General features: G+C 69.9%; 108 protein-coding genes (2 of these 108 only partly in view). 62 read left to right on the top strand and 46 right to left on the bottom strand.

All coding sequences use genetic code 11. The annotated features are described in order from the left end of the window. The 6 genes from H1Q64_RS31925 to H1Q64_RS31900 form a co-directional block, all read left to right on the top strand. Window positions 1–436, top strand: the end of a protein-coding gene (locus tag H1Q64_RS31925) for a sugar kinase (protein WP_237907841.1). The gene continues 497 nt to the left of window position 1, outside the view; the window shows 436 of its 933 coding nt (coding positions 498–933); its start codon lies off the left edge, out of view; its stop codon occupies window positions 434–436. Between the two features lie 88 nt (window positions 437–524). After that, complete coding sequence (locus H1Q64_RS31920) at window positions 525–1,223, top strand: GntR family transcriptional regulator (RefSeq protein ID WP_237907840.1); 699 nt, start codon at window positions 525–527, stop codon at window positions 1,221–1,223. Next, window positions 1,220–1,855 (top strand): bifunctional 4-hydroxy-2-oxoglutarate aldolase/2-dehydro-3-deoxy-phosphogluconate aldolase, encoded by a 636-nt coding sequence (eda, locus tag H1Q64_RS31915; RefSeq protein WP_014199635.1) that lies wholly within the window; start codon window positions 1,220–1,222, stop codon window positions 1,853–1,855. Before H1Q64_RS31920 ends, eda begins: the two co-directional genes overlap by 4 nt. A gap of 5 nt (window positions 1,856–1,860) precedes the next feature. Further along, window positions 1,861–2,895, top strand: coding sequence for a Gfo/Idh/MocA family protein (locus H1Q64_RS31910; protein ID WP_237907839.1), 1,035 nt, complete (start codon window positions 1,861–1,863; stop codon window positions 2,893–2,895). A gap of 119 nt (window positions 2,896–3,014) precedes the next feature. Continuing rightward, window positions 3,015–3,962 (top strand): protein-methionine-sulfoxide reductase catalytic subunit MsrP, encoded by a 948-nt coding sequence (gene msrP, locus H1Q64_RS31905; RefSeq protein ID WP_237907838.1) that lies wholly within the window; start codon window positions 3,015–3,017, stop codon window positions 3,960–3,962. Window position 3,963: 1 nt separating this feature from the next. Then, window positions 3,964–4,605 carry a sulfite oxidase heme-binding subunit YedZ gene (locus tag H1Q64_RS31900; protein WP_237907837.1) on the top strand — a complete coding sequence of 214 codons (642 nt, stop codon included), beginning with the start codon at window positions 3,964–3,966 and terminating at the stop codon, window positions 4,603–4,605. On the opposite strand, the gene H1Q64_RS31895 is transcribed toward H1Q64_RS31900, so the two are convergent. From H1Q64_RS31895 to H1Q64_RS31885, 3 genes are read right to left on the bottom strand one after another with little or no spacing between them, the layout of a single operon-like run. Continuing rightward, window positions 4,593–5,411 (bottom strand): ABC transporter ATP-binding protein, encoded by an 819-nt coding sequence (locus H1Q64_RS31895; protein WP_237907836.1) that lies wholly within the window; start codon window positions 5,409–5,411, stop codon window positions 4,593–4,595. The genes H1Q64_RS31900 and H1Q64_RS31895 overlap by 13 nt on opposite strands. Continuing rightward, window positions 5,408–6,493, bottom strand: a complete 1,086-nt coding sequence (locus H1Q64_RS31890; RefSeq protein ID WP_237907835.1) for a FecCD family ABC transporter permease — start codon at window positions 6,491–6,493, stop codon at window positions 5,408–5,410. The genes H1Q64_RS31895 and H1Q64_RS31890 overlap by 4 nt, the downstream gene beginning before the upstream one ends. Further along, entirely contained in the window at window positions 6,417–7,448 is a 1,032-nt protein-coding gene (locus tag H1Q64_RS31885) for an iron ABC transporter substrate-binding protein (RefSeq protein WP_237907834.1), read from the bottom strand. Before H1Q64_RS31885 ends, H1Q64_RS31890 begins: the two co-directional genes overlap by 77 nt. A gap of 337 nt (window positions 7,449–7,785) precedes the next feature. On the opposite strand from H1Q64_RS31885, the gene H1Q64_RS31880 reads away from it, so the two are divergent. Together H1Q64_RS31880 and purT are read left to right on the top strand one after the other, a co-directional pair. Further along, window positions 7,786–8,283 carry a hypothetical protein gene (locus H1Q64_RS31880; RefSeq protein WP_237907833.1) on the top strand — a complete coding sequence of 166 codons (498 nt, stop codon included), beginning with the start codon at window positions 7,786–7,788 and terminating at the stop codon, window positions 8,281–8,283. A 110-nt stretch (window positions 8,284–8,393) separates the two neighbouring features. Beyond that, window positions 8,394–9,563, top strand: coding sequence for a formate-dependent phosphoribosylglycinamide formyltransferase (gene purT, locus H1Q64_RS31875; protein ID WP_237907832.1), 1,170 nt, complete (start codon window positions 8,394–8,396; stop codon window positions 9,561–9,563). A 67-nt stretch (window positions 9,564–9,630) separates the two neighbouring features. Here purT and H1Q64_RS31870 read toward each other — a convergent pair whose 3' ends face one another. The 8 genes from H1Q64_RS31870 to H1Q64_RS31835 all read right to left on the bottom strand — a co-directional run bounded on the left by H1Q64_RS31870 (window position 9,631) and on the right by H1Q64_RS31835 (window position 18,613). Then, the gene (locus tag H1Q64_RS31870; RefSeq protein ID WP_237907831.1) at window positions 9,631–9,912 is read right to left on the bottom strand and encodes a cytochrome C oxidase subunit IV family protein; all 282 of its coding nucleotides are present in this window, start codon (window positions 9,910–9,912) and stop codon (window positions 9,631–9,633) included. Window positions 9,913–9,915: 3 nt separating this feature from the next. Then, window positions 9,916–10,506: a cytochrome c oxidase subunit 3 family protein gene (locus H1Q64_RS31865; protein ID WP_237907830.1), complete on the bottom strand. Its 591-nt coding sequence runs from the start codon at window positions 10,504–10,506 to the stop codon at window positions 9,916–9,918. A 124-nt stretch (window positions 10,507–10,630) separates the two neighbouring features. Then, complete coding sequence (locus H1Q64_RS31860; protein WP_237907829.1) at window positions 10,631–10,804, bottom strand: hypothetical protein; 174 nt, start codon at window positions 10,802–10,804, stop codon at window positions 10,631–10,633. Window positions 10,805–10,889: 85 nt separating this feature from the next. Then, window positions 10,890–12,095, bottom strand: coding sequence for a CoA transferase (locus tag H1Q64_RS31855; RefSeq protein WP_237907828.1), 1,206 nt, complete (start codon window positions 12,093–12,095; stop codon window positions 10,890–10,892). A 158-nt stretch (window positions 12,096–12,253) separates the two neighbouring features. Beyond that, window positions 12,254–13,006, bottom strand: a complete 753-nt coding sequence (locus tag H1Q64_RS31850; RefSeq protein WP_237907827.1) for a glucose 1-dehydrogenase — start codon at window positions 13,004–13,006, stop codon at window positions 12,254–12,256. A gap of 122 nt (window positions 13,007–13,128) precedes the next feature. Next, a complete protein-coding gene (locus tag H1Q64_RS31845) occupies window positions 13,129–14,088 on the bottom strand; it encodes a LysR substrate-binding domain-containing protein (RefSeq protein ID WP_237907826.1) in 960 nt (319 codons plus the stop codon). Window positions 14,089–14,200: 112 nt separating this feature from the next. Next, entirely contained in the window at window positions 14,201–15,901 is a 1,701-nt protein-coding gene (locus H1Q64_RS31840) for an acyl-CoA dehydrogenase family protein (protein WP_237907825.1), read from the bottom strand. Window positions 15,902–15,943: 42 nt separating this feature from the next. Continuing rightward, on the bottom strand, window positions 15,944–18,613 hold the full coding sequence (locus tag H1Q64_RS31835) for a 2-oxoglutarate dehydrogenase E1 component (RefSeq protein ID WP_237907824.1): 2,670 nt from the start codon (window positions 18,611–18,613) through the stop codon (window positions 15,944–15,946). A gap of 373 nt (window positions 18,614–18,986) precedes the next feature. On the opposite strand from H1Q64_RS31835, the gene H1Q64_RS31830 reads away from it, so the two are divergent. The 8 genes from H1Q64_RS31830 (at window position 18,987) to H1Q64_RS31795 (ending at window position 28,582) form a co-directional block, all read left to right on the top strand. After that, window positions 18,987–20,072: a TRAP transporter substrate-binding protein gene (locus H1Q64_RS31830; protein WP_145626188.1), complete on the top strand. Its 1,086-nt coding sequence runs from the start codon at window positions 18,987–18,989 to the stop codon at window positions 20,070–20,072. A 130-nt stretch (window positions 20,073–20,202) separates the two neighbouring features. After that, window positions 20,203–20,823, top strand: a complete 621-nt coding sequence (locus H1Q64_RS31825; protein ID WP_237908184.1) for a TRAP transporter small permease subunit — start codon at window positions 20,203–20,205, stop codon at window positions 20,821–20,823. Window positions 20,824–20,992: 169 nt separating this feature from the next. Further along, window positions 20,993–22,783, top strand: coding sequence for a TRAP transporter large permease (locus H1Q64_RS31820; RefSeq protein ID WP_237908183.1), 1,791 nt, complete (start codon window positions 20,993–20,995; stop codon window positions 22,781–22,783). A 25-nt stretch (window positions 22,784–22,808) separates the two neighbouring features. Next, the gene (locus tag H1Q64_RS31815) at window positions 22,809–23,792 is read left to right on the top strand and encodes a ketopantoate reductase family protein (protein ID WP_237907823.1); all 984 of its coding nucleotides are present in this window, start codon (window positions 22,809–22,811) and stop codon (window positions 23,790–23,792) included. Window positions 23,793–23,918: 126 nt separating this feature from the next. Beyond that, the gene (locus H1Q64_RS31810; RefSeq protein ID WP_237907822.1) at window positions 23,919–25,373 is read left to right on the top strand and encodes an aldehyde dehydrogenase family protein; all 1,455 of its coding nucleotides are present in this window, start codon (window positions 23,919–23,921) and stop codon (window positions 25,371–25,373) included. A gap of 29 nt (window positions 25,374–25,402) precedes the next feature. Then, on the top strand, window positions 25,403–26,854 hold the full coding sequence (locus H1Q64_RS31805) for an FAD-binding oxidoreductase (RefSeq protein ID WP_119510442.1): 1,452 nt from the start codon (window positions 25,403–25,405) through the stop codon (window positions 26,852–26,854). Window positions 26,855–26,886: 32 nt separating this feature from the next. Beyond that, a complete protein-coding gene (locus tag H1Q64_RS31800; RefSeq protein ID WP_237907821.1) occupies window positions 26,887–27,636 on the top strand; it encodes an electron transfer flavoprotein subunit beta/FixA family protein in 750 nt (249 codons plus the stop codon). 1 nt (window position 27,637) lies between these two features. After that, window positions 27,638–28,582 carry an electron transfer flavoprotein subunit alpha/FixB family protein gene (locus H1Q64_RS31795; protein ID WP_237907820.1) on the top strand — a complete coding sequence of 315 codons (945 nt, stop codon included), beginning with the start codon at window positions 27,638–27,640 and terminating at the stop codon, window positions 28,580–28,582. 29 nt (window positions 28,583–28,611) lie between these two features. On the opposite strand, the gene H1Q64_RS31790 is transcribed toward H1Q64_RS31795, so the two are convergent. The 15 genes from H1Q64_RS31790 to H1Q64_RS31720 form a co-directional block, all read right to left on the bottom strand. Next, window positions 28,612–29,823, bottom strand: coding sequence for a DUF1116 domain-containing protein (locus H1Q64_RS31790; protein ID WP_237907819.1), 1,212 nt, complete (start codon window positions 29,821–29,823; stop codon window positions 28,612–28,614). A gap of 38 nt (window positions 29,824–29,861) precedes the next feature. Further along, a complete protein-coding gene (locus H1Q64_RS31785; protein ID WP_145626201.1) occupies window positions 29,862–30,347 on the bottom strand; it encodes a MarR family winged helix-turn-helix transcriptional regulator in 486 nt (161 codons plus the stop codon). Window positions 30,348–30,443: 96 nt separating this feature from the next. Next, window positions 30,444–30,824 (bottom strand): oxalurate catabolism protein HpxZ, encoded by a 381-nt coding sequence (gene hpxZ / locus H1Q64_RS31780; RefSeq protein ID WP_237907818.1) that lies wholly within the window; start codon window positions 30,822–30,824, stop codon window positions 30,444–30,446. Next, complete coding sequence (locus H1Q64_RS31775; protein WP_237907817.1) at window positions 30,821–31,990, bottom strand: amidase; 1,170 nt, start codon at window positions 31,988–31,990, stop codon at window positions 30,821–30,823. The genes hpxZ and H1Q64_RS31775 overlap by 4 nt, the downstream gene beginning before the upstream one ends. A 117-nt stretch (window positions 31,991–32,107) precedes the next feature. After that, the gene (locus H1Q64_RS31770) at window positions 32,108–32,794 is read right to left on the bottom strand and encodes an SRPBCC family protein (RefSeq protein ID WP_237907816.1); all 687 of its coding nucleotides are present in this window, start codon (window positions 32,792–32,794) and stop codon (window positions 32,108–32,110) included. 4 nt (window positions 32,795–32,798) lie between these two features. After that, complete coding sequence (locus H1Q64_RS31765; RefSeq protein WP_237907815.1) at window positions 32,799–33,287, bottom strand: (2Fe-2S)-binding protein; 489 nt, start codon at window positions 33,285–33,287, stop codon at window positions 32,799–32,801. Continuing rightward, window positions 33,284–34,096: an FAD binding domain-containing protein gene (locus H1Q64_RS31760; protein WP_237907814.1), complete on the bottom strand. Its 813-nt coding sequence runs from the start codon at window positions 34,094–34,096 to the stop codon at window positions 33,284–33,286. The genes H1Q64_RS31765 and H1Q64_RS31760 overlap by 4 nt, the downstream gene beginning before the upstream one ends. Then, window positions 34,093–36,450, bottom strand: a complete 2,358-nt coding sequence (locus tag H1Q64_RS31755; RefSeq protein WP_237907813.1) for a xanthine dehydrogenase family protein molybdopterin-binding subunit — start codon at window positions 36,448–36,450, stop codon at window positions 34,093–34,095. Before H1Q64_RS31755 ends, H1Q64_RS31760 begins: the two co-directional genes overlap by 4 nt. Before the next feature lie 24 nt (window positions 36,451–36,474). Continuing rightward, on the bottom strand, window positions 36,475–37,179 hold the full coding sequence (locus H1Q64_RS31750) for an ABC transporter ATP-binding protein (protein ID WP_014199601.1): 705 nt from the start codon (window positions 37,177–37,179) through the stop codon (window positions 36,475–36,477). Then, window positions 37,166–37,969, bottom strand: a complete 804-nt coding sequence (locus tag H1Q64_RS31745; protein ID WP_237907812.1) for an ABC transporter ATP-binding protein — start codon at window positions 37,967–37,969, stop codon at window positions 37,166–37,168. The genes H1Q64_RS31750 and H1Q64_RS31745 overlap by 14 nt, the downstream gene beginning before the upstream one ends. Beyond that, window positions 37,966–39,003, bottom strand: a complete 1,038-nt coding sequence (locus H1Q64_RS31740; protein ID WP_237907811.1) for a branched-chain amino acid ABC transporter permease — start codon at window positions 39,001–39,003, stop codon at window positions 37,966–37,968. Before H1Q64_RS31740 ends, H1Q64_RS31745 begins: the two co-directional genes overlap by 4 nt. Next, window positions 39,000–39,872 carry a branched-chain amino acid ABC transporter permease gene (locus tag H1Q64_RS31735; RefSeq protein ID WP_014199598.1) on the bottom strand — a complete coding sequence of 291 codons (873 nt, stop codon included), beginning with the start codon at window positions 39,870–39,872 and terminating at the stop codon, window positions 39,000–39,002. The genes H1Q64_RS31740 and H1Q64_RS31735 overlap by 4 nt, the downstream gene beginning before the upstream one ends. A gap of 173 nt (window positions 39,873–40,045) precedes the next feature. Continuing rightward, window positions 40,046–41,200: an ABC transporter substrate-binding protein gene (locus tag H1Q64_RS31730; protein ID WP_237907810.1), complete on the bottom strand. Its 1,155-nt coding sequence runs from the start codon at window positions 41,198–41,200 to the stop codon at window positions 40,046–40,048. Between the two features lie 46 nt (window positions 41,201–41,246). Further along, on the bottom strand, window positions 41,247–42,836 hold the full coding sequence (locus H1Q64_RS31725; protein ID WP_237907809.1) for a gamma-glutamyltransferase family protein: 1,590 nt from the start codon (window positions 42,834–42,836) through the stop codon (window positions 41,247–41,249). A gap of 7 nt (window positions 42,837–42,843) precedes the next feature. After that, on the bottom strand, window positions 42,844–43,680 hold the full coding sequence (locus tag H1Q64_RS31720; protein ID WP_237907808.1) for a sulfite exporter TauE/SafE family protein: 837 nt from the start codon (window positions 43,678–43,680) through the stop codon (window positions 42,844–42,846). Between the two features lie 694 nt (window positions 43,681–44,374). Between H1Q64_RS31720 and H1Q64_RS31715 the strand changes: the two genes are divergently transcribed. The 14 genes from H1Q64_RS31715 (at window position 44,375) to H1Q64_RS31650 (ending at window position 57,051) form a co-directional block, all read left to right on the top strand. Then, on the top strand, window positions 44,375–45,646 hold the full coding sequence (locus H1Q64_RS31715; RefSeq protein WP_237907807.1) for an amidohydrolase/deacetylase family metallohydrolase: 1,272 nt from the start codon (window positions 44,375–44,377) through the stop codon (window positions 45,644–45,646). 143 nt (window positions 45,647–45,789) lie between these two features. After that, complete coding sequence (locus H1Q64_RS31710) at window positions 45,790–46,068, top strand: hypothetical protein (protein ID WP_237907806.1); 279 nt, start codon at window positions 45,790–45,792, stop codon at window positions 46,066–46,068. A gap of 93 nt (window positions 46,069–46,161) precedes the next feature. Further along, the gene (locus H1Q64_RS31705) at window positions 46,162–46,551 is read left to right on the top strand and encodes a hypothetical protein (RefSeq protein WP_237907805.1); all 390 of its coding nucleotides are present in this window, start codon (window positions 46,162–46,164) and stop codon (window positions 46,549–46,551) included. 266 nt (window positions 46,552–46,817) lie between these two features. Then, on the top strand, window positions 46,818–47,954 hold the full coding sequence (locus tag H1Q64_RS31700; RefSeq protein ID WP_035682982.1) for an ABC transporter substrate-binding protein: 1,137 nt from the start codon (window positions 46,818–46,820) through the stop codon (window positions 47,952–47,954). A 98-nt stretch (window positions 47,955–48,052) separates the two neighbouring features. Further along, window positions 48,053–48,925 carry a branched-chain amino acid ABC transporter permease gene (locus H1Q64_RS31695; RefSeq protein ID WP_014200179.1) on the top strand — a complete coding sequence of 291 codons (873 nt, stop codon included), beginning with the start codon at window positions 48,053–48,055 and terminating at the stop codon, window positions 48,923–48,925. Between the two features lies 1 nt (window position 48,926). Then, complete coding sequence (locus H1Q64_RS31690) at window positions 48,927–49,898, top strand: branched-chain amino acid ABC transporter permease (RefSeq protein ID WP_200776185.1); 972 nt, start codon at window positions 48,927–48,929, stop codon at window positions 49,896–49,898. Then, entirely contained in the window at window positions 49,895–50,695 is an 801-nt protein-coding gene (locus H1Q64_RS31685) for an ABC transporter ATP-binding protein (protein ID WP_237907804.1), read from the top strand. The genes H1Q64_RS31690 and H1Q64_RS31685 overlap by 4 nt, the downstream gene beginning before the upstream one ends. Beyond that, complete coding sequence (locus H1Q64_RS31680) at window positions 50,692–51,456, top strand: ABC transporter ATP-binding protein (RefSeq protein ID WP_237907803.1); 765 nt, start codon at window positions 50,692–50,694, stop codon at window positions 51,454–51,456. The genes H1Q64_RS31685 and H1Q64_RS31680 overlap by 4 nt, the downstream gene beginning before the upstream one ends. Window positions 51,457–51,541: 85 nt before the next feature. Further along, complete coding sequence (locus H1Q64_RS31675; protein ID WP_237907802.1) at window positions 51,542–52,765, top strand: FAD-dependent monooxygenase; 1,224 nt, start codon at window positions 51,542–51,544, stop codon at window positions 52,763–52,765. A 168-nt stretch (window positions 52,766–52,933) separates the two neighbouring features. Continuing rightward, a complete protein-coding gene (locus tag H1Q64_RS31670) occupies window positions 52,934–53,689 on the top strand; it encodes an Asp/Glu racemase (RefSeq protein WP_330874648.1) in 756 nt (251 codons plus the stop codon). A gap of 11 nt (window positions 53,690–53,700) precedes the next feature. Then, window positions 53,701–54,510 carry an alpha/beta fold hydrolase gene (locus H1Q64_RS31665; RefSeq protein WP_237907801.1) on the top strand — a complete coding sequence of 270 codons (810 nt, stop codon included), beginning with the start codon at window positions 53,701–53,703 and terminating at the stop codon, window positions 54,508–54,510. A gap of 27 nt (window positions 54,511–54,537) precedes the next feature. After that, window positions 54,538–55,584: a 2,5-dihydroxypyridine 5,6-dioxygenase gene (locus H1Q64_RS31660; protein WP_237907800.1), complete on the top strand. Its 1,047-nt coding sequence runs from the start codon at window positions 54,538–54,540 to the stop codon at window positions 55,582–55,584. Next, window positions 55,581–56,195, top strand: a complete 615-nt coding sequence (locus H1Q64_RS31655; RefSeq protein ID WP_237907799.1) for an isochorismatase family protein — start codon at window positions 55,581–55,583, stop codon at window positions 56,193–56,195. Before H1Q64_RS31660 ends, H1Q64_RS31655 begins: the two co-directional genes overlap by 4 nt. Window positions 56,196–56,286: 91 nt before the next feature. After that, complete coding sequence (locus H1Q64_RS31650) at window positions 56,287–57,051, top strand: TetR/AcrR family transcriptional regulator (RefSeq protein ID WP_237907798.1); 765 nt, start codon at window positions 56,287–56,289, stop codon at window positions 57,049–57,051. A 128-nt stretch (window positions 57,052–57,179) separates the two neighbouring features. Here H1Q64_RS31650 and H1Q64_RS31645 read toward each other — a convergent pair whose 3' ends face one another. Then, window positions 57,180–58,193 (bottom strand): LacI family DNA-binding transcriptional regulator, encoded by a 1,014-nt coding sequence (locus tag H1Q64_RS31645; protein ID WP_237907797.1) that lies wholly within the window; start codon window positions 58,191–58,193, stop codon window positions 57,180–57,182. 221 nt (window positions 58,194–58,414) lie between these two features. Between H1Q64_RS31645 and ptsP the strand changes: the two genes are divergently transcribed. The 5 genes from ptsP (at window position 58,415) to H1Q64_RS31620 (ending at window position 66,302) form a co-directional block, all read left to right on the top strand. After that, window positions 58,415–60,967 (top strand): phosphoenolpyruvate--protein phosphotransferase, encoded by a 2,553-nt coding sequence (gene ptsP / locus H1Q64_RS31640; RefSeq protein ID WP_237907796.1) that lies wholly within the window; start codon window positions 58,415–58,417, stop codon window positions 60,965–60,967. Beyond that, window positions 60,964–61,926, top strand: a complete 963-nt coding sequence (pfkB, locus tag H1Q64_RS31635) for a 1-phosphofructokinase (RefSeq protein ID WP_237907795.1) — start codon at window positions 60,964–60,966, stop codon at window positions 61,924–61,926. The genes ptsP and pfkB overlap by 4 nt, the downstream gene beginning before the upstream one ends. Window positions 61,927–61,965: 39 nt before the next feature. Then, on the top strand, window positions 61,966–63,699 hold the full coding sequence (locus H1Q64_RS31630) for a fructose-specific PTS transporter subunit EIIC (protein ID WP_237907794.1): 1,734 nt from the start codon (window positions 61,966–61,968) through the stop codon (window positions 63,697–63,699). A 267-nt stretch (window positions 63,700–63,966) separates the two neighbouring features. Beyond that, window positions 63,967–64,554: a DUF6655 family protein gene (locus tag H1Q64_RS31625; RefSeq protein ID WP_237907793.1), complete on the top strand. Its 588-nt coding sequence runs from the start codon at window positions 63,967–63,969 to the stop codon at window positions 64,552–64,554. Between the two features lie 143 nt (window positions 64,555–64,697). Beyond that, on the top strand, window positions 64,698–66,302 hold the full coding sequence (locus H1Q64_RS31620; protein ID WP_237907792.1) for a sensor histidine kinase: 1,605 nt from the start codon (window positions 64,698–64,700) through the stop codon (window positions 66,300–66,302). A 46-nt stretch (window positions 66,303–66,348) separates the two neighbouring features. Here H1Q64_RS31620 and H1Q64_RS31615 read toward each other — a convergent pair whose 3' ends face one another. Further along, window positions 66,349–67,065, bottom strand: a complete 717-nt coding sequence (locus tag H1Q64_RS31615; RefSeq protein WP_330874645.1) for a response regulator transcription factor — start codon at window positions 67,063–67,065, stop codon at window positions 66,349–66,351. 270 nt (window positions 67,066–67,335) lie between these two features. On the opposite strand from H1Q64_RS31615, the gene H1Q64_RS31610 reads away from it, so the two are divergent. From H1Q64_RS31610 to H1Q64_RS31595, 4 genes are all read left to right on the top strand, one after another. Next, a complete protein-coding gene (locus H1Q64_RS31610; RefSeq protein ID WP_014200194.1) occupies window positions 67,336–67,536 on the top strand; it encodes a hypothetical protein in 201 nt (66 codons plus the stop codon). Between the two features lie 100 nt (window positions 67,537–67,636). Further along, a complete protein-coding gene (locus H1Q64_RS31605) occupies window positions 67,637–68,065 on the top strand; it encodes a VanZ family protein (protein WP_237907791.1) in 429 nt (142 codons plus the stop codon). 109 nt (window positions 68,066–68,174) lie between these two features. Beyond that, window positions 68,175–68,417, top strand: coding sequence for a hypothetical protein (locus tag H1Q64_RS31600; protein WP_040137885.1), 243 nt, complete (start codon window positions 68,175–68,177; stop codon window positions 68,415–68,417). Between the two features lie 138 nt (window positions 68,418–68,555). Further along, window positions 68,556–69,665, top strand: coding sequence for an FkbM family methyltransferase (locus H1Q64_RS31595; protein WP_237907790.1), 1,110 nt, complete (start codon window positions 68,556–68,558; stop codon window positions 69,663–69,665). 6 nt (window positions 69,666–69,671) lie between these two features. Here H1Q64_RS31595 and H1Q64_RS31590 read toward each other — a convergent pair whose 3' ends face one another. The 12 genes from H1Q64_RS31590 to H1Q64_RS31535 form a co-directional block, all read right to left on the bottom strand. Beyond that, window positions 69,672–71,792, bottom strand: coding sequence for a tetratricopeptide repeat protein (locus H1Q64_RS31590; protein WP_237907789.1), 2,121 nt, complete (start codon window positions 71,790–71,792; stop codon window positions 69,672–69,674). Window positions 71,793–71,917: 125 nt separating this feature from the next. Then, entirely contained in the window at window positions 71,918–73,222 is a 1,305-nt protein-coding gene (locus H1Q64_RS31585) for an NAD(P)/FAD-dependent oxidoreductase (RefSeq protein ID WP_237907788.1), read from the bottom strand. Next, window positions 73,219–74,418, bottom strand: coding sequence for a M20 aminoacylase family protein (locus tag H1Q64_RS31580; RefSeq protein ID WP_237907787.1), 1,200 nt, complete (start codon window positions 74,416–74,418; stop codon window positions 73,219–73,221). The genes H1Q64_RS31585 and H1Q64_RS31580 overlap by 4 nt, the downstream gene beginning before the upstream one ends. After that, on the bottom strand, window positions 74,415–74,945 hold the full coding sequence (locus H1Q64_RS31575; RefSeq protein ID WP_051658725.1) for an L-2-amino-thiazoline-4-carboxylic acid hydrolase: 531 nt from the start codon (window positions 74,943–74,945) through the stop codon (window positions 74,415–74,417). Before H1Q64_RS31575 ends, H1Q64_RS31580 begins: the two co-directional genes overlap by 4 nt. Before the next feature lie 19 nt (window positions 74,946–74,964). Further along, the gene (locus H1Q64_RS31570; RefSeq protein ID WP_237907786.1) at window positions 74,965–75,702 is read right to left on the bottom strand and encodes an ABC transporter ATP-binding protein; all 738 of its coding nucleotides are present in this window, start codon (window positions 75,700–75,702) and stop codon (window positions 74,965–74,967) included. Continuing rightward, on the bottom strand, window positions 75,692–76,459 hold the full coding sequence (locus tag H1Q64_RS31565; RefSeq protein WP_094307113.1) for an ABC transporter ATP-binding protein: 768 nt from the start codon (window positions 76,457–76,459) through the stop codon (window positions 75,692–75,694). Before H1Q64_RS31565 ends, H1Q64_RS31570 begins: the two co-directional genes overlap by 11 nt. A gap of 8 nt (window positions 76,460–76,467) precedes the next feature. Continuing rightward, complete coding sequence (locus H1Q64_RS31560; RefSeq protein ID WP_109068443.1) at window positions 76,468–77,535, bottom strand: branched-chain amino acid ABC transporter permease; 1,068 nt, start codon at window positions 77,533–77,535, stop codon at window positions 76,468–76,470. Then, complete coding sequence (locus H1Q64_RS31555) at window positions 77,516–78,433, bottom strand: branched-chain amino acid ABC transporter permease (protein ID WP_114861323.1); 918 nt, start codon at window positions 78,431–78,433, stop codon at window positions 77,516–77,518. The genes H1Q64_RS31560 and H1Q64_RS31555 overlap by 20 nt, the downstream gene beginning before the upstream one ends. A 117-nt stretch (window positions 78,434–78,550) precedes the next feature. After that, complete coding sequence (locus tag H1Q64_RS31550; RefSeq protein WP_237907785.1) at window positions 78,551–79,672, bottom strand: ABC transporter substrate-binding protein; 1,122 nt, start codon at window positions 79,670–79,672, stop codon at window positions 78,551–78,553. A 32-nt stretch (window positions 79,673–79,704) separates the two neighbouring features. Beyond that, window positions 79,705–80,202, bottom strand: coding sequence for an L-2-amino-thiazoline-4-carboxylic acid hydrolase (locus H1Q64_RS31545; protein WP_237907784.1), 498 nt, complete (start codon window positions 80,200–80,202; stop codon window positions 79,705–79,707). Between the two features lie 78 nt (window positions 80,203–80,280). Next, the gene (locus H1Q64_RS31540) at window positions 80,281–81,432 is read right to left on the bottom strand and encodes a PLP-dependent cysteine synthase family protein (protein ID WP_237907783.1); all 1,152 of its coding nucleotides are present in this window, start codon (window positions 81,430–81,432) and stop codon (window positions 80,281–80,283) included. Between the two features lie 7 nt (window positions 81,433–81,439). Next, entirely contained in the window at window positions 81,440–81,817 is a 378-nt protein-coding gene (locus H1Q64_RS31535; RefSeq protein WP_040138336.1) for a Rid family detoxifying hydrolase, read from the bottom strand. A gap of 213 nt (window positions 81,818–82,030) precedes the next feature. On the opposite strand from H1Q64_RS31535, the gene H1Q64_RS31530 reads away from it, so the two are divergent. From H1Q64_RS31530 to xsc, 15 genes are all read left to right on the top strand, one after another. Then, window positions 82,031–82,495: an Lrp/AsnC family transcriptional regulator gene (locus H1Q64_RS31530; RefSeq protein ID WP_085557996.1), complete on the top strand. Its 465-nt coding sequence runs from the start codon at window positions 82,031–82,033 to the stop codon at window positions 82,493–82,495. A gap of 520 nt (window positions 82,496–83,015) precedes the next feature. Next, a complete protein-coding gene (locus H1Q64_RS31525) occupies window positions 83,016–83,825 on the top strand; it encodes an IclR family transcriptional regulator (protein WP_237907782.1) in 810 nt (269 codons plus the stop codon). 208 nt (window positions 83,826–84,033) lie between these two features. Next, window positions 84,034–84,906: an IclR family transcriptional regulator gene (locus H1Q64_RS31520; RefSeq protein WP_237907781.1), complete on the top strand. Its 873-nt coding sequence runs from the start codon at window positions 84,034–84,036 to the stop codon at window positions 84,904–84,906. A gap of 14 nt (window positions 84,907–84,920) precedes the next feature. Next, window positions 84,921–85,919 carry a bifunctional enoyl-CoA hydratase/phosphate acetyltransferase gene (locus H1Q64_RS31515; protein WP_237907780.1) on the top strand — a complete coding sequence of 333 codons (999 nt, stop codon included), beginning with the start codon at window positions 84,921–84,923 and terminating at the stop codon, window positions 85,917–85,919. Between the two features lie 51 nt (window positions 85,920–85,970). Continuing rightward, window positions 85,971–86,960, top strand: a complete 990-nt coding sequence (locus tag H1Q64_RS31510) for a Bug family tripartite tricarboxylate transporter substrate binding protein (protein ID WP_237907779.1) — start codon at window positions 85,971–85,973, stop codon at window positions 86,958–86,960. A gap of 52 nt (window positions 86,961–87,012) precedes the next feature. After that, window positions 87,013–87,549, top strand: coding sequence for a tripartite tricarboxylate transporter TctB family protein (locus H1Q64_RS31505; RefSeq protein ID WP_237907778.1), 537 nt, complete (start codon window positions 87,013–87,015; stop codon window positions 87,547–87,549). A 24-nt stretch (window positions 87,550–87,573) separates the two neighbouring features. Then, window positions 87,574–89,142, top strand: a complete 1,569-nt coding sequence (locus H1Q64_RS31500; RefSeq protein WP_237907777.1) for a tripartite tricarboxylate transporter permease — start codon at window positions 87,574–87,576, stop codon at window positions 89,140–89,142. 46 nt (window positions 89,143–89,188) lie between these two features. Continuing rightward, window positions 89,189–90,616, top strand: coding sequence for an acylating sulfoacetaldehyde dehydrogenase (gene sauS, locus H1Q64_RS31495; RefSeq protein ID WP_237907776.1), 1,428 nt, complete (start codon window positions 89,189–89,191; stop codon window positions 90,614–90,616). 11 nt (window positions 90,617–90,627) lie between these two features. After that, window positions 90,628–91,752 carry an ADP-forming succinate--CoA ligase subunit beta gene (sucC, locus tag H1Q64_RS31490; RefSeq protein ID WP_237907775.1) on the top strand — a complete coding sequence of 375 codons (1,125 nt, stop codon included), beginning with the start codon at window positions 90,628–90,630 and terminating at the stop codon, window positions 91,750–91,752. Further along, on the top strand, window positions 91,749–92,657 hold the full coding sequence (locus H1Q64_RS31485) for a succinate--CoA ligase subunit alpha (protein ID WP_237907774.1): 909 nt from the start codon (window positions 91,749–91,751) through the stop codon (window positions 92,655–92,657). The genes sucC and H1Q64_RS31485 overlap by 4 nt, the downstream gene beginning before the upstream one ends. A 104-nt stretch (window positions 92,658–92,761) precedes the next feature. Beyond that, entirely contained in the window at window positions 92,762–95,764 is a 3,003-nt protein-coding gene (locus H1Q64_RS31480; RefSeq protein ID WP_237907773.1) for a molybdopterin oxidoreductase family protein, read from the top strand. Next, complete coding sequence (locus H1Q64_RS31475) at window positions 95,761–96,516, top strand: 4Fe-4S dicluster domain-containing protein (protein ID WP_237907772.1); 756 nt, start codon at window positions 95,761–95,763, stop codon at window positions 96,514–96,516. Before H1Q64_RS31480 ends, H1Q64_RS31475 begins: the two co-directional genes overlap by 4 nt. A 12-nt stretch (window positions 96,517–96,528) precedes the next feature. Continuing rightward, window positions 96,529–97,494, top strand: coding sequence for a dimethyl sulfoxide reductase anchor subunit family protein (locus tag H1Q64_RS31470; RefSeq protein WP_237907771.1), 966 nt, complete (start codon window positions 96,529–96,531; stop codon window positions 97,492–97,494). A 37-nt stretch (window positions 97,495–97,531) separates the two neighbouring features. Beyond that, window positions 97,532–97,915 (top strand): hypothetical protein, encoded by a 384-nt coding sequence (locus H1Q64_RS31465; protein ID WP_237907770.1) that lies wholly within the window; start codon window positions 97,532–97,534, stop codon window positions 97,913–97,915. 48 nt (window positions 97,916–97,963) lie between these two features. Beyond that, window positions 97,964–99,739: a sulfoacetaldehyde acetyltransferase gene (gene xsc / locus H1Q64_RS31460; protein WP_237907769.1), complete on the top strand. Its 1,776-nt coding sequence runs from the start codon at window positions 97,964–97,966 to the stop codon at window positions 99,737–99,739. 260 nt (window positions 99,740–99,999) lie between these two features. Here the strand turns inward: xsc and H1Q64_RS31455 are convergent, their stop codons facing one another. Together H1Q64_RS31455 and H1Q64_RS31450 are read right to left on the bottom strand one after the other, a co-directional pair. Further along, a complete protein-coding gene (locus tag H1Q64_RS31455; protein WP_237907768.1) occupies window positions 100,000–100,857 on the bottom strand; it encodes a ParB/RepB/Spo0J family partition protein in 858 nt (285 codons plus the stop codon). Next, a complete protein-coding gene (locus tag H1Q64_RS31450) occupies window positions 100,847–101,869 on the bottom strand; it encodes an AAA family ATPase (RefSeq protein WP_237907767.1) in 1,023 nt (340 codons plus the stop codon). The genes H1Q64_RS31455 and H1Q64_RS31450 overlap by 11 nt, the downstream gene beginning before the upstream one ends. A 238-nt stretch (window positions 101,870–102,107) precedes the next feature. On the opposite strand from H1Q64_RS31450, the gene H1Q64_RS31445 reads away from it, so the two are divergent. Together H1Q64_RS31445 and H1Q64_RS31440 are read left to right on the top strand one after the other, a co-directional pair. Beyond that, a complete protein-coding gene (locus H1Q64_RS31445) occupies window positions 102,108–102,272 on the top strand; it encodes a hypothetical protein (RefSeq protein WP_237907766.1) in 165 nt (54 codons plus the stop codon). Between the two features lie 444 nt (window positions 102,273–102,716). Continuing rightward, complete coding sequence (locus H1Q64_RS31440; RefSeq protein ID WP_237907765.1) at window positions 102,717–103,817, top strand: lipid II:glycine glycyltransferase FemX; 1,101 nt, start codon at window positions 102,717–102,719, stop codon at window positions 103,815–103,817. Window positions 103,818–103,888: 71 nt separating this feature from the next. Here H1Q64_RS31440 and H1Q64_RS31435 read toward each other — a convergent pair whose 3' ends face one another. Further along, a complete protein-coding gene (locus tag H1Q64_RS31435) occupies window positions 103,889–104,086 on the bottom strand; it encodes a hypothetical protein (RefSeq protein WP_035683083.1) in 198 nt (65 codons plus the stop codon). A gap of 97 nt (window positions 104,087–104,183) precedes the next feature. Then, window positions 104,184–104,837 (bottom strand): HAD family hydrolase, encoded by a 654-nt coding sequence (locus H1Q64_RS31430; protein WP_237907764.1) that lies wholly within the window; start codon window positions 104,835–104,837, stop codon window positions 104,184–104,186. 280 nt (window positions 104,838–105,117) lie between these two features. Here H1Q64_RS31430 and H1Q64_RS31425 point away from each other — a divergent pair, with 280 nt between their 5' ends. Further along, the gene (locus H1Q64_RS31425; protein ID WP_237907763.1) at window positions 105,118–105,642 is read left to right on the top strand and encodes a hypothetical protein; all 525 of its coding nucleotides are present in this window, start codon (window positions 105,118–105,120) and stop codon (window positions 105,640–105,642) included. 144 nt (window positions 105,643–105,786) lie between these two features. Further along, on the top strand, window positions 105,787–106,017 hold the full coding sequence (locus H1Q64_RS31420) for an Ada metal-binding domain-containing protein (RefSeq protein ID WP_419468879.1): 231 nt from the start codon (window positions 105,787–105,789) through the stop codon (window positions 106,015–106,017). Here H1Q64_RS31420 and H1Q64_RS31415 read toward each other — a convergent pair. Continuing rightward, window positions 106,010–107,056 (bottom strand): YeiH family protein, encoded by a 1,047-nt coding sequence (locus H1Q64_RS31415; protein WP_237907762.1) that lies wholly within the window; start codon window positions 107,054–107,056, stop codon window positions 106,010–106,012. The genes H1Q64_RS31420 and H1Q64_RS31415 overlap by 8 nt on opposite strands. Window positions 107,057–107,170: 114 nt before the next feature. Here H1Q64_RS31415 and H1Q64_RS31410 point away from each other — a divergent pair, with 114 nt between their 5' ends. After that, the gene (locus H1Q64_RS31410) at window positions 107,171–108,052 is read left to right on the top strand and encodes a LysR family transcriptional regulator (RefSeq protein WP_237907761.1); all 882 of its coding nucleotides are present in this window, start codon (window positions 107,171–107,173) and stop codon (window positions 108,050–108,052) included. Window positions 108,053–108,067: 15 nt separating this feature from the next. Here H1Q64_RS31410 and H1Q64_RS31405 read toward each other — a convergent pair whose 3' ends face one another. Next, window positions 108,068–109,030, bottom strand: a complete 963-nt coding sequence (locus H1Q64_RS31405; protein WP_237907760.1) for a replication initiator protein A — start codon at window positions 109,028–109,030, stop codon at window positions 108,068–108,070. 1,091 nt (window positions 109,031–110,121) lie between these two features. On the opposite strand from H1Q64_RS31405, the gene H1Q64_RS31400 reads away from it, so the two are divergent. The 3 genes from H1Q64_RS31400 to H1Q64_RS31390 all read left to right on the top strand — a co-directional run. Then, window positions 110,122–110,883: a hypothetical protein gene (locus H1Q64_RS31400; RefSeq protein ID WP_237907759.1), complete on the top strand. Its 762-nt coding sequence runs from the start codon at window positions 110,122–110,124 to the stop codon at window positions 110,881–110,883. Next, on the top strand, window positions 110,816–111,691 hold the full coding sequence (locus tag H1Q64_RS31395) for a hypothetical protein (protein ID WP_237908180.1): 876 nt from the start codon (window positions 110,816–110,818) through the stop codon (window positions 111,689–111,691). Before H1Q64_RS31400 ends, H1Q64_RS31395 begins: the two co-directional genes overlap by 68 nt. A 102-nt stretch (window positions 111,692–111,793) precedes the next feature. Then, a protein-coding gene (locus H1Q64_RS31390; protein WP_237907758.1) for a PAS domain S-box protein crosses the window boundary here: on the top strand, window positions 111,794–111,832 show its start. It continues 2,604 nt past the right edge of the window; 39 of the gene's 2,643 nt are visible here — the first part of the coding sequence; the start codon lies at window positions 111,794–111,796; its stop codon lies beyond the right edge, outside the window.

The raw sequence follows: 111,832 nt of genomic DNA, 5'->3' as shown, positions 1-111,832 counted from the left end.
CACCAACTGGCGTCCCCGCCTGTGGCCCGACCGCGAGACGGCGCAGCGCGCCTACGACGCGATGCTCCAACGCACCGACATCGCCCTGCCGGGCGTCGAGGATCTGCGCGGCCTCTACGGCGACGCCGATGCCGACAGCGCCATGGCCCGCGTGCGCGGCGCCGGTGTGACGGAAATCGTGCTGAAACTGGAGAAGCCGGGCTGCATCGTCTCCGCTCCCGGCGTCGAGGAGACCGTGCCGTCGGAGAAGGTCGCCAAGGTCGTGGACACCACCGCGGCGGGCGACAGCTTCAGCGCCGGTTATCTCAGCGCCCGCCTGAAGGGCCTCGGCCCGGTGGAGGCGGCGCGCTCCGCCCACCGCATCGCCGCCGTGGTCATCCAGCACCGCGGCGCCGTCATCCCGCGCGATGCCATGGCGTCCGTGCTGGACGGCTGATCCCCTGACGGAGGGACCCTCCATGCCCCCAGCCCCAACGCCCACAGCCCTAACGCCCCCTGGCCAGACGTCGACCGCCCCGGGACCCATGAAGCCGCCCCGCGCCTCGCAGCGCGGGACCACGGCGGCAGCGGCCATCTACCGCGACCTGCGGGCCGACATCGTGTCACTGGCCCGCAAGCCGGGCGACCCGATCGTGGAGAAGCTGGTGGCCGAGGCCTTCGGGGTCAGCCGCACCCCGGTGCGCGAGGCCGTCCTGCGGCTGGCCGACGAGGGGCTGGTGGAGGTCTTTCCGCAATCGGGCACCTTCGTGGCCCGCATTCCCATCGCCGCCCTGCCGGAAGCCAACCTGATCCGCAAGACGCTGGAACAGGCGACCGTCCGCTTCGCGGCGGAACGCGCCACGCGCAGCCAGGTCGCCGCCCTCCAGGCCAATCTGGAGCGCCAGCGCGAGGTCGACGCCTCGGGCTGCGCCGACGGTTTCCATCAGGCGGACGAGACGTTCCACGCGCTGATCGCCGACATCGCCGGCTATCCCGGTTTCTGGCCGATCACCCAGCAGGTGAAGGTGCAGATCGACCGCTGCCGCCATATGACCCTTCCCTACCCCGGTCGCTTGGCGACCGTCATCGCCGAGCACGAGGCCATCGTCACCGCCATCGCGGAGCATGCCCCCGACCGCGCGGTGAAGGCGCTCGGCGACCACATCGACGGCCTGCTGCTGACCATCGACGACATGCGGCTCGCCACCCCCTTGTATTTCTCTCCTGCCGAGGCCCTGACATGACCCACCCGCGTCTTGAACCCTCCCTGTCCGGCCCGCGCATCGTCCCGGTCCTCGTCCTCGACGAGCCGGACACCGCGGTCGCCCTGGCCGAGGCGCTGGTCGCCGGCGGCCTGACCACGCTGGAGGTGACGCTGCGCACCCCCGCGGCGCTGGCCTGCGCGGAGGCCATCGCCGCCCGCGTTCCGGGCGCCCTGGTCGGCCTCGGCACGCTGATCCGGCCCGAGCAGTTCGCCCAGGCCCGCGACGCCGGCGCCCGCTTCGTCGTCAGCCCCGGCCTGACCGACCGTCTGGCGGAGGCCGCCAAGACCGCCGGCCTGCCCTATCTGCCGGGCATCGCCACCGTGGCCGAGGCGCTGATCGCCATGGAGCACGGCTTCCGCGAGCTGAAGTTCTTCCCGGCGATGCTGAACGGCGGCGCCCCGGCGCTGCGCGGCATGGCGCCGCTGATGCCGGAGATCCGCTTCTGCCCGACCGGCGGCCTCAAGGCGGAGCATGTGAAGGAGATCCTGTCGCTTCCCAACGTCTTCGCGCTCGGCGGCACCTGGCTGACCCCGGCCGACGCGGTGAAGGAGCGCCGCTGGTCCGAGATCGAGCGGCTGGCCCGCGAGGCCTCCGCCCTGGCCCAGGGCTGACCGGCATGACGGGGCGGCGGCGCGTCGGCGTGATCGGGCTGGGCATGGCGGCGACGCCGCACGCCCAGAGCCTGCTGGATCTGGCGGACCGGGTGGAGGTGGCGGGCTGCTTCAGCCCGTCCGCCGAGCGGCGGGCCGCCTTCGCGGCGCGCTTCGGCCTGCCGGCGGTGGACCGGGCGGAGACGATCCTCGACGACCCCACCGTCTCCGCCGTCCTGCTGCTGACCCCGCCGGACACCCACGCCGACCTCGTCGCCCGCTGCGCCGCCGCCGGCAAGCATGTGCTGCTGGAAAAGCCGCTCGACGCCACCCCGGCCGGCTGCCGCGCCGTGGTGGAGAGCATGGAGCGCGCCGGGCTGACGCTCGGCGTCATGCTCCAGCACCGCTTCCGCGCCGCCGCCGAACGGCTGGCGGAGTTGCTGCGCACCGGCGCGCTGGGCCGTCCGCTGTCGGCCTCCGTCGTGGTGCGCTGGTGGCGCGACGACGCCTATTACGCCCAGCCGGGGCGCGGCATGAAGGCGCGGGACGGCGGCGGCGTTCTGCTGACCCAGGCCATCCACACGCTCGACCTCTATGTCAGCCTGCTCGGCCTGCCGCGCGAGGTCGCCGCCTTCGCCAACACCAGCGGCCTGCGCCCCATCGACACCGAGGACGTGGTGTGCGCCGCCCTGCGCTACGACGGCGGACTGCTCGCCACGGTGGACGCCACCACCGCCGCCTATCTCGGCTATCCGGAGCGCATCGAGATCGCCGGAACCGCCGGCTCCGCCCTGCTGACCGGCGACCGGCTGGAGGTGCAGCTGCGCTCCGGCGAAACAGTCCAGGCCGGGGAGGCGGCGAGCACGCTGGGCGGCGGGGCCGACCCCATGGCCTTCTCCAACGCCCATCACCGCGCCGTGCTGGCCGACTTCCTCGACGCGCTCGACCACGACACCCAGCCGCGCGTGTCCGGGCGGGAGGCGCTGAAGGTCCACCGGCTGATCGAGACGATCCTGAAATCCTCGGAAAGCGGCGCCGTCACGGCGGTTCCGGAAGACTGACCTCACGTCACGCTCACGAACTCGTGTCCCGCGCTTGATTTGCCGGGACCGGCGACCAAGGCTAGATGAGGGATGGGGGGCGCTGTCGCCTCCCGGCGGCTTTCCTGTGGAGAGTGTTCATGCTCATCAAAGTCCGGAGCGCGTCGCAAGCCAGCGAGAACGAGGTGACGCCCCGCGGCCTGTTCCTGTCCCGGCGCTCCATCATCGCCGGAGGCGCTGCTGCCCTGGCGCTCGGCGGCACGGGCGTCCTGCCGGGTCCGGCGCTTGCCGCGCCCTTCCAGGCTCCGCTGACGGTCAGCCCGAAGGACCCCAAGATGGACGCCCAGACTCCGATGAAGTCGGCGACCAGCTATAACAATTTCTACGAGTTCGGAACGGACAAGACCGATCCGTCGGAGAACGCCGGCACGCTGCGCACCCGCCCGTGGGAGATCGCGGTGGACGGCGACGTCGGGAAGCCCACCACCTTCGGCATCGAGGATCTGCTGTCCTTCCCGCTGGAGGAGCGCGTCTACCGCCTGCGCTGCGTCGAGGGCTGGTCGATGGTCATCCCCTGGATCGGCTTCCCGCTGGCCGAGCTGCTGAAGCGCGTGGACCCGACCGGCAACGCCAAGTACGTCGCCTTCCAGACGCTGGCCGACCGCTCGCAGATGCCCGGCCTGAAGTATCCGGTTCTGCAATGGCCCTATGTCGAGGGGCTGCGCATGGACGAGGCCATGCACCCGCTGACCCTCCTGGCGGTCGGCATGTACGGTGAGACGCTGCCCAACCAGAACGGCGCGCCGGTGCGGCTGGTCGTGCCGTGGAAGTACGGCTTCAAGTCGATCAAGTCGATCGTCCGCATCACCTTGACGCAGGATCAGCCACCGACCTCCTGGAACCGCTCGCAGCCGCGCGAGTACGGCTTCTATTCGAACGTGAACCCGGAGGTCGACCACCCGCGCTGGAGCCAGGCAACGGAACGCCGCGTCGGCGAGTTCTCCCGCCGCAAAACGCTGCCCTTCAACGGCTATGGCGAGGAGGTGGCGTCGCTCTACGCCGGCATGGACCTGCGGAAGAACTACTGAGATGGCCGCAACGTCGAAAGGACCGGTCGCCCGGGCGCTGTCCTCGCGCTGGGCGAAGCCAGCGGTGTTCGCCCTGGGGCTCGTCCCGCTCGGCTGGATGGTCTGGCTGGGCCTGAGCGGCGGGCTGGGGGCGGAGCCGGTGGCCGAGGCGGTGCGGCAGAGCGGGCTGTGGGCGCTGCGCCTGCTGCTGGTGGCGCTGGCCGTCACGCCGTTGCGCATCCTGACGGGTCAGGCGGGGTTGGCGCGGTTCCGCCGGATGATCGGGCTGTTCGCCTTCTTCTACGCGCTGCTGCACGTTTCCGTCTATGTGGGGGTGGACCAGTTCTTCGACTGGGCGGCGGTGTGGAAGGACATCGTGAAGCGGCCCTACATTACGGTCGGCATGGGCGCCTTCGTGATCCTGACGGCGCTGGCCGCGACCTCGACCAATGGCATGGTGCGGCGACTCGGCGGGCGGCGCTGGAAGGCGCTGCACAAGGCGGTGTTCGTCGCCGGGGCGGCGGGCTGCGTCCATTACGTGATGCTGGTCAAGGGCTGGCAGTACCCGCCCTTCGTCTACGCGGCGATCCTCCTGGGGCTGGTCGCGCTGCGCTACGCGAAGTCGCCGGCGGCGGGACGGCTTTCCCCGTCCTACCGGACCTGAGCCCGCACCGCCCGCCTCAGCCCTACCGGCAGGCACACCCTCATCCCGCCCGTCCCCACGGCCACCACCTCGACCTCCGTCCCGTAGACCTCGCGCATCATGGCGGCGGTGATGACCGCCTCCGGCGTGCCGAAGCGGGCCAGCCGCCCGCCATGCAGCAGCGCCACCCGGTCGGCGATGGCAAAGGCCTGCTCCGGGTGGTGGGTGGAGAAGACCACCGTCAGCCCCTCGCCCCCCTCGCCGTCCGCCAGCCGCCGCACCTGCTCCAGCACGCGAACCTGATTGCCGAAGTCCAGGCTGGCGGTCGGCTCGTCGAGCACCAGCACGCGCGGCGCCTGAGCCAGCGCGCGGGCGATCAGGGCCATCTGACGCTCGCCGCCGCTGATGCGCAGCCAGTCGCGCTCGGCCAAATGCCCGATGCCCAGCCGTTCCAGCGCGGCCTCCGCGGCGGCGTGGTCGGACGCGGCGGGGGCGCTGAAGGCGCCGCGGTGGGCGGTGCGGCCCATCAGCACCATCTCACGCACGGTGAAGGGGAACTGCCCCGCACCCGCCTGCGGGACATAACCGAAGGCCAGCGCCCGGCGGCGCGGCGACCAGCCGGCGGTGTCCTCCCCATCGACCCGCACCCGCCCGCCGCGCGGCGGCAGCAGGCCGAGCAGAGTCTTGAACAGCGTCGTCTTGCCGCCGCCGTTGGGGCCGAGAAGGCACAGCACCTCCCCCGCCGCGACGGCGAAACCGACCCCGGCGCCGACCACCCGCTCGCCGTAACCGAAGGCGAGATCCTCCACCGACAGCCGCGCGCTCATGACCAGCCGCGCTTTCCGAAGGCGAGCAGCCAGAGGAAGACCGGCGTGCCGATCACCGCGGTCAGGACGCCCAGCGGCAGTTCCACCGGCCCCAGGCTGCGCGCCAGCGTGTCCACCGCCAGCAGATAGGCCGCCCCCAGCAGCACCGCCGTGGGCAGCAGCCGGACGAAGGCCGGGCCGACCATCAGCCGGGCGAGGTGCGGCACCAGAAGCCCGACCCAGCCGACGATGCCGCTGACCGACACCGCGGCGGCGGTCATCAGCGTCGCCGCCACGATCACCACGATCCGCACCACCCGCACCGGCACGCCAAGCGCCGTCGCCTCCTCGTCGCCCAGCGTCATCACGTCGAGCCGCCAGCGCAGCAGGACCAGCGGCACCAGCGCCACCGCCACCGGCGGCACCAAGGCCGCGAGGTCGCCGCGGTTGACCGCCGACAGGCTGCCGAGCAGCCAGAAGGTGATCGCCGGCAGCTGGTTGTAGGGGTCGGCGAGATACTTCAGCAGAGCCACGCCGGAGCCCAGCAGCGCCCCGATCACCACGCCGCCCAGCACCAGGACCAGCACCGGGTCCCGCCCCCGGATAGCCGAGGCGACGGCCAGCACCACCCCCACCGCCAGCAGCCCGCCCGCGAAGGCCATGCCCTGGATGGCGAGGACCGGCAGCGAGGCGAAGATGCCCAGCACCGCCCCCAGCGCCGCCCCCGACGACACGCCGAGAATGTCCGGCGAGACCAGCGGGTTGCGGAACAGCCCCTGGTACGCGGCTCCCGAAGCGGCCAGTCCCGCCCCGACCAGCATGGCGGTCAACACGCGCGGACCGCGGATGTCCCAGATCACCGTCTCCACCGCCGGGGCGATGGCGGCGTTGCCGAGCCCCAGCTTTGCCGCGAGCAGCCCGGCCAGCTCCCCCGGCGTAACGGGATAGGCGCCGGTGCTGAAGGCAGCGCAGACCGCCGCGACCAGCACCGCCGCCACCCCACCCAGAGTCAGCGCGAAGGGGACCTCACCCCGGCGGGCGGCTGCCGGCGAGGAGAGCGTCGATCTGGCTTGCGGTGGGCTCCCGGTGGTAGAAGAGGGCATAGAAACGTCGCGTCTCCTCGCGCAGATCCTCCGGAAACAGCTCCGGATAAAGGACGGCGCCCAGCCAGCGCAGGCCGATCAGGCGGTTAGCGGCGGGCGGGGAATCGATCCAGGTGAAAGGCAGCCCCGGCGAGAGGTAGACGCGCCGGTCGCGCACCGCCTTCACCCCCTGCCACAGCGGGTCGGTCCACACGCTCTCGTAGAAGCCGCGGTCGATGGTGACGATGGCGTCCGGCTGCCAGGCCAGCACCTGCTCCATCGAGACGTTGACCAGCCCGCCGTCGCCAAGGTTTTCCGCCGCGACGTTGCGCACCCCGGCGACGTCCAGCGCCTCGACGTTGATCGAGCCGCGGATGCCGGTTTGGAGCCCACGCGGCCCGCGCGCCATGTAGACCTTCAGCCGTTGGTCCTCCGGCACGCCGTCGAAGCGCCGGCGCGCCTCGGCCAGCGTCGTTTCGGCGTAGCGGGCCAACTCCTCCCCCCGCTCCGCCACGCCCATCAGCGTGCCGAGCGTCCGGAAGGTGCGCGCGGAGTCGGCGAGATGCCCGTCGATCAGCAGGGTCGGCACCCGTGTCTGCTCCTGCACCCGGTCGGCCAGCGACACGAAGGTCGGGGCGGTGCTGCCGACATCGACGACAACGTCCGGCTTCGCGGCCACCACGGTTTCCAGGTTGACGGTGTTGCCGCGCCCGGTCAGCCGCCCCAGCTCCGGCAGGTCGGTGTAGCGGTCGGGCAGGAAGGGCCGCTCCGGCGGGCTGATCGCCCGCGTCCAGCCCAGAAGTTTCTCGGGCGCCAGCATGTAGATGACGACGGAGGCCGGCGGCCCGGCGGGGAACACGCGCTCCACCCGGTCCGGCACGGTGACGCGGCGCCCCGAGGAGTCCGTGACGATCCGCTCGGCCGCCGCCGGCCCGGCCAGCAGGGCGAGCAGCAGCCCGACCCCCACGCCCGTCATCCATCTATGCCTGCCCACGCCACCCTTCATTCGCCACCACCCCATGCGCCCGCGTTCGACGTTCCCTCTCCCCTCCGGGGAGAGGGTCAGGGTGAGGGGGTTGCGCTTGTGCCGAACATACCACCACGCGCATCCCCCTCACCGGCCCGCGGGCCACCCTCTCTCCGGAGGGGAGAGGGCTAAACGACCTTCCCTCCAAAGCATGGGGTCTGCGCCCGCCACCGTCCATAGGGCAAGCGCGCCAAGCCACCCGCGAAGGTCACGCTTTGACCACGGGCGGCCTCCCCATCCGAACGGATAGGGTGCGGCGGTCCGCTCACCACCCCCGTGCCGCTCCATGCCCGCATTTCCGCTCCGCCGCGTCCTCCTTCCCGCCGCCGCCCTGCTCGCGCTGTCCGGCTGCGCCGGCTTCGGCTCGGCGGTCACGGGGGTGACCACGGCGGGCGTGGCGGCGACGGTCGGTTCGGCCACTGGCAACCCGGTGCTGGGCATCATCGCCGGTGCCGGGGCCAGCTACGGCATCGACCAGGGCGTGAAATACGCGGAGCGGCGGATCACCGACAACGTCCACAACGCTGTCGCCCGCGCCGCCGGCCCGATCGCCGTCGGGCAGGCGGCGACCTGGACGGTGGAGGAAAAGCTGCCGCTGAGCGGCAAGACCGGCACGGTGCAGGTGGCCCGCGGCTTTGGCGAGGCGATCCCCTGCAAGGATGTGGTCTTCACGCTCGACGACGCGCCCGACTTCAACGTCACCACCATCTGCCGGGCCAAGGACGGCCAGTGGCGCTGGGCGCTGGCCGAACCCGCCACCCGGCGTTGGGGCAGCCTGCAATAGCGCCCGGTCCATGCGGCGTACGCATGCGTTCGGCCATGTACGGGCGGCCCGCGTTGGGGTAAAGCTCCGCGGGCAGTTGCGTCACGGGTTTGCGTCACGGGAGTCCGCGCATGTTCACGGCCAAAATCCTTCTTCTCGGCTCGGGCGAACTCGGGAAGGAGTTCGTCATCTCCGCCAAGCGCCTCGGCTGCGAGGTCATCGCCTGCGACAGCTACGCCAACGCCCCGGCGATGCAGGTCGCCGACGCGGCGGAGGTCTTCTCCATGCTCGACCCGGACGCCCTGCGCGCGGCCATCGCCAAGCACAAGCCCGATTTCATCGTGCCGGAGGTTGAGGCCATCCGCACCGAGGTGCTGCACGAGTTCGAGGATGCCGGGCTGACCGTCGTCCCCTCCGCCCGCGCCGCCACCATGACCATGAACCGCGACCGCATCCGCGAGGTCGCCGCGGTGGAACTGGGCCTGCGCACCTCCAAATACCGCTACGCCGAAAGCCTGGAGGAGGTGGTCGCCGGGGCGGAGCACACCGGCCTGCCCTGCGTCATCAAGCCGGTCATGTCCTCTTCCGGCAAGGGGCAGAGCACCGTCCGGACCGCGGAGGAGCTTGAGGCCGCCTGGACCTACGCCGTCGCCAACATGCGCGGTGACCGCCGCAAGGTCATCGTCGAGGAGTTCGTGCCCTTCGAGTACGAGATCACCCTGCTGACCGTCCGCACCCGCGAGGGCATCCTGTTCTGCGAGCCGATCGGCCACCGGCAGGAGCGCGGCGACTATCAGGAATCCTGGCAGCCGGTGCCGATGCCCGCGGCGCTGCTGGACGACGCCAAGGACATGGCGGCGAAGGTCGTGGACAATCTTGGCGGCTACGGTATCTTCGGCGTCGAATTCTTCGTCACCAAGGACGAGGTCGTCTTCTCCGAGCTGTCGCCGCGCCCGCACGACACCGGCATGGTGACCCTGCTGTCGCAGAACCTGTCGGAGTTCGACCTGCACGCCCGCGCCATCCTGGGCCTGCCGATTCCGGCGATCCATGTCCGCGGCCCGGCCGCTTCCGCCGTCATCCTGGCCGACCGCGAGGCCGAGCGCTTCGCCATCGAGGGCCTGGCCGAGGCGATGCGCGTGGGCAGCGCGACGCATGACGTGGATGTCCGCCTGTTCGGCAAGCCGACGACCCGCAAGAACCGCCGCATGGGCGTGGCACTCGCCGCCGGCACCGACACCGACGATGCGCGCGAGCGCGCGCTAACGGCGGCCTCGGCGGTCAGCATCCGCTACGAGTAAGGTTATGGAGCCGGGCGCGACCGTCGATTTCCGACGGCGCGGCCCGGCTGCGGGCGCGAACCGCCGCTCAGCGCAGAGCCGCGCCGATCATCGGATAAAGAACGTAGATCCCGAAGAGCGCCACCCCCAGCAGAGTGAGCAAAATCCGGAACCCCGCCCGCCAGCCGCCGTCCGCACGGTGAAGGTCCAGGTAATGGGTGAGAATCCGGTCGGCCTTGACGTTGGCCGCGGCGAGGACGAGTCCGACCCCGAGCGGGCCGGGACCGCCGGTGCCCTCGCCATGCCCGGTCCACATCGAGACGGCGGTGAGGAGCATCAGAAGCATCCAGGTGCGTGTCAGGATGGCCATCGCTCACCTCAGCAGATAGACGATGGGGTAGAGCAGCACCCAGATCAGGTCCACCATGTGCCAGAAGGCGGCTCCGGTCTCCAGATTCTCCAGACTGTCCCACCACGTGACGATGCCCAGGATGATGATCCCCGCGGCGACGTGCATCGCGTGGAAGCCGGTCAGCAAATAATAGAGCTGGAAGAAGCTGTTGGTCTCCAGCGTGAGGCCGCGGCCGATCTTGTCGCCGTACTCGACCGCCTTGATGGCGAGGAACACACCGCCGAGGACCATCGCGCCGAGCATCGCCAACCGGTGGGAGCGGCCCGAGACCCGGCGCCGCACGGCGACGGCGACCAGCCAGCCGCTCGTCACCAGAACCATGGTGTTCACACCGCCGAGCAGACGGTCCAACTGCGCCTGCGAGGCGTTGAAAGTCGCCGGGTCGAGGGCGCGCGTCACCGCGAAGCCGATGAACATCGCCCCGAAGGCCGCCAGCTCCCCCAGGATGAGAATCCACATCATGGGGTTGCCGGGCAGGCTGGAGAGAGGCCCCCAATCGGCGGCCTCGCCATCCGCAGCGACCACCGTCGTCGGCGCGGCAGTTTCCGTCATGTCCGCTGTCCTTCCGGAAGTGATGACCGGAAGAGACCATGACGCGGGACAGGGGCGCCGTCTTTGCCCAGGGGCAAACTCGCGGCCGGTTGCCGATCAGTTGACGCCGGTCATCAAACGCCGGTCACTGGTAGCCGCCCTTTTCCGCACGTTCCCGCGCGGCGTCCTCCTGGGCTTTGGTCATCTCGTCCTTCGTCGCCGCCGGCTGGTCGTCGGGCTTGCCCGTCGCGTGGTCCTTCTCGGCTTGCGGTTGGGAGTCGGTGTTGCGGCTGTCGCCCATCGCGTCATCCTCCGGCATGAAGCGGGCCGGTGCGGCCCGCCTTAAGCCTCACCAACACGCCCACGCGCCGGTCGTCTCATGCCCCTGCGGAACGGGATTGCTGTCAGGCAACGATACCGGCGTCGTGCAGGCGGCCGATTTCGGCGGACGGCAGGCCGAGCAGGTCGGCCAGAACCGCGTCGGTGTCCTGTCCCAGGACGGGCGCCGGGCGATGGTCGGTGCGCTCGCCCAGGCCGGGGAAGCCGAGGGGCGAACCGGGAACCAGCAGCGGCCCGACCTCCGGCTGCTCGACCTCGCGGAACAGCGGGTTGGCGGTGGAGCAGCGCGCGTCCTCGGCCACCAGCTGGCCGAAATCCCGGTACGGCCCCCACAGCACACCCGCCCCGGCAAAGGCACTCTCCACCTCGGCCAAGGTGCGCGCGGCGAACCAGGGGGCGAGGACGGCGGAAATCGCGTCGCGCGCCAGGAAGCGCCCACCCTCGTCGTTCATGTCCACGTCCATCAGCGGGCCGATCATCGCCAGCCGCTCGGTCAGCCCGGTCGCCTTGCCCAGCGCCTTCCACTGGCGGTTGGAGATGGCGACGACCATCGCCCGCCGCCCGTCGGCGGTGGCGAAGTCGCGGCCATAGGCGCCGTAGAGATCGTTGCCCATCGGCGGGCGCACGGCGCCGTTCACCCGGACATCGGCGAGGTAGCCGAGGTTGCCGACGGTCGCCAGCATCACGTCGGCCAGCGCCACCGTCACCTCCTGCCCGCGCCCAGTACGGCGGCGGTGCCGCTCCGCCGCCAGCAGGCCGGTCGCCAGATAGAGGCCGGCGGCGACGTCCCAGGCCGGCAGCACATGGTTCACCGGCTCGCCGCCGCGGCCAGTCGCCATCGGGAAGCCGCTGGCGCAATTGACGGTGTAGTCGACCGCCGCCGACCCGTCCGGGTTGCCGGTCAGCCGCAGCATGATCAGGTCGTCGCGCTTGGCCGACAGCGCCTCATAGCCCATCCAGCCGCTGGCCGGCAGGTTGGTCAGCAGGAAGCCCGCGTTCTCGCCCGAGGCGGTGATGATCGCCTGGGCGATCTCCCGCCCCTCCGGCCGGTCGAGCGCCAGCGTCACCGACCGTTTCGCCTTGTTCAGCGCGGTCCAGTAGAGGCTGGTGCCGTTCGGCGCCACCGGCCAGCGCCGGTAGTCGATGTTGCCGCCGATGGGGTCGATGCGGATCACCTCCGCGCCCAGCTGGGCCAGCGTCATGCCGCCCAGCGGCGCCGCGATGAAAGCCGACACCTCGACGACGCGCAGATCGGAGAGAAGCGAGGACATGGGAGTCTCGATCCAGATGGAAACAACGTGGTTGACGGGTGCCCCCACCCCGGCCCTCCCCCGCTGGGCGGGGGAGGGAGATTTTCGCGAGGGCGGCGGCAGTCCCCTCCCCCGCCCAGCGGGGGAGGGTTAGGGTGGGGGCTAACGGACGACGCGAGTTACACGCAGCGCCCGCCGTCGATCTCCAGCACCACGCCGGTCAGGAAGGCCGCCTCGTCCGACGCGAGGTAGAGGGCGGCGTTGGCGACGTCGGTCGGCTGGCCCAGGCGGCCAAGCGGCACGATGCCCATCATGCGCGCCCGCTTCTCAGGCGTGTCGCCGCCCATGAAGGTGGCGAGCAGCGGCGTCTCGGTGGCGACCGGGGCGAGCGCGCAGACGCGGATGTTGTCCGGCGCCAGCTCCAGCGCCAGCGACTTGGTGATGTTGTGCACGGCGCCCTTGGTCGCGTTGTACCAGACCAGGCCCGGACGCGGCCGCAGGCCGGCGGTGGAGCCGAGGTTCAGGATCACGCCGGACTTCTGCGCCCGCATGGTCGCGACGACCGCCTTGGAATAGAGGTAGATCGACTTGACGTTCAGCGCGAAGACGCGGTCGAACTCCTCCTCCGTCACGTTCTCGAAGGGGCCGTTGGCGTGGGTGGAGCCGGCGTTGTTGACCAGGATGTCCAGCCGCCCGAACTTTTCGACGGTGGCGGCGATGGTCATCTCGACGTCGGCCATCTTGGTGACGTTGGCGGCGATGCCGATGGCGGACTCGCCCAGCCGCTCCGCGACTGACTTGGCGGCGTCGCCGTTGATGTCCACGACCGCCACGCGGGCGCCCTCGCGCACGAAGGTCTCGGCCATCGCGAGGCCCAGCCCCTGCGCCGCACCGGTGATCAGGGCGACCTTGCCGTCCAGACGCTTCGTCATTCTTGTTTCCTCCCCAAGGGATTATGTGGTGATGGGGAGGCTATCCGCGCCGCACCGGCCGTGCTATGGACCATCCGTCATAGCTGCTATCAGCCCGCACAGCCGCGTTACGCGACAGCAGATCAGGCGGCGCTGTTCTCCCCGGCGCTGCCGGGGGCGACGACCTTCCCCTTCAGCACGCCGTTGGCGACGCATTTTGCCACCTCGGCGTGGATCAGCCGCAGCAGGGCGCGCGTCGCCTTCGACACCGGCTGGTGAAGCGGCGTCGCGGTGACGAGCATGGCGTGCATGTCCTTCGAGCTGATTTCGCGGGCGATCAGCCGGCCCTGCCGCACCTCGCGGTGGACGGCGCCGAAGGGCAGGATGGTCGAGCCCATGCCCTCCTCCACCAGCTGCTTGATCGCCGTGACGGAATCGATCTCCATGTCGACCTGAAGATCGATGTCGGCCCGCCGCACCGCCGCGTCGACCACCCGGCGCAGACCGTTCTCCAGCCCCGGCAGGACGAAGCGCAGGCCGCCCAGCGTCTCCACCTCGACCGGCCCGTCGTCGCCGGCAACCGCGTCCTTGGCGGATTGGACGAGCAGCAGATTCTCGACGAGCAGCGGCGAGGACAGCATGCTGCGCCCGCGCCGGGCGTCGTAGAGAACGGCGAGGTCGAGCCGTCCGCCCTCGACCCATTCCAGCAGCGTGCCGCTGAACACCTCGTGGATGCGCAGCGTGGCGTCGGGGTAGTTCTCGTGGAAGCGGCGGGCCAGCGGCGCCCCCAGCGTGGCGCAGATCGACGGGGGGAGGCCCAGCGTGACCGACCCGGTCAGCCGTTCCGACTGGTCCTGGATCTCCTCCTTGATCTCCGACAACGCACCCAGCAGATGGCGCACCACGTCGTAGAGCTTGCGCCCCTGCTGGGTCAGCGAGACGCCGCGCCCATGGCGGTAGAACAGGCTGGTGCGCAGCTCATGCTCCAGCTTCTGGACCTGCCGGCTGAGCGCCGGCTGGGTGATGCCAAGCTTGACCGACGCCTTGGAAAAGCTGCCAAGGTCGGCCACCTGAACAAAGTAGCGCAGTTCCAGAAGTTCCATCGCGGGACAGGTCTCGTCGTTCGGCCTCCGGGTCGGATAGCGAATACGCCGGTATGACACAAGCGGAGTCCTGGCAGGTCAGTCCTGCCCGGTCCTCCGTCGTGTCTCGCGATCAATTGCGCCGGGTGAGCAGGCCGCGCGCCACAACCTGGGCCTGGATTTCCGCCGCCCCTTCGAAAATATTCAGAATACGGGCGTCGCACAGCACACGGCTGATTGGATACTCGACCGCGTAGCCATTGCCGCCATGGATCTGCACCGCGTTGTCGGCGTTCGACCAGGCGACGCGCGCGGCCAGCAGCTTGGCCATGCCGGCCTCGATGTCGCAGCGGCGGTCGCTGTCCTTCTCGCGCGCGGCGAAATAGGTGAGCTGGCGGGCGATCATCGTCTCCACCGCCATCCAGGCGATCTTGCCGGCGACGCGCGGGAAGGCGGCGAGCGGGCGGCCGAACTGGACGCGCTCCTGGGCGTAGCGCAGGCCAAGCTCCATCGCGTTCTGCGCCACGCCGACGGCGCGGGCGGCAGTCTGCACGCGGGCGGATTCGAAGGTCGCCATCAGCTGCTTGAAGCCCTGGCCCTCGACGCCGCCCAGCAGGTTTTCGCGCGGCACCGCGAAGCCGTCGAAGCCGATCTCGTACTCCTTCATGCCGCGATAGCCGAGAACCGGGATCTCGCCGCCGTTCATGCCCTCGGCCGGGAAGGGGTCCGCCTCGCTGCCGCGCGGCTTCTCGGCCAGCAGCATCGACAGGCCGCGGTAGCCGGGGGCGTCCGGATCGGTGCGCACCAGCAAGGTCATCAGGTCTGACCGGCTGCCATGGGTGATCCAGGTCTTCGCCCCGGTGACGCGGTAGGTGTCGCCGTCCAGCACGGCGCGGGTGCGCAGGCTGCCCAGGTCGGAGCCGGTGTTGGGCTCGGTGAAGACGGCGGTCGGCAGGATCTCGCCCGACGCGAGGCGCGGCAGCCAGCGCGCCCGCTGCTCGGCGGTGCCGCCCAGGCGGATCAGCTCGGCGGCGATCTCCGCACGGGTGCCCAGCGAGCCGACGCCGATGTAGCCGCGCGACAGCTCCTCCGTCACCACGCACATGGCGAGCTTGCCCATACCGAGCCCGCCGTCCTCCTCCGGCACGGTCAGGCCGAAGACGCCCATCTCGGCCATCTGCTCGACGACCGGCATCGGGATCAGCTCGTCCTTGAGGTGCCACTCGTGGGCGTGCGGCTCCACCACGTCGGCGACGAAGCGGCGGAACTGCTCGCGCACCATGTCGAGCGCTTCGTCCTCCAGCGCCGCCTCGCCGAAGCCGCCCCCGTGCAGCGCGTCGGCCAGCAGCTCGGCGATGCGCAGCCGCAGGGCGGAGGCGTTGCCGGCGCCGATCAGCCGGCGCACCGCCTCGGTGCGGAAGGCGGCGCGCTCCGCGTCGTCCAGCCCGAAATCGGCGGGGCGGACGATCTCGCCCTGGCTCATCGCCAGACCGCCGTCGAGCTGGGCCAGATACTCGCCGAAGGCGGCCTGGAGCATGCAGGCCTCCAGCTCGCCCAGCCGGCCGGCGCGGTCCAGCCGCTCCGCCCAGCCCTGCATCTGGCGCAGCGCCTCGGCGTAGGTCGCCACCCAGGCGAAGCCGTGCGCCGCCACCTGATGGCGGTCGAGCGCCGCCGCATCGACGCGCCCGTCCGGTGCCACCAGCGCGGCGACGCCGCGCTCGACGGCCTCGGCCAGCCGCGCCACCGCGTCGAGCGCCGCCGCCGTGGTGGACAGCAGGTCGGGAAGAAGGTCGGAGAGCGGAAGCGGGCCGTTGGAGGTTGGAGCGGACGACATGGCGCGTTTCCTCGGTGCGTGTTGCTTTGGTGTTGTTTTGGTTCAGTCCGCCGCGATCGTCTCGCGGGGCGGGAGGGACGCGGCGATCCCGGCGAAGGCCCGCTCGACCAGCCGGCGCTGGTCGGCCTCGTGGTCGCCGTGGAAGCTGCCGGCGGGGGACGCCGCCTCGTCGCGGGCCACGCAGGCGACGCGCGGTTCGGCGCAGCCGGCAGCCGCGCGCAACGCCTCCAGACGGCGGTCCAGATAGGTCCAGGCGCCGAGATTGCACGGCTCCTCCTGCACCCAGACGCAGGACGCCCCCGGCCAGCGGCGGAACAACGCCGACAGAGCGGCGTCGGGCAGAGGATACAGCATTTCAAGCCGGACCACCGCCACACCGTCCGCCCCACGCTCGGCCCGCTCGCGCTCCAGCTCATAGGCCAGCTTGCCGCTGCACAGCAGGATGCGCTCGACCCGCGCTCCGGCGGTGGCGATGACCGGCTGGAAGGCGGTGCCCGGCGCAAGTTCGGCCAGCGTCGACACGGCGGCGGGCAGGCGCAGCAGCGTCTTCGGGCTCAGCACCACCAACGGCTTGCGGTCGCGCCGCAGCATCTGCCGGCGCAGCAGGTGGAAGTAGTTGGCCGGGGTCGAGGGGTGGGCGACGCGGATGTTGTCGCGCGCCGCCATCTGGAGGAAGCGCTCCGGCCGGGCGGAGGAATGCTCCGGCCCCTGCCCCTCCAGCCCGTGCGGCAGCAGGATGACGAGGCCGGAGGGCTGGCGCCACTTGTCCTCGGCGCTGACGATGAACTGGTCGATCATGATCTGCGCGCCGTTGGCGAAGTCGCCGAATTGCGCCTCCCAGATCACCAGCGCGTCGGGCCGCTCCAAGCTGTAGCCGTACTCAAAGCCCAGCACGGCGTATTCCGACAGCGGGCTGTTGACCACGTCGAACCGCGCCTGTTCCACACCCAAATGATTCAGACTGACATGGCGGCGCCCGGTGACGGTGTCGGTCAGCGCGAAGTGGCGGTGCGAGAAGGCGCCGCGCACCACGTCCTGGCCGGTCAGCCGCACCGGCGTGCCCTCGGCCAGCAGCGTGGCGAAGGCCAGCGCCTCGCCGGTCGCCCAGTCCAGCGGCTCCTCGGCACGGCGGCGGATGACGCGCTCCACCTTGCGGTCCACGGCCAGCCCGTCGGGAATGGCGGCCAGCGCCGCCAGCAGCCCACGCAGCCGGTCGTCGGCGATGCCGGTGTCCGGTTCGGCGGGAAGCGTGCCCGCCGGGGCGAAGGGCGCCCAGCGCCCGCCGGGGAAGCCGTCGTGGTTCGGCCGGTGGTCGGAGGCCGCGGCCAGCGCCTCCTGGAAGCGGGTCTTGTGCCCGGTGGCCAGCGCCTCCGCCTCCTCGGGGCCGACCAGCCCGTCGGCGGCCAGCCGCTGCGCGTAGAGGGCACGGGCCGGTGGGTGGGCGTCGATCGCCTTGTAGTCGAGCGGCTGGGTGAAGCGCGGCTCGTCGATCTCATTGTGGCCGTTGCGGCGGTAGCCGACGAGGTCGATCACCGCGTCGCGCCCGTGCACCTGCCGGAAGGCCACGGCGAGGTCGGCGGCGCGCAGCGCGGCGTCGGGATCGTCGGCGTTGACGTGCAGGATGGGGCTGTCCACCGCCTTCCACAGGCCGGTGCAGTGGAGCGAGGTCCGCGCCTCCTCCCGCTCGGTGGTGAAGCCGATCTGGTTGTTGACGATGACGTGGATGGTGCCGGCGACGGTGAAGCCGGGGACGCCGGACAGTTGCAGCGCCTCCGTCACGCTGCCCTGGCCGATCACGCTGGCGTCGGTGTGCAGCAGCACGCAGAGCACCCGCTTGGCCTCGCCGCCCTGCGCCCGCTCCAGGTCCTGGCGCGCCCGCGCGCGGCCGAGCGTGACCGGGTTGATCGCCTCCAGGTGCGACGGGTTGGGCGATAGGGTGAGGGCCAGCGACCGCTCGCCGAAGGACAGGGTGCTCTCCACCCCCATGTGATAGGGCACGTCAGCGGGAACCGGCGGGTCGGCCAGGAAGGGGTGCATGCCCTTGATGCCGGCGAACAGCTCGACCAGCGGCTTGCCCAGCGCGTTGGCCATCAGGCTGAGCCGGCCGCGGTGCATGGTCCCGACCTGGACCTCGGTGACGCCCGCCGCCGCCGCCGCCGCGAGGATGCGGTCGAGCAGCGGGATCAGCGTCTCCATGCCCTCCGCCCCGAAGCGCTTCTTGGTCGGGTAGCGGACGGCGAGCAGCCGTTCGAACTCCTCCGCCGCGGTCAGCAGCGCCAGGGCGCGGCGACGCGCCTCGGCCGGCGGAGCGGTCTCCACGCCTTCATAGGCGTCGCGCAGCCAGGAGCGCAGAGCCGGATCGTCGATGTGCGCGGTCTCCAGCGTCAGCGTGCCCTGGTAGAGCCGGCGCAGGCGCGCGGTTTCAGCGTCCTCGGACGCGGAGGATGTGGGAGGCGCGGCGCGGCCCAGCGGGTCGAGGGCGGCGGCGGCGTGGCCGCGCTGGCGGATCTCCTCCTGCCGCAGCGGAACCGTCGGATCGCCGGCCGGACCGCCCGGCGGTGCCCCGGCGGGAACGGCGCCCAGCTCATCGAGGATCTGGAAGACGGCGCGCCAGCTCACGTCCACCGACGCGGGGTCCTCGCGGAAACGCTCCTGCAACGCTTCGAGATAGGCGGCTCCGGCGGCGTTGAGCGGGGAGGACGGCCTAGACATGGCGCACACCGTTCATGCGATTGAACATCCGTCGGTTTGATGGCGGTCGAAGACCAGTGGCCCCCAGCTTATCGACCCATCGCGCGGTGCGGAGCGCATGGCGTGCCTGTAGCAGATATTCATTGCGGGCATAGCAAACCGTCCGCTTCCGCACCGGTTAGGGCGGGATCGCGCGGGTTTCGAGTGAAACCGTTCGTACCGCTGATGGCTTGCCGCGCTTATGGCTGATATGCCGGCAATACGCATTCCGCTGTGCGGCCGCCTGATCCACTGTCAGGGTCACCATACCCTCCCCGGCCACCCACCGGGGACCAAGCGCCTCGGACCGGCATCGCCTCGTCTGGGCGACAAAAATCTCGGGAGGAAGATCCACATGAAGCGCCGTCAATTCTTCAAGGGTGCCGCCGTCGTTGCCGGCGCCTCCACCCTCGCCGCCCCGGCCATCGCCCAGTCGGAGCCGACGATCCGCTGGCGCTGCGTGTCCAGCTTCCCGAAGAACATCGAGGTGCTCTACGGCAGCGCCGAGGTGCTGGCGAAGAACATCGCCGAGGCCACGGACGGCAAGTTCCAGATCCAGGTCTTCGCCGCCGGCGAGCTGGTCCCGGCGCTGCAGGCGCTCGACGCCGCCAGCAACGACACGGTGGAGATGGCCCACACCGCGTCTTACTATTACGTCGGCAAGGATCCGAGCTTCGCCTTCGGCTGCTGCCTGCCCTTCGGCCTGAACACCCGCCAGCAGAACGCTTGGTTCTACCACGGCGAAGGCGGCAAGCTGCTGGAGGAGTTCTACGCCGGCCACAACCTGAAGGCGCTCGCCGGCGGCAACACCGGTTCGCAGATGGGCGGCTGGTTCCGCAAGGAAATCAAGAGTGCGGAGGACCTCAAGGGGCTGAAGTTCCGCATTTCCGGCCTCGGCGGCCAGATCCTGTCCAAGCTGGGCGTCGTGCCGCAGCAGGTCAGCGGCGGCGACATCTACCCGGCCCTGGAGCGCGGCACCATCGACGCCGCCGAGTTCAACGGCCCCTACGACGACGAGAAGCTCGGCCTCTACAAGATCGCGCCGAACTACTATTACCCGGGCTGGTGGGACGGCACCTCGCTCCAGCACTTCTTCATCAACACGAACCGCTGGAACAGCCTGCCCAAGCATTACCAAGCGGCGCTGACCTCGGCGGCGGCGCTCGCCAACGTCGACAGCGTGGCGCGCTACGACGTGCTGAACCCGGCGGCGCTGAAGCGCGTGGTGGAGAAGGGCGCCAAGCTGCGCGCCTTCCCGCAGGACGTGCTGCAGGCCAGCCACAAGGCGGCCATGGAGCTTTACGACGAGCTGTCGGACAAGAACCCGACTTTCAAGAAGTTCTACGAGAGCTACCGCCGCTTCCAGACGGACTCGAACCTGTGGAACCAGGCGTCGGAATACGCCTACGACAGCGCCGTCCTCCGCCTCGCCCGGCGCTGATCCGGCACCGTGTCAACCATGACCGGGGAGCGGGGCCGCCGCTCCCCGGCCGTGGCATCGTCGCGTTCCGCGCGACCGGCTTTTCCCGGAGGGCCTGCCCACCATGCCGACCCCCAACGCTTCCCCCTTCATGACGGCCCTGGTCGGGGCCTGCCGGCTGGTCGACGCGGTCACCGCGCGGCTGGGCAAGGCGATATCCTGGCTGATCGTGCTGGCGATCCTGGTGTCGGCCGTCAACGCCGTCGTCCGCAAGACGTTCGACGTCAGCTCGAATTCGTGGCTGGAACTGCAATGGGTGCTGTTCGCCGCCGTGTTCCTGCTCTGCTCCCCCTGGACGCTGAAGGAGGACGAGCACATCCGCATCGACATCGTGAACGCGCAGCTCGGCAAGCGCGCCCGCGACACCATCGACCTGTTCGGCCATCTGGCCTTCCTTCTGCCCTTCAGCTTCGTGATGCTGGTCACCTCCTGGCCCTTCGCCATCGCCTCCTACGCGATCGAGGAGCAATCGATGAACGCCGGCGGCCTTCCGCAATGGCCGGCGAAGATGCTGATTCCGTTGGGGTTCACCGTGCTGTTCATCCAGGGCCTGTCCGAGCTGGCCAAGCGCGCCGCGATCATGTCCGGCCACCTGGAGGACCCCAACCAGCGGGCCGGCGGCCATCAGGCGGCGGCCGAGGCCGAGGCGGAACGGCTGCTGGCGGCCGAGCGCGAGCGCACCTCCCACCCCGACACCCTTCCCAGCCGGTGACCGCGCGATGAGCACGACCTCCCCCTCCCTTTCTCCGCGCGCCGTCCGGCTGTCCGTCATCTCCGTGGTGCTGCTGGCCGTGGTCGCCGTGGCCCTCTACGTGCTGCCGGTGCCCGGCGCCGCGGCGCTCGCCGAGCAGGACGGCTGGCGCGGCTGGGTCGGCCACAACATGGCGCCGATCATGTTCGCCACGCTGGTCGGCATGCTGCTGCTGGGCTATCCCGTGGCCTTCGCGCTGGCCGCCAACGGGCTGCTGTTCGGCCTGATCGGCATCGAGATCGGTCTGTTCCGCCCCGACCTGTTCCAGGCGCTGCCGGAGCGCGTCTACGGCACGATGAACAACGACGTGCTGCTCGCCGTGCCCTTCTTCACATTCATGGGGCTGGTGCTGGAGCGCTCCGGCATGGCCGAGGATCTGCTCGACACCATCGGGCAGCTGTTCGGCTCGATCCGCGGCGGTCTGGCCTACGCGGTGATCTTCGTCGGCGCGCTGCTCGCCGCGACGACCGGCGTGGTGGCCGCGTCGGTGATCTCGATGGGCCTGATCTCGCTGCCGATCATGCTGCGCTACGGCTATGACCGCCGTCTGGCGTCGGGCGTGATCGCGGCGTCGGGCACGCTGGCCCAGATCATCCCGCCGTCGCTGGTGCTGATCGTCATGGCCGACCAGCTCGGCCGCTCGGTCGGCGACATGTACGAGGCCGCCTTCGTCCCCGGCCTGCTGCTGTCGGGCCTCTACGCGCTCTACGTCTTCGTCGTCTCGATGATCTGGCCCAAGGCCGCCCCCGGCCTGCCGCCGGAGGCCATCGCCCACCGCGAGCCGAACGGCGCGCGCGGCGTCTGGCAGCTCGGACTGCTGGCCTTGTTCGCGGGTGGGGTCGCCACCTGGGTGATGGGCCGCACCGACGTGAAGTCCGGCGCCGACTACGTCGTGCTGCTGCTCTCGGTGGCGGTGCTGGTCGCCTTCCTGGCGGCGGCCTTCAACCGCGGCTTCGGCGCGCAGCGCCTCGTCCTGCAGGCCATCGCCACGGCGGCGCTGACGGCGGGGGCGGCGTGGCTGACGGTGAACGGGTGGACCACCCTGGCGCTGGTCGGCGATTCCGTCGCGGCGGGCGCGCTCTACGCCCTGGCCGTGGCGGTGGTGGAGCGGACGAGCGGCCGGCGCCTGATCTCGCGCATGGCCGAGCAGGCGACCTTCGTCATGGTGCCGCCGCTGGCGCTGATCTTCCTGGTGCTGGGCACCATCTTCGTCGGTCTCGCCACCCCGACCGAGGGCGGCGCCATGGGTGCGGTCGGCGCGCTGGCTCTGGCGGCCATGAAGAAGCGGCTGAACCTCGACATGGTGCGGCAGGCGACCTACGCGACGGCCAAGCTGGCCTCCTTCGTGCTGTTCATCCTGATCGGCGCGCGGGTGTTCTCGCTGACCTTCTACGGCGTCAACGGCCACATCTGGGTCGAGGAGCTGATGGTCTCCCTGCCCGGTGGGCAGATGGGCTTCCTGATCGCGGTCAGCGTGATGGTCTTCCTGCTGGCCTTCTTCCTCGACTTCTTCGAGCTGGCCTTCATCGTCATCCCGCTGCTCGCCCCGGCGGCGGATCGCCTGGGCATCGATCTGGTGTGGTTCGGCATCATCCTAGCGGTGAACATGCAGACCAGCTTCATGCACCCGCCTTTCGGCTTCTCGCTGTTCTTCCTGCGCTCGGTGGCGCCCAAGCTGCCCTACATCGACCGCATCACGAAGAAGGAGACGGCCCCCGTCCTGACCAGCCAGATCTACTGGGGTGCGGTGCCCTTCGTGGTGATCCAGCTCGTCATGGTGGCTCTGGTGATCGCCTTCCCGCAGATGGTCATGCACTACAAGTCGACCGCCACCAAGCTCGACGACAAGCAGATCGAGGAACAGTTCAAGGGCCTCGGCGGCGACCTGAACGACGACCTGCCGCCGCTGGAATTCAAGTGATCGAGACCGAGAGAGGGAGAACGACATGCGCATCGCCGTCGTAGGGGCCGGGGCCGTGGGCGGCGCGCTGGCCGGGTATCTCGCCGCCACGGGCCGGCACGAGCTGTCGCTGCTGGCCCGCGGCGCCCATCTCGCCGCGATCCGCGACGGCGGGCTGACCGTGCAGACGCCGAAAGGGACGCTGACCAGCCGGCCGCGGGCCAGCGACTCCGCCGAAGACCTCGGCCCGCAGGACGTGGTGATCGTCACGGTGAAGGGGCACGGGCTGCCGGCCCTGGCCCCGTCCTTCCCCGCCCTGTGCGGGCCGGACACGCTGGTGGTGGCGGCGCAGAACGGCATTCCCTGGTGGTACCTGTACGGCGCCGGCGACGGCGTGGCGCCGGAGCCGCTGGAGGTGGTCGATCCCGGCGGCGCCATCTGGTCGGCCATCGGGCCGGAGCGGGTGGCCGCCTGTGTGATGGAGGTGCTGCCCGCCCGCATCGTCGGGCCGGGCGTCGTCGCCCACACCGCCCTGCCGGTGCTGGCCTTCGGCGCCCCCCGGCCCGGCGACCACGCGGAAAAGCTGGCGGCCCTGGCGGATTCTTTCAACGCCGCGGGCGCCACCGCCCGCCTGCCCGCCGACATCCGCGTGCCGCTGTGGAGCAAGCTGATGCTCAACATGGCGGTCGGCCCGACCAGCGTGCTGACCGGCGCCACCATGGGCGCCATGGAGCAGGCCCCGGGCATGGCCGCCGTCCAGGGCCGGCTGATGCGCGAATGCCTGAATGTGGCCCATGCCTGGGGCGTCGCCCTGCCCGACGACATCGACGAGCGGCTGAGCCGGGGCAGCGGCGTGCCCGGCCACAAGCCGTCGATGCTCCAGGATTTCGAGGCGGGGCGCAGCATGGAGATCGACCCCATCGTGACCACCGTCCTGGAGCTGGCCCGCCGCCGCGGCGTGCCGGTGCCGACCATCGAAACATTGTGGGCGCTGACTGCCCTGAAGGAGCGGGTGGCGCGCGCCGACTGAGCGCACCTGCCCCCACCCTGACCCTCCCCCGCTTCGCGAAAATCCCCCTCCCCTGCGCAGCGGGGGAGGGCCGGGGTGGGGGCAAGGACCAGCGCCACCAAAGAACGTCCCCGGAGAAAAAACGACATGTCCCCCGCTTCCGATCGCATCACCAATTTCATCGCCGGCTCCTGGCGTCCGGGCCGTGAGCGGCTCGACATCTTCAACCCGTCGAATCTGGACGAGCTGGCCGGCTCCTACTCGCTCGCCGGCGCCGACGATGTGGCAGAGGCCGTCGCCGCGGCCCGCGCCGCCCAGCCGCAATGGCGCGCCGCCACGGTGGAGCAGCGCTCGCTGGTGCTCGACGCCATCTCCCGCGCGCTGTTCGACCGCAAGGACGAGCTGGCGCGCATCGCCGCGACCGAGGGCGGCAAGACCATCCCCGACGCGCTGGGCGAGATCACCCGCGCCGCCCACCTCGCCCGCTTCTTCGCCGCCGAGGCGCTGCGGGCGCCGGGCGAGACGCTGGGCTCGGTCCGGCCGGGCGTCGAGGTCGACGTGACGCGCGAGCCGGTCGGCGTCATCGGCCTCGTCACGCCCTGGAACTTTCCGGTCGCCACGCCGATGTGGAAGATCGCCCCGGCGCTGGCCTTCGGCAACGCGGTGATCTGGAAGCCGTCGGAGAAGACCCCCGGCATCTCCATCGCCGTCACCCGCCTCATCGCGGAAGCGCTGGAGGCCCACGGCATGCCCGCGGCGCTGTTCAATCTGGTGATCGGCGCCGGCCCGAACGTCGGCGCCGCCGTGGTCGACGCGGTGGGCGCCGTGTCCTTCACCGGCTCGGTCAACACCGGGCGGCGCATCGCCGTGCGCTGCGCGGAGCGCATGATCCGCGTCCAGCTGGAGCTGGGCGGCCAGAACCCGCTGGTCGTGCTGGGCGACGCCGACCCGGAGCGCGCCGCCGAGATCGGCGTCAACAGCGCCTATTTCCACGCAGGCCAGCGCTGCACCGCCACCGGGCGCTTCATCGTCGAGGACTCCATCCACGACGCCTTCGTCGCCGCGATGACCGAGCGGATGGCGGCGCTGCGCGTCGGCCACGCCCTGCAGCCGGAGACGCAGATCGGCCCGGTCATCGACGAGTTCCAGCTCACCAAGAACCTGCAATACATCGACACCGGCCTGAAGGAAGGCGCGCAGTTGGCGTCCGGCGGCGGGCGGCTGGACCGACCGACGCGCGGCTGGTTCCTCGCCCCGACCCTGTTCACCGAGACCAGCAACGCCATGACCATCAACCGGGAAGAGGTCTTCGGCCCGGTCGCCAGCGTCATCCGCGTCAAGGATTACGAGGAGGCCCTGGCTGTCGCCAACGACACCGACTACGGCCTGTCGTCGGGCATCATCACCAACTCGATGAAGCACGCCCGCCACTTCCAGGCCAACATCCAGGCCGGCATGACCATGCTGAACCTGCCGACGGCCGGCGTCGACTACCACGTCCCCTTCGGCGGCCGGAAGATGTCGAGCTACGGCCCGCGCGAGCAGGGACGCTCCGCCATCGAGTTCTACACCATCATCAAGACGGCCTATCGCGCGCTGTGACGCCGAACCGAAGCCCAGGGAGAGCCTCCTTGTCCAACCACACCCTGACCGCCGGGCGGCCGGACTTCGCGACGGCGGTGCTCGCCCCGATCCACGCCATCGTCGGCGACCGCGGGCTGATCACCGATCCCGGCACCATGCAGCCCTTCATGGAATCCTGGCGCGACGGCTGGGTCGGCCGCTCGCCCGCCGTGGTTCTGCCCGACAGCACCGAGGCGCTGGCCGCGGTGGTGCGGATCTGCGCCGAGACGCGCACCCCCATCGTGCCCCAGGGCGGCAACACCGGCCTGACCGGGGCCAGCCAGCCGCACGCCGACGGGACGGAGATCGTCCTCTCCACCAACCGGCTGAACCGCATCCGCGAGATCGACATCGACAACGACACGATGACGGTGGAGGCCGGCTGCATCCTCGCCAACATCCAGAACGCGGCGCGCGACATCGGCCGGCTGTTCCCGATGAGCCTCGCCGCCGAGGGCTCCTGCCAGATCGGCGGCAACATCGCCACCAACGCCGGCGGCGTGCAGGTCGTGCGCTACGGCAACATGCGCAACCTCGTCGCCGGGCTTGAGGTGGTGCTGCCCGACGGGCGGATCTGGGACGGGCTGCGCGGGCTGCGCAAGGACAACGCCGGCTACGACATGAAGCAGATCTTCATCGGGTCGGAAGGCACGCTGGGCATCGTCACCGCCGCGGTGCTGAAGCTGTCGCCGCTGCCGCGCGCCACCGCCACGGCGCTGGTCGCGGTGTCGGCCCCCAGCGACGCCGTCGACCTGCTGACCCGCGCCAAGGGCGTGGCCGGCGACCGCATCATCACCTTCGAGCTGATCCAGCGCGACTGCATCGACGTGGCCCGCCGCCACGTGCCGGACGTGCCCGACCCCCTGCGCGACCGTTACCCCTGGTACGTGCTGGTCGAGCTGGCCGACCAAGACGGCGGCAACCGCCTGATGGAGATGCTGGAAGGCATCCTGGAAGCCGGAATGGAGGCCGGCGAAGTGCTGGACGGCGTCGTCGCCGCCTCCAAGGCCCAGGCCGATTCGCTGTGGCGCATCCGCGAGGGCATCCCGGAAGGCCAGAAGCGCGAGGGCGTGTCCTTCAAGCACGACGTGTCGGTGCCGATCTCCCGCGTGGCGCGCTTCCTCGACCGCGCCAACGCGGCGCTGGAGCGGGAATGTCCGGGCATCCGCCCCTTCGCCTTCGGCCATCTCGGCGATGGCAACATCCATTTCAACCCGATCCAGGCGGAGGGCGGCGACCCGGCCGAATGGAAGGCGAAGCTGGCGACGGTCAACGCCATCGTCCACGACATCGTCGTCGAGCTCGGCGGTTCCATCTCCGCCGAGCACGGCATCGGGCGGCTGCGCATCGACGAGATGCCGCGCTACAAGTCGCCGGTCGAGCTGGACATGATGGCGACGCTGAAGCGCGCCTTCGATCCGCACAACATCATGAATCCCGGCAAGATCCTGCGCGCCTGAGCGCGGTTCCGCCAGTCCAAGGATTGATCCCCATGAAGATCATCGTCCCGGTCAAGCGGGTGGTCGATTACAACGTCAAGATCCGCGTCAAGGCGGACGGCTCCGGCGTTGAGACCGCCAACGTGAAGATGAGCATGAACCCCTTCGACGAGATCGCCGTCGAGGAGGCCGTCCGCCTCAAGGAAGCCGGCAAGGCGACCGAGGTCATCGTGGTCACCGTCGGCCCGACGGCCGCCCAGGAGACGCTGCGCACCGGCCTCGCCATGGGCGCCGACCGCGGCATCCTGGTCCAGACCGACGCCGAGACGCAGCCGCTGGCCGTCGCCAAGGTGCTCAAGGCGCTCGTCGACAAGGAAGGCCCGACCCTGGTCATCCTGGGCAAGCAGGCGATCGACGACGACTGCAACCAGACCGGCCAGATGCTCGCCGCCTTGCTGGGCTGGCCGCAGGGCACCTTCGCCTCCAAGGTCGTGCCGGGCGAGGGCGCGGTCACCGTGACCCGCGAGATCGACGGCGGGCTGGAGACGGTGCAGCTGACGCTGCCCGCGGTCGTCACCGCCGACCTGCGCCTCAACGAGCCGCGCTACGCCTCGCTGCCCAACATCATGAAGGCCAAGAAGAAGCCCATCGAGACGCTGGCCCCCGACGCGCTGGGCGTCGACGTGGCGCCGCGCCTGACCACGCTCAAGGTCGCCGAGCCGGCCAAGCGCAAGGCCGGCGTCAAGGTCGCCGACGTGGCCGCCCTGGTCGACAAGCTGAAGAACGAAGCGCGGGTGATCTGACATGTCCATTCTCGTCATCGCCGAACACGACAACGCCGCGCTGAAGGCCGCCACGCTGAACGCGGTCAGCGCCGCCGCCAGGATCGGTGGGGAAGTCCACATTCTGGTCGCCGGCCAGGGCGCCCAGGCCGTTGCCGAGGCCGCCGCCAAGGTGGCCGGCGTGTCCAAGGTGCTGCTGGCCGACGACGCGGCCTACGCCCACCCGCTGCCGGAGAACGTCTCCCCGCTGGTCGTCAATCTCGCCAAGGGCGACGGCCCCGAAAAGTATGAACATCTTCTGGCCGCCGCCTCGTCGGAGGGCAAGAACCTGCTGCCGCGCGTCGCCGCGCTGCTCGACGTCGCGGCGATCTCCGACATCACCGGGGTGGTCTCCGCCGACACCTTCGAGCGGCCGATCTACGCCGGCAACGCCATCGCCACGGTGAAGTCCGCCGACCCGATCAAGGTCGTCACGGTGCGCACCACCGCCTTCGAGGCGGCCGCCGCCACGGGCGGTTCGGCCACGGTCGAGACGATTGCCGGGACGGGCGACGCCGGTTCGGCCAGGTTCGTCGGCCAGGAGCTGACGAAGTCGGAGCGTCCGGAGCTGACCCAGGCCAAGATCGTCGTGTCGGGCGGGCGCGGCATGCAGTCGGGCGAGAACTTCAAGCTGCTGGAAGCGCTGGCCGACAAGCTGGGCGCGGCGGTCGGCGCCAGCCGCGCCGCGGTGGACGCCGGCTTCGTGCCGAACGACTATCAGGTCGGCCAGACCGGCAAGATCGTGGCGCCCGAGCTGTACATCGCCGTCGGCATCTCCGGTGCCATCCAGCACCTCGCCGGCATGAAGGACAGCAAGGTCATCGTCGCCATCAACAAGGACGAGGAGGCGCCGATCTTCCAGGTCGCCGACTACGGCCTCGTCGCCGACCTCTTCAAGGCGGTGCCGGAGCTGGAGCAGGCTCTGTGACGCCATAGGCGTCGCCGGCCCCCCGGACGTCAGGCGCGACGGTCGGGGGCGTCCGGGAAACCGGCGCGGCTCAGCCGGTCCACCGCCGCCACCGCCTCGGCGTGGCAGGAGGGCGGGTGCCAGGCGAGGCCGCGCCCGACGATCCCGTCCTCCCCCGACGCGTGCAGGGCGGCCAGACAGACCGGGGGCACCGGGCCGCCCAGCAGCACGGCGCGGGCGTCCAGCCCGACCCGCCGCCCGTGGATGGGATGGTCGGCGCAGAGCAGCCGGTCCGCCGCCGCGATGGCCGTCTCGGCCGCCGCCCCCAGCTCCGCCCGCAGCAGCGGCGCGGCGTCGAGCGCCAACGCGCCGAAGCCCAGCGCGTCGATGACGGCGCTGTCCCCGATCGCCGGCAGGCGCGGGCGGGAGGCTCCGCCGGGAGAGCCGATGTCCGGCCCCTGCGGTGCGGCCACCGGCGCGCTCGCCCAGCCCTCGCCCATCATGCCCGACAGGCGCAGCCCGAAGCGCATCCCGTTGCCGCCGGCCGCCGTCACCAGCGCCGCCCCCGGCACCCCGTCACCGGCCAGCATCGTCGCCTTGCAGGCGGCCATCCACGGGTTGAGGAAGAACTGCCCTGCCTCCTTCAGGAAGGCGCAGACCTCGCCGGTCCCGCCCAGCTTCGACACCAGCGTCTCGGTCAGCAGCGCCGAGGCCACCCCGACGCGCCCGTGCAGCTCGTCCCCCTGCTCCATGGCCTCACAGGCGATGCCGGTCAGCGCCACCGGCCCGATCCCGGCCAGCGCCGGGCCGACCGTGCCGTGCAGCAGGCGCAGCCGCTCCACCACCGCCCCGCTGACGATGCCGAAGCGCAGGGCGGGACCGCCGCCCTCGTTGAGCGGGCTGTAGGCGCGCACGCCCGAGCCGCCCGCATCCTCCACCACATGCAGCCACATCGACCGCGACACGACGGCGGCGAGCGGGGTGACCACGCCGAAATCCTGCGCCGGACGCAGGGTCACGGCGCCGCTGCGCACCATGGCGCGGACCTCCTCCACGCTGTCGGCCATACCTTCGAACAGCAGCGCCGCGGCGGCGGCGTTGAGGATGGGCGGGCAGATCTCCGCCGGATCGGCGAAGGGCGGTCCGGCGTGCAGCAGCGTGTGACGGTCCAGCCCGATCCGCTCCCCGGCGGTTCCGGTCTCCGTCCACACCGGATCGGCGGCCAGCATCCGCTCCACAGCCCGCGCGGTGGCGTCGTTCATCGCGTGTGTCCCCAATTCTCTCGGTGTTTTCGGTGCCGTTACGGCAGATGCAGCGGGGCGCGGCCGTAGCCGTTGCTGGCGTCCACCAGATGCAGCAGGTAGCGCAGGAAGACCGCGCGGTCCTCCTTGGGCAGGGGCGCGATGGTGCGGTCGTGGGCGCGCTGGGCCTTCTTGTCCATGCGGCGCAGCAGCTTCCGGCCCTCCGCGGTGATGGCCGCCAGCTTCATGCGCTTGTCCACCGGGCTGGCCCGGCGCTGGATCAGCCCGCGCTCGGCCAGCCGGGCCAGCACCCCGGCGGTGGTCGTGCGGTCGATGCCGATCTGGGCGCCCAGCGTCACCTGATCCAGGTCGGGCCGGTCCACCAGCGCGGTCAGCACGCTGTACTGGACGGGGGTGATGTTGAACTCCGCGCACTCCTCCATGAACATGGCGACGTGGATCTGGTGCAGGCGGCGGATGAGGAATCCGGGACGCTCCGCCAGGACGCGGTACGCCTCTTCGATCAGGGGGTCGTCTAAGGTCATCGCGGGCGGTCCGTCGGAGCGGGTTCGGGAAATCGACTGTCAGTGAGGATGGCGGCGGGCCGGAGAATCGGCAACCGGGCCGGAAGACGGTGGCGCCTAGCCCATCAGCGACACATGCGCCGCGACGATCCGCCAACCCTCAGGCATGCGGACCCAGCTGTGGCTCTGCCGCCCGATACGCTCGGTGGAAGGGCGCATGAACTCGGTGTTGGCGGTCGCCATGTCGCGGCCATAGGTGGTGATGACGGTGTTGCGCAAGCTCCGGTCCAGCCCCGCTGCCGGGCGGCCCTGGCGGAAGGCGGCGATCGCGTCGTAGCCGTACAGGTTCTCGCCCACGCCGTAGCGCAGGGTCGCCGGGTGGTTCCAGAACAGCTCGTCCAGAACCGCCACGTCGTTGCTGGTCAGCGCGCGCTCGTAGCGCTCGAAGGCGGCGGTGACCTCGGCCACCACCTCGGGGATGTTGATCTCAAGCGTCATGCGAACAGGTCCTCGGCGATGGCCAGAAGCGCGGAATCGCTCCCACGCGGCCCGATGAGCGACAGGCCGAGCGGGCGGCCCTGGAGCCGCGCCGCGGGGATGGAGAGTTGCGGCAGACCGGCCAGACCGGCGGGGCACAGGATCGCCAGCGCCCGCCCGCGCTCCGCGTCCACCGTCGCCCCCGACGAGCCGCGCAGCGGCGCGATGCCCGGCGCGCTGGGCAGGACGATCAGCCCGTCCATTCCCAACAGCTCGTCCATCCGCCGCCGGATGCCGTCCCGCGTCTGCGCCGCGGCGTGGGCCAAGGCGGGGTCGAGCGTGGCCGCCGCGGCGAAGCGGTCGCGCACCCCCGGCCCGAAGGTCGGTTTCGTCGCCGTGATCCAGGCTCCGTGCGCCGCCCAGGCTTCGGCGGCCTGGAGCGTCTGGAAGACCGGACGCCATTGGTCCAGCCCCTCCGGGGCCAGCGTCACAGCGTCCGCCGCCCCGAACCGCTCGCGCAGCCGCTCCAAGGCCGGGGTGAGGGCGGATCGCACCGCCTCTCCCGCGATGGCGAAGGCGTCCTCGGCGACCAACAGGCGGCGGACGGCCGGATCGGGCGCCGGGGGCAGCAGCACCGCCCCGACGCGGCGGAGCAGCGCCGCCTCCCGCACGAACCAGCCCACCGTGTCGAAACTCGGCGCCAGCGGAACGGAGCCGTCCAGAGGAACCGCCCCGTGGGTGGGCCGGAGGCCATAGAGGCCGCAATAGCTCGCCGGCAGGCGGACCGATCCGCCGGTGTCCGTCCCGATGGCGAAATCCACCGCCCCGCCCGCCACTGCGGCGGCCGACCCGCTGGAGGAGCCGCCGGGAATGCGGCCGGGCGCTTTCGGGTTCTCCGGCGTGCCGTAATGGGCGTTCTCGCCGGCCAGACTCCAGGCCAGCTCGTCGGTCAGCGTCTTGCCGGCGACGCGCGCCCCGGCGTCGAGCAGCCGCTGCACGGCGGGCGCGGTCTCCCGCGGGACCTCGTGGGTACGCAGCCAGTCCGGGTTGCCGGCCCCGGTGGGCAGGCCGGCGATGTGGAACAGGTCCTTCACCGCGAAGCGCAGCCCGGCCAGCGGGCCGCTTGCGGCTCCGGCGACCTCGGTCCGGCCATAAGGGACGAAGGCGTTCAAGGGGTCGTTCGGCATGATGCTGTGGTCAATCTTAACGTAGGTTCGAATCCCCTCTCCCCTCCGCTCACGCGCAAACAAAGCTTGCGCTGACGCGGCAGGCGGACCTTTGGTCCGCCGAAAGCGGGGAGAGGGTCAGGGTGAAGGGGTCGTGCTTTTGCCGGACGCACCGCCACGCGCATCCCCCTCACCGGCCCTCCGGGCCACCCTCTCCCCAGAGGGGAGAGGGTTGGAAAAGAGTTTGCGCAGCCAATCCTTCACCATGCTCCACAGCAGATTGCCAGCGTTCAGTTCCTTGACGGGCTCGGAGGCAGGCTCCGGGGTCGGGGCGACAACCGCTTCCGAGGACGCAGCCACCTCCGCCACCGGGGCGGTCGCGGCGAGCTTGGCTTCCAGGTTGCGGGCGAACTCGGCGGTCAGGCGGTTGGCGATCTCCTGCACGATGGCGCCGCGGCTGAACTGGGCCAGCACGCCGGTCAGCGTGAAATCGACGGTCAGGTCGATGCGCGTCCCCGGCCCCTCCTCAAGCACCGCGAAGGTCACGTCGGCCTTGGCGCGGGAGTTGTTCTTGGGGTCCGTCCCCTGGCCGTGGATGACGCCGGTGTGGGTCACCTCGTCCATCGTCAGCGTGCCCTCGCCCGCGAAGGCGGCGGCGATGGGGCCGAGCTTCACGCGCATCTGCCCGAAGATGCGGTCGCCCTCGCGCGGCTTGGTCAGCGAGGCGCCGGGCATGCAGGCGATCACCTGCTCCACGTCGCCGAGCAGCGGCCAGACGCGGGCGCGCGGGAAGTTGACGGCAAGGGTCTGGGTCATGGTCGGCATGGGCTTACCCTGCGTTCGTGTTGCGCGCGTCGATGACGCGGCGGATGGCGTTGACGATCCCGACATAGCCGGTGCAGCGGCACAGGTTGCCGCTCATCGCCGTGCGGATCGCCTGGTTGTCGGCGTCCGGGCAGCGCAGCACGACGTCGCGCGCCGCCACCAGCATCCCCGGCGTGCAGAAGCCGCACTGAAGCCCGTGCTCGGCGGAGAAGGCCTCGCGCAGTTCCGCCGCCAGCGGATCGTCGTCCAGCCCCTCCACCGTGGTGACGGACCGCCCGTCGCAGGCCACCGCGAAGGTGATGCAGGAGCGCGCCGGCTCGCCGTCGATCAGGATGGTGCAGGCGCCGCACACGCCGTGCTCGCAGCCGAGATGGGTGCCGGTCAGAAGCTCCCGCTCGCGCAGGAAGTCGCCCAGATGCTGGCGCGGCGGCACGCTGGCCTCGACCCGCGTTCCGTTGACGGTCAGGGAAATGGTTTTGGCGTGGGCGCTCATGACATCACCTGCGCGATGGCGCGCTTCAGCGCGACGGTGTGGGTCCGAAGGGCGATGGGGTCGTCCGCAGCGGGGCTTCCGGCCAGATACGCGGCCATGGCCGCTTCGGTGCAGCCGCCCTCGAACAGGGCTGGGCCGTCGATCACGACCGGCTTGCCGGAGGTCGCCCCGGCGACGCAGCGCTGGACGCCGCGGGCCGGGTCGATCAGCACCGCGCCGGTGGCGTGGGAGAACTCCCCGGTCTTGCGGCAGACCTTGTAATAGCCCCAGCGCGCCCGGTCGGACAGGGCGGGCACATGGATTTCCGCGACGATCTCGCCCGGCTGCAGGGCCGTCTCGAACACACCGAGGATGAAGTCGGTCATTGGCACGCTGCGCCGCCCACCCGGGCCGGCGATCACCACGTCGGCGCCGAGCGCGGTCAGCACGTTCACCCAGTCCGCCGCCGGGTCGGCGTGGGCGAGGCTGCCGCCGATGGTGCCGCGGTTGCGCACCGCGCGGTAGGCGATCACCGCCGCCACGGACGGCAGAACGCCGCGCGTCACGTCCGGATAATCGCCGTCCTCCAGCCGCGCGTGGGTGACGCAGGCGCCGATGACCAGCCGATCGCCCTCCCGGCGGATCGTTTGAAGCTCGGCGATGCGGGTGATGTCCACCAGCAGCTCCGGCTGGGCCAGCCGCAGGTTCAGCATGGGGCCGAGCGACTGGGAGCCGGCCACCGGCCGCACCATCACATCCTCACGCGCCAGAAGCTCCAGCGCCGCGTCGAGCGTCGCCGGCTGCGCGTAATCGAAATCGACCGCCTTCATGCCGCACCCCGCGTTTCGGCGATGGCGCCAAGGATGACTTCAGGCGTCATCGGCGCGTTCGTCACGATGACGCCCAGCGGCTTCAGCGCGTCGTTGATGGCGTTGCAGATCGCCGCCGGCGGGGCGATGGCGCCGCCCTCGCCGATGCCCTTCACGCCGAATTCGGTGTAGGGCGAGGGGGTCAGCATGTGGATGATCCTCACGTGCGGGACCTCGGTGAATCCGGGGATCAGGTAATCCGCGAAGGTTGAGGCGAGCGGCTGCCCCTCCGTGTCGTAGGGCATCCGCTCGTAGAGCGCGGTGCCGACGCCCTGGGCGACGCCGCCGTAGATCTGACCGTCGACGACCATCGGGTTGACCATGGTTCCGGCGTCCTCGACCACCACATAATCGAGGATTTCGACCTGCCCGATCTCCGGGTCCACGGCCACCGCCACGGCGTGGGTGGCGTAGGAGAAGGTGCCGTGGTCGCTGCCCGGCTTGTAGCCGGCGGTGACCTCCAGCCCGCCGCGGTCAACGTCGGCGGGAAGAAGCTGCGGCGCGCGGTACCAGGTGTGGGCGATCTCGCGGATGGTCACCGCGGCGGCCCCGGCCTTCACCGACCCTTCCTCTAGAACCACCCCGTCCGGACCGGCCTGCATCAGATGCGCGCCGATCTTGCGCAGCCGCTCGGCCAGCGTGCGGCAGGCGGTGGCGACGGCGCCGCCGGCCATGACCATGCTGCGCGACCCCCAGGTGCCCGTCGAATAGGGCGTCAGGCCGGTGTCGCCGTGCACCAGCTTGATCTTTTCCAGCGGGATGCCCAGCACCTCGTGGGCGACCTGGGCGAAGGTGGTCTCCATGCTCTGGCCGTGCGACTGCACGCCGACGCGCAGCTCCAGCCCACCGTCCGGGGTGATGCGGGCCTGCGCCTGCTCGTGTCCCGGCACCATGGGGATGCCCCAGCCGTGATAGACGGCGGTGCCGTGGGCCGACTGCTCGCAATAGGTGGCGAAGCCGACGCCGATCAGCCGCCCGTCCGGCTCTCCCGCCTTCTGGCGGACGCGCCAGCCCTCCAGCTCGATGGCGGCGACGGCGCGGCGGACGGATTCGGGATAGTCGCCGCTGTCGAAATGCTTCCGCGTCACGTTGTCGAAGGGCATCTTCTCCGGCGGGACGAGGTTTTCCAGCCGGACCTGCCACGGCTCCCGCCCCACGGCGTCGGCCACGGCGTCGATCATCTGCTCCATGGCGAAGCACACGCCGGTCCGCGCCACGCCGCGGTAGGGGACGATGGGCGGCTTGTTGGTGCAGACGGAGAAGGTGCGGCAGCGGTAATGCGCGAAGTCGTAGGGGCCGGGCAGGATGCTGCCGACCTGCGCGGCCTCCAGGCAAGCCGAAAAGGGATAGACGGAGTAGGCCCCGGCATCGACCCAGGCGTCGGCCTCGATCCCCAGCAGCCGCCCGCGCGCGTCGGCGTAGGCGGTGATCTCGTAATGGTGCTCGCGGGCATTGGCGGCGGCGACCAGATGCTCCCGCCGGTCCTCGGTCCAGCGGACGGGGCGGTCGAGGCGCATGGCGATCCAGGCGGCCACGATCTCCTCCGGCTGGAGCAGGCCCTTCCAGCCGAAACCGCCGCCCACGTCCGGCGCCACCACGCGGATCAGCCCCTGGTCGAGGTCCAGGCATTCCGACAGGCCGGCGCGCACGATGTGCGGCATTTGGGTCGAGGTGGTCAGGACGAGCTGTTCGACATGGCGGTCCCAATGGGCAACCACGCCCTTGCCCTCCAGCGGCACCATGCACTGGCGAGCCGTGCGGATGGTCCGCGACACCTTCACCGGGGCGGTGGCGGCGATCTCCGCGATGTTCCCGCCAACGTTGGTCTCCAGGAAGACGTTGTCCGGCCAGTGGTCGTGCACCTTCGGCGCGCCCGGCGTCACCGCCTCCAGCATGTCGGAATTCACCGGCAGCTCGGCGTAATCGACGAAGACGGATGCCGCGATGTCCTCGGCCTCGGCGCGGGTGGCGGCGACGCAGACGGCCACCGGCTCGCCGACGAAGCGCACCTTGCCGTCGGCCAGCGCCGGCTGCTCCGACACCTTGAAGCCGGGCAGGCCCGACACGGCGCGGATCGGCTTGACGCCGCCCGCCGCCAAGTCCGCCCAGGTGAAAACGGCGCCGCGGTGCTCCTCCGGGATCTCGATGCCGGTGATGGTCGCGTGGGCGACCGGGCTGCGCACGAAGGCCAGCTCCTTCATGCCGACCAGGGCGATGTCGCCGACGAAGCGGCCCCGCCCGCGCAGCAGCCGGTCGTCCTCCTTGCGGCGGACCCGCGCGCCGACACCGGAACCGGCGGTGCTAACCTCTCCCATTCCCTGACCCTCTCGTTCTTCTTCTCAGCCGCCCAGATAGGCGCGCTGGATGTGGTCGTTGGCGAGCATGGCCTGCCCGGTTCCCTGCTCCATTACCTGCCCGCTTTCCAGCAGGTAGGCGCGGTCGCACATGTCGAGCGCGGCGTAGGCGTTCTGCTCGACCATCAGCACGGTGGTCCCTTCCCGGCGGATGTCCGACACGATCTCGAAGGTGCGTTCCACGAGGTTAGGGGCGAGGCCCAGCGACGGCTCGTCGAACAGCACGATCTTCGGCCGCGACATCAGCGCCCGCGCGATGGCCAGCATCTGCTGCTCGCCGCCCGACATGGTGCCGGCGGGCTGGTTCAGCCGCTCCTTCAGGCGGGGGAAGCGGTGGAACAGCCGCTCCATGTCCTGGGCCACCGCCTGATGGTCGCGGCGCAGATAGGCGCCCATCTCCAGATTCTCGCGCACCGTCAGGTGGGGGAAGACGCGTCGCCCCTCCGGACAGTGCGCCACGCCCAGCGCCAGCACCGTGCGGGGCGCGGCGTTGCCGATCTCCCGCCCTTCGAAGGTGATCCGGCCCGAGGCCAGCGGCAGCAGGCCGCTGATGGCGCGCAGCGTGGTGGTCTTGCCAGCGCCGTTGGCGCCGATCAGGGTGACCAGCTCCCCCTCCTCCACCGTCAGCGAGACGTTGCGGAGCGCCGGGATCTGGCCGTAGCAGACGGTGATCCCCTCAACCTTTAGCATGCTTCACCCCCTGGCCCAGATAGGCCTGGATCACGTCCGGGTTGGCGCGGATGACCTCCGGCGGGCCTTCGGCGATGATGCGCCCGTGGTTCAGCACGACCACGCGGTCGGAGATCGTCATGACCATGCGCATGTCGTGCTCGACCAGCAGGATGGTCACGCCGCGGTCGCGGATGCGCTGGACGACGCCCATGAAGGCTTCCGTCTCCGACGGGTTCAGCCCGGCGGCGGGCTCGTCCAGCAGCAGCAGCTTCGGATCGGCGGCCAGCGCGATGGCGATGCCGAGCAGCCGCTGCTCGCCGTAGGCGAGGTTGCCGGCCAGCTCGTCGGCGCGGTGCGACAGCCCGACGAAGGCCAGGATCTCGGCAACCGCCGCCCGCATCCGCTCGGTCTCCGCCCGCACCGAGGCGAGCCGCAGCAGCGCGCCCCAGGTCTCCGCCTTCCCCTGCCGGTGCATCCCGGTCAGCACGTTGTCGAAGACGGTGCAGCCGGCGAAGATGCTGGTGCGCTGGAAGGTGCGCACGACGCCCAGCCCGGCGATGCGGTTGGAGGACAGGCGCGTCAGGTCGGTGCCGCGGAACAGCACCTTGCCGCCGGTCGGCTTCAGAAAGCCGGTGATGACGTTGAAGGCCGTCGTCTTGCCCGCCCCGTTGGGGCCGATCAGGCTGACGATCTCCCCCTCCGGCACGGCGAAGCTCATCGAGGCGATGGCGATCAGGCCGCTGAAGTGAACCGCGACCTCGCGCACCTCAAGGATCGGGGCGGTGGATTCGTCGAGGGCGAGGCTCATGCCGAGGTCTCCTTGCGCAGGCCCAGCGCCGTGGCGGCGACGCGCTTGCGGCGCCCGGCGAACCAGTTCTTCACCGCCGGGACGATGCCCTGCGGCAGGAAGAAGACGACCACGATCATGGCGACGCCGTAGATGATCCACTGCACCTCGGGCCGCGCCACCTCGCGCAGCACCTCGGGCAGGATGCCGAAGGCGAGGCCGCCGACGATCGGGCCGGCCAGCGTGCCCTTGCCGCCCGTCACCACCATGATGACCATCGTCACCGTGTAGATGAACATGAAGACGTCCGGATCGACGATGCGGATGTAGTGGGTGTAGAGCCCGCCCGCGGCCCCGGCCATGCCCGCCGCGATCACCGTGGCGACGACCAGGTAGCGCGTCACGTCGATCCCGACCGAGCGCGCCAGCGACTCGTTCTCGCGCAGCGCCACCAGCGCCCGGCCCACCCGCGACTGCACCAGCCGCTGGATCACCAGGAAGCAGACCACCGCGACCGCCAGCACCAGAAGGTAGTTGTATTCCTTCTTGTAGAGCGGGATCACCCCGTCCCACGGCAGCCAGACCGACAGCGGCGGGATGTTGTTCAGCGCCATCGGCCCCTCGGTCAGGTCCACCCAGTTCAGCGCGACCATGCGCATGACCTGGGCGAAGCTGATGGTGACGATGACGAAGTAGGCCCCGCGCACCCGGAAGGCGAGCTTGCCGATCAGGAAGCCGAACAGCGCCGCCATCAGGATGCCGCCGAGGAAGGCCACCCACACCGGCTGCGGCCCCAGCACGAAGGGTTCCGTCCCGCCGAGGTCGAGGTCGAAGCCCAGCGAGAGCAGCGCGCTGGTGTAGGCGCCGATGCCGAAGAAGGCGATGTGGCCGAGGCTGAGCTGCCCGGTGTAGCCGAGCAGCAGGTTCAGGCTCATCGCCCCGATGATGAAGATGCCGGTCGAGGTCAGGACGTAGAGGATGTACTGGTCGCCCAGCCACAGCGGCCCGACCGCCATGAACAGGACGAACAGCCAGGGGAGGAGGCGCGTCGTCATCCGATCCGCTCCTTCATGGCGAAGAGACCCTGGGGCCGCACGATCAGCACGGCGATGATCAGCAGGAAGCCCATGGCGTCGCGGTAACCCGACGACAGGTAGCCGGCGCCGAACTCCTCGGCGAGCGCCAGGACGAAGCCGCCGATGGTGGCGCCGGGGATGTTGCCCAGCCCGCCCAGGATGACGATGGCGAAGGCCTTCAGCGCCACCAGATCGCCCATGGTCGGCGTGACCACGAAGATCGGGCCGAGCAGCGCCCCCGCCGTCGCGGCGAGGCCGGAGCCGAGCGCGAAGGTCAGCGTGTACATCAGCCCGCGGTTGACGCCCATCAGCGCCGCCGTGTCCGGGTCCTGGAAGGTGGCGCGCATGGCGACGCCCAGCTTGGTCCGGTTGATGAGCAGGTAGAAGCCGCCCAGCAGCAGCAGCGCCACGCCCAGGACGAACAGCCGGTTCATGCCCACCGACACCGACCCCAGCACCACCGGCTCGGTCGGGAAGGGGCTGGGCACCGACTTCGCGACACCGCCCCAGACGAGTTGTTCCCCGGCCTGCATGGCGATGCCGGCGCCGATCATCACCAGCATGGTGGTGTCGATGTCGGCGCCCTTGAGCGGGCGCAGCAGAGTGAATTCGATCAGCGCGCCCAACGCCATGCCCAGCACGGCGGCCATCGCCAGGGACATGAAGAAGTTCAGCCCCATCATTCCGGCCAGCATGTAGGCCATGTAGGCGCCGAAGGTGTAAAGCTCGCCATGGGTGAAGTTGACCACGCGCATGATGCCGAAGATCAGCGTCAGGCCGATTCCCAGCAGCGCGTAGGTCCCCCCCAGGACCACGGCGTTCAGAAGGTGCTGCAGATGCGCTTCCACCGCGTGTCTCCATCCCTCGGTTTCCCCTCTCCCCTCTGGGGAGAGGGTCAAGGTGAGGGGGTTGCGCTTGTGCCGGACGCGCCGCCACGGGCATCCCCCTCACCCTCCCCGCGCCTGCGGCGCGGGTCCCCTCCCTCTCCCCAGAGGGGAGAGGGCGTTCTTGGCGGGGGTGCTTACGGCATCGTCACCTTGCCGTCCTTCACCTGGACGACGTAGACGTTGGCCTCGTTCTGGCCGCTCTCCTTGCCTTCCGGGCCGTCCTTCTTGAAGGCGATGTCGCCGTTCACGCCGTCCAGCTTGACGGTCCACAGCGCGTCGCGGATGGCCTGCGGCTCGGCCTTGCCGGCTTTCTTGATGGCTTCCACGATGGTCATGATGCCGTCAAAGCCGCGGTAGCCCTCGGTCAGGCCGGCGAAGTCGTAGCCCTTCTTGTTCCAGCCATCGACGAAGATCTTGGCGACCGTCGGGTGCACCGCCTTCTCCGGGAACCAGGGGGCGAAGAACAGCGTGAAGTAGCCGCCGTCCGCCGCCGCACCCGCCTGCGCGATGAGCTGGTCGGGGGAGGAGGAGCCGCCGTTGGTGATGACCCGGTGCGGCAGGCGCAGCTCCGCCGCCTGCTTCAGGATCAGGGTGATCTGCTCGACGCCGGTGGTGACGAACAGCGTGTCGCCGCCCGACTGCTTGATGCTGGAGAGCTGGGCCGACAGGTCGGTGGCCTCCGGCGCCATCGTCTCGGTGACGCCGATCTCGACGCCCTTGGCCTGGAGCATCTTGCGGAACTCCTCCGCCGAGCCGCGGCCGAAGTCGTTGTTCACCGCCAGGAAATCGGCCTTCTGGATGGCCGGCTGGAAATGGTCCAGCTTCTCCGCGAAGGACTTGGCCTCCATGGCGGAGGTCGGGGCGATGCGGAAGACCCACGGGTTGCCCGAGGTGGTGATCTTGGTCGAGGAGGAGGTCTCGACCACCATCGGCACGCCGTACTCCACCAGCTTCGGCATCACCGCCAGGGTGAAGGTGGAGCTCCAGGCGCCCATCAGCACCGGGACCTTGTCGCGCACGATCAGCTTCTCGGCGGAGGCGACGGCCTCCTTCGGGTTGCTCTTGTTGTCCTCGATGATCAGCTGGATCTTCTTGCCGAGAACGCCGCCGTTGGCGTTCACGACCTCCTCCGCCACCCGCGCGCCGTTGGCGACGTAGTTGCCCGACGCGGCGACCGCGCCAGTCAGCGGCTGGGTCACGCCGATCTTGATCGTCTCCTGCGCAAAGGCCACGCCCGGCGCCAGCAGCGCGGCGCTCAGCAGCAACGCCGTGGTCTTCATCGTCCGCATGTCGTCTAGCCCCCTCTTTTTGATTTGAACCGTCAGTTGGCGGTGGTCACCAAGCGGCGACCGCGCCGTCGCTGCGGGGATCGGTCGCCCCCTCCAGCGTTCCGTCGGCATGGCGGACGATGGCGCCCGCATGCCCCATGGTGCTCGTGTACGGATCGAGCAGTTCGACTTCGTGCCCGGCGTCGCGCAGGGCGGCGACCAGGGCGGGGTCGAAGCGGCTTTCCAGCTTCAGCGTCACGCTGTCCTCGCCCCAGGTGCGGCCAAGCAGCCAGCGCGGCGCCGTGACGGCGGCCTGCAGGCCCTGCCTGAACATCGCGTAGCGGGAGAAGACGGCGGCCTGCGTCTGCGGCTGCCCCTCCCCGCCCATGGTGCCGTAGACCATGCTGCGCCCGTCGTCGAAGCGGGCCATCGCCGGGTTCAGCGTGTGGAAGGGCTTGCGCCCCGGCGCCAGCGCGTTCCAGCCGTCCTCCGCCAGACGGAAGGAGGCGCCGCGGTTCTGCCAGGTGATCCCGGTGTCCGGCAGGACGAGGCCGGAGCCGAATTCGAAATAGACGCTCTGGATCATGCTGACGGCGCGGCCCTGCCCGTCGATCACCCCCAGCCACACCGTGTCGCCCGGCTTGGCCACATGCGGCCAGGGCAGCGCGCGGGCGCGGTCGATGTTCGCCGCCAGCCCGTCCAGCACCGCGTCGTCGAGGAAGGTCTGCGCCTCCCGCCCCATGTAGGCCGGGTCGCCGACCTCGCGGTCGCGGACCAGGAAGGCCTGCTTGGTCGCCTCGATCAGCCCGTGGATGTGGTCGAAGCCCTCGCCCTCCGTCACCCCCAGCCGGTCGAACAGCGCGAGGATCATCAGCGAGGCCAGACCCTGCGTCGGCGGCGGGTGGTTGAACAGCCGCGCCCCGCGCACGCCGACCGACAGGGCCGGGCGGCGGTGCGCCGCGTGACCCGCAAGATCCGCCGCATCCACCGGCGAGCCGGCGCGCTGCAAATCCGCCGCGATGGATGCTGCGAGCGGCCCGCGGTAGAAGCTGTCCAGCCCTTCGGCCGCCAGCCGGCGCAGCGTGGCGGCCAGCGCCGGCTGCTTCAATGTCGAGCCTTCCAGCGGCACGGCGCCGCCCGGCAGGAAGGTGTCCTTGAAGCCGGGGACGTCCTTCAGCTCGTGCAGCTTCTGGCGGGTCAGCCCTTCCTGGCTGGCGGTGACGGGGATGCCCTGCTCGGCGTGGGCGATGGCTTCGTCCAGGATGCGGGCGAGCGGCAGCGGCTCGGCCCAGCCGGCGCTGACGGCCAGCGCCTCGCGCCAGCCGTCGATGGTGCCGGCGACCGTGTTCGCAGCCAGCGGCCCACGCCAGGGCACCGTCGCGTGGCCGTGGCGCCGGTAGAGGTCGAGCGAGACGGCCTTGCCCGCCCCGCCGCAGGCGTCGATGGCGACGGGGTCGCGCCCCGGCTCGGCGATCAGCCAGAAGCCGTCGCCGCCGATGCCGGTCATGTGCGGGTAGACGACGGCCAGCGCCGCGGCGACCGCGACCGCCGCCTCGACGGCGGTGCCGCCGTCGCGCAGGATCTGGAGGCCGGCTTGGCTGGCGAGATGATGCGGGGATGTGACCATTCCCCGGCGGCTGCGCGGCGTGTTCAGCATGGGAACCTCACGGAAGAAGGCCGTAGATCATCCGCGCCGCCGTCAGCCCGAGGAACAGGGCGAAGACGCGGCGCAGGACGCGGGTGTCGAGGCTGTGGGCGAGCCGCGCGCCGAGCGGCGCCATCGCCATGGAGGCCGGCAGGATCAGCGCCAGCCCCAGCAGGTTGACGTAGCCCAGGCTGAAATCCGGGCGGCCCGGCACGTTCCAGCCGGTCAGCACGAAGCCCACCGTTCCCGGCACGCCGATGATGAAGCCGAGCGCCGCCGCCGTGCCGACCGCACGGTGGATCGGGTAGCCGAACAGGGTCAGGATGGGGACGCTGAGCGTGCCGCCGCCGATGCCCATCATGGCGGACATCATGCCGATGCCGCCGGCCAGCCCCTGGCGCGGCGCGCCGCTCGGCAGCCCGTCGGCGATGCGCCACTCGGCCTTGCCGAACAGCATGTGCAGCGTGACCAGGACCGCCATCCCGGCGAACACCGCCGTCAGCACCGGGCCGCGCACCACGCCGGCCACCGCCGTTCCCCCCAGCACACCGAGGAAGATCGCCGGCCCCCAAGCGCGCAGCAGGTCGCCGTCCACGGCGCCGCGGCGACGGTGGGCGCGCAGCGACGTCAGCGAGGTGGCGATGATGGTGGCGAGCGAGGTGCCGACCGCGACGTGCATGCGCACGGCCTCGTCCACACCCAGCGCGGTGAACAGGTGATAGAGCACCGGCACGATCACGATGCCGCCACCCACCCCCATCATGCCGGCCGCCAGCCCGGCGAAACCGCCGGCCAGCAGAAGCCCGCCGCCGAGAATGGGAAGCTGCGGCACCGCCGCGATCCCCAGCCCGGTCACGGGATGCCCCGCCGCATATGCAAAAACCCTCTCATTTTTATGGATATCCGACTTTTTCCGTTGGTTTCCCATCCCTTTGCGAACGCCGTGCCAACCGGCAGAACACTGCGCATTTTGGTTCGTCTGGAGGGCAGGCGCGGCGCGGCGCCAGGGCCGGAAATCGCCCTAATGTTGGGCAAGCGGATTGACGGCGGGACCACACGCCCCCTGGAAAGAGGGGTCTATTCTGTTGATAAACAAACAAAAATCGTGAGATCCAAGCGCTTCGGCCTTTCGCTTCATTCGTGCGCAACGTCTGCCTGCTGAGCGGGCATTCATCAGTATGCTGATGATATGGCGGCGCCTCGGAATGAACCGTGGATGGCCAGCCGCGAGCGCGGCCACCGGCTCCTGAAGCCCTTCAAAATCCCCGCTTTTCGCTGCGGCTTCGGTGTTCGTGCACAAATCAGCGGCAGGGTGCCGTGCCACGCCGCCACGCCACGAATCATCAGCATACTGCGGAAAATGGCGCATCGGAGGGCGGCGGACGCATCCCGTGGTATGCCGTATTGTGCGTATTTTGACCACCGAATGCCCAACAGGCGATCATTCGTCAGTATGCTGAAGTTTTGCGCGCCCCAGCGACTCTGCCCCGCCCTGGCATGCCCCTTGCTGAAGAAACGGCCAGATAAAAATCAGCGCAAGAAGGTGGGTTATGTCAGAGACGCACACGTTCGACCTCGTACTCCGCGGCGGACGGATTCTCGACCCGGCCAACGGGGTGGATCTGGTCGGCGATCTGGCGGTCGCGAAGGGCCGCATCGCGGCGGTGGCGGAACGGCTGCCCGACGATGCCGCCGACACCATCCTCGATGTCTCCGGAAAGCTCGTGACGCCGGGCCTGATCGACACCCACGCACACGTCTTCGAAAAGGTCACCGGGCGCTTCGGACTGAACCCGGACATGGTCGGCGTCCGCTCCGGCGTGTCGACGCTGGTCGATCAGGGCGGGCCGAGCCTGATGACCCTTCCGGCTTTTCGCCGCTTCATCGCCGAGCCGGCGCGCTCGCGCACGCTTTGCTTCCTGTCGGCCTATCTGGTCGGCGGGCTGGAGGGCCATTACTACCCGCAGCTCTACCGTCCGGATTGCGTCGATGTGGACGCCACCATCCGCGTCGGGCGCGAGAACCGCGACATCGTGAAGGGCATCAAGGCCCACGCCGAGGTCGGCGGCGCCTCGCGCTGGGGCCTCGACGTCATCAAGCAGGCCAAGCGCATCGCGGACGGCATCGGCGTGCCGCTCTACGTCCATCTCGGCCAGCTCTGGCCGGAGGTGGAGGGCGGCGAAGCCGTCGATCCCGACATGCTGGTGGAGGAGCTGGTCCCGCTGCTCGATTCGCGCGACATCCTGGCCCATCCGTTCACCCGCCACCCCGGCGGCTTCATCTCCACCCGCACCGGCGAGGTGCATCCGGTCATCTACAAGGCGCTGGAGCGCGGGCTGACCGTCGATGTCGGCCATGGCTCGCATTTCAGCTTCGAGATGGCGCGGCGGACGCTGGCGGCGGGCATCCTGCCCTACACGCTGGGCGCCGACCTGCACGGCTACAACGTGAAGGCCCCGACGGTGGGCGCCGGCGGCGACCGCGAGGCCAATCCCTTCTACGGCGTTGCCCCCTTCAGCCTGACCCACGCGATGACCGAGCTTCTGACTCTCGGCATGGCGCTGAGCGATGTGCTGAAGACGGTGACCAGCAACCCCGCCGCCATGCTGGGCATGGCCGACGAGATCGGCGCGCTGACTCCGGGCATGGCCGCCGACGTGGCGGTGCTGGAGGTCAAGGCCGGCCGCTGGCAGCTCAGCGACAACAGCGGCGAGCGGGTGACCGCGCCGGAGATGATCGTCCCGGCCTTCTCGCTGCGCGACGGCGTGGTGCAGGAGGTCGACAGCCCGCTGCTGCCGAAACCGATTCCGGTGGCGGCGTAACGCGGCGGACTCGCCCCCACCCTAACCCTCCCCCGCTAACGCAGGGGAGGGAACAGTCCCCCTCCCCTGCGTTAGCGGGGGAGGGCCGGGGTGGGGGCAGCGTCGCCACCCGAACACCCCACCATCCGACAAGGACTCCGCCCATGTCCGAAGCCGCGCTCGCTTTCTGGATGTTCGAGGTCCCGGCCCGCTGCCGCGACGCCGAGGGGCGGCGGCTGGGCAAGGCCCGCGCCCTGCTGCTGTCCCACCCGCGGCGCCAGCAGCGCATGATGCTGGAGCTGGCGCACGACACCCCGCTCGCCATGGGAAGCCGCGTCGTCACGAGGCGCGCAGCCTTCGTGGTCGAGCGCTGCGAGGGCGAGTCCGGCTTCGGCTTCCGGCGCTACGCCGTGCGCTGCGTCGGGACTCGGCCGTCCCCGTGACGAAAACCGGGCGCGGCTGATCCACATCAAGGCGCGGAGGGCTCCAGCCAGGAATATTAATCGAACGATTAATAACTCGCTTCGGAGACTCCCATGACCACCCCCGCCCCCGCGCCGCATGAGGGCCTGTGCGCGAAACTCCTGCGCGGCTGGCGCGGCGCGCGGTCCCTGGACGCGCTCCAGACGCTGGCGCCGCACGACCGCGACCGCGTGCTGGCCGACGCCGGCCTGACCGACCTGACCGCCCCGGCCGTGCTGCGCGCCGGCCATGTCGGCGCGCTGCTGCCCGCCGCGATGGCGCTGCACGGCGTCGACGGCGCCGCGGTGGAGCAGGATCGCCCCGACCTGATGAACGACCTGCAGCGCGTCTGCGCGCTTTGCCGCAGCGCCCGCACCTGCCGCCGTCTGCTGGCCGAGGGCTGCACGCAACCGGAGCACGCCCGGCTCTGCCCCAACGCCGACACGCTGGACGCGCTCCGCTGAGGAGCGCGCCGAACACGGCGCCAAAACACAGCCGCAAAAAATCCCCAACCGTCTTCGTCGGAAAAGCGATTGACAGCGCCGCGACGCGACCGTTAGCATCCCTACATAATTAATTGGCCGTATAATAAAACACGGGAACGGTTGCCGCATCGGACGGCATGCGTTCCCGCAACGGGCCGACGCGCCCACGCCGCGAGCGGCGGGGCGCCGACAGGGAATCGTCATTCGCCGTCATCGCGACATCACCGTCGAACGCGGAGGGAGAGATGAGAAACGTGGTACTGGGCGGCCTGCTGTTGACCGGCGTCGCCGCGTCGGTTCCGGCGCAGGCGCAGGACACGGTCAGGATCGGGCTGGTCCAGCCGCTGACCGGATCGGTCGCCTACAACGGCAAGTCCGTGGTGGAAGGCGCCCGGCTCGCCGTCGAGGAGATGAACGCCGCGGGGGGCGTCCTCGGCAAGAAGATCGAACTGATCGTCGAAGACGGCCAGTGTACGCCGGCCAACTCGGTCAACGCCGTCGAGAAGCTGGTGCAGAAGGACAAGGTCGTCACGCTGGTCGGCGCCTTCTGCAGCTCCGCCACCGCGGCGATCATGCCGGTGGCCCAGAAGTACAAGCTGCCGCTGATCACCGGCGTGTCGTCGAAGGCCAGCCTGACGGAGCAGGGCAACCCCTACTTCTTCCGCGCCGCCGAGACGGACGCGCTGATGGCGGAGGCCTTCGCCAAGATCCTCGCCAACGACCTGAAGCTGACCAAGGTCGCCTACATCGGCGTCAACGACGACTGGGGCCGCGGCGGGGTGGAGGAATTCTCCCGCGACCTGACGGCGCTGGGCGTCAAGACGGTGCTGACCGAGTATTTCGACCACGGCGCCACCGACTTCTTCACGCTGCTGACCAAGCTGCGCGCCGCCAAGCCGGACGGCGTGTTCGTCGCCGCGGAGACGCAGGACGGCTCCATCCTGGTCAAGCAGATCCGCGAGATGGGTCTGGACACCAAGGTGTTCGGCGTCGGCTCCTGGGCCACCGCCGACTTCATCAACCTGACCGGTGAGGCCGCGGAGGGCATCCACGCCGCCGTCCCCTACGCCTCCAGCATGGACACACCGCGCAACCAGACCTTCGTCCAGAAATACCAGGCGAAGTACGGCATCAAGCCCGGCAAGTACGGCGCCGCCGGCTACAACGCGCTGAACATCGCCGGGCAGGCCATCGCGCGGGCCGGCGGCACGGACGCCGAGGCCATCCGGGCGTCGCTCGCCAAGACCAGCTACGAGGCGCCGAACGGCGTCTACAAGTTCACCGACAAGGGCCAGGCCTACGGCTTCGACGCGGTGCTGGTGCGGATCGAGAAGGGCGAACCGAAGGTGATCGCCTCCACCCCGGTGGACGCGCCGCACTGACCGGCGGGCGCGCCGCGGGGCTGCCGTGACGGCACCGTTCCCGCGGCGCGCACCGATCCAACGCACCGTTTGTGCGGGCCTGCTTTTGCGAGAACGTCATGGATCTCTTTCCGCAGTTCCTGGCCAACGGGCTGGTCATGGGCGTGTTCTACGCGCTCTCCGCCCTCGGCCTGACGCTGATCTTCGGCCTGATGCGCGTGGTCAACTTCGCCCATGGCGAGTTCTACATGCTGGGCGGGGTCAGCGGCTGGTTCGTCACCAATTACCTGGGCCTCGACTTCTTCAGCGGCCTGATCGTGGTCGCCGCCTTCATGGCCGCCGTCGGCTGGCTGGTCGACCGTTTCCTGATCGAGCGGGTGCGCGGCCAGGGTGAGGAGCCGGGCATCCTGCTGACCATCGGCCTGTCGATCTTCCTGGTCAACGGCACGCTCCTGCTGGTCGGCCCGGCGCCCATGAAGGTGGCCGGCGCGGTGGCCGAAGGGCCGCTGTTCTTCGGCCCGATCGCGGTGACCAAGCTGCGCCTGCTGGCCGTGGCGGTGGGCATCGCGCTGATCGTCGGCGCCCATCTGCTGATCCGCCGGACCCGGCTGGGGGCGGCGATGCGCGCCACCTTCCAAGACCCGATGGCCGCCAGCCTCGCCGGCATCCGCACCGGCCACGTCTACGCCGCCACTTTCGCGCTGGGCTGCACGTTGGCCGCGCTGTCGGGGATGCTGCTGGCCTCTATCTACTCCGCCCAGGCGTCGGTCGGCGGGCTCATCAGCCTGAAGAGCTTCGTCGTGGTGATCCTCGGCGGCATGGGCAGCTTCGCGGGCGCCATCGCCGGGGGTCTGCTGCTGGGCGTCGCCGAGGCGATGTGGGGCGGCTACGTCTCCATGGGCATGGTGGACGTGATCGGCTTCGTCCTGGTCATCCTGATCCTGCTGTTCCGGCCCCAGGGCCTGTTCTCGATCCGCACGGAAAGGGCCTGACATGACCCTGGAACGCAACATCCTGCTGGCCTTTCTGGCGGGGGCGGCGCTTCTGCCCTTCGCGGTGACGGACCAGTACATCCTGCACCTCGCCATCATGGCGCTGTTCTACGCGGTTCTGGCGAGCAGCCTCAATCTGGTGGTCGGCTATGTCGGCGAATTCTCGCTGGGCCACACCGCCTTCCTCGGCACCGGCGCTTACACGGCGGCGCTGCTGTCCACCCAGGCGGGGATGCCGATGTGGGTGACGATCCCGCTGGCCGGGCTGGTCTCCGCCGTCTTCGGCTTCGCCATCGGGGCGATCACGCTGCGCCTGCAAGGCCCTTACTTCGTGATCGTCACCCTGTCCTTCGCCGAGGTGCTGCGCATCGTCGCCAACAACTGGATCGCGGTGACCAACGGCCCGATGGGTCTGGCGGGCGTCGGGCAGACCCTCTTCGGGGACGTCACGGTCACCGACAAGGCCGGCTTCTTCCTGATCGTGCTGGGCATTGCCGCGGTGGCGCTCTACCTCTCCTACCGCTTCGTCTATTCCAACGCCGGCCGGGCGGCGGTGGCGGTGCGCGAGAACCGCTACGTCGCGCAGTCCATCGGCGTCGACCCCTTCGGCACGGCCATGCAGGCCTTCGTGCTGGGCGCCTTCCTGGCCGGTTTGGCCGGGGGCTTCTACGCCCACTACATCTCCTTCGTCGGGCCGGAGGTGTTCCGCTTCGCCTTCATGGCGACGATGATCATCATGGTTCTGCTGGGCGGCAAGGGCACGCTGATCGGCCCGCTGGCCGGCGCGGTGATCGTGACGGTGCTGGAGGAATATCTGCGCGAGGTGCAGGAACTCCGCCTCACCCTGTTCGGGCTGATCGTCATGGCCATCGTCCTTTTCCTGCCCAACGGCCTGATGGGCTTCATCGCCCTGCGCCGCGAGCAGCAGGCCGCCAAGCCGACCCTAAACGCCGCGAAGGAGCGCACCGTATGACGGCGACCACCCAGCCGACCACCGACCGGCAGCCGCTTCTGCGCGCCGACGACCTGACCATGATCTTCGGCGGCATCACGGCGGTGAAGGACTTCAGCTTCCACATCGAGCCCGGCGAGATCGTCGGCCTGATCGGCCCCAACGGCGCCGGCAAGACGACCTGCTTCAACATGCTGACTGGCTTCTACGCGCCGAGCAACGGGCGGGTCCGCTTCAAGGGGCAGGACATCACCAACCGCAAGCCCCACGCCATCGCCCGGCTCGGCCTCGTGCGCAGCTTCCAGAAGACCAACGTCATGAAGCGGCTGACGGTTTTCGAGAATGTGCTGACCGGCCATTACATGGCGAGCCGCCAATCCCTTCTCGCCACCTTCTTTCCCGGCGAGGCGGTCCGCCGCGCCGAACGGGAGGCGCGGGAGAGCGCCGCGGCCATCGTCGAGACCATGGGTCTGGCCCAGCGCATGAACGCCCCGGCGCATCTGCTGTCCTGCGGCGAGCTGCGCCTGCTGGAGGTCGCGGTGGCGCTGGCCGCCAAGCCCAGCCTGCTGATGCTCGACGAGCCCGCCGCCGGGCTGAACAGCCACGAGGCCGGGACCTTCGGCGCGGTGCTGAAGACGCTGGTCGGGCACAGCATCGACGCGCTGCTGATCGTGGAGCACAACATGGATCTGGTCATGTCGGTGTCCGACCGGATCGTCGTCCTCAACTTCGGCCGCAAGCTGGCCGAGGGCCGGCCCGCCGAAATCCTGGAGAACCGGCAGGTCGCCGAAGCCTATCTCGGAAAGGCCGCCGCATGACGCTGCTCTCCGAATCCCCCTCGCCCGCCGCCATCGCCGAAGCCGCCAACGCGCCGGTCCTCGCCGTGGAGGGCTTGCACGTCGCCTACGGCTCCACCGCGGCGCTGCACGGCGTGTCGCTGGACGTGCGGGCCGGCGAGACGGTGGCCCTGATCGGCGCCAACGGTGCCGGCAAGAGCACCATCCTGCGGGCCATTTCCGGCCTGCTGAAGGCGCGCTCCGGGACCATCGTCTGGAACGGCAAGCCGATCGCCAACCTACCCGCCGACCGCATCGTCGCCGCCGGCATCGCCCACTGCCCGGAGGAACGGCACGTCTGGCCGAACATGACGGTGCAGGAGAACATCGCGCTCGGCGCCTATCTCTGCCGTTCGCGCGAGGAGGTGCAGCGCCGCATCGGCATGACCTTCCACCGCTTCCCCCGCCTGCGCGAGCGGTCGCGCCAGATGGCCGGCACGCTCAGCGGCGGCGAGCAGCAGATGCTCGCCATCGCCCGCGCGCTGATGTCGGAGCCGCGGCTGCTGATGCTGGACGAGCCCAGCCTCGGCCTCAGCCCGAAGATGGCCGACGAGGTGTTCGACGTGGTGCGCTCCGTCAACGCCCACGGCGTGACCGTCCTGCTGGTCGAGCAGAACATCCACAACGCGCTGGGCGTCGCCAGCCGGGCCTATGTGGTCAAGACGGGCCGCATCACCGCCAGCCGCCCCTCGGCGGAGCTGCGCGGCGACCCCGACCTGCTGCGCGCCTATCTGGGCGGCTGAGGCCGCCACACGGCGAAAGGCCGTGTCACGAATAATTAAACGAACGACCGAACAATTCTCGGTCGCCGTCCTTCAGGAGGCAAGAGTGCGAACCAACATGCGAATTGGCATCGTCGGCGGCGGCATCGGCGGCGTCGCGCTGGCCGGCAGCCTGCTCCAGCGCGGCTTCGAGGTCCGCCTGTTCGAGCGGGCGCCGGGCTTCGGCGAGATCGGCGCCGGCATCCAGATGACGCCGAACGCGGTGAAGGTCATCAAGTCGCTGGGGCTTCTGGACAAGATGCTGGCCGCCGGCTTCCTGCCGCAATCGCTGGTCGGGCGCAACTGGCGCAGCGGGCGGGAGAGCTTCCGCACGCCGCTGATCGAGACCTGCCCGGTGCTCTACGACGCGCCCTTCATCCACATCCACCGCGCCGACCTGCACGCCATCCTGGCCTCTCTGGTCCCGGAGAGCGTCGCCAATTTCGGGGTGGGCTGCACCGGCGTGCGCCAGGACAAGACCACGGCGGTCGCCAGCTTCAGCGACGGCAGCGAGTACGAGGCCGACCTGATCGTCGGCGCCGACGGCGTGCGCTCCGTCGTGCGCTCCGCTTTGTTCGGGCCGGAGGCGCCGCGCTTCACCGGCCACATGTGCTACCGCGCCGTGGTGCCGACCGGCGGGGTGGTGGACTACGTCAGCCCCGACGCCTCCTTCTGGTTCGGGCCGCACAGCCACGTCGTGACCTACTACGTGCGCGGCGGCAAGGCCGTGAACATCGTGGCGGTCGCCGAGACCAAGGAGTGGGTCGAGGAGTCCTGGAACGCCCCCAGCAGCAAGGAGGAGATGCTCGGCGCCTTCCGCGGCTGGCACCGCAATGTGGAGACGCTCTTCAGCAAGGTGGATCAGGTCTACAAATGGGGCCTGTTCGACCGCGACCCGATGACAAGCTGGTCGAAGGGCCGCATCACGCTGATGGGCGACGCGGCACACCCCATGCTGCCCTTCCTCTCGCAAGGCGCCGCCATGGCGATCGAGGACGCCTATGTGCTGGCCGAATCCCTGAAGGGGCACGGCAGCGACGTAGCCTCGGCGCTGCGCGACTACGAGGCGGAGCGGCTTCCCCGCACCAGCCGCGTCCAGCTGGAGGCGCGGGAGCGCGGGCGGACCTACCACCTGCCTTCCCCGCTGGCCCAGGCGAAGCGTGACTTCATGTACTGGCTGCGCGGCCTGTTCAACCCGCAGGCCACTGGCATCCAGGCCAACTGGGTCTACCAGTACGACGCCCGCGCCTTCCGCCCCAACCTCTCCGACAAGCCGCGCCTCGTGGCGTGAGTGGGGCGACGTTGCCCCCACCCTAACCCTCCCCCGCTCTCGCAGGGGAGGGGACTGCTGCCGCTCCGCGATCGTCTCCCTCCCCTGCGTTAGCGGGGGAGGGCCGGGGTGGGGGCAAAGGCAGCAACGAAAGCCAGCCCCGCCGCAAGACATCTCCAAGGACCGACCATGACCAACAAGACCTATCGCATCGGCCAGATCGTCCCCAGCTCCAACACGACCATGGAGACGGAAATCCCGGCGATGCTGACCGCCCACGCGCTGGCGCACGGCACCCGCTTCACCTTCCATTCCAGCCGCATGCGCATGAAGACGGTGAAGAAGGAGGAACTCGCCGCCATGGACGCCGAGTCCGACCGCTGCGCGCTGGAGCTGTCGGACGCCCGCGTCGACGTGCTGGGCTACGCCTGCCTCGTCGCCATCATGAGCATGGGCAAGGGATACCACCGCGTCTCGCAGGAGCGGCTGCACGGGCGCACCGCTGAGAACGGCGGAACGGCCCCGGTCATCACCAGCGCCGGCGCGCTCGTCGACGCGCTGCACGTGCTGGGTGCCAAGCGCATCGCCCTGGTCGCCCCCTACATGAAGCCGCTGGCGCAGCTCGTCGTCGATTACATCGAACATGAGGGCGTGCAGGTCGCCGATTGGCGGGCCCTGGAAATCCCCGACAATCTGGAGGTCGGGCGTCACGACCCGTCCCGCCTGCCGGGAATCGTCGCGGGCATGGACACCACCGGGGTGGACGCCGTGGTGCTGTCGGCCTGCGTCCAGATGCCGTCGCTGCCCGCCATCGCGCAGGTCGAGGCGATGACCGGCAAGCCGGTGCTGAGCGCCGCCGTCGCCACCACCTACGCCAAGCTGAAGGCGCTGGGCCTGCCGACGCGCGTTCCGGGGGCCGGCGCCCTGCTCTCCGGCGCCTACTGACGGGGGATGCCATGACCAGCAGCACCTACCGCTACGGCGCGAACGTCCGCGCCAACGGCATCCGCCAGCATTACCTGCGTTACGGCGGCCAGGGGCGTTCCGTGGTGATCGTGCCGGGCATCACCAGCCCCGCCGTCACCTGGGGCTTCGTGGCGGAGCGCTTCGGGCGCAACTTCGACACCTACGTGCTCGACGTGCGCGGGCGCGGCCTGTCGGAGGCGTCGGACGCGCTCGACTATGGGCTGGACGCCATGGCCGCCGACGTGACGGCCTTCGCCGAGGCTCTGGGGCTGCGCGACTACGCACTGGTCGGCCATTCCATGGGTGCCCGCATCGGCCTGCGCGCGGTCAGCCGCCATGGCGCAACCCCGGCGCGGCTGGTCATGGTCGATCCGCCGGTCTCCGGGCCGGGCCGCCGTCCCTACCCGGCGCAGTTGCCCTGGTATGTGGACTCCATCCGCCTGATGCGCGAGGGCGCCGACCTGGAGGCGATGCGGCCCTTCTGCCCGACCTGGACCGACGAGCAACTCCGCCTGCGCGCCGAATGGCTGCACACCTGCGACGAGCGGGCCATCGTCACCGCCTTCAACGACTTCCAGACCGACGACATCCACGCCGACTTCCCGCGCATCCCCTGCCCGGCCCTGCTGATCGCCGCCGGGCGCGGCGACGTGATCCGGCCCGAGGAGGAGGCGGAAATCCGCCGGCTCCAGCCCGAGCTGGCCGTCACCCGCGTCGAGGGGGCCGGGCACATGATCCCCTGGGACGACGCGGAGGGCTTCTACCGCGCCTTCGGCACCGTCCTCGGCACCGCCGTCTGACCGCCCATCCGGAAAGGGACACGCATCATGCCCGTCAGTGACGCCGATATGGTCCGCGCCTGGACCCATGTTCTGACCCTGTCGAAGCTGAAGCCGCAGGAGGTGGTCACCGTCCTGACCAGCGACGGCACCCACCCGCAGACCCTGCGCACCGCCCTGATCGCCGCCTCCACCCTGGGGGCGCGGGTCAACCGGCTGGACCTGCCGCCGGTGAACGCGGAGCACGCCCACAGCCGCGACAGCCTCGCCTATCTCGGCACCACCCCGCTGACCGGAAACCGCGCCGCCATGGCCGCGCTGAAGGAAAGCGATCTGGTGCTGGACCTGATGACCCTCCTCTTCTCGCCGGAGCAGATGGAGATCCTGGAGAGCGGCACGAAAATTCTCCTCGCCGTCGAGCCGCCGGAGGTTCTCGTCCGCCTGCTGCCCAGCCTGGAGGACAAGGCGACCGTCGGCGAGGCCACGGCGCTGCTGAAGGCGGCCAAGGAGATGCACGTCACCTCGCGGGCCGGCACCGACCTGCGCCTGCCCATCGGCGAGTTTCCCACGGTGCAGGAATACGGCTTCGTCGACGAGCCGGGGCGATGGGACCATTGGCCGAGCGGCTTCGGCTTCACCTTTCCCAACGAGGGGCAGGCGAGCGGGCGGATCGTGCTCGACAAGGGCGACATCCTCTTGCCGATGAAGTCCTACCTGACCTCGCAGATCGAGATGACGGTGGAGAAGGGCTACGTCACCGCCATCACCGGCGGGCTGGATGCCGATCTGCTGAACGACTACATGGACGCCTTCGCCGACCCGGAGGCCTACGCCATCTCCCACATCGGCTGGGGCACGCAGAAGCGGGCGCGCTGGTCGACGCTCGGCCTCTACGACCGCGAACAGACGCTGGGCATGGACGCGCGGGCCTTCGCCGGGAACTTCCTCTTCTCGCTCGGCCCGAACAACGAGGCGGGCGGGTCGCGCACCACCGCCTGCCACATCGACATCCCCATGCGGAACTGCACCGTCAGCCTGGACGGGCGCGCGGTCGTCCGCGAGGGCAAGCTGCTGGCCGGAAAGGAACTGGCATGAGTGTTTCGGAACAGGCCGTCTATGAGCGGCAGGGCTTCGGCCGGTCGCTGGGCATCCAGGGCCAGATCGGGCTGCTCATCGTCGATTTCGTCAACGGCTTCGCCGACCCGGCGGTGTTCGGCGGCGGCAACATCGCGCCAGCCATCGCCCGCACGGCGCAGGTGCTGGAGAAGGCCCGGCAGCGCGGCTGGTTCGTCGCCCACAGCCGGATCGTCTACGCCGACGACGGGTCGGACGGGAACGTCTTCTCCATCAAGGTGCCGGGCATGCAGACCCTGACCGAGCACGCCGCCATCAGCGCCATCGTGCCGGAGCTGACCCCGGTGCCGGGGGAGCTGGTGGTGCGCAAGACGGTTCCCTCGGCCTTTTTCGGGACCGGGCTGGCGCCGTGGTTGACACAGCGCGGCGTCGAGACTCTTTTGATCGCCGGAGCGACGACGAGCGGCTGCGTGCGGGCCAGCGTGGTGGACGCCATGTGCCACGGCTTCCGCCCGGTCGTCATGGCCGATTGCGTGGGCGACCGCGCCCTGGCGCCGCACGAGGCCAACCTGTTCGACATCGGCCAGAAATACGGCGACGTGGTTCCGGCGGAGCGCGTTCTCGCCTTGTGAGACGCGGCCGGGGTTGAAAGGAGGATCGGGCGTTGCACCATGTTAGACTTTCCATCCGAAGCGTGCCGCCGGGAGTGAGATGAGCCGACCGATGAGCAAAGTCCAGGACAGCGCGCCCGTCGCCGACGCCGCGCCGGAGAGCGGCGCCCCGCGGGGCCGCCCCCCGCGCAGCCGCCGCGCCGGTCCGGGCCGTCCGGAGGGCACCAGCAACGTGCGCGACCAGATCCTGGACGCGGCGGAGCTGGAGTTCGCCAACCTCGGCTACGCCGGCACCAGCCTGCGCAACGTCGCCGACCGGGCCGAGGTGACCCAGGCCCTCATCAGCTACTATTTCGGGTCCAAGCACGGGCTGTTCGAGGAGGTCTTCCTGCGCCGCGGCCGGAAGATCGCCGACGAGCGCATGGAGCGGCTGGAGGCGCTGCGCCGCGGGCCCACGCCGCCGCCGGTGCGCGACATCGTCTACGCCTTCCTGATGCCGGCGCTCGCCATGCGCGAGACGGAGGGCGGCCGCACCTTCATGCGGCTCCAGGCCCGGCTGCACACCGAGCCGCCGGAGATTTCCTACAAGCTGCGCAACGAGGCCTACGACGCCTCGACCCGCATCTTCGCCGCCGCGCTGAAGGAGGCGTTGCCGCATCTGTCGGAGCGGGACGTCTACTGGCGCATGACGCTGATGATCGGCGCCTATCTCTACGCCTTCTCCGACACCCACCGGCTGGAGGAGCTGGCGCCGGGCATCTGCAACCCCGGCGACCCGGACGAGATCATCACGGAGATCAGCAGCTTCGTCAGCGCCGGCATGCTGGCCCCGGTGCCGGAACCGGCGCGGGCGCCGGGGAAGAGGAAGCGGGGGTAGTTTTTGGAAAGTGGCTGCGGTGCGCCCCCACCCAAACCCTCCCCCGCTACGCAGGGGAGGGCTTAACTCCTCCCCCTGCGAAGCGGGGGAGGTCGGGAGGGGGGCACCACCGCAACCACTCCCCACCCTCATCCCACCCCACCTGTCGACCCGCGCGCCACGCAGGTCCCCGACAGCACCACCTTGCGCGTCGCCCGCTCCGGATCGTCGAGCCGTTCGAACAGCAGCGTCATGGCCGCTCGCCCGATCTCGTGGACCGGCTGTTCGATCACCGTCAGGCCGGGACCGACCAGTTCCGTCCACGGCTCGTTGTCGAAACCGGCCACCGCCAAATCGCCGGGAATCGTCAGCCCCAGCGTCCGCGTCGCCTTCACCACCCCCATCAGCAGCAGGCTGTTGCTGACCATCACCGCGTCCGGCATGGCGCCGGAACGCCGCGCCTCCGCCAGCCAGCGGGCGATCTCCGCCTCCGCCGCCTCGGCGGTCGGCGGGACGAAGCGGGCTTCCGCGTGCAGACCGTGGGCGGCCAGCGCCGCCTGATAGCCGGCGTGGCGCTCCACCGCCGTGGTGCTGGTGTTGCCGAACAGGCCGGCGATGCGGCGGTAGCCCTGGCCGTGCAGGTGATCGACCAGCAGCGCGGCAGCCTGCGGGTTGTCCAGCACCACCGAGTCGAACCGCCCGGCGGGCGCGCTGCGGTCGATCAGCACCACCGGGAAGTCGAGGTCGGTCCGGTCGAGCTGGGCCAGCGTCGCGCGGGTCGGCGCGAAGATCAGGCCGGTCACCCGCTCCTCCTGCATCAGCCGCAGGTACATGGCCTCCCGCTCCGGGTTCTCGTCGGTGTTGCACAGGATCACCCGCATGCCGGCCTGGAAGGCGGCGTCCTCCACCGCGCGGCTGACCGCGGTGAAGAAGGGGTTGCGGATGTCCGAGACGATCAGCCCGATGGTCTGGGAATGCTGCGAGCGCAGCCGCCGCGCCGAGAGGTTCGGGCGGTAGCCAGTGGCCCGCACCGCGTCCTCCACCCGCGCGCGCAGCGCGTCGCTGACCGGGCCGTTGCTCAGCACCCGCGACACCGTGGCGACCGAGACACCGGCCTCGCGGGCGACGTCCTTGATTCCGATGGCTTTGACGCTGTCGCTCATGATGATCCGGTCACCGATCCGTCTTGAAACTGTTTTTGAAATCGTTTCCATCCCTTAGGGCTATTTCACCGCCCCATACCGAACAGCATGCCCGAAGGAGTCGGCGGATTCAATGCAAACTCCGTTGACACGACCGGATGTAATCGTTTTCAATAACAGCGCTGCAAGGACGACACCCAAGACCGCCCGGCGCCAAACCGAACGGAGGAGACGGACCCGCCATGGCCCCCGACACCAACACCGCCATCATGCCTACCGGATTGCCCACCGATCTGCTGCGGCCCGACCTGCTTCGGCTGAACGCCAGCCCGGCCGGCAAGGAGGAGGCGATCCGCGAGGCCGCACAGCTCCTGATCGCCGCCGGCTGCATCGACCCGGCCTACGCCGCCAGCATGCTGCACCGGGAAGCGGTGGCGAACACCTTCCTCGGCCATGGCGTCGCCATCCCCCACGGCATGGTCGAGGACCGCGGCATGGTCCGCCGCAGCGGCATCGCCGTCCTCCAGGTGCCGGGCGGCATCGCATGGAATCCCGGCCAGACGGCCCATCTGGTGGTCGCCATCGCCGCCCAGTCCGACGCCCACATCGCCGTGCTGCGCCGCCTGACCCGGCTGATGCAGGACGAGGCGCGGCTGACCGCCCTGTTCACCGTCACCGACCCCGCCGCCCTCGCCGCCGCCCTCAGCGAGGACGCCCCCGCCGCTGCCCCCACCACGCCGGGCAGCGATCTGGGGGAGCGGTTCGACTGGGTGGTCGACTACCCCACCGGCCTGCACGCCCGCCCGGCCACCGCCTGGGTGGAGACGGCGCGCGCGTCCGCCGCCCGCATCCAGGTCCGCCACGGGGATCTGGTGGCCGACGCCAAGGCGCTGGTGGCGCTGCTCCAGCTCGGCCTGCGGGCCGGCGACAGCGTGGTCGTCTCAGCGGAGGGCGAGGACGCGGTGGCGGCGCTGGCCCGTATGAAGGCGACCATCACCCGGCTGACCGCGCGGGAGAAGGCGGACGCCGCCGCCGCGGCGCAGAAGACCCGCGCGCCCACGCGCGGCTGGACCCCGCCGAACCCGCTGCCCGCCGTGCCGGGAATCGCCGCCAGCCCCGGCCTCGCCATCGGCCCGGTGCATGTGCTGCCGCGCGCCGTCGTGTCCGTGCCCGATGAGCCGGTCCCGCTGATCGAGGGCGGCGACCGCCTGCACGAGGCGCTGAGCCTGACCCGCCAGACCCTGAAGGTGCTGGCCGACGACACCGCCCGCCGGCTCGGGCCTTCCGAAGCGGCGATCTTCACCGCCCAGGCGGAGATCCTGAACGACACCGACCTCGTGACGCTGGCCTGCCAGCTGATGGTCGAGGGGCACGGCGTCGCCTGGTCCTGGCATCAGGCGGTGGAGCGCACCGCCGCCGGGCTGGCCGCGCTCGACAACCCGGTGCTGGCGGCCCGCGCCGCCGACCTGCGCGACGTCGGCCAGCGCGTGCTGGCGCGGATCGACCCGGCGCTGCGCACCGGCGGCGCGCCGGACCTGCCGGACACCCCCTGCATCCTGATCGCCGAGGACTTGTCGCCCTCCGACACGGCGGCGCTGGACATGGCGCGGGTGATCGGGCTGGCGACGGCGCTGGGCGGCCCGACCTCCCACACAGCTATCCTGGCACGCACGCTGGGCCTTCCCGCGATGGTGGCGGGCGGCGCGGCGCTGATGGAGCTGGCGAACGGCACCCCGGCCATCCTCGATGGCCAGACCGGGCGCCTGCACCTGTCCCCCGCCGAGGCCGACATTGCCGACGCCCGCACCTGGATCGCGCGGGAAGAGGTCCGCAAGGCGGAGGAGGAGGCCCGGCGCGGCCTGCCCGCCCGCACCCGCGACGGCCACGAGGTGGAGATCGGCGCCAACGTCAACCGGCCCGATCAGGTGGCCGTCGCCCTGTCGCAAGGGGCGGAGAGCGTCGGTCTGATGCGCACCGAGTTCCTGTTCCTGGAGCGCGGCGACGCCCCGAGCGAGGACGAGCAGTACGAGACCTACCGCGGCATGCTGACCGCCTTGGAGGGCCGCCCGCTGATCGTCCGCGCGCTCGACATCGGCGGCGACAAGCAGGTGCCGCACCTCCAGCTTCCCCACGAGGAAAACCCCTTCCTCGGCGTGCGCGGCGCCCGCCTGCTGCTGCGCAAGCCCGAGCTTCTGGAGACGCAGCTCCGCGCCCTGTACCGCGCTGCCAAAGATGGTGGGGCCAAGGACGGCGGAGCCCTGTCGATCATGTTCCCGATGATCACGGCGCTGGGCGAGGTGCAGGCCCTGCGCGCCGCCTGCGACCGCATCCGGGCGGAGCTGGACGCCCCCGCCGTGCCGCTGGGCATCATGGTCGAGGTTCCGGCGGCGGCCATCCAGGCCGACGTTCTGGCCCGCCATGTCGATTTCTTCTCCATCGGCACCAACGACCTGACGCAATACGCGCTGGCCATCGACCGCCAGCATCCCGAACTGGCGGCGGAGGCCGACAGCCTGCACCCCGCCGTCCTGCGGCTGATCCGCCTGACGGTGGAGGGGGCGGAGCGGCACGGCCGCTGGGTCGGCGTCTGCGGCGGCATCGCCGGCGACCCCTTCGGCGCGGCCCTGCTGACCGGGCTCGGCGTGCGCGAGCTGTCGATGACGCCGCGCGACATCCCCGCGGTGAAGGACCGGCTGCGCGGCAGCGACCTGTCCGCCCTGCAGGACGCCGCACAACGGGCGCTGGAGTGCGAGACCGCCGACGCGGTGCGCGCGCTCGACGGAGGCGCGGCATGAGCACGCCCGAAGAGGACATCCGGCCCGTCGTCACCGTCACGCTGAACCCGGCCATCGACCAGACCATCACGGTGGAGGCGCTGCGCCCCGGCCATGTGCACCGGGCAAGCGCCGTGCGGCGCAACGCCGGCGGCAAGGGCGTGAACGTGGCGAGCTGCCTCGCCGACTGGGGCACGCCGGTGGTCGCCACCGGCCTGCTGGGCAGCGGCAACGCAGCGGCCTTCGAGGCGCTGTTCGCCGCCAAGGGCATTGCCGACCGCTTCGTCCGGCTGCCCGGCGAGACGCGCGTCAACGTCAAGATCGCCGACCTCGCCGCCGCCGACACCACCGACCTCAACCTGCCCGGTCTGACCGCCGACGCCGACGCGCTCGACCGCGTCCGCCGCACCCTGCGCGAGCTGGTCCTGCCAAGCACGCCGGTCCTGCTGGCGGGAAGCCTGCCGGACGGGCTGCCGGCGGACAGCTACGCGACGCTGACGGCGGACCTGCGCGCCCAGGGCGCCCGCGTGGTGTTGGACAGCAGCGGCCCGCCGTTGGCGGCGGCGCTAGCCGCCCCGGACCTGCCCTTCTGCATCAAGCCGAACCGGCACGAGCTGGAAGCCTGGGCCGGCGCGCCGCTGCCCGCCACCGCCGACCTTCTGGAGGCGGCGCGCGGCCTGCACCGGAACGGCGTGGCGGTCGTGGTGGTCTCGCTGGGGGCGGACGGCGCGCTGTTCGTGGCCGACGGCCCGGCTCTGCACGCCCGGCTGCCCGCGGTCAACGCGCTGAGCACGGTGGGGGCCGGCGACGCCATGGTGGCGGGGCTGATCGCCGCCTTCGGCGCGGACGCGCCGCTGGAGGGCGTCGCCCGCCTGTCGGTGGCCTTCGCCACGGCGAAGCTCGGCTGCTTCGGACCCAACCTGCCGGGGGCGGACGCGGTTCGCGCGCTGGCCGGACAGGTCGAACTCTCAACGCTGTAACGAAATGAGTGGGGCGGGTGTCCGCCCAGGGAGGAAACCATGGCGAATATGCTGGCCGTGATCGCGGCGGGCGATCTCAGCACCCAGGCCGTCCTGGCCGCCGAAGCGCTGCGCAAAGCCGCGGCGGCGCTCGGCCACACCATCCAGGTGGAGGTGCGCTCCAGCCTCGGCGTGCGCAACACGCTGCCCACCGGGGCGGCGCAGGGCGCGCAAGGCGTCATTCTCGTCGGTTCCGGCGATCTGGGCGAGGAGCGCTTCGCTGGGCTGAAGCGCAGCGCCGCGGCGCTCGACGCCGTGCTGCGCGACGCGCGGGCCGTGCTGGAGCAGGCGCTCGCGTCCGTCCCGGCCCAAGCTCCGGCGCAGGCGGGGACGAAGAAGATCGTCGCCATCACCTCCTGCCCCACCGGCATCGCCCACACCTTCATGGCGGCGGAGGGCATCCAGCAGGCCGCCCAGGCGCTGGGCCACGCCGTGCGGGTGGAGACGCAGGGCTCGGTCGGCGCGCGCGACACGCTGACCGAGCAGGAGATCCGCGAGGCCGACGTCGTGCTGATCGCCGCCGACACGCAGGTGGACCTCGCCCGCTTCGCCGGCAAGCGCGTCTTCAAGAGCGGCACCAAGCCCGCCATCAACGACGGGCGCGCCCTGGTCGAACGCGCGCTGGCCGAGGCACAGCCCCACGGCGCGGCTCCGGCGCTCGCCGACGGCGTGGCGGCGGCCAAGGTGGAGCGGACGGCGGCGCAGCGCAGCGGTCCCTACAAGCATCTGATGACCGGCGTGTCCTTCATGCTGCCCTTCGTGGTGACCGGCGGCCTGCTGATCGCCATCGCCTTCGCGCTCGGCGGCATCTACGTGTTCGAGGACAGCCAGCAGGGCACGCTGGGCAACGCGCTGTTCCAGATCGGGGCCAAGGGCGCCTTCGCGCTGATGGTCCCGGCGCTGGCCGGCTACATCGCCTTCTCCATCGCCGACCGGCCGGGCATCACGCCGGGCATGGTCGGCGGCATCCTGGCCGCCAACCTCGGCGCCGGCTTCCTCGGCGGCATCGTCGCGGGCTTCATCGCCGGTTACGCCACCAGCTTCCTCAACCGCAACATCAAGCTGCACAAGAATCTGGAGGGGCTGAAGCCGGTGCTCATCCTGCCGCTGCTCGGCTCGCTGATCACCGGCCTCGCCATGATCTACGTGGTCGGCGCCCCGGTGGCCGAGGCCCTGGCGACGCTGAGTGCCTGGCTGAAGGGTATGCAGGGCAGCAGCGCGATCCTGCTCGGCCTGCTGATCGGCGCCATGATGGCCTTCGACATGGGTGGGCCGGTCAACAAGGCCGCCTACGCCTTCTCCACCGGCCTGATCGCGTCCCAGGTCTACACCCCGATGGCCGCCGCCATGGCCGCCGGCATGGTGCCGCCGCTCGGCATCGCGCTCGCCACCAAGCTGTTCGCCGACCGCTTCACCCGGGAGGAGCGGGAGGCCGGCAACGCCGCGGGCATCCTGGGCATCGCCTTCATCACCGAGGGCGCCATCCCCTTTGCCGCCCGCGACCCGCTGCGCGTCATCCCGGCGCTGGTGCTCGGCGCGGCGCTGACCGGCGCCGTCTCCATGGGCATCGGGGCCGAGCTGAAGGTTCCGCACGGCGGCATCTTCGTCCTGCCCATCCCCAACGCCGTAACCCATCTGGCGGGTTACGTCGTGGCGCTGGTCGCCGGGACGGTCACAACGGCGGTCGCGCTGCGATTTCTGAAGCGTCCGGTCAGTACCGTGGTGACGGCGTAACAGCGCTGCGAAAGCGTCGTTGAGATGAAAACGTTTACATAACCCCTGGACAGAACGCCTCGTCGACCCTATCTTTCTTTTGCTGCCTCGGCAGCACGCTCTATAGGGCGTTTCCTCCCTAGACTCAGGCCACGTGCGGTTCCCGTGCGTGGCTTTTTTTTGTCCGGCGCGTTTCGTTTGTTCGGCGTGTGGGGCTGGTCCCAAATCTCTCCCTTGCCCAGACCGGGCGAACCTGAGAAGCCGGAGGCGAAAAGCACGAGGACCCGAATGCCCCGCAACAGACCGATGATCCTTGCAGCGCTGGCGGCCACCGCGGCTCTGGCCGCCGGATGCACCGATGTGAAGGAAAGCCTTCCGTCCCGGACCGCCACCGAACAGCTCCTGATCTCCAGCGCCGCCGACAACGCCGCCAACCGGCTGCGGCTGGAGCTGCCGGCGGACAAGCGCGCCTTCCTCGACACCGGCAATTTCGACGGCACCGACGCCAAATACGCTGCCAGCGCGATCAAGGAATCGCTGCTGCGCCAGGGCATCCGCCTCGTCCCCGACCGGGCCGCCGCCGACACGATCATCGAGATCCGGCTGGGCGCCCTATCGGTGAACCAGAGCAAGACGGTGCTGGGCATTCCCCCCATCACCCTGCCCGGCACGATCACCTTGCCCGAAGCGTCGGTCTACAGTTCCACCGAGAACCAGGCGGTCGCGAAATTCTCCGCCTTCGCCTACGACAACCGGAGCGGCGCCCTGGTCGCCTCGACGGAGCCGGCCTACGGCCTGTCGGGGGAGCAGAGCTACCGGGCGATGACGCTGTTCTCCTGGCGCACCTCGCCCCCCTACCCCGAAGACGTCAACTGACGACACCAACCGGCGCGGGCATGTCCGTGCGAATTTTGCGTTCAACCAAAGCCATTGCCGCATTCTCTGGCGCGGCTGGGGGTGGACGCGTAACATGCCATGGCCCCGCGGGGCGCGGCATCAGGCGCAAAGGCGACGGCACAGTGGACAATCATGGGGCGGAGCGGGACAGCGGCGGCGCCCGACGATCGGAACGGCTGCTGCTCGCCCAGAAGACCGCCCTGGAGCGGGCAATCGGCGGCGCCGGGCTGGACGAGGTGTTGGCCTTGCTGGTCCGGGCGGGCGCCGAACAGCTCGGCGCGCGGGCGGCCATCTTTCTGGTGGACGAGGGCGGTCTCAGCCTGCGCTTCGGCGTGGCGGCGGGCCTGCCGGACACCTACACGCGGGTGGTGGATGGGTTCGAGATCGGGCCGCAAGCCCCCTCCTGCGGTCTGGCCGCCCACAGCGGGGAACGGGTCGTGGTCGAGAATGTGGCGCTGGACCCGCGCTGGGCGCCCTACCACGCGCTGACGCGGGAGCATGGCATCGCCGCCTGCTGGTCCACCCCGATCCGCGCGGTCAATGGGACGGTGCTGGGCGCCTTCACCATCTACCACGCCACCCCCTGCGCGCCCGGCCCGCTGGACCTGGAGTCGGTGGATCTGCTGACCCATACCGCCGCCCTGCTGATCGAGCGGGACCGGACGGAGCGGGAGCGCCAGTCCAGCGAGGCGCTGCTGTCCTCGGTTCTGGAGCATCTGCCGGTCGGCGTCGCCGTCTACGACACGCAGGGCCGCACCACCCGCAACAACCGGCTGATGCGCGACTACACCAACGGTTCCCTACCCTCCGCCGACGACCGGGAGGCGGCGCGTTGGCGCGCCTTCCACCCCGACGGGCAGCCGGTCGAGCGCAAGGATTTCTCGGGCGCGCGCGCTTTGAGGGGCGAGATCGTGGTGCCCGGCATGGATTTCCTGCACCGCGCCGCCGACGGGACGGAGCATTGGACGCGCGTGTCGGCGGCCCCGCTGCGCGACAGCGAGGGGCGGATCACCGGCGTGGTCGCCGTGGTCAGCGACATCGACGCGGAAAAGCGGGCGGCGCAGGGCTTGGCCGCGGCGCTGGACGAGGCCCGCCGCAGCGAGCTGGTGGCCCACGAGATGAGCCACCGCATCATGAACAGCTTCCAGCTTCTGCACGGGCTGGTGTCGATGCAGACCGCCACGGTCACCGACCCGGCGGCGCGCAAGGCGGTGGAGCAGGCCTTTTCACGAATCCAGGCGATGGCGCTGGTGCAGCGCCGCCTGTTCGAGGCGACACGCAACGACCTCGCCACGCTCGACGCGGCCGACTATCTGCAACGGCTGGGGGAAAGCCTGACCGGCGCCTTCATCGATTCGGGCCGCTGCACGCTGGTCATCGACGCCGCGCACGGCATCCCGATGCCCGCCGCGCAGGCCTCGTCCATGGGGCTGATCGTGACGGAGCTGGTGCTGAACGCCCTGAAGCACGCCTTCGGCGCGCACCAGCAGGGGACGGTGACGGTGCGGTTCGAAGCCTGCAGCGACGACCGCCGGCTGACGGTGACCGACGACGGGTCCGGCCTGCCGGACGGCGCCGGCACCATGAAGCCCGCCGGGTCGGGGCAGGGCATGGGCATGACGCTGGTCCACGGTCTGGTGCGCCAGCTCGGCGGAAAGCTGGAGATCGACCGCCCCGATCAGGGCGGCCGCCCCGGAACCCGCTTCGTTCTGACTTTTCCAGCCTGACGGCTTCGAAGCCACCGGATTCCGGGATGGCGCGGCGTCCTGAACCTTAGGCGACGGCTTCCATCGGCTTTTCGACCTTGCCGCCGAAGCCGTTCTCCAGCGCCCAGATGGCCGCCTGGGTACGGTTGGAGGCGTTGATCTTGCGCAGCAGGCTCTTCAGGTGAACCTTCACCGTCGCTTCGGTGATGTTCAGATGATTGGCGATCATCTTGTTGCTGTCACCCTGAAGCAGGCGCTCCAGGATCTGCGTCTCGCGCTGCGACAGGCCCTTGGCCGCGGTCGGGCCGTTGGCGCTGGTGTTGGCGCCGGCCTTGCCGGTGATGAGAAGGGCGGCGAGATGGGTCGGGAAGACCTTTTCGCCGATCATCACCAGACGCAGCGACTGCGCCAGCGCGGCCGGGGAAATGTCCTTCATCAGGAAGGCGTCGGCGCCGGCCTGGATGGCGTTGGCCATTTCCTGGGCGTCGAGGTGGCTGGCCAGAAGGACGAGCCGCGCGCTCGGATACTGCTCCCGCAGGACGGTGACGGCCTGGACCGTGCCGTTGGCGGAAGCCGGGTCCATCATGATCAGCTCGGGCATGTCGCCCTCCATCATGCCCGGCGGCGGTACGTCGCTGAAACTGGCGGCCTCTTTCGTGATGCGGAACTCCCCTTCCGAGAAGAGGGCCTTCATGCCTTCGCGGAAAAGTTTGTTGGCGTCGATCAGAAAGATGGAGACCGATTGCATCGTCCAGTCACTCTCGAAGGTGATTGAGATGAGCAACCCTACCCTATCGTTGGCGGGCCGGCTACCCGTCCGTTAGTAGAATATTAACCAATGAAGTCCGAGGCACGTCCTCCCATCGGGCATATGCCCCTCCCCGGAAAGCCGGTCCAGGTCGCTCCCGGATGCCTGGAAACTCGGAAAAACCACGCCTGAACAGGCCACTACCCATTTTGCGCGGGAATCGAACGCCGTCTCGTTAATATCACGGCAACCATAATCGGCCATTGGTACAGTCATCGTAATTCATCGCTTGGATGGGTGCCCGACATGCCGATGGTGTCCATGTGGAAGAAGATCAGTCCGTGTCACTTCGTGATGCAGGACTGTCACCGCCGGATCGAAATCCGTTACCACGCCACCGGCTCGCAGAGCGGCTGGGGCGTCTACGCCGACGGGACGCTGGTGCAGCAGCGCGCCGCCTTCACCGAAGCGCGCGGCATTGCCATGGGGCTGGCGACCGGTTCCTGAAACGAGCCTTGCCCGCCTGATGTCACAGCGCGGACATCGGGCGGTTAACCGGCTCTTGAGACTGTTCCGCGCAGGATGGCCTTCGTCGCAGGAGGCCGTCATGACGTTCCGCCCACTTCCCCTTCTCTGGCGCCGGTTGGCGCTTGGCGCCCTTCTCGGCCTCACGGGGATCGCCTTCTGGGCCGCGCTGCAACCGCAGTTGGCGCCCAGCGGCCTTTACGGCTTCGACAAGCTGGTGCATGCCGGGGCCTTCGGGCTCCTCACCCTGCTCGGCATCCTGGCCAGCGCCAACCGGCGCGCCGCCGTCCTGGCGGTGCTGGCGGTCTTCGCGCTCGGTGCCGCCATCGAGGTGGCGCAATCCTTCGTCCCGGGACGCGAGGCCAGCCTGTCCGATCTGGCTGGGAACGCCGTGGGAATCGCGTTGGGAATCACGACCGTCCGGCTGGGACATCGCGCCGCCCAACGCGCGCGCCGCACGCGCCATGGAATAGTCACGCAGTCCACGGCGTTTGCGTCCTTACCGGAGTGAGGGGACGCAGCGTCCGGATCGACAATCCCGAGCAGCCTCCTCCGTTTTTGGTTTTGTTCGTCTACCGAACTATGCTATGCCGAAAGGCAGGACATCTGGAGTAACGCTTATGGACTGGCATAACGAAAAGGCTAAGACCGGCGCCCGCGCCCTGGAATCCGCGTTCGGCGTGATGCTGACGGTCTGCGAGGCCACCGACGGCTGGTGGAACTGGCACGCGGAGCATGAGGGGCTGAGCTGGACCCCCGACGCCCGCTGGTTCGCCACCCGCCGCGAGGCGCAGGACGCGGCTGAGGAGTGGGCCTCCACCCTGGCGCCGCAGCATCTGGGCTTCCTCCACCGCGCGGCCTGACGCCGTTCAGCGATGCGATCGGGGCGGTGCCGTTGACCCGCCCCGCGTCCGCTTCCACAATGGCCACCGTGCCAAGGCGACGGGAAGCGGCTGCGATCATCCCTTGGGACTGTCGATCAGGCCCATGGCGGTGATGAGATGCAGCACGAGCCCCCCACCCTTCCCGGACTCCCGCTTCAAAAAGCCTTCCTGCCGCCCGAGGCCACCCTGGTGGCGGTCGGAACCGGTGCCGGGCGTTGGACGGACTCCGCCGCCGGCCGGGCGTGCCTTGCCCTGCCATCCACCGCGCCGGGACTCGACGCGTGGTGCGGTCCGGTCGGGCCGCGCCACATCGACTGGCTGATTCTGGAGGGCTGCAGCAACGCCCTGGCTATGCTGGACGGTGCCGCTGATCTGCTGCGCCTGCGCCGCATCGACTTCCTCCAGTTTGACGAGGCCGAGTCCGGCGGGCAACTGGCAGCGCTGTACGCGCGCCTTCAAGCCCATGGCTATTCGCTGTTCCGCTTCGCCGACCGCAATCTGCAATTCCGCGGCACGCCACCGGAGGACGGGCGCGGCGGCACGCACATGGCGGTCGCCCCCCGGCACTGGAACCGGCTGTTCGCGCGCAGCCAGGGCATGTTCCGCTACAAGGACCTGTTTCCCCGCCACGGCGTCGTGCCGCGCGGCATCATCCATGTCGGCGCCCATGAGGGCGAGGAATACGCCAACTACCAGGAGGCCGGCGGTGCCCGCGTCCTGTTCGTCGAGGCGGACCCGGCGACCTTCGCCACGCTCCAGGCCCGTTTCGCCGGCAACGGCGATGTCGTCTGCCTGAACGCCGCGGTGTCCGACACGGCCGGGCGGGCGCGCTTTTCCCGCATGTCGAGCCGCCAGTCCAGCTCCCTGCTGGAGCCGACCGGCCATCTGGCCGTCTATCCCCACATCACCGTCGACGAAGTCATCGAGGTGGAAACCCGGACCCTGCCGAACCTGCTGGCGTCCAACGGCCTCGCGCCGGAGGGTTTCAACGTGCTGGTGATCGACGCGCAGGGCTCGGAACGCCGAATTCTCAACGGCTGCGGCGATCTGCTGCCCCGATTCGACGCGGTGGTGACCGAGGTGAGCTACGCGGAGCTGTATGAGGGCTCGGGCCTCGCCGCCGATGTGGACGACATCCTGTTCGCCCACGGCTTCGACCGCGTCGCCGAGATCAGCCCCTACCATCACAGCTGGGGCGACGCGCTCTACGTCCGCCGTCCCGGCTGACACTCGTCAGGGAAGCAGCACCGGCCCGTTCCAGGGATCGAAGGGCACCAGCCGCGCCCGTTCGCGGTCGGGGCGCAGGGCGGGGCGCAGCGCCGGGTTCAGCATCGCCGCCGTCACCGAGAAGGAGCTGTTGGACACGGCGACATGATCGGCCCGCGACAGAATCCAGTGGTCGGTGAAGAACTCCGCCCCCGGCAGCGGCGTTCCCAGGTCGCCGGCGAGGACGGGGCGGTAGCGGCTGAAGCGCTCCGCCAGCTCCGGCGCGTCGGTGGCGAGGTAAAGCACCGGCCGGTCCAGCCTGGGCCACAGGTCGGCCAGCCAATCGAGATACCAGCCCTCCGGCGCGATCCAGAACCGGTCGTTCCGGCCGAAATCGCCGCGACGCAGATGGATCGCCACCAGGGTCCGCCCGCGCGCCCGCAACCTGTCCAGCGCCGCCGCGGCGCGCTCCGCCATCGCGCCGACCGGCGTGAAGAGGGCGCGGAACCGCTCGCGATGGAGGGCCAGCGGCGTGGTGTCGCCGCAGAAGTAGCCGACCACGTCGTGACCGTCCGCATCCGCCAGCGCCCGCCCGTCCAGCAGCGCCGGAACGCCGCAGTCCTCCTCGTGCAGGCTGGGCAGCGGCGGGCCGGGAAGCGGATCGTCCAGACCGTAGAGATGACGACCGATCCACTCCGGCGTTTCCAGCTCCATCCCGTTGCGCTCCGCGCAGACGCGCAGATACCCGTATTGGAGGAGCTGGTTGCCGAAGCGTCCCGCATCGCCGAGCGTGGACACCGACAGCCGCCGCTTGCCTGACGGTTGGCGCGGCGACGGCACGTCGCCTATGGCCCGGCGCAGCAGCAGCATTGCCCGGCGGGAGAAGCCCGTGCCGATGCCCGGTGCGGCGGCGATCGCCCGGTCGTAGAGCGCCAGCGCCTCGCGGTCGGCCCCCTGCGCCTCGCGGACCTCGCCGGCCAGAAGCAGGCCGGTGGGCAGGCCGGGAGTGAGCCGCAGCGCCCGATGCGCACAGCGCCCGGCCCAGGCCGCATCGCCCCGTCGCAGCGCGGCGCGGCCAAGCGCCACCCAGGACTCCCCGTCGTCCGGACGCGCGGCGAGCGCCCGTTGCAGCAGCGCCGCCGCCCGTTCCGCCAAGCCGGCGCGCTCGCACAGCCGGCCATGTTCGGCCAGCGCCGCCGCGTCGCCGGGACGCAGCCGGCCGGCGCGGTCCAGCGCCCGCCCGGCCCCCTCCAGCGCGTGCACCGCGTCGAGCGCCGCGCCGAGGGCAAGATGCAGCTCCGGCGAGGCGGGGTCGAGCGACAGGCCGCGCCGTGCCGCCGCCAGCGCCGCGCGCGGCTTCTCGGCGATCTGCTGGGCGGCGGCGAGCCGGACCAGCAGCCCGGTGTCGGTGGGCGCGGCCAGCGCCGCTCGCCGCCCCGCTGCGACCGACGCACCGCGCTGCCCCAGCTCGTTGTGGAGCAGGCACAGGCTCGCCCAACAGTCCCCGTGTGCCGGGTCCAGGACCAGCGCCGGACGCAACGCTGCCATGGCTTGCTCCGACCGGCCGAGCGCCTGCCAGGACTCCGCCCCGGCCATGCGGGCGCGCAGCAGCGTCGGGTCGAGCCGGGCCGCGACTCCGGCCAGCCGGGCGGCCTCCTCCAGCCGTCCAAGCCCCTTGCCCGCCATCGCCGCATCGAAGGCGGCGGACAGGTTTTGCGGATCAAGCGCCAGCACCCGTTCGTAAAGCGCCGCGGCGGAGGCCAGGGTACCGGAATCGAAAGCGGTCTCGGCCAACACGCGGAGCGCCGAGACCAGCCGCTCCGCCGCCTCCGCGTGATCCGGTTGCAGGTGCAGCGCGGCGCGCCAGCTCGCCGCCGCGTCCGCGGTCCGTCCGAGCGCGTCCTGAACCTTGCCGCGGTTGAGATGGTAGACCGGCGATGCCGGATCGCCCGCCACGGCGGCGTCGAGATGGGCGAGCGCCGCCGTGACCCGCCCGGTCTGGGCAAGCAGCAGCCCCATCAGATGGCTGGCGTCGGGATGGCCGGGGACCGCCTCCAGAATCCGGCCGTAGAGGGTTTCCGCCTCCGCCACCCGCCCGGCGATGTGATGGTCGAGCGCGATGGACAGGGCTTCGGAGACGGTGGCCATGAGCCGGGGCAATCCGCGTGGGGCCGCTTCGGGATGGCGCCACAGTGGCCGGGCCAACCCCGCACTGTCAACCGCCGGACGGCATCCCTTCTCCCTGGGGAGGGAGAGGGATTGTCGCCCACCCCTCAGTCCTTGCGGTCCAATCGGCGCAGATGCAGCATGTAGAGCCGGGAGAAGCGCGTCACCAGATCGTGGAAGGGCAGCGGCTTCACCGGGGTGAAGGGCAAGGCCAGCTCCGGCGCGCCCGTTCCCATGGCATGGCGCGCCAATTCGCTGCCCACGGCGGTGCCCAGCGCCATGCCGCGCCCGTTGTAGCCCACCGCCCCGGTCACGCCGGGCGCCAGCTCGTGGAAATGGGGCCGGAAATCGGCGGTCATCGCCAGATGCCCGCTCCAGCTCCGCGCGATGGCTAGATTGCCGATCTGGGGGAAGACGCGGCGGATGCGCTCCCGCGTGCGCTCCCGCGCCCGCCGCTCGGCATCGGCCGACCGCACCAGGGTGCAGCCGGAAACCAGACGGTTGTCGGCGGTCCAGCGGAAGAAATGCAGGTCGCCGCGGGTGTCGCTGCACGCCATGTCGGAGGGCAGCACGCTGGCGCGCAGGGCGGCGGGCAGCGGCTCCGTCACCATCTGGAAGTTCAGCACCGGCACGACGGAGCGGCGCAGCCCCGGCCACAGATCGTCGGTGTAGGCGTTGGTCGCCAGAACGACGCGGTCGGCGGTCACGCTGCCGCGCGGCGTGGTCAGCCGCCAAGCGGTTCCGACGCGGTCGATGGCGGCGACGGCCGTGTCGCTGTGGATGGCGACGCCCAGCCCGAGGGCGGCCCGCGCCATCTCGCGGGCCAGCGACAGCGGGTTCACATGCCCGCCGGTCGGGGCGACCATGGCGCCGTGCCAGAAGCGCGTGCCCAGCGCCCGTTCCGTCTGCGCCGCGTCAAGCAGCGCGACCTCCGCCCCCAGCGCCCGCCATTGCGCGACCCGCTGCTCGGCCGCCGCCATGCGGCCCGGCCGGTGGGCCGGCTGTATCCAGCCCTTCTGCACGCCGTCGCAACGCATCTGGTAGCGTTCGATCAGGTCGAAAACCAGCGCCGCCGAGCCGCCGACCATGCGGGCCAGCGCCGATCCCTTCGCCTCGCCGTAGGCCGCCGTCAGGTTGACGGGGTCGAGGCGCGACAGCGTCGGGATGATCTGGCCGTTGTTGCGGCCCGACCCGCCGAAGCCCGGCTCGCGCGCCTCCAGCACCGCCACGCGCACGCCCCGCTCGGCCAGATGGATCGCCGTGGACAGGCCGGTGACGCCCGCCCCGACCACCGCCACGTCCACCCGGACCGCCCCGTCCAGCGGGCCGCTCTCCGGGCCGGCCACGGCGCTGGCCGCCCAGTGGGACTCCGGCAACGGCACGTCCAGCAGCGGTTTGAGAAGCGCGCTCATCGCGTCCCCTCCTCCACCAGCAGCGTCTTCGCCAGCGCCACCCAATAGCTGGCGCCGATGGCCAGGTTGGCGTCGTTGAAGTCGTAGCCGGGGTTGTGCAGCAGGCAGCCGCCATCCGTGGGCCCGTTGCCCAGCCAGACGTAGCAGCCCGGCCGCTCCTTCAGCATGAAGGCGAAATCCTCCGCCCCCATGGAGGGCATCGGATCGTGGTCGATGTTCTCCTCCCCGACCAGCGCGGCGGCGACGCGGGCGCACAGCGCGGTCTCGGCGGCGCTGTTGACGGTCGCCGGGTAGCGCCGCTCGTAGCGCACGCTGGCGGTGCAGCCGAAGGCGGCGGCGGTGTGCTCGGCCAAGGCGCGCAGCCGCGCCTCGACCACGTCCTGCACCCCCTCCTTGAAGGCGCGGACGGTGCCGCGCAGCGTCACTTCCGCCGGGATGACGTTCCAGGTGTCGCCGCCGGTGATCCAGGTGGTGGAGACCACGGCGCTGTCCAGCGGGTGCAGGCTGCGGCCGGGGATGGTCTGCAGGGTGGTCAGCAGATGGCCGGCGGCAGTCATCGGGTCGTGGCCGAGATGCGGCATGGCGGCATGGCTGCCCTTGCCGTGGACCGTCACCTCGAAGATGTCGTAGCTGCCCATCATCGGCCCCGGCCGCAGCGCGATCTGCCCGAGCGGCAGGCCCGGCCAGTTGTGCATGCCGTAGACGCCGTCCACCGGGAACCGCTCGAACAGCCCCTCCGCGACCATCTCGCGGGCGCCGCCCTCGTTCTCCTCGGCCGGCTGGAAGATGACGTGCAGCGTCCCGGCGAAGTCGGGATCGTCGGCCAGGACCTTGGTGGCTCCCAGCAGCATGGTGGTGTGGCCGTCGTGGCCGCAGGCGTGCATCCGCCCCGGATTGACCGAGCGGTGGGCGAAGTCGTTGGTCTCGTGGATGTGCAGCGCGTCCATGTCGGCGCGCAGCGCGATGGCCCGGCCGCCGGGGCGGCGGCCCTTCAGCGTGCCGACCACGCCGGTGCGCCCCAGCCCCGTCGCCACCTCCAGCCCGAAGGCGCGCAGCTTGTCCGCGACGAAGGCGGCGGTCTCGTGCTCCTCGAAGGCGGTTTCGGGATGGGCGTGCAGATGGTGCCGCCACTGCCGCATCTCCGGGGCCAGGGCCTCGGCGGCGGGGTGCAGGCGGACGTTCGCGGGGATGGTCATTCCGGGGACTCCTGGGGTCCGCCCGCCGGCAGGCTGTAGCGGAAGTCGCAGTGGCTGGCGCCCTGCATGATGGTCTGGGTGCGGGTGAAGCGGACATCGGGCCGGTAGCCACACATGAACTCGCCGTCCCGGTTGCAGGACAGGATGTCGCCGATCTCCTCCACGCCCATGGCGCGGTAGCTTTCGGCGTAGCGGCAGCGGGTGACGTTGAAGCCCAGCCGGTCGGGGGCGCTCTCGATCACCTCCAACCGCAGGGCGTCCCCGGCGGTCCACAGGGCCAGCCGCTCGTGGAAGGTGGCGAGGTCGGCGGTGCCGCGGGTGGCGCGGTCCTCCGCCGCCATGGCGGCGCCGGCCTCGCGGGCCATCACCTCGATGGCGCGGGCGAGCACGGCGCGCGCCCGCTCCCGCCCGATCTCGGGCAGGAGCTGGTCGTAGAGCGCCTTGGCGAAGGCCGCCTCGATGCGCCGCCGCTCCAGGATGGGCAGGGGAGCAGACGCGGGAGCGGCGTTTTCGGTGTCGGTGGTCATCGCTGCGATCCTTCTTCAGTCAGCCGCCGAGATAGGCCGCCCGCACGCGCGGGTCGGCGGCCAGATCGGCGGCGCTGCCCGAGAGTGTCACCCTTCCCGCCTCCATGACATAGGCGTGATCGGCGACGCGCAGCGCGGCGCGGGCGTTCTGCTCCACCAGCAGGATCGAGGTGCCCTCTCCGCGGATCTGGACCAGCAGGTCGAAGATCTGCTTCACCACCATCGGCGCGAGGCCGAGCGACGGCTCATCGAGCAGCAGCAGGCGGGGCTTCGACATCAGGGCGCGGGCGATGCACAGCATCTGCTGCTCGCCGCCCGACAGCGATCCCGCCTTCTGGGTCAGCCGCTCGCGCAGGCGGGGGAACAGCTCCAGCATCCGCTCCATGCGGGCGGCACGGTCGTGACGCAGCGTCCGCCCGCCCAGCAGCAGGTTCTCCCGCACCGTCATGGTGCCGAAGATCTGCCGCCCCTCCGGCGCCTGGGCAAGGCCGCGGCGCACCACCTCGTGGCTGGGGCTGTCGGTCATGTCCTCGCCGTCGAAGACGGTGGCGCCGCCGCTGGTGCGGTAGATGCCGGACAAGGCGCGCATCAGCGTGGTCTTGCCGACGCCATTGGCGCCCAGCACGGCAACGATGGCCCCCTCGGCCACGTCGAGCGAGACGCCGCGCAGGATCTCCTGCGGTCCCATGCGCACCGTCAGGTCGCGGACCTCCAGGATGCGGCGGGTGGCGATGGCGTGTGCAGCGTCAAGCGGCATCGTCTTCCACTCCCAGATAGGCTTCGAGGACGGCGGGGTCGCGCTGCACCGCCTCCGGCGTGCCGTCGGCGATCTTGCGGCCGGACGCCAGGACGATCACCCGGCTGCAGCTTCCCATCACCAGCCCCATGTCGTGCTCCACCAGCAGCACGGTGACGCCGCCCGCGTGCAGGCGGCGGATGAAGTCGGCCAACTCCGCCGTCTCGGTGTCGTTCAGGCCCGCCGCCGGCTCGTCGAGGATCAGCAGGCGGGGCGCGGTCGCCAGGGCGCGGGCGATCTCCAGATACTTGCGCTTGCCGTAGGACAGGTTGGCGGCGATGTCCCCGGCCTGGGCGGTCAGGCCGACGCGCTCCAGCGCCTCCCAGCTGCGCTCGCTGACCGCGCGGCTGTGGGCGCCGCCGTTGACCAGCGCCCGCCAGGGCGACTGGCCGAAGGCGCCGACCGCCCCGACCGACACGTTGTCGAACACCGTCATGTTGGGGAAGACGCGCAGGTTCTGGAAGGTGCGGCCCATGCCCATGCGGGCGATCTGCCAGGGCTTGCGCCCCGTGACGTCCTGCCCGTCGAAGGTCACGGTGCCGTCCGACGGCGGGGTGAAGCCGGTGATCAGGTTGAACAGGGTGGTCTTGCCGGCGCCGTTGGGGCCGATCAGCCCGACCAGCTCGCCCTTGGCGATGGTGGCGCTGACGTCGCTGACCGCCAGCAGGCCGCCGAAGCGCCGGGTCAGCCCCTGGATGGAGAGAAGCGTGTTGCTCATGATCCGCCTCACTTCCAGCCGACGGGCGTGCCGCCGGCGATGGTGGCCCAGCCGCGGGAGAAGGAGCGGCGGACGAAGCCCAGCGCGGTGCCTTCCGCCAGCATGCCCTTGGGCAGCAGCAGGATGGACAGGAACATGGTCGCCCCGACGGCGATCATGCGGTAATCGCCGATGTCGCGCAGCGCCTCCGGCAGGACGATCATGAACAGGGCGCCGACGACGGCGCCGGGAAGGCTGCCCAGCCCGCCGACCACCACCATCGCCAGGATCAGGATCGATTCCATGAAGCGGAAGTTGTCCGGCGCGATGTAGGCGGAGGTGTGGGCGAGCAGCGCCCCGGCGATGCCGGCGAAGAAGGTGGCGACGACGAAGGACTCGATCTTCAGCCGCTCCACGTTGATGCCCATGCTGTCGGCGCACTGGTCGTCCTCGCGCAGAGCCCGCAGCGCGTTGCCGTAGTAGGAGTGGGTCAGCCGGTGCAGCACCCAGACGCAGGCGACGGCGATGACCGCGACCGCCAGATAGCGGCTGAGCAGCGTGTCGGCCTGCCAGCCGAACAGCGAGATCGGCGGGATGCCGCGGATGCCCATCGGGCCGCGCGTCACGTCCACCCAGTTCAGCAGAACCACGTAGATCATCTCGCCGATGCCCAGCGTGGCGACGGCGAAGTAGATGCTGACCAGCCGCATGGTCGGCAGCGCCACCAGGAAGCCGAACAGCGCGGCGATCAGCCCCGCCGCCGGCAGCGTGACGACGAAGGGCAGGCCGAGCCTGGTCGACAGCAGCGCCGCCGCGTAGGCGCCGATGCCGTAGAAGGCGGCGTGGCCGATCGACAGCAGCCCGGCGGTGCCCGTCACATGGTTCAGGCTGGCCGACAAGATGACGAAGATCATCGTCGTGATGGCGATCTGGGCGAGGTAGCTGGACCCGGTGCCGACGATCGCGGCGGGCACGGCGCCGAAGGCGACCGCCAGCAGGAGGAGGGTCCAGGCGAACCGCCGGCCTCGCCCGGAAAACGCGGCGGGCGGCGCGAGGGTGTCCGGCATCAGCCGGGCGTCAGGCACGTTCACGTCCATGTCCGAACAATCCTTGCGGGAAGAAGACCAGCGTGATGACCAGAAGGCTGTAGGTGATCAGGTCCTTCCAGCCGCTCGACAGGAACTCGGTCGCAATGCTCTCCGACACGCCGAGCAGCAGGGCGCAGGCGACCGCCCCCGGAATGCTCGACAGGCCGCCCATCACCATGGCGACGAAGGCCTTGACGCCCGGCGCGAAGCCCATGTGCGGCGAGATGGCGCCGTCATAGAGGCCGACCAGGATTCCCGCCGTGGCGCCCAGCATCGAGCCGACCGCGAAGGTGGTGACGATGGTGCGGTCGGTGTTGATGCCGACGTAGCGGGCGCCGAGCTGGTTGTTGGACACCGCACGGATGCCGAGGCCGGTCTGGGTGCGGTAGAGCAGGAACTGCAACGCGCCCAGCATGACGGCGGAGGTGGCGAAGATGACCAGGCTGCCGCTGGCCACCATGATCGGCCCGATGGCGACCGGCTGCTGCAGCAGGTAGCCGGACGGGATGCCCTGCATGTCGCCGCCGAAGATGTGCATCATGATCTCGCGCGTCACGATCGACACGGCGAGCGAGGAGAGCAGCGTCGCCTCGCGCATGGCGCGGGATTTCTGGCTGGCCTCGTCGGTGAAGCGGCGGAAGGGGCGGAAGGCGATGCGCTCCAGCCCGACGCCGGACACCGCACCCACCGCCAGAACCAGCGGCACCACCGCCAGCAGCGGCGGGGCCATCGCGGTGATGACCATCAGACCGACGAAGGCGCCGATGGTGTAGACCTCACCGTGGGCGAAGTTGACGACGTTCAGGACGCCGAAGATCAGCGTGAAGCCGATCGCCATCAGGGCGTAGACGCACCCGATGGACAGGCCGTTGATGACCTGCTGAAGGAAGAAGACATCGAAGACCATGGCGTGCTCCAGGCTTCGGGGAGCGCGCCCGCCGGTCCCGGCGGAGCGCGCACCACGGCGTGTGTCCCGAAAGGAGGATCGTGTGGAAAGCCCTGGGGCGTCCTTAGACGGTACCGGTCAGGGACCGGTCACGACCTGGAAGCGGCCGTCCTTCACCATCATCTTGGCCAGCGCCTTCGCCGGCTCGCGGGTGACGGGGTCGAAGCTGGTGGCGCCGGTCACGCCGGGATAGTCGGTGGTGGCGGCCAGCGCGTCGCGCAGGCTCTCGCGCGTCACCGACGGGCCGGCCTTGGCGACGGCGTCCAGCATGATGCCGACCGCGTCGTAGGCCTGGGCGGCGAACATGCCGGGCTCCGACTTGAAGCGCGCGGCGTATTCCTTCACGAAGGTCTGCACCGCCGGGTCGGGGTTGTCGGGCGTGAAGGTGGTGGCGAGGTGCAGCCCCTCCACCGATTCACGCCCCAGCTCGATCAGCTTGGGCGAATAGAGGGAGCTGGTGCCGTAGAGCGGGATCTTGATGCCGAGCTGCTCGCGCTGCTGGGCGAAGGCGGCCCCCTCCTCGTAGAACATCGCGAGGTAGATCACGTCCGGCTTCTGCCGGGCGACCTTGGTCAGGATGGAGCGGAAATCGCGGTTGCCGGGGTTGAACGCCTCGGTGGCGGTGATCTTGCCGCCCTTGGCCTTAAAACCGCTGACGAAACCGTCGAGCGCCGAGATGCCCCAGTCGTTCTGAATGTAGATCACCGCCGCCGTCTTCTTGTCCGCCGCGATGATCCAGTCGGCGTTGTATGGGCCTTCGAAGGCCTGGGTGGTGATGTTGCGGAACTGCCAGGGGCTGAGCTTGGTGAAATCGGGATGCGAGGCGGTCTGGGAGAGCTGCGGCATCTTCTCAGCCGCGTAGATCTCGCCCGCCGCCATCGACACGGTGGAGGAGAAGTCGCCGATCACCCCGACGATCTTGGAGTTGTCGAGGAATTTGTGCGCGATGTTGCGCGCCTCCTTGGGATCGTCCTTGCTGTCCTCGAAGGTGATGGCGACCTTGGCGCCGGCCAGCTTGCCCGAGGCGTTGAACTCCTCCAGCTTGATCTGGGCGGCGTTGCGGAACATCTCGCCATACTGGCTGCGGTCGCCGCTGAGCGGCGCCTGATAGCCGATGACAATCTCGCGGTCGGCGGCCTGGACGGCGGTGGTGGCCAGCATGGCGCCCAGAATGGCGCCGAGAATGGCGTTCTTCCTCATGATTCGGTTCCCCTGTCGGCGAGGCTGGACGGTCAATTCGCGGCAGCCGGCGCGGCGGCGCCCGGCGTGATCGTCAGGTGGCAGCAGGTGCTGCGGCCCGGCTTCCAGGTGTCGACTTCGATCTCGAAGCCGGCGGTCTCGAAGGTGCCCTTGTCGACCGCGCCGGCGAGTTCGCAGAGCGTCTCCACCGTCTGCGCCGGCAGGTTGGCTTCCAGCCAGGCTTCCTTCAGCGGACAGGTGTGGAAGCGGATCTCCAGCACCTCGTCGGTGCAGCGCACGACCTCGGGGCCGAACTGGGCCTCGGCGTCGGGGATGAATTTCAGGAAGGAGTCGCGCAGGCCTGCCAGATCGGCCGGGGCGTGGGGCGCGAAGTTGTGGGCGATGGCCGCACCCCGGCGATAGATGGTGCGCGCCATGATCTCCCGGGCCTTCTCCTCGCCGATCTCCTTGCGCATCTCGTCGAAGGCCGCCTCATAGACCATCGCGCGGCTCTTCATCGCGTTGCGCAGAAGTGTGCGAAACTCGTCCATCGGTGAATGCTCCTGTTTTTTTGCCAAGTGTCTTGCGGTGGCGATTTTTGTTTTTTTAAAGCGCTTGTTCTTTTTGCTTCAGAGGGACGGGCCGCCCTGAAGGAAGGCCTCGATCCGCGCCTCGTCGGCGGCGGTGTCGAAACCGGCCCGCGCCATCCAGGCGTCGTCGTGGTAGGTGTTGCGGTAGCGCTCGCCGGAATCGCAGATCAGCGTGACCAGCGAACCGGCCCGCCCGGCGTCGCGCATCCGTCCGGCGATCCAGCACAGCCCGAAGAAGTTCGTCCCGGTGGACCCGCCGACCATCCGGCCCAGCCGCCGCGACAGCACCCGCATCGCCGCCAGCGACGCCACGTCGGGCACCTTGATCATCTGGTCGACGACCTCGGGGATGAAGGACGGTTCGACGCGGGGCCGCCCGATGCCCTCGATGCGCGACCCGCGCTCGCAGGTCAGCGCGGCGTCGCGGTTGACGAAGCTCTCGTAGAAGACCGAATGCTCGGCGTCGGGAACGCACAGCCGGGTCGGCAGATGGCGGTAGCGGATGTGGCGCCCGATGGTGGCGGCGGTGCCGCCGGTGCCGGCGCTCATCACGATCCAGTCGGGCACCGGGTGGCGCTCGCTGCGCATCTGGCCGAAGATCGACTGGGCGATGTTGTCGGTGCGCCAGTCGGTGGCGCGCTCGGCGTAGGTGAACTGGTCGAGATAGACGCCGCCCAGCCGCACCGCCAGCGCCGCCGCCTCGGCGTAGATCGCCTTGGAGGATTCGACGAAGTGGCAGCGCCCGCCGTGCAGCTCGATGGCGGCGACCTTCTCGTCCGAGGTGCCGCGCGGCATCACCGCGTGGAAGGGCAGGCCGAGCAGCCGGGCGAAATAGGCTTCCGACACCGCGGTGGACCCCGACGACGCCTCGATCACCGGCGTGCCCTCGCCGATCCGCCCGTTGCAGATGGCGAACAGCAGCAGCGACCGCGCGACGCGGTGCTTCAGGCTGCCGGTGGGGTGGGTCGATTCGTCCTTCAGATAGACGTCGATCCCGGACAGCTCGGGCGCGTCGAGCTTGAGCAGCGGCGTGTCGGGCGACCGCGCCGCCTCGGTCTCCAGCAGCTCGATCGCGCGCCGGGTCCAGTCGCGGCCGGTGGCCTCGGGCAGCGGGGTGTGTTCGAGGCGGAACGGCTGACGGATCGAACCGGCGTTGGGAGGAAACGGCACGGTCTGCGCGGAAGCGGTCATGTCACCCTCAAAGCGCGATGACGGCGTCGATCTCGACCGACGCGCCGAGCGGCAGCGCCGACACCTCGACGGTCGAGCGGGCGGGGAACGGCGCCTGGAAGAAGCCGGCATAGACCTCGTTCACCGCCTTGAACTGGGTGAGGTCGGTCACGTAGACGGTCATCTTCACCGCCTTCGCCAGGCTGGTTCCGGCGGCCTCGGCGATCGCCGCGATGTTGGTCAGGCTGCGCGCCGCCTGGGTCGGCGCGTCCGGGCCGGCGAAGGCCCCGGTGGCCGGGTCGATCGGCAGCTGGCCGGAGACGAACAGCAGCCCCCCGGCGACGCGGGCCTGGGCGTAGGGGCCGATGGCGGCCGGGGCTTTGTCCGTTGCGATGGTGTCGGTCATCATCCTGATCTTTCCTGTGTTGGCCCTGTCTCGGCCCTGTTCTGGCCCTGTGGTGGCGACCGTCGCCCGTGCTCAAAGGCTGGGCGGTCTGCCCGCGGTGGCGGCATGCGGGTGCATGCAAATTCCTCAAAACGAAAAAGCTTTTCTCAAGACCGGCCAAACGAGCAAAATCATCCGTCCCAACCGCGAAGGCCCCGAGCAACCCCAATGACCATCGACGCCACCGACCGGAAGATCCTGGCCGCCCTTCAGGCCGACGCGACCCTGTCGCTCGCCGACCTCGGCAAGCAGGTCGGCCTGTCCGCCACTCCCTGTTGGCGCCGCGTGCAACGCCTTGAACAGGAAGGTTATGTCCGCCGCCGCGTGGCGTTGCTGGACCGGGCCAAGCTGAACGTCGACGTGACCGTCTTCGTGGCCGTCCGAACCAGCAAACACTCGGCGGAATGGCTGGAGGAGTTCCGCCGCGTGGTGGCCGACATACCGGAGGTTGTCGATCTCTATCGTTTGAGCGGCGAAATCGATTATCTGCTGCGGGTGGTCATTCCGGACATCAAGGCCTACGACGCTTTCTATCGAAAGCTCATCGAGCGCATCGAGCTTCAGGATGTCTCGTCGATGTTCGCCATGGAGGAAATGAAGTCGACAACGGAAGTCCCTCTTTCTTACGTAAAAACCTAGAACAACTAGGATTTTACTTGTTGTTTTTCTTTTTAGACTCACGCTTCAGCAATTTTCGCGAAGCCCCTGTAGTGATTCTCAATATCGCATGGTTCGTATGAGAATTTTTTACTTTTTTGGTCGGAAGGTCGCTTCGATGTAGAAAATTTTTTCGCTCTATAAGCGTTTAAAGCAAAATTTTTTCTCTGCGAGCGGCGGATGGATCGGGCGTTTGGGCGCACCGGCACGGCATCCCATTCAGAGCCCGAGCTTACGCCCAGGGCTATTGCACGTGGTCTCTATAACCCTCTCCCCTCTGGGAAGAGGGTGGCCCGGAGGGCCGGTGAGGGGGATGTGCTTGGCGGTACGTCCGGCACAAGCGCAACCCCCTCACCCTAACCCTCTCCCCTGGGGGAGAGGGGACTTCAAATGCTGTCCCCCCGCGCTCAGCCCCCGTTGCCTATTGCCTGCGCAAAGCAGCCGGTCTATATGCGTCACGTCTCACTCAATGAGACGCTGAAACCGCCAGGACAGGCGAACCTTGAAAACGCGCAGCACGAAGACTCCCGACGCCGCCAACGCCATCGATGACGCGGCCAAGCCGAAGGCCGCCGCTACCGACCGGACCTTCGCCATCTTGGAACTGGTCGCGTCGGCCTCCGGTCCGCTGGCGGTCAAGACCATCGGGGCGACGCTCGGCCTGCCCAAGCCGACCGCCCACCGCCTCGTCAACGGCCTGATCGAGAAGGGGCTTCTGGCGCGGGATCTGGAAACGCGCGACGTCATCATCGGCGTCGAGGCGGCGCGCCTGGCGGTCGGCATTCTGCGCGCCTCGCTGTCCCGCGCGCCGGTCCGCTCCGTGCTGCGCAAGGTCAGCGCCGAGTTGGGGGAAACCTGCAACGTCGGTGTTCTCGACGGCGGCGACGTCGTCTATCTCGACCGCGTGGAGGTCGAGCACTGGCCCCTGCGCCTCCAGTTCGGCGTGGGATCGCGCGTGCCGATGCACTGCACGGCCATGGGCAAGCTGTTCCTCGCCACCCTGCCGGACGGCATGCGCAGCCGCCTGCTCGCCTCCGGCCCTTTCTCCGCGCAGACCGCCCACACCCTCACCGACCCGCAGGCCCTGGCCGCCGAACTGGAGCGCATTGCCGTGCGCGGCTATTCGCTCGACGACGAGGAGTATGTGGTGGGCGTCTTCTGCGTGGCGGTGCCGATCTTGTCCTCCACGGGCCGGACGGTGGCGGCCATCGCCGTGCAGGCGCCGAAGGTCCGGCTGTCGCACGACCGCGTCGATCAGGTCCTGCCCATCCTCCGCCGCGGCGCCGAGGCCCTGTCCGCGCAGTTCGGATAGCCTCCCTCCCCATCGTTTTTCAAAACCGGACGTTTCATCGCCCGAGCCGCGGGATGCCGGCCGGGCATGCCCCCGTATGCATGGATAATTGGGTACACGAACTTTTTGGGCTTGCGCGACTCAGGGTCCTGTGAGTTAATGATACAAATCGTATCGCTGAATGAGACCAAGAGGCCGAGCGATACGCTTCCAGTCACGGGGAGGAACGATGACGCGGAAGATCGCCTTGGGCTCCGCTCCGTTGCAGGAGCCCCGCGAACCGACAACCGAAGACGCCGCCGATACGAACTCTGGTGACCGCCGGCCGCTCGCCGACCGCGTCCTGGCCTTGCTGGACGCGGTGGCCGGGGCAGGGCAGCCGATGGCCGTCAAGGACATCGCCGAGAAGCTGGCCCTGCCGAAGCCGACCGCGCACCGGCTGATCGCCATGCTGGAGGAGCGCGGCTTCCTCGCCCGCCCGTTCGACGGCCGGCTGGTGACCGTCGGCCCGAAACTGCGCACTCTGGCGCTCAACACGCTGCGCAGTTCCCTGGCCCAGGCGCCGTCGCACGCCCGGCTGCGGGCGCTCAGCCTGGAGTTGGGGGAGACCTGCAACATCGGCGTGCTGGAGGGCGGCGACGTCGTCTATCTCGACCGCGTCGAGGTGGAAAACTGGCCGCTGCGGCTGGAATTCGGCGTCGGGTCGCGGGTGCCGCTGCATTGCACGGCAATGGGCAAGCTGTTCCTTGCCTTCCTGCCGGAGTTGCCGCGGCGGCGCCTGCTGGATTGCCTGCCACTGCCCCGGATGTCCGCGGCGACGTTGTGCGACCCGGCGCTGTTCCGCGCCGAGCTGGAGCGCATCGCCGCCTGCGGCCACTCCCTCGACGACGAGGAATACATGCCGGGCGTCTTCTGCGCGGCGGTGCCGATCCGCGACGGTGCCGGGCGGATGGTCGCCGCCCTGGCGGTGCAGGCGCCCAAGGTCCGGCTGTCGCGGGAATCGGTGGCCGACCGGTTGCCGGTCCTGCACCGCGCCGCAAGCGACATGGCCCACGCGCTGGGCATCGACGCCGCCCCGGCCGAGCCGGCCCTCTCACTTTAAGGAAGACGGACGCCATGGCAAGGACGCTTGAGACGACCGCCGCCGGATGCCCGGCCCGGCTGATGGCGCGCAGCGCCACCCTGGAGCCGGTTCCCACGGCGGTGGTCGCCGCGGGATCGCTGGTCGCGCTGGAAAGCGCGCGGCGCGCCACCGCCCTCGGCCTCATCGAGCCGGTGCTGGTCGGCGATCCGGCGGCCATCGCCGACGGCGCCCGCCGCATCGGCTGGACGCTCCACGGCGCCTGCGTGGTTCCGGCCAGGGACGACGCGGCGGCGGCGCGGATCGCGGTGGCGCTCGCCCGCTCCGGCGACGTGGGCGCGCTGATGAAAGGGCACATCCACACCGACACGCTGATGCTGGCGGCCCTCGACCCGAAAAACGGGCTGCGCACCGGGCGCCGTTTCACCCACGCCTTCCATATGACGCTGCCGGGGTCGGGCCGCGAGCTGGTCATCACCGATGCGGCGATCAACGTGGCGCCGTCCCTGACGACCCAGCTGGACATCATCCGCAACGCCGTGGAGCTGTGGCGGCTGGTCGGCGGCGCCGATCCGCGCGTGGCGCTGCTCTCCTGCACCGAGGAGGTGACGGAGCGCGTGCCCTCCAGCATGGACGCCGACCGGCTGACCCGCCTGTGCCGGCAGGAGGTGCCGGGGGCGACGGTGTTCGGGCCGCTGGCGCTCGACCTCGCGGTGTCCGCCGAGGCGGCGCGGATCAAGAACCTGTCCCACCCCTGCGCCGGGGCCGCCGACATCCTGGTGGTGCCGAACATCGAAACCGGCAACGCCCTGTTCAAGGCGCTGGTGCACTTCCTGGACGCGGTCGCCGCGGGCATCGTGCTGGGTGCTGCGGTGCCGATCGTCCTCACCTCGCGCGCCGACCCGCCGGCGGCCCGAATCGCCGCCGCCGCCATCGCCCAGATCGTCGCCGGGCGCCGCCGCTCCGTCACGCCGGGCGCCCCCTACTCCACCACCGCAGCCAAGGGAGGCGCCGCACCCGGCCTGCACGCCTGACAGTCAAAAAAACAAACCCCGCCAAAAAATAAACCCTGGGAGGGAATGCAAATGCTCCGCAACGCCTTGACGCTCACCGCGGCGGTGGCCGCGCTGCTGACACCCGTCCTTTCATCCAACCCCGCGCGCGCCGACGACTACCCGTCGCGCCCCATCGAGGTCATCGCGACCTTCGGGGCCGGCGGCGGCGCCGACCTGATGGCGCGCCAGTTCGCGCGCCTCGCCGAACCGCATCTCCGCGTCGCCATGCCCGTCGTCAACGTGTCCGGGGCGTCGGGCAACGCCGGCCTGACGCGGGTCCTGACCAACCCGGCTGACGGCTACACGGTCGGCACGCTGATCGCGCTGTCCGTCTCCTCCTGGGCGTCGGGCCTGGGCACGGCGAAGCCGGACAATTTCGTCTATGTGGCGATGATGCAGAACTCGCCGTCGATGCTCTACGTCTCGAAGAACAGCCCCTTCAAGACCTACGAGGAGTTTGCCGCCCACGCCAAGGCCAACCCCGGCAAGCTGCGCGTCGCCACCTCCGGCTACGGCACGCAGGACGACATCACGCTGAAGTATCTCGGGACCCAGGGCGTGCCGGTGACCAACGTCCCCTTCGCCCGCCCGTCGGAGCGCTACGCCTCGCCGATCGGCGGCCACACCGACGCGATCTACGAGGAGCCGGGCGACGTCGCCCAGTTCCTGAAGTCCGGCGACCTGCGCCCGATCGTCGTGTTCGACAAGCAGCGCCACCCCTCCTTCCCCGACGTGCCCGCTTCGGCGGAGCTGGGTCTGGACATCGGCGACCTGCCGAACTTCCGCACGCTGGCCGTACCCGCCAGCACGCCGCCCGAGCGCGTGCAGAAGCTGCACGAAGCCGCCGCCAAGGTGCTGGCGAGCCCGGAATGGAAGACCTTCTGCGCGGACACCTTCACCTGCGTCGACACGCTGGTGACGCCGGACCAGGCCAAGGAGGAGGTCAAGGCCTTCTATGAGACGGTGAGGGGCTATCTGGACCGCTTCGCGACCAAGACCGTCGGCCAGACACCGGGCTAAGTCCGGTTCCGACGCCGCCCCGCCCGTTTCATCGCTCCTCAGGGAGGGAACCGTGACTCTCCTGTCCCACGGTCTTCGCCGGCTGGCGACACCCGCGGCCCTGCTCGCCGGGTCGCTTCTTCTCTCGCAACACATCGTGCGCGACAGCACCATGATCGCCAGCCTGCCGGACCCGGTGGGACCGGCGGGATGGCCCCGGCTGATGCTGGGCGCGGTCGGGCTGTGCGCCCTGATCTGGATCGCCAAGGAACTCCTGGCGCTGCGGCGCGCGGCCCAACGGCACAAGCCGGTCGACGAGGAATACGAAGGCTACGCCTATGGCCGGGCCATGATCGGGCTGGGCTTGGTCGTCCTGTACGGCATCGCCCTGCCGCAGCTCGGCTTTCCCATCGCCACGCTGGCCTTCGTCGCCCTGTGGTGCGTCATCGGCGGCATCCGGCGACCGCTCACGCTGGCGCTGGTCACCGGCATCGGTTGCGTCGTGCTGCTCTATGTCTTCGTCCTGCTCGCCCAGATGCCGCTGAACCGCGGCCACGGCGTCTTCGACGACTTCACCGTCGCGCTCTACCGCCTGCTCGGCATCTACTGAGCCGGCCACCGGAAGGATCGTCCCATGGATATCCTCGCCAATCTGGCCGGTGGCTTCGCCGGCGCCCTCGACCCGTACAATTTCGTCCTCCTCGTGGCGGGCCTGATGATCGGGGTGGTGGCCGGCGCGCTGCCGGGCATCTCCTTCGTCAACGCCATGGCCATCGCCCTGCCCTTCACCTACCTGCTGCCGCCGGTCACAGCGATGTCCTTTCTCGGCGGCATCTATGTGGGTGGCGTGTTCGGCGGCTCGATCTCCTCGATCCTCATCAACATCCCCGGCACGCCGGCCTCGCTGCCGAGCTGCTGGGACGGTTACCCGATGACGCGCAAGGGCCTGTCCTCGCGGGCGCTGAGCATCGCCATCACCGCCTCCGCCTTCGGCGGGCTGGCCAGCGCGTTGCTGCTGACCTTCGGCGCCCCGCCCTTCGCCAGCTTCGCGCTGAAGTTCGACCAGCCGGAGTTCTTCGCCGCCACCATCCTCGGCCTCGTCAGCGTCATCGCCATCGCCAAGGACGCCCCGCTGATGAGCGCCGTCTCGATGTTCCTCGGCTTGCTGATCGGGACGGTCGGCGTCGATCCGATGTACGGCATGCCCCGCCTGACGCTGGGTGTTCCCGACCTGGAGAGCGGCATCAACTTCACCGTTGTGATGATCGGCCTCTTCGCCATCGGCGAGGTCGTGGACCTGATCTGCAAGCGGGCCGGCGGCGCCCACTCCATCGCCACGAAGCCCGGCAAGCAGATCGGCTTGGCGGATCTGTGGCGGATCAAGTCCTCCATCCTGCGCGGCACCGGCCTCGGCTGCACCATCGGCGTCATCCCCGGCGCCGGGGCTACGGTGGGATCGGTCATCGCCTACAGCGTGGAGAAGCAGGCGTCGGGCAAGGGCGACCGCTTCGGCACCGGCGTGGAGGAAGGGCTGGCGGCCCCGGAGGCGGCCAAGAACGCCACCACCGGTACCGCGATGATCCCGCTGCTCACGCTGGGCATCCCCGGCAGCGCCGCCACGGCCATCATGCTGGCCGCCATGCTGATCCACGGGCTGAATCCCGGCCCGCTCCTCTTCACCTCGAACGCCTCGCTGGTCTACACGATCTTCGCCAGCATGCTGATCGCCAACCTGCTGATGATCGTCGCGGCGATGGGCGTGGCGCGGGTCTTCTCCACGCTGATGCGCGTACCACCGGCCATCCTCGGCGCCTTCATCATCGTGCTGAGCGTCGTCGGCGCCTACGGCGTGCGCAACAACCTCTTCGACGTCTATGTCTGCCTCGCCTTCGGCATCGCCGGCTACATCATGAAGCGCACCGGCTTCCCGCCGGCTCCGCTGGTGGTCGGCGTGATCCTGGGGCCGCTGTGCGAGCGCTACTTCCTCACCTCGCTCGCCAACTACGACGGCAACATGGCGGTCTTCTTCAGCCGCCCGATCAGCGGCACGATCCTGGCCCTGGCCGCCGCCTTCCTCGTCTGGTCGATGTGGCCGTCGGGCAAGCCGCTGCTTCGCCGCCCGCCCAAGGACCCGGCCCACGGCGATCCGGCCCACGGCAACCCGCCCCGCAAGGAACCGCCGCAGCGGGTGCTCAAAGCCTGACCGTCCGAACCAACAAACGAACCTTCAGGGAGAGAGACAAGCAACCATGGACAACATCATGCTCGACCGAACGCCGGCCAGCGCCGACCAGGAGGCCGTCGCCGCCCTCGTCGCCCGCGCCCGCGCCGCCCAGCACGCCTTCGCCGACGCCACGCAGGAGCGGGTGGATGACGCCGTCGCCGCTCTCGCCTGGGCGATCTACGAGCCGGGCCGCGCCCGCGCCCTGGCGGAGCTGGCGGTGGCCGACACCGGCCTCGGCAATGTCGCGGACAAGATCACCAAGAACCAGCGCAAGACCTTCGGCACGCTGCGCGACCTGATGCGGGTGCGCACCGTCGGCGTGATCGAGGAGGACACCGCCAAGGGCATCGTCAAGATCGCCAAGCCGCTGGGCGTCGTCGGCGCCGTCACCCCCTCCACCAACCCGGCGGCCACCCCGGTCAACAAGGCGATGATGGCCGTCAAGGGCCGCAACGCCATCATCATCGCCCCCTCCCCCATGGGCTCCGCCGCCACCGGCCGCACGGTCGAGCTGATGCGGGCCGAGCTGGCGCGGATCGGCGCGCCGGAGGATCTGGTGCAGATGATCCCCACCCCCATCACCAAGGGACTGACCCAGGCGCTGATGGAGGCGGTCGACCTCGTCGTCGTCACCGGCTCGCAGGACAACGTGCGCCGCGCCTATTCCAGCGGCACCCCGGCCATCGGCGTCGGGGCCGGCAACGTCCCGGTCATCGTGGACGAGAGCGCCGATCTGGCCGAGGCGGCGCGCAAGATCTGCGCCTCCAAGACCTTCGACAACTCCACCTCCTGCTCGTCGGAGAACGCGCTCGTCGTTCTCGACTCCGTCTACGACGCGACCATCGCGGCGCTGGAGGAGGCCGGCGCCTACCTCTGCACCGCGGAGGAGCGGGAGCGCGTGCAGTCCCGCCTGTGGGAGAACGGCAAGCTGAACCGCAAGCTGATCGCCAAGGACGCCACCATCCTCGCCGAGGCGTTCGAGCTGTCGCCCAAGGCGCGCGAGGCCCGCTTCTTCCTGGTGGAGGAGACCGGCGTCGGCAAGGCGCACCCCTTCTCCGGCGAGAAGCTGTCGCTGGTGCTGGCGGTCTACCGGGTGCCGGACTTCGACGCGGCGGTCGATCAGGTGCGCAAGATCCTCGACCACCAGGGGCGCGGCCATTCCTGCGGCATCCACACGCGGGACGAGGCGCACGCCAAACGGCTGGCAGACGAGCTGGACGTGGTGCGCGTGCTGGTCAACTTCGCCCACACCTTCGGCAACGGCGGCGGCTTCGACAGCGGGCTGAACTTCACCCTCTCGATGGGCTGCGGCAGCTGGCAGAAGAACTCCATCTCCGAAAACCTGAACTGGAAGCACTTCGTCAACATCACCCACCTCGTCCGCCCGATCCCGGAGGACAAGCCGAGCGAAGAGGCCCTGTTCGGCCCCTTCTGGTCCCGCCACGGACGCTGACGGAGACGACGATGAACTTCGAGGAACATGCCGGAAAATCCGTGCTCGCCCGCGCCGGGCTGAGCGTTCCGCAGGGCCGTCTCTGCGCCAGCGCGCAGGAGGCCGAAGCCGCCGCCCGCGCCATCGGGCCGGTGGTGGTCAAGGCGCAGGTGCCGACCGGCAAGCGCGGCAAGTCGGGCGGCGTGAAGCTGGCCGCCACCCCGGAGGAGGCCGCCGCATCCGCGCAGGCCATCCTGGGCATGGAGATCGGCGGATTCCCGGTCGCCCGCGTCCTGGTCGAGGAGCAGGCGGCCATCGCCCGCGAATTCTACGCCGCTGTGCTGAACGACCCGGCCAGCCGCAGCCCGCTGGTGCTGTTCTCCACCGAGGGCGGCATGGACATCGAGGAGGTCGCAGCGACCCGCCCCGAATCCCTGCGCCGCATGGCGGTGGACATCCGCAAGGGCTTCGGCCCGGCGGACGCGCGCCGCCTGCTGCTGGGGCTGGACCTCGGCGAGGCCGCCGTGCCGGTGGCGGCGATGCTGGTCGATCTCTACCGCGTCTACCGCCAGCACGACGCCGAACTGCTGGAGATCAACCCGCTGGCCCTGCTCGCCGACGGCCGCGTCGTGCCGCTGGACTGCAAGCTGACGGTGGACGATTCCGCCCTCTACCGGCAGACGGACATCGCCGGGCTGGGTGCCAAGGAACCGTTGTCGGCGCTGGAGGAGCGCGGGCGGGCGCTCGACCTCAAATACATCGAGCTTGAGGGCAACGTCGGCGTCCTGGCGAACGGCGCCGGGCTGACCATGACGACGATGGACGTGGTCAGCCACGCCGGCGGACGCCCGTCCAACTTCCTGGAGATCGGCGGCGAAGCCTACACCAAGGGGACCGAGGCGCTGGACCTCGTGCTGTCCAACCCCGGCGTCAAAAGCCTCGTCGTCAATTTCTGCGGCGCCTTCGCCCGCACCGACGTGATGGCCGGCGGCGTGATCCAGGCCTGGAAGACGCTGAACCCCACCGTCCCCGTCTTCTTCTCCATCCACGGCACCGGCGAGGACGAGGCCGTGCGCATGGTGCGGGAGGAGCTGGGGATCGAACCCTACGACCGGATGGAAGACGCCATCTCGGCAGCCGTGGAGGCCGCGCGATGATCGTACGCAAGAGCGACCGGGTCCTGGTGCAGGGCATCACCGGCAAGCAGGGCACCTTCTGGACCGAGCAGATGCAGGCCTACGGCACCACCGTGGTCGGCGGCGTGAACCCGAAGAAGGCCGGGCAGAGCCATTGCGGCGTGCCCATCTTCGCCACCGCGAAGGAGGCCATGGCGAACGGCGGCTTCGACGTGTCGGTGATGTTCATCCCGCCCGCCGCCGCCAAGGCCGCCGCCATCGACGCCATCGAGGCGGGTGCGAAGACCGTCGTCTGCCTGACCGAGCACATCCCCGCCCACGACGTGATGGAGATGCACGCCGCGGCGGCGGAGCACGGCACCCGCATCATCGGGCCGAACACCGCCGGCATCGTGACGCCGGGCGAGGGCTTCGTCGGCATCATGCCGGCCTTCAATCCGCGCGTCTTCCAGCCGGGCCGGGTCGGCGTCATTTCGCGCAGCGGCAGCCTGGGCACGCTGGTCTGCCTGAACCTCGTGCGCGGCGGCCATGGCCAGTCGGCCTTTCTCGGCATCGGCGGCGACCCGATGATCGGCACGACGACCAAGGACGCGCTGGCCGCCCTGATCGACGACCCGGGCACCGACGCCATCGCGCTCGTCGGCGAGATCGGCGGCAGCATGGAGGAGGAAGCGGCGGAGTTGGTGGCGAAGACGGACAAGCCCGTCGTCTCCTTCATCGCCGGCCGCGCCTCCCCGCCGGGCAAGAAGATGGGCCATGCCGGCGCCATCGTGACCGGTGACCGCGGCAGCTACGCCTCCAAGCGAGGCGCGCTGGAACGCGCCGGGGCCGTCGTCGTCGATGTGCCCGGCGACCTGCCGGCGGCCCTCGACGCGCTGATGGCCGAGGCCGCGAAACGGTCGGGCGCGCAGCGGCTCGCGGACTGACCGCGCAGCCGCCTTTTTGAAGAACGGTACGGCAGCACCGCCCCCTCTCCCGGCCTTCCGCCGGGAGAGAACGGGGGAGGCATTCCGGAAGGGAACGGAACAGGATGGCGAAGATCGACGACGTCGGCGGCCAGCGCGCACGCGGGTTCGCCTTCACCCAGGGCCGGGGGTTCCAGCGAAGCACCGGGCCGGCGGCGCCCGAGGACGCGCGCGGCTGGCTCGACCGCTACCAGTCGCCGCGCGAGGATCTCGACCCCTCGCCGACCGTCTCCGACACGGTCAAATACACCACCTGCTACATGTGCGCCTGCCGCTGCGGCATCAAAGTGCACATCAAGGACGGCCAGCTCCGCTTCATCGAGGGGAACAAGGACCATCCGGTGAACCACGGCGTGATCTGCGCCAAGGGGTCCGCCGGCATCATGACCCAGAACTCCCCGGCCAAACTGCGCAAGCCCCTGCTGCGCACCGGGGAGCGCGGCACCGGCGAATTCCGCGAGATCGAATGGGACGAGGCGCTGACCATCCTGACGGAGCGCCTGTCCAAGATCCGCGATAGCGACCCCAGCAAGCTCGCCTTCTTCACCGGACGCGACCAGAGCCAGTCGCTGACCGGCTTCTGGGCGGCGCAGTTCGGCACGCCCAACTTCGCGGCGCACGGCGGCTTCTGCTCCGTCAACATGGCGGCGGCGGGCATGTACACGCTGGGCGGCAGCTTCTGGGAATTCGGGGAGCCGGACTGGGACCACACCCGCTACCTGCTGCTGTTCGGCGTGGCTGAGGACCATGACAGCAACCCGATCAAGATCGGCCTGTCAAAGATGAAGGCGCGCGGCGCCAAGATCGTCTCCGTCAACCCGATCAAGACCGGCTATTCCGCGATCGCCGACGAATGGGTCGGCATCCGTCCGGGCAGCGACGGTCTGTTCGTCTTCGCCCTGATCCACGAGCTTCTGCGCGCCGACCGCATCGACGCCGAGTATCTGGTCCGCTACACCAACGCCCCCTGGCTGGTCATCCAGGACCCCGGCGCCCCCGACGACGGCCTGTTCGCCCGCGACGCCGACGGCGCCCCGCTGGCCTGGGACGCGGTGGAGCAGCGCGCCGTTCCAGCCACCGCCGCCGATATCCGCCCGGCGCTGGTCGGCGCCGTCACCCTGCCGGACGGGCGGCGGGCCGTGCCCTCCTTCCATCTGCTGGCCGAACGCTACCTCGACCCGCAGCACTCACCGGAGGCGGTGGCCGAGCGCTGCGGCGTCCCCGCCGACACCATCCGCCGCATCGCCGCGGAGATGGCCCACCTCGCCTTCCAGGAGACGCTGACCATCGAGCAGCCCTGGACCGACTGGGCGGGTCGGCGCCACGAGCGGATGATCGGGCGGCCCATCGCCATGCACGCCATGCGCGGCATCTCCGCCCATTCCAACGGCTTCCACACCTGCCGGGCCATCCACATCCTGCAGGTTCTGCTGGGCACCATCGACGTGCCGGGCGGCTGGCGCTACAAGTCGCCCTACCCCCGCCCCGCCCCGCCGGGTCCCAAGCCCGCCGGCAAGCGCGGCGAGACCGGCCCCGGCAAGACCATCGCCGGGATGCCGCTCGGCTATCCCATGGGGCCGGAGGACCTGCTGGTCGGCGAGGACGGGCAGCCGCTTCGCATCGACAAAGCCTTCAGCTGGGACGCGCCGCTGTCGGTGCACGGGCTGATGCACATGGTGGTCGCCAACGCCTGGGAGGGCGACCCGTACCGCGTCGACACGCTGTTCATGTACATGGCCAACATGGCCTGGAACTCGTCGATGAACACGTCCGAGACGATGCGGATGCTGTCCGACAAGGACCCGGACAGCGGCGAGTACCGCATCCCCTTCATCGTCTATTGCGACGCCTACGCCTCGGAGATGGTGGCCTACGCCGACCTCGTGCTGGCCGACACCACCTATCTGGAGCGGTGGGACTGCATCTCCCTGCTTGACCGCCCGATCGGCAGCGCGCACGGCCCCGGCGATTCCATCCGCCAGCCGGTGCTGACCCCCGACCGCGACGTGCGGCCCTTCCAGGACGTGCTGATCGAGCTGGGGGCGCGGCTCGGCCTGCCCGCCTTCGTCCGGGAGGACGGCAGCCCGCGCTACCCCGGCGGCTATCCCGACTACATGACCAACCACGAGCGCAAGCCCGGCATCGGCCCGCTGGCCGGCTGGCGCGGCGCCGACGGGAAAGACGCCGGCAAGGGAGCGCCCAACCCGGACCAGCTCGACCGCTACGTCCGAAACGGCTGCTTCTGGCATTTTGAGCTGCCGCCGGAGCAGCACTATTTCAAGCACGCCAACCAGGCCTATCTGGAGACCGCCACCCGCATGGGCTTCCTCGACAAGCCGGAGCCGGTGATCCTCCAGCTCTACGTCGAGCCGCTCCAGAAATTCCGCCTCGCCGCGCGCGGGCACGGCGCGGTGGTGCCGCCCGCCGACAAGCGGCAGCGGGTGGAAACCTACTTCGACCCCCTGCCCTTCTGGTACCCGCCGCTGGAGGAGGAGGGGCTGGATGAGGGCGCCTTCCCGCTGCACGCCGTCACCCAGCGCCCGATGCCCATGTACCATTCCTGGGGATCGCAGAACGCCTGGCTGCGGCAGATCCTGGCGCGCAACAGCCTCTACATCGCGCGCTCCACCGCGGAGGCGCTCAGCCTCGCCGACGGCGACTGGGCTTGGGTGACCAGTCCGACCGGGCGCATCCGGGTGCCGGTCCGGCTGATGGACGGGGTAGAGGCCGGGACGGTGTGGACCTGGAACGCCATCGGCAAGCGCTCCGGCGCCTGGAACCTGTCCACCGACGCGCCGGAGGGGACGAAGGGCTTCCTGCTCAACCACCTGATCTCGGAACTGCTGCCGGAGCGCAACGGCTATCGCCACGCCAACGCCGACCCGGTGACCGGGCAGGCCGCTTGGTACGACCTGCGCGTCCGCGTCGAGAAGGCGCCGCCGAAGGAGCGGGCCGAGACGATGCCGCGCTTCCCCGCCCAGGCCATGCCGCCGGGCGTCGAGCCGCCGCCCGCCATCCTGCGCACCGGCGCCGCCTTCCGGCCCACGTCTCGGGGAGTCCGGTCATGACGAGCCTTCCCAACCGCGAACCCGGCGCCCCCCGGCTGGGGCTGGTCATCGACCTCGACACCTGCGTCGGCTGCCACGCCTGCGCGGTGGCCTGCAAGCAGTGGAACGACGGCGGCCACATGGCGCCGCTGACCGATTACGACGCCTACGGCGCCGGCCCGGACGGGGTGTGGTTCAACCGCATCCACAGCTTCGAGGCGGGAACCGGGGAGAGCGGCTGCGGGTCGCGCACCACCAACTTCCCGCGCTCCTGCCTGCATTGCGAACAGCCGGCCTGCGTGACCGTCTGCCCGACCGGCGCCTCCTACAAGCGGGCCGAGGACGGCATCGTGCTGGTCAACGAGGATTTGTGCATCGGCTGCAAGCTCTGCTCCTGGGCCTGCCCCTACGGCGCGCGGGAGTTCGACCAGGACGTCGGCGTGATGAAGAAATGCACGCTGTGCATCGACCGCATCCACAACGAGACCTTGGATGAGGCGGAGCGGGTGCCGGCCTGCGTCATGGTCTGCCCGACCTCCGCCCGGCATTTCGGCGACCTCGCCGACCCGTCCTCCGCTGTGTCGAAGCTGGTGGCGGAGCGCGGCGGCTACGACCTGATGCCGGAGCTCGGCTATGAGCCGACCAACAAGTACCTGCCGCCCCGGCCCCGGCCCACCCTGGCGCTGGACGAGCGCGTCACCAAGGAAAGCGCCAACGACGATTTGCCGCTCCACGGCCTGCTGAAATGGGCCGACCGCATCCTGGCGCGCTGAGGGAGGGATTCCATGCATCCGGCCTTCTCCATCATCTTCTTCACCAGCGCCGCGGGCGCCGGCTACGGCCTGCTTGCCCTGCTCGGCCTGCTGGCGCCCTTCGGTCTGCTGCCGGCGAGCCCGCTGTTCGGCCTTACCGCCCTCGCCCTCGCCTTGGGGCTGGTGGTCGCCGGGCTGCTGTCCTCGCTGGCCCATCTCGGCCGCCCGGAGCGGGCGTGGCGGGCGCTGTCGCAATGGCGCAGCTCCTGGCTGTCGCGCGAAGGCGTGGCGGCGGTCGCCACCTTCCTGCCGGCGGGCGTCTTCGCCATCGCCTGGGTCGTCCTGGCGACCGGCAGTGACGGCGGCGGCAGCGGCGTGGCGGGAGTCGCCGGCTGGATCACCGCGGCGATGGCGGCGGTCACCGTCTATTGCACGGCGATGATCTACGCCTCGCTGAAGCCCATCCGCCAATGGGCCAACCCGTGGGTGCCGCGAACTTATCTGGCGCTGTCGCTGATGACCGGGGCGCTGCTGCTGAACGCGCTGCTCGGCGCGGTGGGACAGGCGGCGGACTGGTCCTCCCTGCTGGCGCTGGCGTCGGTGGCGCTGGCCTGGGCGGCGAAGGAAGGGCATTGGCGGCATTGCGCCACCGCCCGCCCCGTCAGCACGGCGGAGACGGCGACCGGCCTCGGCCACATCGGGCGGGTCCGCCTGCTCGACGCCCCGCACAGCGAGGACAACTACCTGCTCAAGGAAATGGGCTTCCGCGTCGGGCGCCGCCACGCCGCCCGCCTGCGCCTCATCACCCGCCTCGCCGCCTTCGCCCTGCCGGCGGCGCTGAGCCTCGGCGCTCTGGTCGCCGGCCACGGCGCCCTGTCCGGCACCCTGGCACTGCTGGCCGCCGCCGCCGCCGCGCTGGGGGTGATCGCCGAGCGCTGGCTCTTCTTCGCCGAGGCGAAGCACACCGTGACCCTCTTCTACGGCGCCGGGGAAGCCTGAGCCCGCCGCTTTCACCCACAGCAGGAAAGGAGCAGAGATGCCGCACGCAGACACGTCTCATGGCCCCACCGATCACGGCTCCGCCCTGGCCTTCCTCATGACCCGCGCCAAGACGATGGACGCCCGGAGCCTCTACATCTGCGGCTCGCCCTCCCGCCCCCGCGTGGGCTTCCGCTCCGGCGCCGGCGTCGTCTACGAGCCGCTGTCCACCGGCCTCGCCGGACGCCTTGTCAACCGTTTCGCAGTGGACGGCCACGGCCTGAGCCGAGGGCTGCTCGTCTGGAGCGGGCGCCATTACCGCTGGTTCGCCATGCCGATGCCGGAGGGGGATGACGGCTACGCCCCCCTGATCGCCGTGCACCGGCCCGCCATTCTTCCCGGCCCCGGCGAGCGGGCCATGCCGCGCGTGATCGCCGGCTGACCGCCCCGCCGCCCTACTCCCCCAATCCATGCAACGAGGATGCGCACCATGAAAATGACCACCGAGGAAGCGTTCGTGAAGGTCCTTCAGATGCACGGCATCCGGCACGCCTTCGGGATCATCGGATCGGCCATGATGCCGGTCTCCGACCTCTTCCCCAAGGCCGGCATCCGGTTCTGGGACTGCGCGCACGAGACCAACGCCGCCTTGATCTGCGATGGCTACAGCCGCGTCACCGGGGAAATGGCCATGGCCATCGCCCAGAACGGACCCGGCGTGACCGGTTTCGTCACCTCGATCAAGACCGCCTACTGGAACCACACGCCGATGCTGCTGGTGACTCCGCAGGCCGCCAACAAGACCATCGGCCAGGGCGGTTTCCAGGAGGTCGAGCAGATGGCCATGTTCCGGGAGATGGTCTGCTACCAGGAGGAGGTGCGCGACCCCAGCCGCATGGCCGAGGTGCTGAACCGCGTCATCGAGAAGGCGTGGCGCGGCTGCGCCCCGGCGCAGATCAACGTGCCGCGCGATTTCTGGACCCAGGTCATCGACGTCGAGCTGCCGCAGATCGTCCGGCTGGAGCGCTCGGCCGGCGGGCGGCAGGCCATCGCCGAGGCGGCCCGTCTGCTGTCGGAGGCGAAGTTCCCGGTCATCCTGAACGGCGCCGGGGTGGTGATCGGCGGGGCCATTCCGGACAGCATCGCGCTGGCGGAGCGGCTGGACGCGCCGGTCTGCTGCGGCTACCAGCACAACGACGCCTTCCCCGGCAGCCACCCGCTGTCGGTCGGGCCGCTCGGCTACAACGGCTCCAAGGCGGCGATGGAGCTGATCGCCAAGGCCGACGTCGTGCTGGCGCTCGGCACGCGGCTCAACCCCTTCTCCACCCTGCCCGGCTACGGCATCGACTATTGGCCGAAGGGCGCGCAGATCATCCAGGTCGACATCAACCCCGACCGCATCGGCCTGACCAAGAAGGTGTCGGTCGGCATCTGCGGCGACGCCAAGCAGGTGGCCCAGCAAATCCTGGCGCAGCTCGCCCCCGGCGCCGGGGATGCGGGCCGGCTGGAGCGCCGCGCGCTGATCCACCAGACCAAGTCGGCATGGCTTCAGCTCCTGTCCTCGCTCGACCATGAGGAGGACGATCCCGGAACGAGCTGGAACGCCGAAGCGCGCGAGCGCGAGTCCGACCGCATGTCGCCGCGTCAGGCGTGGCGGGCCATCCAGGCCGCCCTGCCCGCCGACGCCATCCTCTCCACCGACATCGGCAACAACTGCGCCATCGGCAACGCCTACCCCACCTTCGAGGAGGGGCGGAAGTATCTGGCGCCGGGCATGTTCGGCCCCTGCGGCTACGGCTTCCCGTCGATCGTCGGCGCGAAGATCGGCTGCCCGAACACGCCGGTGGTCGGCTTCGCCGGAGACGGCGCCTTCGGCATCTCGATGAACGAGATGTCCTCCATCGGGCGCGAGGGATGGCCGGCGGTCACCATGGTGATCTTCCGGAACTTCCAGTGGGGGGCGGAGAAGCGCAACACGACGCTGTGGTACGACAACAACTTCGTCGGCACCGAGCTGAACCCCAAGCTCAGCTACGCCAAGGTGGCCGAGGGTTGCGGCCTGAAGGGCGTCACCGCGCGCACCCAGGACGAGGTGACGGCGGCCCTGCGCCAGGCCATCGAGGACCAGGGGCGCGGCATCACCACCTTCGTTGAGGTGATCCTGAACCAGGAGCTGGGCGAGCCCTTCCGCCGCGACGCCATGAAGAAGCCGGTCGCGGTCGCCGGCATCGACCCCGCGGACATGCGCCCGCAGCAGGCCGTGTAAGGTTGGGCGCAGCGCCGCCTGCGCGGTGCTTCTTTGTCATAAGCTATAGGGCTTTGCCCCCACCCCGACCCTCCCCCGCTAACGCAGGGGAGGGAACTTTTTTTACCCCTCCCCTGCGCAGCGGGGGAGGGTCGGGGTGGGGGCAAAGCCTCCGAAAATCGACGCCTTGGGGCATTCCACGTTTCGACTTCGAAAGCCCTTGTAAGTTGTTTAAATTCTTAGGAGACACAACCAAAAGACGCTTTCGATTTCGAAACCCTTCACTCCCCCAGCAGATCGTCGATGCGCATCCGCAGGTCCCGCAACAGCTCCCGATGCTCCTTCTGCATCGCGGCGCTGACCGCGTCGATGGCCTTCAGCTCCTTCTCGATGCGGTTGATCGAGCGGCCCAGCACGCGCATCGGCTCCACCGAGCCCGGCGCCTTGGACGCCCGCGCCGCGCGCACCGACTGAACCGTCAGCCCGCCGGTGCGCGCCGACTGCCACAGCCGCCGCACCTCCCCCTCGTCGCCGACGAACGCCAACTCGACCAGGGCGGAACGGGACACCGCGTCGGGGTTCTCCCGGTACTCGCGGAGGATGTCGATGGGCAGGTCCAGCACCTTCAGCCGCTTTGACACCTCGGCCTCCGAACAGCCGAGCACCGCGGCGACCTCCGCCTGGGCGTAGCCGTGGCTGTCGATGAGCTGGGTCAGGCCACGGGCCAGATCGATGGCGTCCAGGTCCACGCGCTGGACATTCTCGATCAGCGCGATCTCCTCCGCCTTGCCCTTGGTGATGATGGCGGCGATGGTCGGGCGGCCGAGCATCTGGTGGGCGCGCAGGCGGCGCTCGCCGGCCACGAGGCGGTAGACGCCCTTCTCCGCCGTCTCCTGCACCAGCACCGGCTGCTGAAGCCCGTGCCGCTCGATGGAAGCGGCCAGCGAGGCGAGCGCGGTCTCGTCGAAGACGGTGCGCGGCTGGTTGGGGTCGGTGCGGATGGCGGCGACGTCGGCTTCGATCAGCCGGGGCAGGGCACCGGTCAGCCCGAACAGCCGGTCGGTCTCCGGGGCCGGGGCGGTGCTCTTCGCTTGCAGGACCGTGGCGGCGGTCTGGCGGGTCAGCTTCTTAGGCGGCATCGGACAACTCCCGGATGCGTCCGGTGGCCTTCAGAAGGGCACCGGCGATGGCGGCGTAGCTTTCCACGCCCGGCGCGCCGATGTCGGCGTCGAGCGTGATGACGTTGGCCCCGGCGGCCTGCGCGTAGATGGTCGCGCGCGGCACCGGCGGGAAGACCCGGTAATCCTCGCCCCACAGCCGGCCGATGTCCTCCAGCGAGGAACGGTCCTGCGTCTGGCGGGGGTTGAGCATGGTCGGCAGCACGCCCAGAATCCGCAGGTTCGGGTTCAGCCGCCGCTGGATCTTCGTCACGGTGTCCAGGAAGGCGTTGACTCCCAGAATGGCGTGCGGCTCCGCCTGGCAGGGAATCAGCACATAGTCCGCCGCGGTCAGCGCGTTGATGGTGACCGCCCCCAGGTTCGGCGCGCAGTCGATCAGGATGAAATCGTAATCGCCCCGCACCGCGTCCAGCATCTCCGCCATGGCGGTCTGGGCGTTGGTCAGGTTGCCGGGCAGTTCCGTGTCGGCGCTGGCGAGGGCGATGCTCGACGGTACGACGTCCAGCCCTTCCACGCTGGTCGGGCGGATGACCTCGGCCAGCTTCGCCTTGCCCATCAGCGCGTGGTAGAGCACCCTGCCCTGCTCGGTCAGCGCCACCACGTCGGTCTGCGGCACGCCGACATGGACCGTGGCGTTGCCCTGCGGATCGGCGTCCACCAGCAGCACGCGATTCCCCGACCGGGCCAGCATGAAGGCGACGTTGATCGAGGTCGCCGTTTTGGCCGTGCCGCCCTTCTGCAGGCCGATGGCGATGGTCGTGCCGGCGCGCGGCGCCTCGGTCGCCGGCTGCTCCAGGGAGAGCAGCAGCAGGCGGCCCAGCACATCGCGGGGCAGGGGTTCGCGCCCCGTCTCCCACTTGCTGAGCCGCTGCTTGTCGTAACGCCGGCCAGTCAGTTCGTTCACGAACGCGGCCATCTGCGTCTGGGTGAGGCCGCGCCTCTCGCGCAGCAGCTTCAAATCGTCGCCGGTCATTGCCCCCTCGTCGCCACATTTGCCGGAGTCGTCTGGGAAGCTATCAAGTCGTCCCAACCCCCGCAATGGGTGTCTACCCGCGGTGCGGAACAGCCGGCACTGGCGGAACATGGCCTCTCCGGTGCATAACTGAGGCATACGGGGCCGGAGGCGGCGCCGGGGCTGTGAGGTTGCGCGAATGGCGGCGAACTGGTCGGTGCGGCAACTGGTGTGTCAGGCGCATGGCTGCGAGTTAGTCGTGTCGTGGCGGACCGATGGACGCTGGACCTGGACCGTGTCGGTGGCCGGGGAACGCCTTGCCGTCGGGATCGCCCAATCGCAGGACGGCGCCCAGGATGCCGCCGCCAACGCGGCGGAACGCCACGCCCGCGCCGACGGCATCATCCAACTGACGATGTTTTAAACGTCGAAGCACGGATTCCCGCTCGACTGGCGTCGAATTGGGCGTATTGCGCCGCAACATAACCGTCGATACGGGCGTAGCCCATACAATCCTCAGAAAAAGCGCTTAGCCACAGAGAATAATCCAGTGGGATTTTGCGCGAACCCATCAGGGTTTGTGTGATTTTCCCGTGCGTCTCCTATTGTTTGTGGACGATCGCAAAGACCGTAGGCCGCGCGTGAATTGTCTAAGACCTTCCGCGGAGCTTCGACCTTCGACGATGCGACGGCTCTGGCCTCCGGCCAGGGAAGCGGGACGGGCGAGGTTCCACGTCCGCCCCGACTGCGCCCATTCGACCAACCACGCGAGAGGCTCGACGTGACTTCGCTGGGGAAACGCCAGATTCACACCGACGCATTTGGGGGCGATTGCCTGGACGCTTCACCGGCTGTCGAAATCGACCGTATGGACCGCGGCGGCTGGTACGCCGTCATGAACGGCTTCGACGACGCCAATATCTTCCAGACCTGGGATTTCGGGCGCATCGCCCATCCCGGCCGCGACCTCAGCCACATCGTGCTGCGCCGGGACGGCCAGCCGGTCGCCGCGGCGCAGCTTCTCGTCCGCCGGGTGCCGGGCATCGGCGGCATCGCGCTGGTCATGTGGGGACCGCTGTGGTGCCCCAAGGGCCGGCAAGCCGATCCAGCCGACTTCCTGGCGATCATGAAAGCGATGAAGGCCGAATACAGCGGCCGCCGCGGCCTGTTCCTGCGCGTCCTGCCGCGCGTCGAGGACGGGGCAGGGGAGGGCGCCCGCGCGCTGTCCGCCATGGAGGCGCTGGGGATGCGGCACAGCGACGCCAAGGCCCCCTACCGCACCTTCATCATGGATCTGACCCGCGACGAGGCGACGATCCACAAGGACCTGTCCCGCCACTGGCGCCGCGGCCTCGCCAAGGCCGAGGGGGCCGGGCTGGAGGTCGTCGAGGGCTCTTCGCCGGAGATCCTCGACGCCATCGACGACCTGTTCATCCAGACGCAGCGCCGCAAGGGCTTCCGCGCCTTCGACAGCCGCACCCTGACGAAGGTCCACCGCGCCCTGCCCGACGGCATGAAGATGCACGCCGTGATGGCCTCCCACAACGGCGAGCCGGTGGCCGGCGTGGTGGTGTCGCTGCTCGGCGACACCGCGCTGATGCAGAACTCGGCCACCGCGGAGGCCGGACTGCCGCTGAACGCGGCTTTCCTCGTCCATTGGAAGGCGATGCGGTGGGTGAAGGCGAACGGCGGGAAGCGCTACGACCTGCACGGCGTCAACGCCCAGGCCAACCCCGGCGTCCACCTGTTCAAACGCGGCTTCGCCGGCAAGGGGGAGGAGGAGCGGGTCTTCATCGGCACCTTCGAAGCGCCCGGCCCGATGCTCAGCCGGCTTCTCGTCGAAGGCGGCCAGACAGTGCGTACGCTGGCCGCGACCTGCACCGCGCAGGCGAGCCAGATGATGGCGATGGCGATGAACAAGGCACCGGCCGAACGCGCCGACGCCACCACCCCCTCCAACCCGGCGTAAGCGCCGGACACGCGAAACGCCCGGTCCAGACAGTGGACCGGGCGTCGCGTTTGCGCGTTACCGGGTAAGCGTCACTGGGTGCGTGCGATCACCGGCACGCCGTCCAGATCCTTGGGAAGATCGTCGGGGATGCCCGACGCGAAATTGACCGCGATGGCGTAGTCGTCGGACAGCTTCGTGACTTCGGCGCGGGTCATACCGGGGTACCCGCTGAGGATCGCCAGATAACGGTCACGGGCGGCTTCGGCAGCCTCTTTCGGCACGGGCATACGGACCTCCCTTTCGTCATAGGATGCCATAATCATTTATGGATTGTTGGCCCCATAAACAATACCCCAATGCGACCGTTTACCGCAAATCCGCCGCTCAGAGTCGTTGGGCGAGCCCGTGCAGGTCGCCGACCACCGTCACGTCGGGCGGGAAGGGGTTCGGCAGCCCTTCCGACACCACGCCCACGAAGCCCATGCCGGCCTTGCGGGCGGCCTCCAGCTCGGTCAGGGAATCGCCGATGGCGAGCGCCCGCGCCGGGTCGTGCCCACCCTCCGCAACGATGCGCGCAAAGACCTCCGCCTTCACGTTGGGGGAGCCGGTGATGCTGCGGAAATGCCGCTCCAGCCTCTTGGCGCGCACAGTGCCCAGCAGAACCTCGTGGGGCGTGCCCGAGACGAGGTGGCAGGGCGTGCCGTCCAGCCGGTCCAGCACCGTCTCCGCGCCGCCGATCAGCGCGCAGTCGGGAACGCGCGGATCGACGATCTCAGCGTAGCGGCGGGCCAGAGCGTCGATCTCCGCCGGGCCGGGATCGCGCCCGAACATCTCGCGCTCCAGGATCGCCAGCATCTTGAACCGGCTGAGGCCGCCGTTGCGCCAGATCGTTTGGCGCATCCGCTCCTCCGTCTCCGCATCGTCGATGCCGTAGAGGATGGCGAAGCCGCCGTTCTTGGTGGGCACGGAGTCGATGATGACGCCGTCGAAATCGAAGATCACGACCTCCGGGTCCAGCCGGTCGGGTGTCTGAAGCATTGCGCCGTCTCGCATCGTTGTGGTGGCCCCGCACGGAACAGGGGCGGGTGCCGGAAAAGGCGTCGGGGGATCGTACAGGAAATCACCCGTGCCTCAACGGTTTGGGCGGAAGAAAGAGCCTTTCGGAAAAGCTGTCTCACAGTGTGGCGCAGGCCACAGCGGGGATGGGCGGCGGGGCGTACTGTCTGGTCATCGAACAGGCCGGGCCCCGACGCAGACGGAACCGGCAGTCAAATCCTCCAGAAGCCAACTCCCCCAGACACCGGAAGGAAACCACACCATGCGCCGCACCACCCTGATCGCCGCCGCCGTCGCCGTCCTGTGCTCCGCCCCGGCCTTCGCCGGCGACCTGATGACCGGCGGCATCCCGATGGGCAGCACCAGCAACCTGGGCGTCATCTCCAACACCGCCGCGGGCATCCAGAACAAGGCGCAGCAGCAGGTCTTCGGCGTGCAGGCCGGTGGCGGGCTGGCCGGGCCCTTCGGCACCGCCTCCAACCTGGGCAACGTCTCCAACCTCGCCGCCGGCGTCGGCAACAAGGCCAAGCAGCAGGTCTTCGGCGTCCAGACGGGCGGGATGGGCGGCGGGGTGAAGACGCCCTTCGCTCTGGGCGGCTTCAACAGCAACGCTGGCAACGTCAGCAACAGCGCGGTCGGCATCGGCAACACCGCCCAGCAGCAGGTCAAGGCCATGCAGTTCGGCGCGCCGGGCGCCCTGTTCAATCAGAACCTTGGCACCGTCTCCAACCTCGCCGCCGGCATCGGCAACAAGGCCCAGCAGCAGGTCACCGGCATCCAGAAGTAAGGCTCCCCCGCTTCGCGTCCCTCCCTCCCCGAACCTCGCGGCCGGCAGAACCTCTGCCGGCCGTCTTTTTGCGTGGCGCAGGAAACGGGTGGCCCTCCGTCGCGGCATCCGCGACGATCCCGCCATCAGAATCGGGAGGACACCATGAACGAGGACGCGATGTGGAGCGCCGTGATGCGCCGGGACCGGGACGGTGAGGGGCGCTTCGTCTACGCGGTGCGCACCACCGGCGTCTATTGCCGGCCGTCCTGTCCATCGCGTCGGGCCAAGCGGGAAAACGTCTCCTTCCACCCCGACGCCGCTGCTGCGGAGGCGGCGGGCTTCCACCCCTGCAAGCGCTGCCGCCCTGCCGCTGCCCCATCCACGCTCACATGATTCCCAACAGCCGGATCAGCCCCAGCCCGATGGCGCCGAGCGCCGCCAGCGACAGCACCACCGCCGCAGTAACGCGCAGACCTGCCCGCGACAGCATCCGCATATCCACCCCGAGCCCCAGCGCGGCCATCGACAGCACCGTCAGGATGCCCGCCGCGGTCTGGCTGGCCGTCAGGGCGGCCTCCGGGATCAGCCCCGCCGCCCGCAGCCCGGCCAGCGCCAGGAAGCCGAGGATGAACCAAGGCACCAGCCGGCGCAGCGGCACGCGGGTTTTGCCGTGCTCCGGCGCGCTCCCCTCCGGCTTTGCCATCAAGGCCAACGCCACCACCACCGGGCCGAGCATCAGCACGCGCAGCAGCTTCACCAGAGTCCCGACCTGGACGCTCAGCGCACCGACCGGCGCCGTCGCCGCCAGGATCTGCGGCACCGCGTAAACGGTCAGCCCGGCGAACACGCCGTACTGCATGGGGGTGAGTCCGAGCAGCGGCACCAGCAGCGGCAGACCCAACACCACCAGAACACCCAGCACCGCCGTGAAGGCGATGGCCGCGGCCACGTCGTCGCCGTGCGCCCCGATCACCGGCGCCGTCGCCGCGATGGCCGAGTTGCCGCAGATCGAGTTGCCGCAGGCGACCAGCACCGCCATGCGCGGCGGCAATCCCAGCAGGCGCCCGATGCCGTAGCTGACCGCCAGGGCCAGGGCGACCACCCCGGCGATCCCCGCCACCAGCCCCGGCCCGGCCGCCAAGATCGTCTCCGGATCGATGGAGGCGCCCAGCAGCAGCACCGCGACCTCCAGCAACGTCTTGGCGCTGAAATCCGTCCCCGCCTTCCAGCGCTGCCCCGGCGCCCAGACGCTGCGCAGGGCCACCCCGATCAGGATCGCCAGGACCAGCGCCTCCAGCCAAGCCTGCCCGAAAACCCGCACCTCCAGGCTTTGCAGGGCCAGCGCCACGCCGCTCACGCCGGAGCAGAGCAGAATTCCCGGCAGCAGGGCACCAAGGGTCCGGCAGGGCGATGGAAGAAGATCGTTCGGCATGGCGTCCTCGAATTCCGATGCCGGGAAGCTGCCTCCTCTGGACCGTTTGTTCCAACGGATTATAGTAGATGAATCGTTCGATAAAATCGAACGTTTGAACGGGCAGGGGACCGGATGACTCTCGAACAGCTCCGCATCTTCGTGGCGGTCGCCACGCAGCAGCATGTGACGCGGGCCGCCGCCGCCCTGAATCTGACGCAGTCCGCGGTCAGCGCCGCCGTCTCCAGCCTGGAGGCCCGGCACGCCGTCCGCCTGTTCGACCGGGTGGGCCGCCGCATCGAGCTGACGGAGGCCGGACGCCTGTTCCTGGGGGAGGCCGTCGCGGTGCTCGCCCGCGCCGAAGCGGCGGAGCGCATGCTGGCCGACCTATCGGCGTTGAAGCGCGGGCGCATCGCCGTCCACGCCAGCCAGACCATCACCGGTTATTGGCTGCCCGAACGGCTCGTGGCCTTCCACCAGCGCTATCCGGACGTCGACGTCTCGGTGAAGGCCGCCAACACCGCCCAGGTCGCCAAGGCCGTGCTGGACGGCGCCGCCGATCTGGGGTTGGTGGAGGGGGAGGTGGCGGACCCGTTGCTCGACCAGGACCTTCTGCCCGGCGACCGTTTGCTGCTGCTGGTGGGGGACGGTCATCCTTGGCGCAGGCGGAGCGACCTGCCGATGGAGGAGCTGCACCGCTCCCCCTGGGTCCTGCGCGAGGCCGGGTCGGGCACCCGCTCCGAGTTCGAGGAGGCGCTGCGCGGGCAGGGGAGGGCGCCGGAGGCTTTGCCGGTGGCGTTGGAGCTGCCCTCGAACGAGGCGGTGCTGTCGGCGGTCATGGCCGGGGCGGGGGCCACCGCCCTGTCGGATCTGGTGGCGCGCGGCGCGCTGGCGGCCGGGCACCTGCACCGCGTGCCCTTCCCGCTGCCCGAACGGCCCTTCCGCTTGCTCCGCCACCGCGAGCGCGGGTTGAGCCACGCCGCCCGGACCTTCCGCGATCTTCTGCTGGCGGAATAGGCGAGGGGAGGGGAATCAGACCACCTCGTCGAACTCGACCCTGGGAATGTCGATCCAGCTCTCCGGCTCGCCGGCGTCCTTGCGCCAGAAGATGACCGGCAGGTCGGCGTTCAGCACGCGGGCGATGGAGGCGCCGCGCGCCGTCATCAACTCCTTGTACTCCGAGGCTTCGACGATGCGCACGCCGTAGCCGGGAATGCGGTCGGCCTGGAGCACGGGGCCGAGCGCGTTCTTGAACTTGCGCAGGTCGTTGTCGGAGCCGACCCGCTTGCGCAGCGGCTCCAGCGCCATCCAGAAGGCGTTGCCGTGGCCCAGATGGGCGCGGGCGATCTCGTAGAGCCGCTTCTCGATGGGCTTCAGCGCGAAGTAGTCTTCCGAATATGTCAGCAGGTTGTTGCCCAGCGCCGCGCGCACCACCCAGTTCGACAGAACCAGCGTCAGGCCGCGCACCTGCCGCTCGCCGTCCTTCTTGCCGCGGCGGTACAGCAGCTTGTAGTCGGAGATCCAGGAGAAGGCGCCGCTTTCGCCTTCGCCACCGGCCTCCAGGTTGGTCTTGATCTGGGTGCCCTGGAGCCGCTCCAGCGCCCCTTCGATCTTGTCGTAGGCGCTGCCCCCGGCGGTCTTCCCGACGATGCGCTGGAGGTCGCTGGTGGTGAAGTGCAGCTTCCCCACCTCCGGCCCCATCTTGCCCTCCGCCATCTTCTCGCGCAGCAGCGAGACGGCGTAGATCAGCACCGACTTGTCCCAGATCGTCGCGACGCCGACGTCGCGCGGGGCGCGCACCTCGATCTTCACCTTGCCGTCGTCGTAGGTGGGAAGGCTTTCCACCTTGTCCTTCGACAGGCCGAACAGCGAATAGGCCATCAGGGCCCGGTCGTTGTTCACGTCGCCGCGCAGCGGCGAATCCAGCCGCAGCGCCAGCTGGACCGGACGGTCCAGCAGTTCGGCGTTTTCCTGGTCGGTCTTGTGGTCGTCCATGCACCCAATCTCCCCGGCCCCGCCGCTGGCGGTTACGGTATTGATTCCCGATACGCCCCGCATGTTCCATAGCGCAGGCGCCAACGTCGCCATTCTGCCGAAAGATTCCTCACCGGCCGGAAACGACGCTGTGACCGTGCGGACGAATGTCGCCGTTCTGCCAGTTTCCCCGGACGCTGTGCCCCGCCGGAGGGTTTCCCTGCCGAAAGCGTCCGCGTTCTGACGGTCCGGACTCCCGACAAGCCACAAAACAGCGTTGAAAGGCTTGGATTCCCTGACTCTTTCCGGACTCCTCGGGGTCCGGAGGCCGCCGCGGGGGGAGCACATTGGCAGAACGGCGACACTCGGTTGCGCGAGTCGGAGTCCGATTCTCGGCCGATTCCCGGAGTCACCGAGGGGCCACAGCCCAGATTATTCGGCAGAACGGCGACATCGGGCGGACTCCGACGTCCTGGCGCGACGCGCCGTGCGCTGGAATCTTTCGGCAGAACGGCGACGTTTTCCACCCGGTTTCTCGGCAGAACGGCGACACCCAGACGTGGTCCGCCACCGCTCCAGGGGGCTCAAAGCCTTGATTCCACTGACTCCACGTCCCCGCATCGGCGCAACCGGAGCGATTCCGACGCACGCATTTGAATCGTGGACAGCCTGTTGGGGCCACGACAACATCTTGCGTAACGGGCTCACCAAAGCCCGAACCGATAGCTTTTGGACCAGTATTTTGGGCCAGGATTTTCAGCTGGCGGCTTCGAACAGCCGCGACACGCCGAAGGAGGCGACGATGACGTAACGGAGGACACGACCTCCGGAAACACAAAGGGCACAGGTTTGGCGACCTGTGCCCTCGTGCACACCGAAGTGTCGAAAACCGATGGAAGACCGGGAGAACCGGACCCCGCATCAGCGGTTTGGCGACTTCATGATGCCAGGGTAGGTCCGGAAAACCAAGTGGAATCGCGGATTCCACTGACGCTCCCGCTTTGTCTTCCGCCGGGATTGAAGCGCTGGATCATGGGAAGACAATGACCCCGTACACGACCTTGTACCGGCGATGGATCGCTGCGCCCGGCGTGGGAGCCGCGGAGATCGCTGTGCTCTCCGGCCTCTACGCGCGGGCGGACGCCGCCGGTGTCTGCGCCGGTCTGGTCCAGGACGAGCTGGCCGCCGAACTCGGCAAGAGCCGTCCCTGGCTGTCCGCCGTGCTGACGAAGCTGCAGGCGCCGGACCTGGCCCTGGTGGAAGCCCGCCGCGAACGCGGATTCCGCGGGATGGTCTATGCCCTGGTGGGCGCGCAGGACACCGACTCTTCCGGTCGGCCCGTCGACACCACCGGTCAGCCGGCTGACGGACTCCTAAGGGCAGGGAATCCCCTGAATCCTGATTCTCAAAACTCCTCCTCCTTCCAGGCGGGGGGATCGGTTGGGCCTTCGGGCATCAAGAACCGGAACCCCCTTGCCGAAGACTGGCAGCCGGACGCCGCCGATCTGGCCTGGGCCGCGGAAACCCGCCCGGAGGTCCATCCGGCCACGGTGACCCGAAAGTTCGTGTCCTGGTGCCGCAAAGCCAACGCCCGCAACGGCTACAGCCCGGCCGACCCGTCTGGCGCCTGGCGCAAATGGGTGGCCCGCGAGTTGGTCGCCCCCGCCGCGGCACCAGTCGGCGAAACGCCCGAAGGCACCGTCGTCCCCTTTGCAACCGCCTTCCGCCGCCCCTCCAACCGGAGCGACCAGAATGACCGCCAACCTTCCGAGCCTTCCCGTCGGCACCGCCCCGCAGACGCCGGACATGGCGTGGCTGCCCGCAACGCCGGCGTCCTCTCTGCCTTGCGTGATCGTCTCGCTCGCCCGGCTTGAGCGCGCCGACCTGCGCTTCGAGATCGCGGATCGCACGCCGGAGGAGATCGGGACGCTGGCCGAGCGGGTGGAAGCCGCCCTTGAAACCGTTTGCCCGGCCATCGGTGTGGAGAATGTGCTGACCGGCATCGAGAAGCTGGCGGCGCGCTTCGGCCTGGAGCTTCCGGACGCCGATGTGCTGGAGGCCGAAATTCTCGAGATGGCCGGCTGGCCCGCCGAGGAATGGATCGCCGGTTTCCGCGGCGTCTGGTCCTCTTTCCGCTCCGGTTACCGGCGCTTCCCCACGGTTGGCGATTTCCGGGCCGCCGCCGGTCAGGCATCGGTGACTGGTGGGATGGCGGCCCTGCGCCGGCTGGCCATGGCCCTGCGCCAGGAACAGCAACTCCGTGCCCGCGAGATTGCCCATCGCCGCCATCAGAAGGAGAAGGAGGCGGAAACCGCCCGCCGTCAGCAGGCCGCCGCCCTGGCCGCTCCTCCCGTCGCCCCGGCGACGCCGACGGTAACGACGCCTCCGGTTTCCACTCCGGTCTCCGTCATGCCGCACGATGCGCAAGTGGTCCTGGCTTCCGCGCAGCCTCGGTCTCAGATGAGACTGGTCGTTTCCAAGCTCTTGATAAGGGATCGGTCGGCCAACGATCCTCATACCACGGTATGTCAAGGACATGAACTCGTATCTTTCAGTAAGAAGACGCGTACGAAAAGTTCAGTCCGAGAAGCCAAGTATGCCAATGACTGTGGATCGCGCCGAAGAGGTGGAGCGAAGGCTTGGCAGACCCTTCATTATTCCAACAGGGTAACGCCTATATAATCAGTCTCACCCCATCGTTTCAGATTCCGGTGGCGAAGCACGAAAGGGCGGAGCAAGATGTGATAATCTGTTCGTGCCGCGAACCTTTCGGATTGTCCATCCATGCCGCTGAAGACGGTATCCCGTCAGCAACCGATGACT

This window comes from Azospirillum brasilense (genome assembly GCF_022023855.1).
In the GTDB taxonomy this organism is placed as follows: domain Bacteria; phylum Pseudomonadota; class Alphaproteobacteria; order Azospirillales; family Azospirillaceae; genus Azospirillum; species Azospirillum brasilense_F.
The sequence above is the reverse complement of the archived record's forward strand: the minus strand, read 5'-3'. Positions and strand labels throughout refer to the sequence as shown.

Bases quoted from the DNA above. Each gene is read 5' to 3' on its own strand.
- H1Q64_RS31680 (WP_237907803.1), top strand. From the start codon at position 50,692: ATGACGCTGCTCTCCGAATCCCCCTCGCCCGCCGCCATCGCCGAAGCC.
- H1Q64_RS31810 (WP_237907822.1), top strand. From the start codon at position 23,919: ATGTCCCCCGCTTCCGATCGCATCACCAATTTCATCGCCGGCTCCTGG.
- H1Q64_RS31835 (WP_237907824.1), bottom strand. From the start codon at position 18,613: ATGTCTAGGCCGTCCTCCCCGCTCAACGCCGCCGGAGCCGCCTATCTC.
- H1Q64_RS31860 (WP_237907829.1), bottom strand. From the start codon at position 10,804: ATGCCGGAGGATGACGCGATGGGCGACAGCCGCAACACCGACTCCCAA.
- H1Q64_RS31625 (WP_237907793.1), top strand. From the start codon at position 63,967: ATGCCCCGCAACAGACCGATGATCCTTGCAGCGCTGGCGGCCACCGCG.
- H1Q64_RS31425 (WP_237907763.1), top strand. From the start codon at position 105,118: ATGCGCCGCACCACCCTGATCGCCGCCGCCGTCGCCGTCCTGTGCTCC.
- H1Q64_RS31465 (WP_237907770.1), top strand. From the start codon at position 97,532: ATGCCGCACGCAGACACGTCTCATGGCCCCACCGATCACGGCTCCGCC.
- H1Q64_RS31435 (WP_035683083.1), bottom strand. From the start codon at position 104,086: ATGCCCGTGCCGAAAGAGGCTGCCGAAGCCGCCCGTGACCGTTATCTG.
- H1Q64_RS31575 (WP_051658725.1), bottom strand. From the start codon at position 74,945: ATGACCACCGACACCGAAAACGCCGCTCCCGCGTCTGCTCCCCTGCCC.
- pfkB (WP_237907795.1), top strand. From the start codon at position 60,964: ATGAGCACGCCCGAAGAGGACATCCGGCCCGTCGTCACCGTCACGCTG.
- H1Q64_RS31745 (WP_237907812.1), bottom strand. From the start codon at position 37,969: ATGAGCCTCGCCCTCGACGAATCCACCGCCCCGATCCTTGAGGTGCGC.
- H1Q64_RS31450 (WP_237907767.1), bottom strand. From the start codon at position 101,869: ATGACCGGCGACGATTTGAAGCTGCTGCGCGAGAGGCGCGGCCTCACC.
- H1Q64_RS31595 (WP_237907790.1), top strand. From the start codon at position 68,556: ATGCAGCACGAGCCCCCCACCCTTCCCGGACTCCCGCTTCAAAAAGCC.
- H1Q64_RS31785 (WP_145626201.1), bottom strand. From the start codon at position 30,347: ATGACCTTAGACGACCCCCTGATCGAAGAGGCGTACCGCGTCCTGGCG.
- H1Q64_RS31815 (WP_237907823.1), top strand. From the start codon at position 22,809: ATGCGCATCGCCGTCGTAGGGGCCGGGGCCGTGGGCGGCGCGCTGGCC.
- H1Q64_RS31820 (WP_237908183.1), top strand. From the start codon at position 20,993: ATGGCGCCGATCATGTTCGCCACGCTGGTCGGCATGCTGCTGCTGGGC.
- H1Q64_RS31795 (WP_237907820.1), top strand. From the start codon at position 27,638: ATGTCCATTCTCGTCATCGCCGAACACGACAACGCCGCGCTGAAGGCC.
- H1Q64_RS31885 (WP_237907834.1), bottom strand. From the start codon at position 7,448: ATGACGGGCGTGGGGGTCGGGCTGCTGCTCGCCCTGCTGGCCGGGCCG.
- H1Q64_RS31555 (WP_114861323.1), bottom strand. From the start codon at position 78,433: ATGGTCTTCGATGTCTTCTTCCTTCAGCAGGTCATCAACGGCCTGTCC.
- H1Q64_RS31645 (WP_237907797.1), bottom strand. From the start codon at position 58,193: ATGAGCGACAGCGTCAAAGCCATCGGAATCAAGGACGTCGCCCGCGAG.
- H1Q64_RS31540 (WP_237907783.1), bottom strand. From the start codon at position 81,432: ATGACCGCTTCCGCGCAGACCGTGCCGTTTCCTCCCAACGCCGGTTCG.
- H1Q64_RS31830 (WP_145626188.1), top strand. From the start codon at position 18,987: ATGAAGCGCCGTCAATTCTTCAAGGGTGCCGCCGTCGTTGCCGGCGCC.
- H1Q64_RS31665 (WP_237907801.1), top strand. From the start codon at position 53,701: ATGACCAGCAGCACCTACCGCTACGGCGCGAACGTCCGCGCCAACGGC.
- H1Q64_RS31520 (WP_237907781.1), top strand. From the start codon at position 84,034: ATGACGCGGAAGATCGCCTTGGGCTCCGCTCCGTTGCAGGAGCCCCGC.
- H1Q64_RS31730 (WP_237907810.1), bottom strand. From the start codon at position 41,200: ATGCGGACGATGAAGACCACGGCGTTGCTGCTGAGCGCCGCGCTGCTG.
- H1Q64_RS31535 (WP_040138336.1), bottom strand. From the start codon at position 81,817: ATGACCGACACCATCGCAACGGACAAAGCCCCGGCCGCCATCGGCCCC.
- H1Q64_RS31395 (WP_237908180.1), top strand. From the start codon at position 110,816: ATGGCGTGGCTGCCCGCAACGCCGGCGTCCTCTCTGCCTTGCGTGATC.
- H1Q64_RS31695 (WP_014200179.1), top strand. From the start codon at position 48,053: ATGGATCTCTTTCCGCAGTTCCTGGCCAACGGGCTGGTCATGGGCGTG.
- H1Q64_RS31550 (WP_237907785.1), bottom strand. From the start codon at position 79,672: ATGAGGAAGAACGCCATTCTCGGCGCCATTCTGGGCGCCATGCTGGCC.
- H1Q64_RS31775 (WP_237907817.1), bottom strand. From the start codon at position 31,990: ATGCCGAACGACCCCTTGAACGCCTTCGTCCCTTATGGCCGGACCGAG.
- H1Q64_RS31560 (WP_109068443.1), bottom strand. From the start codon at position 77,535: ATGGACGTGAACGTGCCTGACGCCCGGCTGATGCCGGACACCCTCGCG.
- H1Q64_RS31565 (WP_094307113.1), bottom strand. From the start codon at position 76,459: ATGAGCAACACGCTTCTCTCCATCCAGGGGCTGACCCGGCGCTTCGGC.
- H1Q64_RS31910 (WP_237907839.1), top strand. From the start codon at position 1,861: ATGACGGGGCGGCGGCGCGTCGGCGTGATCGGGCTGGGCATGGCGGCG.
- H1Q64_RS31580 (WP_237907787.1), bottom strand. From the start codon at position 74,418: ATGACCATCCCCGCGAACGTCCGCCTGCACCCCGCCGCCGAGGCCCTG.
- H1Q64_RS31485 (WP_237907774.1), top strand. From the start codon at position 91,749: ATGATCGTACGCAAGAGCGACCGGGTCCTGGTGCAGGGCATCACCGGC.
- H1Q64_RS31455 (WP_237907768.1), bottom strand. From the start codon at position 100,857: ATGCCGCCTAAGAAGCTGACCCGCCAGACCGCCGCCACGGTCCTGCAA.
- H1Q64_RS31515 (WP_237907780.1), top strand. From the start codon at position 84,921: ATGGCAAGGACGCTTGAGACGACCGCCGCCGGATGCCCGGCCCGGCTG.
- H1Q64_RS31900 (WP_237907837.1), top strand. From the start codon at position 3,964: ATGGCCGCAACGTCGAAAGGACCGGTCGCCCGGGCGCTGTCCTCGCGC.
- H1Q64_RS31410 (WP_237907761.1), top strand. From the start codon at position 107,171: ATGACTCTCGAACAGCTCCGCATCTTCGTGGCGGTCGCCACGCAGCAG.
- xsc (WP_237907769.1), top strand. From the start codon at position 97,964: ATGAAAATGACCACCGAGGAAGCGTTCGTGAAGGTCCTTCAGATGCAC.
- H1Q64_RS31475 (WP_237907772.1), top strand. From the start codon at position 95,761: ATGACGAGCCTTCCCAACCGCGAACCCGGCGCCCCCCGGCTGGGGCTG.
- eda (WP_014199635.1), top strand. From the start codon at position 1,220: ATGACCCACCCGCGTCTTGAACCCTCCCTGTCCGGCCCGCGCATCGTC.
- H1Q64_RS31405 (WP_237907760.1), bottom strand. From the start codon at position 109,030: ATGGACGACCACAAGACCGACCAGGAAAACGCCGAACTGCTGGACCGT.
- H1Q64_RS31840 (WP_237907825.1), bottom strand. From the start codon at position 15,901: ATGTCGTCCGCTCCAACCTCCAACGGCCCGCTTCCGCTCTCCGACCTT.
- H1Q64_RS31545 (WP_237907784.1), bottom strand. From the start codon at position 80,202: ATGGACGAGTTTCGCACACTTCTGCGCAACGCGATGAAGAGCCGCGCG.
- hpxZ (WP_237907818.1), bottom strand. From the start codon at position 30,824: ATGACGCTTGAGATCAACATCCCCGAGGTGGTGGCCGAGGTCACCGCC.
- H1Q64_RS31750 (WP_014199601.1), bottom strand. From the start codon at position 37,179: ATGCTAAAGGTTGAGGGGATCACCGTCTGCTACGGCCAGATCCCGGCG.
- H1Q64_RS31430 (WP_237907764.1), bottom strand. From the start codon at position 104,837: ATGCTTCAGACACCCGACCGGCTGGACCCGGAGGTCGTGATCTTCGAT.
- H1Q64_RS31865 (WP_237907830.1), bottom strand. From the start codon at position 10,506: ATGACGGAAACTGCCGCGCCGACGACGGTGGTCGCTGCGGATGGCGAG.
- H1Q64_RS31570 (WP_237907786.1), bottom strand. From the start codon at position 75,702: ATGCCGCTTGACGCTGCACACGCCATCGCCACCCGCCGCATCCTGGAG.
- H1Q64_RS31590 (WP_237907789.1), bottom strand. From the start codon at position 71,792: ATGGCCACCGTCTCCGAAGCCCTGTCCATCGCGCTCGACCATCACATC.
- H1Q64_RS31700 (WP_035682982.1), top strand. From the start codon at position 46,818: ATGAGAAACGTGGTACTGGGCGGCCTGCTGTTGACCGGCGTCGCCGCG.
- H1Q64_RS31895 (WP_237907836.1), bottom strand. From the start codon at position 5,411: ATGAGCGCGCGGCTGTCGGTGGAGGATCTCGCCTTCGGTTACGGCGAG.
- H1Q64_RS31630 (WP_237907794.1), top strand. From the start codon at position 61,966: ATGGCGAATATGCTGGCCGTGATCGCGGCGGGCGATCTCAGCACCCAG.
- H1Q64_RS31650 (WP_237907798.1), top strand. From the start codon at position 56,287: ATGAGCAAAGTCCAGGACAGCGCGCCCGTCGCCGACGCCGCGCCGGAG.
- purT (WP_237907832.1), top strand. From the start codon at position 8,394: ATGTTCACGGCCAAAATCCTTCTTCTCGGCTCGGGCGAACTCGGGAAG.
- H1Q64_RS31440 (WP_237907765.1), top strand. From the start codon at position 102,717: ATGGACCGCGGCGGCTGGTACGCCGTCATGAACGGCTTCGACGACGCC.
- H1Q64_RS31850 (WP_237907827.1), bottom strand. From the start codon at position 13,006: ATGACGAAGCGTCTGGACGGCAAGGTCGCCCTGATCACCGGTGCGGCG.
- H1Q64_RS31685 (WP_237907804.1), top strand. From the start codon at position 49,895: ATGACGGCGACCACCCAGCCGACCACCGACCGGCAGCCGCTTCTGCGC.
- H1Q64_RS31755 (WP_237907813.1), bottom strand. From the start codon at position 36,450: ATGGGAGAGGTTAGCACCGCCGGTTCCGGTGTCGGCGCGCGGGTCCGC.
- H1Q64_RS31890 (WP_237907835.1), bottom strand. From the start codon at position 6,493: ATGCCCTCTTCTACCACCGGGAGCCCACCGCAAGCCAGATCGACGCTC.
- H1Q64_RS31800 (WP_237907821.1), top strand. From the start codon at position 26,887: ATGAAGATCATCGTCCCGGTCAAGCGGGTGGTCGATTACAACGTCAAG.
- H1Q64_RS31880 (WP_237907833.1), top strand. From the start codon at position 7,786: ATGCCCGCATTTCCGCTCCGCCGCGTCCTCCTTCCCGCCGCCGCCCTG.
- H1Q64_RS31760 (WP_237907814.1), bottom strand. From the start codon at position 34,096: ATGAAGGCGGTCGATTTCGATTACGCGCAGCCGGCGACGCTCGACGCG.
- H1Q64_RS31725 (WP_237907809.1), bottom strand. From the start codon at position 42,836: ATGCTGAACACGCCGCGCAGCCGCCGGGGAATGGTCACATCCCCGCAT.
- H1Q64_RS31600 (WP_040137885.1), top strand. From the start codon at position 68,175: ATGGACTGGCATAACGAAAAGGCTAAGACCGGCGCCCGCGCCCTGGAA.
- H1Q64_RS31655 (WP_237907799.1), top strand. From the start codon at position 55,581: ATGAGTGTTTCGGAACAGGCCGTCTATGAGCGGCAGGGCTTCGGCCGG.
- ptsP (WP_237907796.1), top strand. From the start codon at position 58,415: ATGGCCCCCGACACCAACACCGCCATCATGCCTACCGGATTGCCCACC.
- H1Q64_RS31610 (WP_014200194.1), top strand. From the start codon at position 67,336: ATGCCGATGGTGTCCATGTGGAAGAAGATCAGTCCGTGTCACTTCGTG.
- H1Q64_RS31770 (WP_237907816.1), bottom strand. From the start codon at position 32,794: ATGCCGACCATGACCCAGACCCTTGCCGTCAACTTCCCGCGCGCCCGC.
- H1Q64_RS31790 (WP_237907819.1), bottom strand. From the start codon at position 29,823: ATGAACGACGCCACCGCGCGGGCTGTGGAGCGGATGCTGGCCGCCGAT.
- H1Q64_RS31605 (WP_237907791.1), top strand. From the start codon at position 67,637: ATGACGTTCCGCCCACTTCCCCTTCTCTGGCGCCGGTTGGCGCTTGGC.
- H1Q64_RS31870 (WP_237907831.1), bottom strand. From the start codon at position 9,912: ATGGCCATCCTGACACGCACCTGGATGCTTCTGATGCTCCTCACCGCC.
- H1Q64_RS31585 (WP_237907788.1), bottom strand. From the start codon at position 73,222: ATGAGCGCGCTTCTCAAACCGCTGCTGGACGTGCCGTTGCCGGAGTCC.
- msrP (WP_237907838.1), top strand. From the start codon at position 3,015: ATGCTCATCAAAGTCCGGAGCGCGTCGCAAGCCAGCGAGAACGAGGTG.
- H1Q64_RS31500 (WP_237907777.1), top strand. From the start codon at position 87,574: ATGGATATCCTCGCCAATCTGGCCGGTGGCTTCGCCGGCGCCCTCGAC.
- sucC (WP_237907775.1), top strand. From the start codon at position 90,628: ATGAACTTCGAGGAACATGCCGGAAAATCCGTGCTCGCCCGCGCCGGG.
- H1Q64_RS31705 (WP_237907805.1), top strand. From the start codon at position 46,162: ATGACCACCCCCGCCCCCGCGCCGCATGAGGGCCTGTGCGCGAAACTC.
- H1Q64_RS31920 (WP_237907840.1), top strand. From the start codon at position 525: ATGAAGCCGCCCCGCGCCTCGCAGCGCGGGACCACGGCGGCAGCGGCC.
- H1Q64_RS31765 (WP_237907815.1), bottom strand. From the start codon at position 33,287: ATGAGCGCCCACGCCAAAACCATTTCCCTGACCGTCAACGGAACGCGG.
- H1Q64_RS31690 (WP_200776185.1), top strand. From the start codon at position 48,927: ATGACCCTGGAACGCAACATCCTGCTGGCCTTTCTGGCGGGGGCGGCG.
- H1Q64_RS31510 (WP_237907779.1), top strand. From the start codon at position 85,971: ATGCTCCGCAACGCCTTGACGCTCACCGCGGCGGTGGCCGCGCTGCTG.
- H1Q64_RS31420 (WP_419468879.1), top strand. From the start codon at position 105,787: ATGAACGAGGACGCGATGTGGAGCGCCGTGATGCGCCGGGACCGGGAC.
- H1Q64_RS31855 (WP_237907828.1), bottom strand. From the start codon at position 12,095: ATGTCCTCGCTTCTCTCCGATCTGCGCGTCGTCGAGGTGTCGGCTTTC.
- H1Q64_RS31710 (WP_237907806.1), top strand. From the start codon at position 45,790: ATGTCCGAAGCCGCGCTCGCTTTCTGGATGTTCGAGGTCCCGGCCCGC.
- H1Q64_RS31715 (WP_237907807.1), top strand. From the start codon at position 44,375: ATGTCAGAGACGCACACGTTCGACCTCGTACTCCGCGGCGGACGGATT.
- H1Q64_RS31845 (WP_237907826.1), bottom strand. From the start codon at position 14,088: ATGGAACTTCTGGAACTGCGCTACTTTGTTCAGGTGGCCGACCTTGGC.
- H1Q64_RS31480 (WP_237907773.1), top strand. From the start codon at position 92,762: ATGGCGAAGATCGACGACGTCGGCGGCCAGCGCGCACGCGGGTTCGCC.
- H1Q64_RS31670 (WP_330874648.1), top strand. From the start codon at position 52,934: ATGACCAACAAGACCTATCGCATCGGCCAGATCGTCCCCAGCTCCAAC.
- H1Q64_RS31415 (WP_237907762.1), bottom strand. From the start codon at position 107,056: ATGCCGAACGATCTTCTTCCATCGCCCTGCCGGACCCTTGGTGCCCTG.
- sauS (WP_237907776.1), top strand. From the start codon at position 89,189: ATGGACAACATCATGCTCGACCGAACGCCGGCCAGCGCCGACCAGGAG.
- H1Q64_RS31470 (WP_237907771.1), top strand. From the start codon at position 96,529: ATGCATCCGGCCTTCTCCATCATCTTCTTCACCAGCGCCGCGGGCGCC.
- H1Q64_RS31660 (WP_237907800.1), top strand. From the start codon at position 54,538: ATGCCCGTCAGTGACGCCGATATGGTCCGCGCCTGGACCCATGTTCTG.
- H1Q64_RS31740 (WP_237907811.1), bottom strand. From the start codon at position 39,003: ATGACGACGCGCCTCCTCCCCTGGCTGTTCGTCCTGTTCATGGCGGTC.
- H1Q64_RS31825 (WP_237908184.1), top strand. From the start codon at position 20,203: ATGACGGCCCTGGTCGGGGCCTGCCGGCTGGTCGACGCGGTCACCGCG.